The organism is Bradyrhizobium guangxiense, from assembly GCF_004114915.1.
GTDB classification, from domain to species: Bacteria; Pseudomonadota; Alphaproteobacteria; order Rhizobiales; family Xanthobacteraceae; genus Bradyrhizobium; species Bradyrhizobium guangxiense.
The window spans coordinates 6,420,475-6,535,817 of the sequence record NZ_CP022219.1 but is presented as its reverse complement, the minus strand read 5'-3'; the positions used below and the strand labels follow the sequence as shown (position 1 = coordinate 6,535,817).

Here is a 115,343-nt window from a genome sequence, read left to right as displayed (position 1 = left end):
GATGCCGTGCGGACCCCGATCGGCCGCTTTGGCGGCTCGCTCGCCAAGGTGCGGGCCGACGATCTCGCCGCCGCCCCGATCAAGGCGCTGATGGCCAAGCACCCCAACCTCGATTGGGCGCAGGTGGACGAAGTCTTCTTCGGCTGCGCCAACCAGGCCGGCGAGGACAACCGCAATGTCGCGCGCATGGCACTGCTGCTTGCAGGCCTGCCGGATTCGGTTCCCGGCCACACCTTGAACCGCCTCTGTGCCTCCGGTCTCGATGCAGTCGGCGCTGCGGGCCGCGCCATCCGCTCCGGCGAGATCGAGCTCGCCATTGCCGGCGGAGTCGAGTCGATGACCCGCGCGCCCTTCGTGATGGGCAAGGCGCAGGAGGCCTTCTCGCGCTCGGCCGAGATCTTCGACACCACGATCGGCTGGCGCTTCATCAATCCGCTGCTCAAGGCGCAGTACGGCGTCGATGCGATGCCGGAGACGGGCGAGAACGTCGCCGAGGAATTCCAGGTCTCGCGCGCCGACCAGGACGCCTTCGCCATCCGCTCGCAGCAGCGGGCAGGCGCTGCGATCGCGGCGGGCTATTTCGCGGAAGAAATCACGCCCATCACAATTCCTGGCGGCAAAGCCGGTCCGATCACGGTGGACAAGGACGAGCATCCGCGCCCTGAGACCACGCTGGAAGGCTTGGCAAAGCTGAAGCCGATCGTGCGCAACCCCGGCACAGTCACGGCCGGCAACGCCTCCGGCGTCAATGACGGCGCTGCCGCCATGATCCTGGCGTCCGAAGCGGCCGTGAAGAAGCATGGCCTGACGCCGCGCGCGCGCATCCTCGGCCTTGCCTCGGCCGGCGTGCCGCCGCGCATCATGGGCATCGGCCCGGTGCCCGCGACCCGCAAGCTGATGGAACGCCTCGGCAAGAAGATTAGCGATTTCGACCTGATCGAGCTCAACGAAGCCTTCGCCTCGCAAGGCATCGCCTGCATGCGCCAGCTCGGCGTCGCGGATGATGCGGATTTCGTCAATCCGCATGGCGGTGCCATCGCCCTCGGCCATCCTCTCGGCATGAGCGGCGCGCGCCTTGCGCTCACCGCCGTCCACGGCATGGAGAAGCGCGGCGGCAAGCTGGCGCTGGCCACCATGTGCGTCGGCGTCGGACAGGGTGTGGCGGTCGCGATCGAGAAGGTGAACTGACGGGACGCGTAGCGTCCCGTCATCCCGGAGCCGCTCGTTAGAGCGGAATCCGGGATCTCGAGATTTCGGGTTCAGCCCTGTCGGGCTGCCCCGGAATGACAGGGAGAGAATGGCAGCATGATCATCGAGCGCGAGCAGGACGTCACGGCCGCGGCGCTGGCGGTGATGGAGCGGACAACCGATCCGCGGCTGCGCCAGATCATGGTCTCCCTGGTCAAGCACCTCCACGCCTTTGTCCGCGATGTCCGCCTGACCGAGAAGGAGTTTCGCGATGCCACCGCGGTCATCGCCGAGCTCGGCAAGCTGACCACCGACACGCATAACGAGGTGGTGCTGATGGCGGGATCGCTCGGCGTCTCGCCGCTGGTGTGCCTGCTCAACAATGGCGATCAGGGCAACACGGAGACCGATCAGTCGCTGCTAGGGCCGTTCTGGCGCCTGAACTCGCCGCGCGTGGAGAACGGTGGCTCCATCGTCCGTTCCGAGACGCCAGGTGCGCCGCTGTTCGTCGAGGGTCGCGTCGTCGACAAAGATGGTCGGCCGGTTGCCGGCGCCGAGGTTGATGTCTGGCATGCCTCGCCGGTCGGCCTCTACGAGAACCAGGACCCCGAGCAGGCCGACATGAACCTGCGCGGCAAGTTCACGACCGATCAGGATGGACGCTTCGCCTTCCGCTCGGTGATGATGGTCGGTTATCCCATTCCGACCAATGGCGTGGTCGGCCGCCTGCTCGAGGCGCAGAGCCGGCATCCCTATCGGCCCGCGCATCTGCACGCCCTGATCTTCAAGGCGGGATTCAAGGTGCTGATCTCGCAGGTCTACGATCCCGCCGACCCGCATATCGACAGCGACGTGCAGTTCGGAGTGACGCAGGCGCTGATCGGCAAGTTCCAGCGCCACGACACGCCGCATCCGACCGCGCGCGACGTCATCGCACCCTGGTATTCGCTCGATCACACCTACCGGCTCGAAGCCGGGGAGGCCGTATTGCCGCGTCCGCCGATCAGATAGCGGGGCTGGCAGGCGCGGCACGCCCGCCAAACCCGCTTCCCCAAATTAGTTATATCCTATAATGATTGGCGGAAGTTGGCCGGCCGGGAGCAAGAATGGCCGGGGAGGAGTTCGCCAAATGACATTCATCTATCCCGTGGACAGCAACAAGGCGCATCCGCTGCCGCTGTCGCCCGAGTACAAGAGCTCGATCAAACGCGCACCGAACAAGCCGTTGATTCCGATGCGCCATACGCTGTCGGAGCTGACCGGCCCGGTCTACGGCCACGAGACCGTGCGCAAGGGCGACAACGATCTGACCACCCAGCACAGGGGCGAGCCGATCGGCGAGCGCATCATCGTGCACGGCCATGTGCGCGACGAGGACGGCCGGGGCGTGCCGAACTCGCTCGTTGAGATCTGGCAGGCCAATTCCTGCGGCCGTTACGTCCATGTCCGCGACCAGCATCCGGCGCCGCTCGATCCGAATTTCACCGGCGCGGGCCGCACCGTGAGCGATGCGTCCGGCTACTACCGCTTCGTCACCATCAAGCCCGGCGCCTATCCCTGGGGCAATCACCACAATGCGTGGCGGCCGGCGCACATCCATCTGTCGGTGTTCGGTCATTCCTTCGTCACGCGCCTGGTGACGCAGATGTACTTCCCGAATGACCCGCTGTTTCCATTCGACCCGATCTTCAACTCGGTGCCGGACGAGAAGGCGCGGGCGCGGATGGTTTCCTCGTTCGACTTGGAGAATACCCAGCCCGAATGGGCGCTGTGCTACCGCTTTGACATCGTGCTGCGCGGCAAGAACGCTACGCCTATGGAGAACCACTAAAGTGCAAGAGCCTGTGAAGCCTGACGGTATCACCCCATCGCAGACCGTCGGTCCGTTCTTCAAATACGGCCTGACGCCGACCGGCGAGTACGCCTGGAACGATGCGTTCACCAGCTCGACGCTCACGCCCGACGTGACGGGCGACCGCATCCGTATCGAAGGCCGCGTGTTCGACGGTGACGGCGTCGCCGTGCCGGATTGCATGCTGGAGATCTGGCAGGCGGACGCGCAAGGCCGCTTTGCCGACCCGCAGGACAAGCGTGCGCTGCCGAATGCGAGCTTCCGCGGCTTTGCCCGCTGCGGCACCGACAAGGACGGCAATTATTCCTTCGAGACCATCAAGCCGGGCGCGGTGCCGGATCCCGACGGCAAGCCCCAGGCGCCGCACATACTGCTTGCGGTGTTCGGCCGCGGCATGCTGCGGCATCTCTACACCCGCATCTATTTCAGCGACGAGGCCGGCAACGCTGGCGATCCCGTGCTGGCGCTGGTGCCCAGCGATCGCCGCGCCACGCTGACCGCCGTGCGGGAGGCGGGAAAGCCGGTCTATCGGCTCGATCTGCGGCTCCAGGGCGATAACGAGACGGTGTTCTTCGACGTCTGAAGGCAGGGCGTGCCGGGAGGGCCTGCTCCTCGGCACGCATTTCTCGTTCGGGGCATCCGAACCGGCGCTGCGTCGCCCCATCAGGCTCAAACATTCTTTTCACGTTTGTGCGTCAGCCTCACTGTCTCAATACCGATAGGTTGGCGTCCAATTCCAGTAATTGTGCGGGGTTCGGGCGATACAATTCCGGCGCGCAGCAATCCCGTATTTACGGAGTTCGTCTAGGGTGGCGGCAGTTTCGACGTCGACCCGGATTGCTTCATGAAATTTCGTCTGTCCTTGTCCTCGGCGATCATCGCGTTCGGTATCGTGCTCGCCATTGGTTTTGCCGCCGTGGTTTCGACCAGCCTGTACGCCTTGAAGGAGCTCAAGGTCGGCGGTCCGCTCTACTCCGACATCAAGTTGGGCAACGACCTGATCGCGGACATTCTGCCGCCGCCGGAATACGTCATCGAAGCCTATCTCGAGGCGACCCTGGCCATGCGCGAGCCGGATCAGCTGGCGGCCCACGGCGAACGCCTGGTCCAGCTTCGCAAGGACTACGACGAGCGCAAGGCGTTCTGGGCCTCCTCCAACCTCTCGGCCGACCTCAAGACCGCGCTGGTGTCGAAGTCCGACGCCGAGGTGCAGAAGTTCTGGAAAGCGTCCGATCAGCTCCTGCCGGCCCTCAAGGCCAAGGACGCGGTGGCTTCCGAGCGCGCCTATGCGCAGCTCAGGGACGCCTACACGGCGCATCGCGCCGTGATCGATAGCATCGTCGAGAGCGCCAACAAGCAGAATGCCGCCATGGAGAAGCTGGCGGCGGACCGCGACAGCTCCATCCTCTATATCCTGCTCGGCGTTTCCGCCGCCGTCCTCGCCTTCGTCGCCGCCGGCCTGCTCGGCGTCGCCGTCGGCGTGGTGCGCCCGATCGTGCGCATGACGGATACGATGCAGAAGCTTGCGACCGGCGATCTCGCCGCCGACATTCCTTTCGCGCATCGCCGCGACGAGGTCGGCTCGATGGCGGGGGCGCTGCAGGGGTTCAAGCAGGCGGCGGTCGAGAACTCCCGCCTGCGCGAGGAGCAACTGCGGCAAGAGCAGGAGGCGGCGCTGGCCAAGCGCTCGGCCCTGCACCAGATGGCCGAGACCGTCGAACGCGAGACCGGCCGCTCGGTCGACCCCGCGAGCGCGGGGAGCCAGGACGTGGAGCGGGCGGCCACCAGCCTGTCCGAGATCGCAAGTTCGCTTTCCGCGCAGTCGCAGGCGGTCGCGGCGGCCTCCACCCAGGCGCTCGGCAGCTCGCAGACCGTCTCGGCTGCGGCCGAAGAGCTCAGTGCTTCGATTCGCGAGATCGCCAGCCAGGTCGCGCGGACCAGCACGGTCACCAGATCTGCGGTCGCCGGCCGCGAGCAGGCGCGTTCGACCATCCAGGCGCTGGCGGGGTCAGTGAAGAAGATCGCCGAGGTTTCCGACCTCATCGGCGGTATCGCCGGCCAGACCAACCTGCTGGCGCTCAACGCCACCATCGAGGCGGCGCGGGCCGGCGAGGCCGGTCGCGGCTTCGCGGTGGTCGCCGCCGAGGTGAAGTCCCTGTCGGACCAGACCGCCAAATCCACAGAGGAGATTGCGCGCCTGATCGCCGAGATCCAGGCCTCGACACAGGCGGCGGTCGATGCCGTCGAAGTCATGGGCGGGCACATCGTCGAGATCGACGGCGTTGCGACCTCGGTCGCCGCAGCGATGGAGGAGCAGGATGCCGCGACGCGGGAGATCACGCGGTCCATTTCCGAATCGGCCTCCGCCGCACAGGAGGTCTCGGCCAAGATCGGCAATGTCAGCCGCGACGCCGCGTCCGTGAACGAGCGCGCGGCGGAGGTCAGGCAGGCGATCGCCGGGATGGCGGCCAATCTCGAGCAGCTTCGGTCGGTCGTGGTCAGGACCGTGCGCGAATCGACCGCGGCCGCGTGAAGCCGGGTGCGAGGTCCGCTGCTGGTGCCCGGGATTGTGATCGTGCAGTATGGCGCGGGACAGGGGGCGCTGCATGACATCTCCACAACTGCCTGCGGTTACTGAGCCCAACTATTTGACGGCTGCGCTGCGCAAGGCGGGTGCGCTGGACGCCGGCGCCGTGCGCGAGGTGAAGGTGCTGGATGAACGCGACACCTTGGTGTCACATATCACCCGGCTTGGCCTGCGCTACGTCGGGGAGTCGGCCGGTTCGCCGCAGACCCTGATTCTCAAAACCCCTCACGCCAATTTTGCCAAGACGCTCGCGCATGGCGGCCGGCACGAGGTGGCCTTCTACACGAAGCTCGCACCGAACATGCCATCGGGGCTGGTGCCGCGTTGCTTCGACGGACGTTTCGACGAGGAGGGCCAAAGCTGGCATCTCCTGCTCGAGGATCTCACGGATAGCCACGAAGTCGGGAGCCAGTGGCCGCTGCCGCCGGCGCGAGCTCAAGCAATGGCGATCGTCACGACACTCGCGGGGTGGCACGCGGCCTGGTGGGATCATCCCGATCTCGGTGACACCGTCGGCGACTGGATGAGTACCGAAGACTCCGCAAGACTGATGGAGACGTTCGCCGGTCACTACGATCGTTTCGCCGATCTCCTTGGCGATCGTCTGAGCGAAGAGCGGCGCATTCTCTATCGCCGGTTTATCGAGCAGTCAGGTCGCCTGTTCGAGCGCTATCATTCACGCCGCCACGTCACCATTGCTCACGGCGATGCCCATATCTGGAATTTCTTGCTGCCACGCACCGGTGTGAACGACAGCGTGCGCATTTTCGACTTCGATCAGTGGCGCATCAATGTGCCGACTGGCGACCTCGCCTACATGATGGCGACGCAATGGTATCCCGAACGTCGCCATGCTCTCGAACGTCCGCTACTTAACCAATACCACGAAACTCTGATCGCGCGCGGCGTCGCCGGCTATACGCGCGGCGCGCTCGACCAGGATTATCGACGGTCGGTGCTCTGGCATATCACCAAGCCGGTCTGGCAGTGGAGCGTCAACATCCCGCCACTGATCTGGTGGAATAATCTGGAGCGGGTGTTTGCGGCCGTGGATGATTTGGGCTGCGAGGAGTTGCTGTAGCGCTGTCGCGTCCGGGGCACCAGATCTCCCGTTACTCCATCACGGCATGTTCCGGTCCCGCGGCCTGCTTGCGCAGCGTGGCCTTGGTCGAGCCGATCAGCAAAGCGAGCGGGATGGTGCAGAGGATGAAGAGCATCACCAGCATGTAGTCGTGTGCGAAGGCGATGATCTGCGCCTGCACGCTGACCATCCTGTCGGCCATGGCGCGGCCTGCGTCGGTGGACAGGTTGATCATGCCGCGCACGTCGGGCATTTGCAGTGCATGGTTGAACGGGTTGATGTGCTCAGACAGGATCGCATAGGTCCGCCGCGTCCCCTGCGTCAGCTCGGCGATGACCACCGAAATGCCGACCGAGCTCGCGACGTTGCGCATCAGGGTCAGCATCGCGGTGCCGTCGGTGCGCAGATCATTCGACAACGTCAGGAACGCCACGGTCGAGAGCGGCACGAAGACGAGGCCGAAGCCGAAGCCCTGGATGACGCTGACGGTCACGATCTCGGGCACCTGGGTCAGATCGGTCCAGCCGGTCATCTGGAACAGCGAGCCCGCCGTCAGCGTCAGGCCGGAGATGATGAGCGTGCGCGCCTCAAAATAGCGCATCATGCGGCCGACCAGCATCATGGCGAAGAAAGTGCCGAAGCCGCGGCTCGCCAGCAAGAGGCCGGCGGTGATGATGGGATAGCCGATCACGTTCTGCATGTAGGGCGAGGCCAGCGCCATGGTCGAGAACAGCACGAGCCCCATCACGATCATGAATACGCATCCGGTGACGAAGTTGCGATCCCGAAACAGCGCGAAGCGAATGAACGGGGTCGAGGTCGTGAAGGAATGCGCGAGGAAGAAATAGAAGCCGACGGCCGAGACGATGAACTCCGCGAGGATCTCATTGGATTTCAGCCAGCCCAGTTGCTCGCCGCGGTCGAGCGCAAGCTGAAGCGCGCCGATCGCGATCGCCAGTGCAGCGAAGCCGAGCCAGTCGAACTTGAGGCTGAGGTCCTTCCTGGTCTCGTCCATGAAGACGATCAGCCCGAGCACGGTGACGAGGCCGAACGGCAAATTGACGAAGAACACCCAGTGCCAGGAATAGGTCTCGGTCAGCCAGGCGCCGAGGGAGGGACCCATGATCGGACCCATCATCACGCCCATGCCCCAGATCGACATCGCCTTGGCGCGCTCCTGGAGCGTGTAATAGTCGAGCATGACCGACTGCGACAGCGGCACCAGGGCGGCGCCGAACACGCCCTGCAGCAGGCGGAACAGCACCATCTGGTTGATGTCCTGGGCGAGGCCGCACAGCACCGAGGCCATGGTGAAGCCGGCCGAGCAGATGATGAAGATGCGCTTGCGACCGAAGCGGTTGGCGATCCAGCCCACCGGCGCCGTCATGATCGCGGCGGCGACGATGTAGGAGGTCAGCACCCAGTTGATCTGGTCCTGCGAGGCCGACAGAGTGCCCTGCATGTAGGGCAGCGCGACGTTGGCGATGGTGGTGTCCAGCGCCTGCATGATGGTCGCGGTCATGGCGCAGATCGTCACCATGTTCCGCCGCAGGCCGGGGACCATCAGGGCAGGATTGGACTCCGCCATGGGATCAGTCCTTGCCCTGATCTTTGTCTTGGCTTGCGGTCGCCGACAGGCCGAACAGGCCGGCGAGCGAGCGCCGATGGCCGGTGTCGATCGTGGCATAGACGCTCATGCCGGCTTTCAGCTTCCGCACGTATTTGTCGGTCTCGTCGAAATAGATGCGGATCGGCACGCGCTGCACCACCTTGACGAAATTGCCGGTGGCGTTCTGCGGCGGCAGGATCGCGAATTGCGCGCCGGTGCCGGGCGAGAGCGAGCCGATCCTGCCCTTGAAGACGTGGTTCGGGAACGCGTCGACCTCGAGCGTGACGGGCTGCCCTTCGGTGACGTGGGTGAGATCGCTCTCCTTGGGATTGGCGTCGACCCAGGGGTGGGCGACGTCGATGATGGAGAAGACGGGCGTGCCTGCGGTGACGAAACGGCCGAGCTGAATCTGCTCGACCTGGGTTGCCACGCCATCCATCGGCGCGCGCAGCACGGTGTGGTCGAGGTTGCGCTGGGCGTCGTCCAGCTTGGCTTTCGCCTGGGCGTAGGGCGGGAATTGCTCCAGCGGCAATGCGGGGTCGCCGAGCAGCTGCGTCTTGGCGTTCGAGAGCTGCTGCTTGATGTATTGCGCCTGCGCGCCGGCGGTGACCAATGCGTTCGCCGCGTTGTCGAGGTCGAGCTGCGAGCCGAAATTGTTCTTCACCAGCGCCTGCTTGCGCTCGACGTCTCGCTGCTTCAGGTCGATGCCCTGCTGGGCGAGGTTGAGCATATCGCCATAAATCTTGATGTTGGCGACGAGGTTGTCATAGGTCGTGCGCGCCTGTGCGAGCTGCGCCTTGGCCTCCTCCACCGCAAGGCGGAACGGAACGGGGTCGATCTCGAACAGTTCGTCGCCCCGCTTGATCGACTGACCTTCCTTCACGACCACCTTCAGGATCTTGCCGGAGATGTCGGGCGTGACCAGCACCTTCTGCGCGCCGACATAGGCGTCGTCGGTGCCGACATAGCGGCCGCCGTTCAGATAAAAGGTGAGACCGCCGATGGCGACGACAACAGGCAGCACGACCATCAGCAGGAAACGGCGATAGCGCCGCAGGCCGGCGATGAAGCGCCGGCGCGGGTCGGTGCCGGCCTTCTTGGCGGGCTTGCCGCCGTCGGCCTTCTGCTCGGGCTGGAACTTGAGAACCTGGTCAGCCATAGCGCTGCTCCTTACGTGCTTGTTCCGCGCCGCTGCTCTGGATCGCGGCGCGCACGTTTTCCTTGATGGTTTCGAGCTGGGTGAGGAGGCGATGAGCATCCGCCGGCGTGATGCCGTCGAGTGCGTTGGCCGTCAGCTCGGACTTCAACCCGCTCATCCGGCCGAGCAATTGTCGGCCGGCCTTCTTGAGATAGAGGCGCTTGACGCGGCGGTCCGACGCGTCGCTGCGGCGCTCGATCCAGTCGTTGTCGCAGAGCTTGTCGATCAGTCGCGTCAGCGTGATCGGCTGCATTTCCATGAGCTCTGCGAGTTCCGACTGCTTCATGCCCTCGCTGCGCTCGACCTTGGTCAGCACCGCCCACTGGGCGCGGGTGATGCCGAAGCGCGAGGCTTCCTTGTCGGCATAGACGCGCAATAGGCGGTAGAGCTCGCCGAGTGTGAACAGGAAGTTCTGGTCGACCGACCCGCGGGTCATAAGCTTTGTCTCCAATAAGCTCGCATATAATAAGCAAGCTTATGACTATTTCACGGCGGGTCAACGCGACGCTGTCCCGCAGAATGAGCATGGCTGGCAGCCGCGCCAGCGCGCGCGCTTTGGGTTCCACCGCCGAAATGCTAGAACGCCAATCCCATGACCTCCGCCAAGCCGGCCTTTCCGACGCCCGACCACGATCATGGCCGCTGTACCGCGGACGCCCTGTCGCATGCCGAAGCGGTTTGCGAGCAGCGGGCCCAGAAATTCACGCCGATCCGGCGGCAGGTGCTGGGGGCATTGCTCTCCAGCCACCGCCCCCTCGGGGCCTATGAGGTGATCGACGAACTCGCCAAATCGATGCCGCGGCCGGCGCCAATCACGGTCTATCGCGCGCTCGATTTCCTGATGGCCAACGGCCTCGTGCACCGCATCGAAAGCCGCAACGCCTATCTCGCCTGCGCCGCCCACGACCACGATGCGACCTCGGCGGTGGCGTTCCTGATCTGCGAGCGCTGCGGCCTCGTCGGCGAGATCCCGTCGGCGTCCTTCGCCGGGGATCTCAACGCTGCGGCCCGCAGCTCAGGCTTCGCTCCCAAATTGTCCGTGGTGGAGATCACGGGCGTCTGCACCCATTGTCAGAAAGCTGCATAAATCAACAACGGCGCAAAGCCGGTTTTTCGGGAAGACATGTCCTCACCACAAGCCATTCCGTCCGCCGCACGTCCCCCCAGTGCCGGCGCCATCGCCCTGATGCTCATGCTGTGCGTGACCTGGGGGTTCAACCAGATCGCGGTGAAGCTGGTTCTGCCGGATATCCCGCCGATGTTGCAGGCCATGATCCGCTCGATGGGCGCGCTGCCGGTGCTGTTCTTCATCGGCACGCTTCGCGGCGTCAAATTCTTCGAGCGCGACGGAACATGGAAGCCCGGCCTGGTTGCCGGGCTGATGTTCGGCATCGAATTCGTGCTGATCTTCCAGGGGCTGCGCCTCACCTCGGCCTCGCGCGCGGTGGTGTTCCTCTACACCGCGCCGTTCTTCGTGGCGCTCGGTTCCTACCAGGTGCTGGGCGAGCGGCTCGGCGCCTCGCAATGGCTCGGCCTTGCCATCAGCTTTGCCGGCGTCGCCCTCGCCATCGGTGTGCCCCAGCCCAATGTCGATTCGCATGTTCTGCTCGGCGACCTCATGATCGTCGGCGGCGCCGCGCTGTGGGCGGCGACGACGCTGGTCGCCAAGGGCACGACGTTACGGTTCGCCGCGCCCGAGAAGGCGCTCGGCTATCAGGTCGCCACCTCGATCCCGATCCTGGGGTCGGCGGCCTGGCTGTTCGGCGAGACCATCACCCACGTGCCGGCGCCGCTGTCGCTCGGCCTGATGGCGTTTCAGGCGATCTGGGTCGTTGGAACCACGTTCACGCTTTGGTTCGCGCTGGTGAAGGCCTATTCGGCCAGCAAATTGTCGGCTTTTACCTTCATCACCCCTTTGTTTGGCGTGGTGGGTAGCTATTTCATCATGCACGACACCCTAAGTCTGGCGTTCGGGGCGGCTGCCCTCCTTGTAATTGCTGGGCTTTTTCTGGTTAACCGTCCGAGCCAAACGGCTACGGCGCCAGCTGATGCATTGCTGAACGTCACCAAAACCTGATATTTGGACCCCATGAACAAGCCCGAAACCACCATCGATTCCGACATCGCGGGACCTGCGCCGCGCCATCATACCACCCAGGTCAAAGTCGGCGACGTCGCCGTCGGCGGCGGTGCGCCGATTGTCGTGCAGTCGATGACCAATACCGACACCGCCGATGTCGAAAGCACCATCGCTCAGGTTGCGGCGCTCGCGCGTGCCGGCTCCGAAATGGTCCGCATCACCGTGGACCGCGAGGAAGCCGCGGCCGCCGTTCCGCACATCCGCGACGGCCTCGCCAAGCGCGGTATCACCACGCCGCTGATCGGTGACTTCCACTATATCGGCCACAAGCTGCTCGCGGCCTATCCGGCCTGCGCCGAGGCGCTCGCCAAGTACCGCATCAATCCCGGCAATGTCGGCTTCAAGGACAAGCGCGACACCCAGTTCGCCGACATCATCGAGATCGCGAACAAGAACAACAAGCCGGTCCGCATCGGCGCCAATTGGGGCTCGCTCGACCAGGAGCTCTTGACCAAGCTGATGGACGAGAATGCCGCTTCGCCGAATCCGCGCGACGTGCGCGCGGTGACGCGCGAGGCCATGGTGCAGTCCGCGCTGCTCTCGGCTGCGCGCGCCGAAGAGCTCGGCATGCCCAAGAACCGCATCATCCTTTCCGCAAAGGTCTCGGCGGTGCAGGATCTCATAGCGGTCTACCAGGATCTCGCCAGCCGTTCCGACTACGCCATCCATCTCGGCCTGACCGAAGCCGGCATGGGCTCGAAGGGCATCGTGGCCTCCTCGGCCGCGCTCGGCATCCTCTTGCAGCAGGGCATCGGCGACACCATCCGCATCTCGCTGACGCCGGAGCCCGGCGGCGACCGCACCCGCGAGGTGCAGGTCGGCCAGGAGCTCTTGCAGACCATGGGCTTCCGCACCTTCGTGCCGCTGGTCGCGGCGTGCCCCGGCTGCGGCCGCACCACCTCGACCACGTTCCAGGAGCTGGCGCGCTCGATCCAGGATTTCATTCGCGACGAGATGCCGACGTGGAAGACGAAATATCCCGGGGTCGAGGAGCTCAACGTCGCGGTGATGGGCTGCATCGTCAACGGTCCCGGCGAATCCAAGCATGCCAATATCGGCATCTCGCTGCCGGGCACCGGCGAAGCGCCGGCCGCGCCTGTCTTCGTCGACGGCAAGAAGTTCCGCACGCTGCGTGGTCCGACCATCTCCGCCGACTTCAAGGCGCTGGTGATCGACTATATCGACCAGCGCTACGGCCAGGGTGCCAAGGTGCCGGTGACCGCAGCGGAGTAGTTTTACGCCCGCGGATACTCCGCCGTCGTCCCGGACAAGCGCGCATCAAAGCGCGCGCCGATCCGGGACCCATAACCACAGGACTTTGTGGTTACGACGGGCTGTCACTCCGAGTCTTCGCCCAATCTAGTTCTGTGGCTATGGGTCCCGGATCTGCGCTCCGCTTCGCTGCGCTTGTCCGGGACGACGGCTGTGTTTGCGGTGCAGATTGCGTATCTGTCACCGCGCGTTACGATGCCTCCCAATCAACAATGATCGGGAGACACGCCATGAGCTCACTCGCCGGCAAGCAAGGCCCGCGCTATCGCCACACCGCCGAGGACGGCGCGCCATACGAGACGCTTCAGGTCGAAAAGCTCACTCCCATCATCGGCGCGGAGATTTCGGGCGTCGATCTCGGGAAGCTCGTCGATGGCGATAGCCGTTCCAACCAGCAGATGGATGAAATCCACCGCGCGCTCGCCGAAAACCTCGTCATCTTCTTCCGCGACCAGCACATCACGCCGCAGCAGCACCTCGCCTTTGGCCGCAAGTTCGGCGAATTGCATTTTCATCCCGCCGCACCCCACGAGGACGAAGACCCCGCCTTGATGAAGATCTACGCCGACAAGAACTCGCCACGGGCGAACGGCGAGGGCTGGCACTCCGACGTGTCCTGCGCCCTCGAGCCGCCGATGGGCTCGATCCTTTACATCAAGCAGTGCCCTCCGCGCGGCGGCGACACGCTGTTCGCCAACATGTACGCAGCCTACGAGGCGTTGTCGGACCGCATGAAGGCCTATCTCGATGGGCTCACCGCGCTGCATGATGGTGAGCCGATCTATCGCGGCCTCTACGCGAACTATGGCGTCGCTGACCGTCCGTCCTACCCCCACGCCGAGCATCCTGTGGTGCGCACGCATCCGGTCACCGGCAAGAAGGCGCTTTATGTCAACCGCGGCTTCACCCGCCACATCAACGGCATCCCCCGCGACGAGAGCGATGCGATGCTGGCTTATCTTTACCAGCACGCCGAGAACCCGCTGTTCCAATGCCGCTTTCGCTGGACCGAGAACGCCATCGCGTTCTGGGACAATCGCTGCACCCAGCACCGCGCGATGTGGGATTACTGGCCGCATACGCGCTCGGGCACGCGCGTGACGGTGAAGGGGGAGAGGCCGGTTTAAAGCATGATCCGGAAACGTGCGAAGCGGTTTTCCGGAATGATCATGCGCAAGCAACAACCTAAAGCGCGATGACGATGCATCTAAATCTCGTCGCGCCTTGGGCTGGTGGGTCTGACGTTGGTCAAGCAAAAGGCCCCGACGATGTCGGGGCCTTTGTCTTAGCAAGCAGAAAAAGCCGGTTGATCCTGTAACCTTGGGTCAGTACTTGGCGACGACCGGGCCGCCGAATTTGTAGCTCAGCCGCGCCACTACCGACTGGATGTCCTTCGGCTTCACGTCGAACGTATAGACCGCGGGCGCGGCAGCGCCGGCAAGCTGATAGCTCTTGGTTTGGAAGGCGGCGTAATCGTACTCGACGCCGACGATCCAGTTGCGCGTGATGCCGTATTCCCAGCCCGCGCCGACGGTCCAGCCATTGTGCCAGGTGGTCTGGGAGCCGGAACCGGTGGCGCCGACCGTATCGGAGACCGACAACTTGTTGTTCACGCCAGCATAACCGCCCTTCACGTAGAACAGATTGTTGTTGAATGCGACGCCGGCGCGGCCGACCACGGTCGCCATCCAGTCGGTCCGCCAGCTGAAGACGTCATCGAGGCCGGCGCCGAACACAGTGTTGACGACGGTGCCCTTGTTGCCCATGCCGGAGATCGTGCCTTCCAGGCCGAGCACGAAATTATTGACCTGCCAGTTGTAGCCAATCTGGCCGCCGCCGAACACGCCGGATCCGCGCTGGGAGAAACCTTGGCCGGGGGAGAGGTCGCCGAACGCTGTTGTGTTCGCGGTGTTGATCCATTGCTCGTTGGTCCAGGCGCCGCCCAGATGCCCGCCGATGTAGAAGCCGGTCCAGTCGTAGACTGCAACCACAGGGGGTGGAGCCTTCGTATAGGGTCGTGCGGCGAGATCGGCAGCAGAGGCTGCCGTGGTGAACAGAAGGGAGGCAGCGATGGCCGTGAGAATTGAACGCTTCATGAGAATTCCCCTAGAAAAAAAGGTAACCCCGAGCCATGATCTGCGTCATAAAATAAAGGCAGGCTGCCTGCTTGTCAGTCACCGGACGGCAACACTCTTGCGCAAAATTCCCGGCTCCATTCGGAGAACAGGGGGTTCCGTATCGGATCCGTTGACCCCCTCATCGCCTCGCGTCAGTCTATCAAGCTCTGCATCCGTCCCCTGGGACCAGCCATGCTGCGCCGCGGACAACGAATTCCTGAGCGAAGTCAGCCCGGAATAGGTGTGAGCGTACCGTTGGGGCGCTTCTGGTCAGCGGGGTAGCGGCTTGTCGTGGGCGTGGAGCATCGCAGTCGGGGTCCTTGCGTCCATCCTGCTATCATCGCTCGTGCCTGCCGGCCGCAGCGAGGCCGCTGCGGTGCGAACGGTCGCGAAGGCCAAACCGAACCAGCCGCAGACACCGGCCAGATGCGAGGCGCCGAAATTCCGGATCGTCGTGGATGTCGGGCATACGCCGGACTCCTATGGCGCGCTCAGCGCGCGCAACGACCCCGAGTTCGGCTTCAACTTCCGGCTTGCGCGCCTGATCACGGCGAAACTGAAGGCCGAGGGCTTTGCCGCAACCCGCCTGCTCGTCACGGACGGCAAGGCGAGGCCGAGCCTGTTCAAGCGGGTCGGCGTCGCCAATGACGCCCGGGCTGATCTCCTGCTGTCGGTGCACCATGATTCGGTGCCCGACAAGCTGCTCGAGGCCTGGGAGTTCGACGGCGCAAACAGCTACTTCAGTGACCGCTTTTCGGGCCATTCGCTGTTCGTCTCCGAACGCAATCCGCACTTCGCCACCAGCCTGAAGCTGGCCCGGATGATCGGCCGGCAATTGAAGGAGCAGGGCCTGCGCTATGCCAGCCAGTACACGCTGCCGGTGATGGGGCGCTACCGGCGCCAGCTGCTCGACAAGGATTTCGGCGTCTATCGCTATGACGGGCTCGTGGTGCTGTCGCGAACGAGAAGCGCGGCCGTTCTGCTGGAGGCCGGCTCAATCATCAATCGCGACGAGGAGATGGAGATGAACTCGCCGGAGCGGCAGGAGCTGATTGCGGGTGCTGTCGCCGCGGCGATGGGAGAGTTTTGCGACAGGCGATCGGTCGCGCCCGCAATGACGAAGCCGCTATAGCGGCGCGCCCCGATACTCCCGATTCGCCAAGCTCGCCTCTTCCAGATCGAGGTCGCGCTCGATCCGCCGCCGCGTCTCGTCGGTGATCTGGCCGTCGCGCAGGAGGTCGTGGATGAATTTTCGTTCGGCGGTGATCAGGTTGCGGGTCAGCGCGGTGCCCGCGGCGGAGACGTTGTGGTGGGTGGGATCGAGTGAATCCGGCAGCTGGTTGACGCGGATGTCGTGACGCGCGCGCAGAAGCCGCATCACCTCGTCGGAGATTTCCTGCTCCGCGGTCATTGCATCGAGCGACTTCAGCGCGGCGTCGAGGGCCTGGCGGCGGGCGGCAATCTCGGCCTCGTGCTCGGCGACATGTTCGTTGCGGCCGGCCTCCGCGACCCCAAGCCAGCGCACCACCGGCGGCAGCGTGAGGCCGACGCCGATCAGCGTGACGAAGATGACGCCGAAGGCCACGAACAGGATCAGGTCGCGATACGGAAACGCTTCGCCGTCCGGCAGCGTGAACGGCAGCGCCAGCGCGGCCGCGAGCGACACCGCGCCGCGCACACCGGTAAAGGCGAGCACGAACGGCCATTGCCATGGCGGCGACGGATCGCGCGCGCGCAGCGACTTGCTGAGCATTCGCGGCAGATAGGTTGCGGGATAGAGCCAGGCGAAGCGCGCGATCACCACGATCACCAGGACCACGGCGGTCGCGATCAGGATGTCGTCGAGCGGGAACGCCTTCGACTTCTCGTAGAGCGCGCGCATCTGGAAGCCGGTGAGCAGGAACAGCACGCCCTCGATCAGGTAGATCACGAGGTCCCAGAAAAAGATGCCTTGCAGCCGCGTGGCCGACGAGATCAGCAGCGGGCCGTTCCAGCTGACATAGAGCCCGCAGGCGACGGTCGCGATCACGCCGGAGCCGCCGAGATGCTCAGGCAGCCAGTAGGAGACGTAGGGCGTGATCAGCGACAGCGTCAGCTCGACCTGCGGATCACCGGACCATTTGCGGAAGCGAAGGGAGAGCCAGCCGACGCCGATGCCGAAGGCGATCTCGCTGGCGACGATGAGGAGGAACTCGCCGGCCGCGAGCGGCAACGAGAAATGCCCGACCATGATGGCGGCGAGCGCGAAGCGGTAGAGGATCAGCGCCGTGGCATCATTGGCGAGTCCTTCGCCCTCGAGGATGACGAGGAGCCGCCGCGGCATGTTGAGCCGGCGCGCGATCGCGAGCGGCGCAACCACGTCGGGCGGTGCGACGATGGCCCCAAGCAGGAAGCCGATGGTCCAGGGCAGGCCGATCATGTAGTGTGTGGCGGCCGCCACCATCGCTGCCGTGAAGATCACGGCGCCGACCGCGAGCAGCACGATCGGGCGCAGATTGTTCTTGAACTCGCGCCAGCTCATGGCGACGCTCGCCGAGTAGATCAGCGGCGGCAGCACCATCAGCAGAACCAGTTCCGGCGGCAGCTCCACCGCGGGCATGCCCGGCACGAAGGCGAGGCCGACGCCGGCCAGCATCAGCAGGATGGCAGGGGCGATGTTGAAGCGGCGCGCGGCCAGCGCCACGCCTGCCAGGACGGCGAGCAGGATGAGAAAGGTCTGGAACTTCGCTTCCATGATGGCCTGTCTTGAACCGGAAGCGACTGCGACGTCAATGCGCGCGGCTTATGCCAGCCGCTCCGCCACCATCCGCCCAATGCGCGCGAACACGGCTTCGATCTGCGCCGCGGTCGGCGCGCCGCCCTGGACATAGGTCGTGATCAGGATCGGCGTGTCGGGCTTCGGCCAGGCGACGACGATGTCCCCCGCCGCGTCCTTGCCATTGAAGCCGGTCTTGTCGCCGATGGTCCAGCCCGCGGGCAGGCCGCCGCGCAGCCTGTTTGCGCCGGTCTTGCAGTTCACCATCCAATCCGTGAGCAGGGCACGTGAGCCCGGCGACAGGGCTTCGCCCACCACCAGGCGCCGCAAATTGCCCGCCATCGCTGCCGGCGTCGTGGTGTCCTGGGGATTGCCAGGCGGTGAGCGGTTGAGTTCGGGCTCATTATGATCGAGCCGCGAGGTGCTGTCGCCAAGCGACCGCCAGAATGCCGTGAGGGCAGCCGGCCCGCCGACCCGCGCCAGCAGCAGGTTGGCGCAGGTGTTGTCGCTAAGCTCGACGATTGCCTTGCACATCTCGGCGACTGACATCGTACCGGCCGCGAGATTCTGCTTGGCGACCGGCGCATACTCCAGCAGATCGGCCTTGCCGTAAGGGATCACGGCCGCGAGTTGCTCCTCGCCGCGATCGACCCGCGCCAGCACGCAGGCCGCGAGCGAGGCCTTGAAGGTCGAGCACATGACGAAGCGCTCATCAGCTCGCCAGCCGAGCTTCTTGCCGGTTGCGAGATTTTCCGCATGGACCCCGACCCGTCCGCCGCTCTCGCGTTCATAGGCCTCGAGCTCGGGCGGTGCCTCAGCTGCGACTACAGGAGATGCGGCCATCCAGCAGAGGGAGGCGAGCAGGGACCGTCGGTCAAGAGGCATGAAGAGCTTTCAGGCGAGTGGAGGTGGGAGATGGATCGCTCACTTCATCCGCATCGTCATTGCGAGCCAACGGGTCCGCGCGAAGCGCGGCCCGATGACAGGCTCCGCGAAGCAATCCAGAGTCTTTGCGCGGAGGGATTCTGGATTGCTTCGTTGCGAGGGCTCCTCGCAATGACGGGGCGAGAGCGGTGCTCGCAATGACAGAGAATGGGGAGCGAGTGCGTCCGATTTCGGGCGAGCCTCCTCACTCCCTCAGGTCATACCGATACGACTTCGATACGATTTGCCAGCCGTCGGCGAGCTTCATCGCGACCAGATAGTCGGTGAAATAGCGCGGGGGCAGTTGGCACCTGACCTTGATGAAGGCGGTCTTGTCGTCGGAGCGGTCGATGGTGACGATGAAGTCCTCGCGCGGCTTGCCTTCGGCCTTGCCGGACGGGCGCTTGCGGACACGGTCGAGCCAGTCCGGCACGGTCAGCACCTGCAATTCACCCTTCTCGACCCAGCGCAAATCCGCTGAAGGATGGAAGATGGCGCCGAGCTTTTCGGCGTCGCCCTCGTAAAGGCCGTCAAAATAGGACTGCACGACAGCTTCGACGCTCGAACGCTTCTGGCTCATGGGTCATCCCTTCATGATGGCTTGGGGCGAACTTAGTCGTATAGGTCAAAATGCGCTATGGCTGTGTCAGCGATTTTGCATCGAGGCTTGCCATGACCGGATCAGACAATTCGAACGCTCGCATCCTGATCGGCGAATGCTATTGCCGCACCGTGCGCTTCGAGGTGGCCGACGCTTTCTCCTATGCGATGAACTGTCACTGCTCGAACTGCCGTCGCACCACCGGCTCCGCCTTCAAGCCGTTCGCCGGCATCGCGCAACACAAGCTCCGCATTGTCCAGGGTGGGGACCAGCGGATGATTTTCGGCGACGACACCACCCATGACGCCCATTGTGGCCGATGCGGCTCGCTGCTCTATTCCCGGGTGCGTGAGGGACAATGGGTCCATGTCGCCATGGGAACCCTGGTCGACGCCCCCTCGATCCGGCCGAGCGCCCATATTTTCGTGGCCTCGAAGGCGCCTTGGCACGAAATTACAGACAATCTACCGCAATATCGGGGGCATGTCGGTGATGGTTAAGGAAACTTTGGCGCGCTGGCCTCGCCGCGAACCGTGGCCGCGTTGGCGTGACAATCAAAGAGGGCTTTCAACCCATCGTCGGCGCAGCCTTCGCGACCTCCATCAATGCATGCGCCAGATCCCGCTCAAGCGCTCCCAAAAGGACTCGAACGGCCCGACCTTCGGAAGTTTTGTCATGCGTAAACTGCTCAGACTTTGCCCGCTTCTCCTTGCCTCAATGCTGCTGTTCGGCACGGATCCCGCTTTCGCCGGTAAGCGCGTCGCGCTGGTGCTCGCCAACTCGGCCTATCAGCACGCGCCGACGCTCACCAACCCCATCAATGACGGGGCGGTGATGGCGAAGACGCTGAAGGACGCCGGTTTCGACAGCGTCGATTACCGGCACGACCTGTCGGCCCTGGATACGCGGCGCGTGCTGCGCGACTTTGCCGACGCGACCCGCACGGCTGACATTGCCGTGGTCTATTATGCCGGCCACGGCCTGGAGGTCGAAGGTTCGAATTATCTGATCCCGGTCGACGCCAAGCTCGAGCGCGACACCGACGTTTACGATGAGGCGCTCTCGCTCGACCGCATCCTCATTGCCATCGAGCCTGCGAAGCAGCTTCGTCTCGTCATTCTGGATGCGTGCCGCGACAATCCGTTCGGCAAGGGGATGAAGCGCACGGCGGTCTCGCGCGCCATCGGCCGTGGCCTGGCCCAGGTTGAGCCGAACAGCCCTAACACGCTGATCGCCTATGCGGCGAAGGCGGGCTTCACGGCGCAGGATGGCGACGGCGCCAACAGTCCCTTTACGGTGGCGCTGTCGCGGCATTTGACGACGCCGGGTCTCGACGTTCGCCGCGCCTTCGGCTACGTGCGCGACGACGTGCTCAAGTCGACCGGCAACAAGCAGGAGCCGTTCGTCTACGGCTCGCTCGGCGGCGAAGACGTGCCACTGGTGCCAGTGAAGGTGGCGGTTGCAGCACCGGGGATGCCCGTGGCGACCCCGCAGGCCGATATCCGCCGCGACTACGAACTCGCGCTCCAGGTCGGCAACAAGGCGGCATGGGATGCCTTCCTCGCCCAGCATCCCGATGGCTTCTATGCGAGCCTTGCCAAGCTCCAGGTTGAGAAGATCGGTGCCGAGCAGGCCCACGCAGCGGCGATCGCGAAGGCGAAGCAGGCCGAGGCCGAACGCGATCGCCTCGCCGCCCTCGGTGCGCAGAAGGATGCGCAGGCCAAAGCCGCGGCCGATGCGAAGGCGGCCGAGCAAGCGCAGCTTGCCGCGCAAAAGGCCAAGGAGCAGGCGCAGCAGCAGGCCGCCGCGGCCGAGCAGCAGCGCGTCAACCTCGCCGCTGCGGCTCCGAGCGCGGCGCCGGCCAGCACGGCGAGCCCTGCCGGCGCCAATGTCGCCTCGCTGACCCCGGCGACCGCGCCGGCCGATCTCAACCGGTCGGTGCAGACCGAGCTTGGCCGCGTCGGCTGCTTCTCAGGCGCAGCCGACGGCAACTGGAATGCGTCTTCGCAGCGCTCGCTGTCGCAGTTCAACCGCTATGCCGGCACCAAGCTCGACGTGAAGGTCGCAAGCACGGATGCGCTGGATGCGGTCAAGGCCAAGCCGTCGCGGGTCTGCCCGCTGGTCTGCGAACACGGCTTCAAGGCCGATGGCGACCAGTGCACCAGGATAGTCTGCGGCAACGGCTATGCGCTGAACGACGACAATGAATGCGAGAAGAAGCGCGCCGCCAAGCCCGCAGCTTCCGCGACCTCGCGCCGCGACGACAGCGAGGACCGTCCGGCGCGGCAGCGTCGCCAGGCCGGCGGTGCGGCTGCCGGAGGCGTGGAAGGTCTTGGCGCCGCCGGCGGGATTGCGGCGGCCGCTGGCGCCGGCCGTGCCGCGGGTGGCGGGCAGGTGTTCTGCAATAGCACCGGCTGCCGCCCGGTCAGCCGCGGTTGCCATCTCGAATATCGCGGTGGCGGCGGCCCCGGCAACGAGGCCAATGCAGAGGTGTGTCACTGAGGTTGGAAGTCTCCCGTCGTCCCCGCGCCCGTGCGCAATTGCGCACCTGGCCGGGCCGGCAGATCAGGCCGAAATCGCGCTCGCCGCGATGTTGACGGTCAGCGCCAGCAAGGCCGTGTTGTAGATGAACGACACGATCCCATGCGCCGTGGCGGTGCGGCGGATCGTCTTGTCGGTGATGCCGACGTCGGAGACCTGTGCGGTCATGCCGATTACGAACGAGAAGTAGACGAAGTCCCAATAGTCGGCGTGGTCTTCCTTGTCGCCGCTCGGGAATTGCAGGCCGCCCGGCTTGGCGCTGCGATAATAATCATGCGCGTAATGCAGCGCGAAGGTCGTGTGCACGGCGGCCCATGACAGCGCGATCGTGGTGATCGCGATGGTCAGCTCCAGCACTCCGCGATGTGGCGTGCCGAGCTCGGAGACGATCGCTGCGATGCCGGCGAAGGCGCCGGTTGCCGTCACCAGCAGGATCACGAAGCGGCCGTCGTCCTGCATGGCCGCAGCGCGGCGGATGTGCTGGTGGTCGTTGCACAGCATCATCGCATAGACCAGTACGAGATAGACCGCGATCAGTGCATCCCAGCCGAACAGAAGCCGCGTCACCAGCCGGAACGAGCCCGGCAGCAGCAGGCTGACCAGGACGCCGGCGGCGAGCGCGATGAAAGTCCGTGGCCGGGCATAGATCAGCCGCAGCGGCCGCGACATCTTGCGGAAGCGGACGAGGGCGGGGTCTTCCTTGCCGTTGCCCGCCATCGCAGCGCGTCAGTTCTTCCGCTCGGCGACGAAGCGCGCGGCGGCCTGCAGCACGGCGGCGCGGTCGCCGAAGATCGACACGGCACTGTCGGCTCGGGCGAGCAGGTCACGCACGCGCTGCTTGGCGCCTTCGATGCCGAGCTGGGTGACGAAGGTGGTCTTGCCGAGCGCGGCATCGGCGCCGGCCGGCTTGCCGAGCGCGGCCGCATCGCCCTCGACGTCGAGCAGATCGTCGGCGATCTGGAAGGCCTCGCCGAGCGCACGGCCGTAATCGTCGAGTGCCTGATATTCCTTTTGCGAAGCCTGGCCGAGAATTGCACCGGCGATGCAGCCGTAGCGCAGCAGCGCGCCGGTCTTCATCTGCTGAATGCGGGCGACGTCGATCGGCTCGTTGCCGCCAAAGCGGCCTTCGCCGGCGAGATCGAGGATCTGGCCGCCAACCATGCCGCCGATGCCGGCGCAACGCGCCAGCGCGCGCGTCAAGAGGAGCCGCACATTGGCGTCGCGATGGATCTCGTCGCGGGTGACGATGTCGAAGGCGAGCGTCAGCAGTCCGTCGCCGGCGAGGATCGCGGTCGCGTCGTCGGTGTGCTTGTGCAGGGTGGGACGGCCGCGGCGCAGGTCCGAATTGTCCATCGCCGGCAGATCGTCATGGATCAGCGAATAGCAGTGGATGCATTCCAGCGCGGCGCCGACCAGCAAGGCCGCCTCGCGGGCAACACCGAACACGGCGGCGCTCTCGACCACCAGGAACGGCCGCAGGCGCTTGCCGCCGTTCAGGCTCGAATAGCGCATTGCGTCCATCAGTCGCTTGGGCCGGGCGATCTCATCGTGCAGGATGTCGTCCGACAACAGGCGCCCGAGCAGGGCCTCGGTGTCATCAGCGGTCTTGTCCAGACGCTTGGCAAAATCGGACGGGGACGTGCCGGTCATCAAGAAGGGCTCCAGAACTAAAATTCGGCCGGACAATCCTTTATGCGCCGGCCCCAGTCAATCGTTTGGAAGGCCTAAAAACTGCTGGAAAAGGCCCGAATTATCACAGACTTAATGCTGGGTTCGGTGGCCGCATTTCATTTTGCGCCGGAAAGGTTGATTTGCGCATTGTCAAAATCCTTCTCCTGGTGCTCGCGGTTGCGCTGCTCGCGCCCTATGTGATCGCGCCATTCTACCGCACCGGCCATCCCGTTTCGACGCTGATGGCCTGGCGCGCGTTTCGCGGCGTGTCGATGCAGCGGGAATGGATCGATCTGGCGGCGATGTCGCCCTCACTGCCGCGATCGGTGATTGCGGCCGAGGACGCGCATTTCTGCAAGCATCACGGCATCGATTGGGGCGCGTTGCGCGAGGCGATCGACGATGCAAAGGAGGACGGTACGCCGTTCCGGGGCGCCTCCACGATCACCCAGCAGGTCGCGAAGAACCTGTTCCTCTGGCAGGGTCGGGATTTCGTCCGCAAGGCGCTCGAATTCCCGCTGGCGCTATGGATCGACCTGGTCCTGCCCAAGGCCCGGATTCTCGAAATTTACCTGAACATCGCCGAGCTCGGCCCGCAGGGGCAGTTTGGCGTGGCGGCGGGCAGCGCCTATGCCTTCGGCAAATCGGCCGCCAGCCTTTCCCCGCGTGAGGCGGCCCTTCTGGCCGCGATCCTGCCGAATCCAGTCAAACGCAGCGCCAAAACCCCCGGCCCGGGTGTCCGGCGGCTGGCGGCGACCTACATGGCGCGGGGGCAGGCGACCTCGCTTGCGACCTGCTGGCGGGAAAATCGCTGATTTTGAGCCCATTTCGGGCGCATTTTCCGCCCCAAGAGCCTAGCTTTACGGCCAGCCTTCCTCTATAAGCCCGGCCTTGATCGGCATTCAGCTCGCCTCGTTATTTGCGGGTGCTGAGCCGTCCCTTCGCGGACGATGCCCTGATGACACCAATCCCTAGAGGATATTGAAATGGCCGTTCCGAGAAGAAAAACCTCGCCGTCGCGTCGTGGCATGCGCCGCTCGGCAGACGCCATCAAGAAGCCGACCTACGTGGAAGACAAGGATTCCGGCGAGCTCCGTCGTCCGCACCATCTCGACCTCAAAACCGGCATGTACAAGGGCCGGCAGGTCCTGAAGAAGAAAGAGTCCTGAGCCTCAGGAACTTTCTCCGGGCAGGATGATGTTGCCTGCCTGATTTCGGCCCACCCATGAGATAGACGATGACGGCGGCGGAGCGAATGCTTCGCCGCCGCATTGTCCTGTCCGGATATCATGATCGAGAAGGCATTTTGCCGATGGTCGGTTTCCCGCTGCTTCTGATTCCGCTCGCGGTGTACAACATCATCGCCTTCCTGATGCCCAGCGTGTCCTTCTCGGACGTGCTGTTCAAGGTGCCGATGATCACGGGCGAGAGCTGGCCGGTCACGCTCGCCGATCTCCTGCTCGCACTGGGCGTGGTGCTGCTGCTGCTCGAGGTGGTCAAAGGCGCGCGGCCCGGCTCGAAATTCCTGATGGACCATCTGCTGTCGCTGATCGTGTTCGGCGCGGCGGCCGCCGAATTCGTGATGTGGCCCAAATTTGGCAACTCGACCTATTTCCTGCTGGTGCTGCTCGCGATGGCGGATTTCCTCGGCGGCATTGCCCAGCGCACGCGTCGCCGCGTCACCTATGTGGCCGAGACGACGGTGCCGGTGCCGCGCAAGGCCAAGCGTCAGGCAGAAGCGCCGGCGGAGGATGTGGCGGCCGCGCGCAAGTTCGAACCGGTGATTGCGCCGCAGCCCGCACCGGTCGAGCCTCCCGCACCCTCGGCGCAATCCGTCGCGGAATCCGTGCTGATGGACCATCCTGCGCCCAAGCCCGTAGCAGGCGCGCCTTCGCCGGAAATTCCCTCGCCGCAGCTGCAGCCGGGTAACGGCACGCCGCCGTCTTCCGACACGCCGCCGCGCTGACCGGCATCAAGCCCCCTGCCGTGTCCGCGCGCTGACGCTTTGCAGCGGACGCTTGCTGCCATAGGCCATCCGCGCATCCTCGGAAGAGGCGCGGCGGAGCCGGCTGGTCTGCGGCAGCTGCTCGGCATTGGCGATCAATTGTGTGATGAAGCTGGGATCGGGGCGCGGCAGCGACGCCTTGCGGACCCACCGCAATGTCGGCATCAGCGGCACCAGGGCCGTGCCTGTGCCGTTGTCCGCCGCGTCCGATCGATCAGTACCTAACATCGCTATCACCGTTGATCCGGCGCAAATTGTCGCGTTTCGGGACGCTGGCGCCGGTGCGTGCCATGTACTCGCAAGGCCTATGCCGGACGGACGGGTTTGGTTCCCTCGCCCGGACAAACGTGGTTTCCAAATTGTTTATCAACTTTGCCTAGGGTTGAAGACGAATCTGGCTTTATCCTGTGCCGGCTCAGGACTCCCGCTGTCCCGAAATGAGGCGATTTTGAACCCCGCATTACCGCAAGCCTCCGAGATCCTGGCCGCCCTCGGCCAAGCCGTGTTTGCCTGGGACATCGGCAGTGATGCGATCGTCTGGAGTGACCAGATCTCCAGCGTCTTTCCCGGCATTCCTGCCGAGCGGCTGGCGACCGGCGCCGAATTCGCCAAGCTGATCGAGCCCGGGCCGGCGCTGCGGACCGCCGCGCTGGCGCAGACGTCCGCCGTGCACGGCGCCGGCGGTACGCCCTACCGGATCGAGTATGGCGTGCGCATGAGCGCCTCCGATCCCGTGATCTGGATCGAGGAGACCGGCCGCTGGTTCGCCGGCCCCGACGGCCGCCCCACGCGCGCGATCGGCTCCGTTCGCATCAACAATGAGCGCCATGCCCGCGACGAGGAGCTGACGAAGCAGGCCCGGCTCGATCCTTTGACCGGCGAGCTCAACCGCTCGCATCTGATCGCGGCGCTGGCCGAGGCGATCGAGGAGACGACGCGCTTCCGCTCGACCGCGGCGTTCATGCTGGTCGGGATCGATCATCTCGCCCGCGTCAACGACGCCTTCGGCTTCGACGTGGCGGATGCCGTGATCCTCGACATCGGCAAGCGCATTCGCTCGCGCCTGCGCGGCGGCGACGTGCTCGGTCGCTTCTCTGGCAACAAGTTCGGCCTTATCCTGAAGAACTGCACCGTCGACGACATGAACGTCGCTGCCGAGCGCTTCCTCGCCGGCATCCGCGATGAGGTGGTGCCGACCAAGTCCGGTCCGGTCTCGGTCACCGCCTCGATCGGCGCGGTCAGCGTGCCGCGCTATGCCCGCAGCACCGACGAGGCCGTCAACCGCGCCCATGAGACGCTGGACGCCGCCAAGCGCCGCCGCGCCGGCTCGTTCGCGGCGTGGCGCCCGGATGCCGCGCGCGACGCGCAGCGCCGCGTCAACATCCGCGTCACCGACGAGATCGTCACCGCGCTGAACGAGCGCCGCATCAAGCTCGCCTACGAGCCGGTGGTGTCGGCCGACTCGCGCGAGCGCGCGTTCCACGAATGCCTGGTGCGGATGGACCAGGGCGACGGGCAGGTGCTGCTCGCGCCTGATATCGTGCCGGTGGCCGAACGGCTCGGCCTGATCCGCCTGGTCGACCATCGCGTGCTCGAGCTCGTTGTCGCCGAGCTTGCTGCCGCCCCCGACATCTGCCTCAGCCTCAATATCTCGCCGGATACCACCATGGACCCGGACTGGTGGGCGGGAATCGAATCGCTGATGCAGGCCCATCCCGGCGTTGCCGAGCGGCTGATCGTCGAGATCACCGAGACGGTCGCGATCCAGGACATCGATGACGTCCGTGCGTTTGTCGGCCGCCTCAAGCATTTCGGCAGCCGCATCGCCATCGACGATTTCGGCGCCGGCTACACTTCGTTCCGCAATTTGCGCAAGCTCGGCGTGGATATCGTGAAGATCGACGGCGCGTTCGTGCAGAACATCACCCATTCCGCCGACGACCGCGCCTTCGTGCAGACCCTGATTGATCTCGCCCGCCGCCTCGACATCAAGACCGTCGCCGAATGGGTGCAGGACGAAGAGGCCGCCAACATGTTGCGCGAGTGGGGTTGCGACTACATCCAGGGCCGGCTGATCGGGCTTGCCTCTGCGGAGCGCCCGTGGGATGCGCCGCCGGACAATGTGCTGCCTGCGGCGAGCTGAGATATCGTAGATGCCTTCGGGTGGGCAAAGGGCGCACTTGCGCCGTGCCCACCAATTCTCTGATGGATACAGATCGTGGGCACGCTTCGCTTTGCCCACCCGAAACCAATCCACCCTGCAAGACCTCTTCACGCCCCCTCGTCCAGCGCTACCAGCTCGCGCTTCCTGCGCAGTGAGGGCAGCAACGGCGCGATCAGCAGCATGAGCGCGAACGCGAGACACGCCCCCGAGATCGGCCGCTGCACGAAGGTCCAGAGGTCGCCCTGCGACAGGATCAGCGACTTGCGCAGATTGTTCTCCATCATCGGTCCCAGCACGAAGGCCAGCACCAGCGGTGCCGGCTCGTAGCCGAGCTTGCGCATGAAATAGCCGACGATGCCGAACGCGATCATCACATAGACGTCGAATACGTTGTTGCTGGAGCAGTAGACGCCGAGGATGGTGAACAGGATGATCAGCGGAAACAGGATGTTGTAGGGCAGCTTGAGCAGCTGCACCCACATGCCGATCATGGGCAGGTTCAGGATCAGCAGCATGACGTTGCCGATATACATGCTGGCGACGATGCCCCAGAACAGGCCGGGGTTTTGCGTGATCAGCAGCGGCCCCGGCTGCAGGCCGTGAATGACGAAGGCCCCGAGCAACAGCGCCATCACCACGTTGGGCGGGATGCCGAGCGTCATCAGCGGAATGAAGGCGCCGCCCGCCGCGGCGTTGTTCGCCGATTCCGGCCCTGCGACACCTTCGATCGCGCCGTGGCCGAAACGCTCGGGCGTCTTCGAGAGCCGTTTCTCCAGGGCATAGGAGGCAAAGGACGCCACCACGGCGCCGCCGCCCGGCAGGATGCCGAGGAAGAAGCCGAGGATGGTGCCGCGGCCGACCGGGCCTGCGCTCGCCGTCCAGTCCTCCCTGCTGGGCAGGAGGTGGGTGATCTTGGTGTTGATGATGTCGCGCTTGATCGCCTGCTCGGTGTTGAGCAGCACCTCGGCAACGCCGAACAGGCCCATCACCACGGGCACGAGCCCGATGCCGTCGATCAGCTCCATGCGGCCGAAGGTCAGACGCGGCTGCGCCGTGATGCTGTCGAGCCCGATCAGTCCGAGCACGACGCCGATGCAGGCCATCAGCAGCGCCTTCGGCATCGAGCCCTGCGTCAGGAAGGTGAGCACGACGAGGCCGAGCACCATCAGGCTGAAATACTCGGCCGGCCCGAACGCAATGGCGACGCTGGCAAGTTTCGGCGCGACCAGCATCAAGGCGATCAGTGCAAACGTGCCGGCAATGAAGGAGCCGAAGGCCGAGATGCCGAGCGCAGGGCCGGCGCGGCCCTGCTTTGCCATCTGGTGGCCGTCGATACAGGTGACGACGGAAGCCGCCTCGCCGGGGATGTTGACCAGGATCGAGGTGGTCGAGCCGCCATACATCGAGCCGTAATAGATGCCGGCCATCATGATGATGCCGGATTCCGGCGTTCCCGACAGCGTCACGGGCAACAAGAGCGACATCGCCGAGATCGGCCCGATGCCCGGCAGTACACCGACCAGCGTGCCGATGAAGACGCCGATGAAACAATAGAGCAGGTTGATCGGCAGCAGCGCGACGCCGAACCCGTGGGCGACATTGACGAGCGTATCCATGGCGTCAACCGATCCCGAACAGGCCCGAGGGCAGCTGGATCAGCAGCAGCCGCTTGAGCACCCACCACATGCCCCATGGCACCAGCACGGCGATCGGAATCGCCAGCGTCCATCGGACCGGATCGATCAGCCGCAACAGCAGCAGCATCAACGGGATCGACGACAGCAGAAAGCCAACCGGCTCCAGCGCGACGGAGAATGCCGTAAGGCAGGCGATCAGCAGGAGCGGCTTGCTCCAGCGCACGTTCTCCCAGCGCGAGGCCAGCGTCGGACCGCCTTCCGTGACCGCCGAGACGATGATGGCGCTGGCGAAAACGCACATCAGGATGCCCGTGTAGAACAGCACGTAGCCCGATCCGGGATCGTTGATGGTGCCCAGCTTGAGCTTCATGCCCGACCAGATCACGAAGCCGCCGAGCGCGAGCCCGATCAGCCCGCCCCAGAGTTCGGAGTTGCTGAGGCGGAGCTTGACGTTGGTTGGGTCGTTCATGTGAGACACCTCTCGACCACCGTCACCCTGAGGTGGCCGCTCCTTCAGCGGCCCTCGAAGGGCGACGGTGCCTGTGTCCATCCTTCGAGGCGAGCCGCGAGGACGGCTCGCACCTCAGGATGACGTCAGAATTTGCAGTAGCTGAAACTGTTCTTCGCCATTCTATTTCTTCGCCAGCCCGAGCGTCTCGATCACCTTCCGCTCGGACTCCGTGACTTCGACGACGAACTTCTTGTAGTCCTCGGTGTTCTTGTAGTTCGGCACCATGTCGTATTTGGCGAGCGTCGCCACGACCGCGGGATCCTCGACCGCCTTCTTGAATGCATCGTGCAGCTTGGCGACGATCTTCGGATCCATGCCTTTCGGGCCGGCGATGCCGAATGGGGAGTCATAGACCATGGGATAGCCGAGCTCCTTCAGCGTCGGCACGTCGGGATAGTTCGGCGAGCGTGAGCCGGTCCATACCATCAGCAGGCGGAGCTTGCCGGCGTCGACCAGCGGCCGCCATCCCGTGGAGTCCGCCTGCAGCATGGTGTGCTGTCCCAGCACCGCAGCGTTGGTTTCCGCGCCGCCCTTGAAAGGGACCTGCGTCAGCTTGATGCCGGACATCCCGGCGATCTGCTCCATGCCGATATGCAGCGAGGTGCCGGCGCCCGGCGTGGCATAGGTCACCTTGCCCGGGTTCGCCTTGGCGAACTCCACCACGTCCTTCCAGCTCTTGAACTGCGACTCCGCACTGGTGGTCACACCGAAGGTATAGCCGGTGAGGTGGACGATGTAGGTGAAGTCCTTGGCCGGATCCCACGATACCTCCTGCATCAAGGGCAGGCGGAACACGGTGATCGGAATCTGCGAGATGGTGTAGCCGTCCGGCTTCGCGGCCGCTGCCATGGTCGCCGGTCCCACCGTGCCGCCGCCGCCGGCCTTGTTGTCGATCACGATCGGCTGCCCCAGCACCTTCGAGGCGCTGTCGGCGATGGCGCGCATCGAGATATCGGTCGATCCGCCGGCCGGCCACGGCACGATCAGCGTGATCGGCTTGCTGGGATAATCCTGCGCGCTGGTCACCGTCGAGACCAATGCGCCCATGGCAACATGCATCGCGGCAAATGCGATCGTCTTCAGCCCGTATCGCGGCATCGCAATTCCTCCCTTCGCGACAGCCTCCTCGGGCCGTCGTTTCTCTTTCTTGTGAGGTGATTGTTCCCGAAATCGAGGGAGAAGAAAAGCGCATTGCGCCGACCGCGCGCGGCGGCCAATGCAGCAATCCCGGCCGAACCGGTACGTGCGACAATTCGTCGTTTGGTGGTGTGCCGAGAGACGGAATTTGAGGTGGCGGAAAGCCGTTACGCGACGCGCCGGACCGTGTTCAGCGTCTCGATGGTGCGGCCGACCTCCGATGCCGGGCACGGCTTGCCGAAATAATAGCCCTGAACGGCGGTGCAGCCGCATTCGCGCACGAAGTCGAGCTGCTCTTCGGTCTCCACGCCCTCCGCCGTGGTCTCGACGCCGAGCACGGAACCGAGGCTTGCGATGGTGCGAACGATGGCGACGCTCTCCGGGCTTTCGCCGAGCGTGCCGACGAAGGAGCGGTCGATCTTGATGCGGTCGAACGGAAACTTGCGCAAATAGCTTAGCGAGGAATAGCCGACGCCGAAATCGTCGAGGCTGACGCGGATCCCCAGCGCGCGGAGCTGGTGCAGGATCTCGATCGTCGCCTCACTGTCGTCGAGCAGCGCCGTCTCGGTGCCCTCGAGCTGGAGCCGCTGCGGCGGCAGGCCGGCCTCCGCAAGTGCGCTCGTCACCATTGCCACCAGTCCGCGCGAGCGGAACTGCACCGGCGACAGGTTCACTGCAACCGTGACATCCGGCCATGACGCGGCCGTGACGCAGGCCGTCCGCAGCCCCCATTCGCCGATCGGAACGATCAAGCCGTTCTCTTCCGCGATCGGAACGAACTCGGCCGGCGAGATGAAGCCGCGCGAAGGATGTCTCCAGCGCAGCAGGGCCTCGAAGCCGGTGAGCTCCGACGACTCGAGCCGCATCTGCGGCTGAAACACCAGGTGGAATTCGTGTGCCTCTAGTGCGCCGCGCAGATCTTGCTCCAGCGCATGCCGGCTGCGCGCCTCCTCTTCCATCTCGGGCTCGAACAGCTGATAGGCGCCGCGCCCCCTGGCCTTGGCCTGGTACAGCGCGAGGTCGGCGCACTTCATCAGTTCGTCCGCATCGAGCCCGTGATCGGGCGCGATCGCGATGCCGACAGAGGCGCCGACATGGATCGACTGGCTTTCCAGCGGCGGCGGATGACCGAGGACCTCGACCAGGCGTCTGGCCAGCTTTTCCGCCGATTGCGGTTGCGGTCCGCGCTGGAGAACGGCGAATTCGTCGCCGCCGAGGCGCGCGACGGTATCGTGCTCGCCGACATTCTCCTTCAGGCGTGCCGCGACCCAGCGCAGCAGGCGGTCGCCGGCGGCGTGGCCGAGGCGGTCGTTGACGGTCTTGAAATTGTCGAGGTCGAAGCACAGCACGGCCATCGCGCCGCCGGCGATCGCGACCTGGTTCAGACCCTCGCTCATCTTCTCGCGGAACAGCGTGCGGTTGGGCAGGTCGGTCAGCGAATCGTGCCGCGCCATGTGCGCCACGCGCGCCTGGGCCTTGTGGCGCTCGGTGACGTCTTCATAGGTGACGACCCAGCCGCCATGCTCCATCCGCTTGTGATTGAGCTTGATGATGCGGCCGTCGCTCAGATGGCGATGCAGCGTATGCTCGCCTTCGCGCAGCCGCTCGACATAGTCGGCATAGAGCTTGGCCCCCGTCATGTTCGGGTGGATGCCGAGCTCGCAGCTGTGCTCCATGATCTCGCGCATCGAGACGCCGGGCTTCACGATGTCGGGCGACATGCCGTACATCTCGACATAGCGGCGGTTGCAGACGATCACGTGCAGGCTCGCATCGAGCATGCACAGGCCCTGGCTCATGTTGTTCAGCGCCGCGTCGAAGCGGCGGTACTGCTCACTCAGCTGCTCGATGACGCGCTCACGCTCGGTGATGTCCTCATAGGTGGCGACGAAGCCGCCCTCGGGCAGCGCGCAATAGCGTACCGAGACCACGGTGCCGTTCGACATGCGCCGACGCATCGGTGAGCGGTCGCGGCTCGCGATTCGCGCGCGGGCCGCTTCCGTGATTTCTCCTGGGCTGTATTCCGAGGCGAACGCGCCGTTCGCCATCGAACGTTCGATCAGCTCGGCGAGATGCGTGCCCGGCCGCGTCTCCTCCGGCGACAGCAGGTAGATCTTGCGGTAGGTGGTGTTGCAGACGCGAAGGCGCATGTCGCTGTCGTAGAGGGCGAGCCCGTGCGCCATGTTCTCCAGCGCCGCATCCAAGATGAAGTTCTGCTGCCGCAGCGTTTCCTCGTATTGCAGCCGCTCCGTGACATCCTCGTGCACGGTGACCCAGCCGCCGTCCGGCAGGAAGCGGGAGACCGTCTGCACCATGCGTCCGTCATAACGCATCACCAGCAGGGATTTCTCTCGTCTGGTGCGCACGTCCTCCAATCTGGAACTACGGAATTCGTCGGTCGGCATGCCCGGCTGGTTGCCGCGCGACACCCAATGGTCGAGCACCGCACGATGCGAGACGCCCGGCTGCACGATCTGGGGGTCGAGGTTGTAGAGATTCAGGAAGCGGTCGTTGCAGACGACGACGCGGCTGTCGGCGTCGTACATGATGAGGCCGTGCGACATGTTGGCGAGCGCGTGCTGGCTGCGCTCGGTCTGCACGCGCAATTCCGCTTCGAGCCGGGCGAGGCGGGGGACGTCGTCGCAGATCGTCATCCAGCCACCGCCCGGAAGCGGCTTCAGCTCGAGCGACATGACGAGGCCGGTCGCAAGTCGCTGCTCGGTCCGGAACGGTTTGCCTGCGGCAATCTGGGCGATCCGCGCCGAATAGAGCGCGTCAAGCTCGCTTTCCGGAAAGTTGCCGCGCCCGGCGCTGTGTGCGAGCACCTCGCGGTAGCTGGTGCCCACCCGCACGATGTCGCCCGACATGTCGAACAGGGACAGGTAGCGTTGATTGACCAGCACGATCCGGTTGTCGGCATCGTAGACGCAGACGCCCTGTTCCATGTGGTCGAGCGCGAGCTGGCTCAGCGCGACCAGGGCCTCCGGACCCTGCTCGCGGCGTGCACCAAGCTCGTTGTCGCAGGTCGAACTCATGGGATCGGCGGGGTCTCGGCGAGCAATAGACTTAACGCAACCTAATTCAGCCGCCGAGGGTAGCGAAGAGGCGGGAAAATTCCCTTAAGCGCCGTAGTTTACGGAGGATGACCGGCGATAGACAAAGGGCGCGTAAATGGCCAGCCGACAAGGCGATAGGCTGTAGCCCGGATGAGCGCAGTGATATCTGAGAGTTCCCGCTTGCCGCTACGCTCATCCGGGCGACAGAGCGAGCGTTGCCCTAAGGCCCGTACAACACGAGTTCCGTGTCGGTGAGATCGCCAAGCTGCGGCCGGTGGGGACCCCTGAAATATTTGCGACCGCGCCGCTCGGTGTAAATACCGACAAGGCCGGGAATCGGGCCATTGGCATCGACCGTTACCGCGACCTTGCCGAGCCGGAGCAGCAGGCGGCCGATACGGCCTGCGCAAGCGGCGTATTCCGCGGCGCTGCGGCAATAAATCAGCTTCATCGCAGGCGGTGCAATGAAGCCGCGGCGGATGCGCACGGGTTGCAGAATGAAGGGGAACGTTCCCTTCGGCGTGCGGCAGACCAGGCTGAGGCAATTGTAGCGCGCATGCCGCGTCAGCAGCTCGGTCTCGGCGTCGGAAAGCCCCTCGATCGACTTGGCGTGAGGTGAGATGCCCTCGATCTCGCTCCCGCGCGGGGCGCCTGCCAGTGCAGGAACCGAGAAGAATATGCCGCGGCAATAGGCGCGAAAGCCCTGGGTCTCGATGATCGGCCAGGTCCACGGCGCCGGACTGATGTTGAAATACGTCACGTCTTTGTGCCGCTGGGCAATCTTGGTCAGCAGCGGAGCGTAGTTGCGGTAGGCCGGATCGACATACCAGCTCGACAAATTGCACTGGATGGTGGTCTCTTCGCCGTCCTTGCGCGCGGTGTAGATCAGCAGCAGCACGCCGACCGGCGTGCCATCATGGTCGAGCATGTAGCCGAAGCGCGGATAGCCCTCCGGCACGGCCCGGAAGGCCTGCCGGCGCAGGCCCTGGATCCAATAGTTGCGCGAGCGGCCCACGAATCCGCGCGTCAGCAAGTCCGCGATCGCTTCTGCGTCGGACTCCGTGATCTCGCGGCATCGGATCTTGGTGTGGATCACGCTCGTTTTGCCCGTGGAAATGACCGGCCTCGTTCGGTTAGCGCCAGCCCTCGACATGGGCATTGGCCGGAGCAAGCGGCTGCAGGCCCAGGACGTCCCGCACCTTGGCGGGCCAGGCGGAAAGGTCGGTGCCGTGGGTGTGGAACATGGCGACAGCCAGCCGATCCATGCCGAAAGCGACGCAGCCCGTGTGCGCCGGCTCGCCATTGGCGTCCTGAATGCCCCAGGTCGTGCCGAAATGCTCACGGTGATAGTTGAAGCTCATGCAGGCGGTCGGATGCTCTTCGGAGCGCAGCGGAATCAGGAGCTCGAATTTGAGCTGCTGCTGCTTCTGGCTAACCGCCTTCATCTGGCCGACGCGACCGAAGAACGGATCGCTGGCGTAGTCGACACGGAAGGTGAGGCCGAGGTCGGTCGCGATCTTCTGCGCGCGGACCATCCAGCGCTCGCGGAAATCTGCGACGTCGTCGGGGCTGCCGATGCAAACATATTCGCGCATCCGGAACGATTGCAGGCGGTCGAGATGCTTCGACGGCTCGCGGCGGAAGCAATCGGCGGCAACGTCGAAGCGCAGGCCGCCCTTCGGCAACGGTCCGCGGCTCGCCGCGATCGGATAGACCGGATAGCAGGCGGCAGGCGACAGCACGAGGTCGGCGGGCGACAGCGAGGTGGTCCAGTCGCCGCCGGCATGGAAGCGGCTCACCGCGGCGTTGATCTCGCGTTCGGTCCCGTGCAGGCCGCAGACGCAACCGAGCAGGTTCGGAAAGCTCTTGAGGTAGCCGGATTTTTCGAGCTGGGCCCGGCTCATCACCGGCGGGAAACGCATCACCTCGGTACCGGTCTCGCGATGGCCAGTGATCAACGCGGCCAGCTTCTCGACGACGCCTTCATACAGTGCGGTGCGGGCATAGACGCCGTCGGCGCCCATGCGATGGAACAGCTTGTCGGCGAGATGGTCGAGCGGATCAACGATTTGCGGCGCGGTTTCCGGCGAATTGGGGAGGACGGCAATATTCATGGGGCGATGTCCTGCTATCTCGAAATTGTTCTTGTTGGTCTGGGTCGGCAAGGCACGTCAGTCGCGAAGGCTCGACGGCACGCCGCTCATCAGGGTCGAGGTCGCGGCGTTGGCCAGAATGCGGTCGTTGTTGATCATGATCGGCGACGACAATACGTCGCGGAGGTGCCGGCCCATGGTGAACTCGCCGTCGTTGCGGTAGCCCGAAAGGCCCGCAGTGCGCATCGCATGCATCACGGTTTCGACCGCGAGCTCGGAGGCCTGCACCTTCAGAAGCGTGATCGAAGACTGGAAGTCGAGCGAGCCGAGCGCGCGCTCGTCATGCTCGGCGCGGGCGAACGCGTCGATGTTGGTGGCGAGCAGCGCGCGCAGCTTGGCCAGCGACATCTTGGCCGCGGTGAAATGCGCAGCGGCCGGCGGCATCTGGCCGCCGGACGAGCGCGCCGCCTTGCGGATGAAGGCCTGCGCGCGGGTAACGGCTGCGGCGGCAATGCCGGCCCAGGCCGACGACCAGCATAGATGCGCGAACGGCGTCATGGTCTGGGCATGGATCTTGTCGTAGGATTCCGGGAAGACGCGGTCGGCGGGGCAATCGACCTTCAGCTCGAAGCCCGTCGAGCAGGTGCCGCGCATCCCCAGCGTTTCCCAGCCCAGCGTCCGCTTCAGCGAATAATCGTCCTTGGCGAGTGCCAGCAGCACCTGATCGGAGGCGGCAGCGTCGGTGGCGCGGCGGGCGATGGTGACGAGGCCGTCGGCCTCGGCCCCGTAGGAGATCACGGTGGCGTCGCGGACCAGCGAGATGGTGTCGCCGGCGTGGTCGACGGCAGCGGCGCTGGCGCGGATGTTGCCGCCGTTCTGGCCTTCGGTGGTGGAGGAGGCGAGCAGCCACTGGTCGCGGGCGACCCGGCGCATCATGGTTTCCATCCAGGGGATGCCGTGGCCGTGCCTGATGACGCAGGCCACCTTGGTCTGATGCATCGCGTAGATCATCGCCGTCGAGGCGCAGGCGCGTCCGAGCGTGTAGCAGATGTCGGTGACGTCGTAGATGGAGGCGCCGAAGCCGCCGAACTCGACCGGGATCATGACGCCGAGCAGCTTCTGTTCGCGGGCGACCTCGAAAGCCTTGTGCGGAAAACGGGCGTCGCGATCGACCTGGTCGGCGTCGGCCGCAGCGGCGGTGGCGGTCCGGGCGGCACGCTCGGTCAGGGAAGGTCCCTGCTCGAGCAAGCTCGTCTGCGTTTCGTCGACAGTGAGGACTGCTTCACGCACGTTCATACTTGTCCGCCTCCGGTTTGCCGTTCGAGATCGCCGGCATCATTCGCGATACCGCTGAAAGCGATCCTCCGGTCATCTTTGCTTGTGAGACGAGGCTACGGATTTAATTCAAATTCGTCGATGAAATAGAGGGTAAACAAAGCCCAATTCCGAACGAACAGTTAAAGCCCAGTTGTTTGCATCTGCCGATTTTCGGACATCGTATTAGGAATCTGGAAGAAGCCTGAATTCCAGACAATCTGAGTCATCGTTTACTAAGAAACGGGAAGTATTGCTGTCGCCCATTGCGGGACCGGCAGACCGCGCCCATCGTAGCGGAAAGCCGGTCCGGACCTTCGACAGACAGACGGGAATTTGCCGATGCAAGCCTTTGACGACGACGTGCGCAATCGCATCATCAAGCTGGTGAAGGGCATCCTGCAGCAGAATTCGCTCAGCGCTGACGTCACACCGTCCACCAAGCTCGTCGATGCCGGCCTGACCTCGATGGACATGGTCAACCTGATGCTCGGCGTCGAGGCCGAATTCGACTTCACCATCCCGCAGTCGGAGATCACGCCGGAGAATTTCCAGTCCGTCGAGACGCTGGAACGGATGGTGGCGACCCAGCTGCAGCCGGCGACCGCGGCCTAGTCAGATCATCCGTGTTATCCCTGCACTCGCAGGGACCACACTGAGTGTGCGGCCATCGGCCCTCACACCATCGGCATCATCCCTCCGCCCCCGTTCCAAAACCGCCCCAAAGCTGGCATAGCTTAACCATGTCGCATGGAGCTGACAGGGTGGAGCAGGCATGACGCAGGCGGTATTGGGCATCATCGGCGGCTCGGGCATCTATGACCTGCCGGGTCTCGAGGATGCACGCGAAGAGCTGATCAAAAGCCCTTGGGGTGAGCCGTCGGCGCCCTTGAGGCGCGGTTCCATCGCCGGCCTGCCCATTGTATTCCTGCCGCGGCACGACAAGGGCCACCGGCTGTCACCCTCCGACATCAACTATCGCGCCAATATCGACGTGCTGAAGCGCGCCGGTGTCACCGACTTGATCTCGCTGTCGGCCTGCGGCTCCTTCAAGGAGGAACTGCCGCCAGGCACCTTCGTTCTCGTCGATCAATTCGTCGACCGCACGCACAAGCGCGAGAGCTCGTTCTTCGGGCGGGGCTGCGTCGCGCATGTGTCGATGGCGCATCCCGTCTCGCCGCGGCTGCGCATCCATCTCGCTGCAGCGGCCGAGGCCGAGGGCATCACCGTGGTGCGCGGCGGAACCTATGTCTGCATGGAGGGGCCGCAATTCTCCACCTATGCGGAGAGCATGACGTACAAGACGCTGGGCTATTCCGTGATCGGCATGACCAACATGCCCGAGGCGAAGCTCGCACGCGAGGCGGAGATCTGCTACGCGACCGTCGCCATGGTCACCGATTTCGACTGCTGGCATCCGGACCACGATGCCGTCACCGTGCAGGACATCATCCGCGTATTGACGTCGAACGCCGACAAGGCGAAGGCGCTGGTGGCGCGGCTGGCCAAAGATCTTCCGCGCGAGCACGAGCCGTGTCCGATCGGCTCCGACCGCGCGCTAGACACCGCGCTGATCACGGCGCCCGAAGCGCGGGATCCCGAGCTTCTCAAGAAGCTCGACGCGGTGGCGGGACGCGTGCTGCGGGCGTGAGACGCAAGACGAGGTACGAAAAGGCAGAATGCCATGAAGGTCGACGGCAAGCATTTCCGCAGCATCTGGCGCGAACGTGACGGCTGGTCCATCGGCGCGATCGATCAGCGCCGATTGCCACACGAGTTCGTCGTCGCGAAGCTGACATCGTGTGAAGACGCGGCCGTCGCGATCCGCGACATGCTGGTGCGCGGCGCGCCGCTGATCGGCGCTACCGCGGCCTATGGCATGGCGCTCGGCATGCGCGAGGACGCCTCCGGCGCGGGCCTGACGCGCGCTTATGACACGCTCGTGGTGGCGCGGCCGACGGCAATCAATCTGAAATGGGCGCTGGACGAGATGCGCGCGACGCTCGCGCCGGTCGATCCGCTGGAGCGGGCCGAGGCAGCCTACGCGCGCGCCGACGAGATCGTCGAGCAGGACGTCGAGATCAATCGCGGCATCGCCGGCAACGGGCTGAAGCTGATCGAGGCGATCGCAGCGAAGAAGCCGGGCGAGACGGTCAATTTGCTGACCCATTGCAACGCCGGCTGGCTCGCCACCGTCGATTGGGGCACGGCGACGGCGCCGATCTATCTCGCCCATGAGCGCGGCATCAAGGTCCACGTCTGGGTCGACGAGACGCGTCCGCGCAATCAGGGCGCCTCGCTCACGGCCTGGGAGCTCGGCCATCACGGTGTGCCGCACACGGTGATTCCCGACAACACCGGCGGGCACCTGATGCAGCACGGCATGGTCGATCTCGCCATCGTCGGCACCGACCGCGTCGCCGCCAATGGCGACGTCTGCAACAAGATCGGCACCTATCTGAAGGCGCTCGCCGCGCACGACAACAACGTGCCGTTCTACGTCGCGCTGCCGTCGCCGACGATCGATTTCGCGGTCCATGACGGCATCCGCGACATCCCGATCGAGCAGCGCAGCGGCGCGGAGGTCACCGACATGACCGGCCGCACCGCGGACGGCCGGCTGGAGACGGTGCGCATCGTGCCGGAGAATTCACCGGTCGCGAACTACGCCTTCGACGTCACGCCGGCGCGTCTCGTGACGGGTCTGATTACGGAGCGCGGCGTGCTGAAGCCGGATCGTGCTTCGCTGGCGGCGGCGTTCCCGGAACGGGTCACCGCTTCGGCGGAGTAGCCAGCTCGCAATAACAAGTCTGCGGAAGCGGCGTACGCCGGTCGCTCCCTCACCCTGAGGAGCCGCGAAGCGGCGTCTCGAAGGGCGAGGGCCACAGGAGGGCCTGCATCCTTCAAGACGCGCGCTAAGGCGCGCTCCTCAGGATGAGGAGTTGGCCGTGCGCTACCCCAGCTTCAGCCCCGTCGCCTTCTCGAGCTCGGCAATCGCCTGCGCGCCGCTCGTCACCTTGATCGTGGTCATGCCCATCTCGCGCGCCGGCTTCAGATTGACGCCGAGATCGTCGAGATAGACGCACTTGTTCGGATCGACCTTGAGCGTCTCGACCATCCGCGCGTAGATGCGCGGGTCGGGCTTGCGCAGGCCGATCTTGGCGGATTCGATCACGTGATCGAACAGCACCATGACTTCGGCGATGTAGAGCGAGCGTCCGGTCAGGCTTCCGATGGCATTGGCTGGGAGGTTGTTGGTGATGCAGCCGGTCTTGAATTGCGCCTTGATTCGCTTCAGGGCCTCGACCATCTCGGGGCGCAGATCGCCCTGCAGCAGCGGCAGCACGTCGCGGCCGCGTACCTCCGCGCCGAGTGCCAGCGACTCCTCGGCGAACAGGCGATCGAACGTCTCGATATCGACCTCGGCGCGTTCGAACCTGGCCCAGGCATTTTCCAGATGGTTGGCGGCATTGGTGCGCCGGATGATGTCGACAGGCAGGCCGCGCGCCGTCTCGAACCGCGCAAACGCCTCGAACGGTGAACTCGTCAGCACGCCGCCAAAATCAAAGATAACCGCCTCGACCGTCACGATCCTGCCCTCGTCAATTCCTTTCCAAGAGGGCTAGCATGCGCTATCGGCAAGGGCCAGTCCGAAGCAATCCGCCGCCGTCACTGATGCCGAAGCGTGTTCCCATGACAAAGCTTGCAACCCTCATCATCGCCGCGCTGCTGCTCGCTGCGCCCGCGCGCGCCATCGTCGGCGGCGGTACGCCGCAGGCCGACGGCGTAGCGCGCGCCGTGGTCACCATCGTTGGCTCGCGCGGCAATTTCTGCACCGGCAGCTTGATTGCGCCACGCGTGGTCCTGACGGTCGCGCACTGTGTGCAGCCTGGCGCGGACTACAAGATCGTCGATCGCGGAGCCGACGGTGCCCCGCAATTGCTGAACGTGCGCACCGTCGCCATCCATCCGAACTTCAATATGCAGGCGATGCAGGCGCATCGTGCCACCGCCGACGTGGCATTGCTGCAACTGGAAATTCCACTCAAGGGAAAATCCACGATGACGGTCGGCATGCCGCAAATTCCAATCCAGGTCGGCAGCCGCTTCGTCATCGCCGGCATCGGCGTCACGGTACGCGGTGACGGCAAGAGCGGCGGCGCGACGCGTGTCGCCGCGCTCGTTGCCACGGGCCAGCCCGGCACTCTCCAAATCCGGCTGGTTGATCCCGTAACCAACGGTGTTCGCGATGGAATTGGCGCCTGCACGGGCGATTCCGGTGGCCCCGTGCTGGAGGACAGGCCGAATGGTCCCATCCTTGTCGGCCTCATCAGCTGGTCCACCGGTCCGAACGGCGCAGCCGGCTGCGGTGGATTGACCGGCGTCACGCCGCTCACGCTCTATCGCGACTGGATCTTGCAGACCGCGCGGAGCTGGGGTGCGGGCCTGTGATTTGACCTCGATTTGATCTATGTCATTTTGAAGCGGAAGCGCGATGGGCGACCATGCCCGTCGCGGAGGAAACGCGTCGTCCGGACAAGGGCGGCCACAAAAACAAGCAAGGCATAGAATCAACAATGAATGTCGCTGTTCGCAGTCACGCCATGGCCAAACAGGCATCGGAACATTTCGACGTGCTGATCGTCGGCGCCGGCATCTCCGGCATCGGTAGCGCCTATCACATCCAGAAGCAGCTTCCGGGCACGAGCTACGTCATCCTGGAGACGCAGGAAACATTTGGAGGCACCTGGAGCACACATCGCTATCCCGGCATTCGCTCCGACAGCGATCTCCATACTTTTGGCTACAGCTTCAAGCCGTGGGTCGGGCCGCCGATTGCGACCGCCGAGGAGATCCTCTCCTATATGAAAGAGGTGATCGACGACAACGATATCGCGCGGCATATCCGCTACAAGCACAAGATCAATTCGGCGAGCTGGTCGAGCGAGCACAATCTCTGGACCATCGAGGCGGTGACGACCGACACCGCAGAGCCCAGGACCTTCACCGCGAACTTCCTCTGGATGTGCCAGGGCTATTACCGCCATTCGGAAGGCTACACGCCGGAATGGAAGGGCATGGACCGCTTCAAGGGCCGCATCGTCCATCCCCAGACCTGGCCTGACGATATCGACCTCACCAACAAGAAGGTCGTCGTGATCGGCTCGGGCGCCACCGCGGCAACGCTGGTGCCGAACATCGCGGACAAATGCGCCCATGTCACCATGCTGCAGCGCTCGCCGACCTATTTCCGACTCGGCCGCAACGCCATCGAGATCGCGGAGGAGCTGCGCCGGCTGCAGGTCGATGAGGCCTGGATCCACGAGATCGTGCGGCGCAAGATCCTGTTCGAGCAGGACGCCTTCACGAAACTCTGCGTCTCCAAGCCCGAGCAGGTGAAGAAGGAGCTGATCGGCCAGATCAGCGCGGTGCTCGGCCCGGACTACGATGTCGAGACACATTTCACGCCGAAATACCGGCCGTGGCGGCAGCGTATTGCCTTCGTGCCCGATGCCGATCTGTTCAAGGGGATTGCCAGCGGCAAGGCCTCGGTCGTCACCGACGAGATCGAATGCTTCGTCGAGAAGGGTATCCAGCTCAAGTCGGGCAAGGTGCTCGAGGCCGACATCATCGTCACCGCGACCGGCTTCAATCTCGCGGCGCTCGGCGATATCGCGTTCGAGATCGACGGCAAGCCGCTCGCCTTCGGCGATGCCGTCACCTACCGCGGTATGATGTTCACGGGCGTTCCGAACATGGTCTGGGTGTTCGGCTATTTCCGCGCCAGCTGGACGCTGCGGGTCGACCTCGTCGCCGATTTCGTCTGCAGGCTGCTCGGACACATGAAGGCGAAAGGCGCCAGGAGGGTCGAGGTCAAGCTGCGACCTGAAGACCACAACATGCCGATCCTGCCCTGGATCGATCCGGAAAACTTCAATCCCGGCTACATGATGCGCAACATGGATCTGTTGCCCAAGCGCGGCGACAAGCCGGAATGGCAGCACAGCCAGGATTACTGGACCGAGAAGGACGAGATTCCGAAGACGGACCTCGACGACAAGGCGTTTGTCTATGGGTGAGGGGCTGTTGGCGTAAGGGGCGGCGGGCGCCCGCCACACGCTCCGCCGTCGTCCCGGGGCGCGAAGCGAACTCGGGACCCATAACCACAGGAAGGGGTGGTTACGGGGACTCGGAGTTACCAACTCGCGCCAAACATCTCCCTGTGGTTATGGGTCCCGGATCGGCGCGCGCTTGAGGCGCGCTTGTCCGGGACGACACCGTGGATCGGGTGAGCGGCATCTCAACCGTTTCACACCACACTCACGAATTCCGCCGCGTCGCATTCGCCGCAATCGCCGCAGCGGCGGTGCGGTTCTCCACGCCGAGCTTGGCGTAGATCTGCTCGAGATGCTTGTCGACCGTGCGCGGGCTGAGGCCCAGGATTTGCGCGATGTCGCGGTTGGTCTTGCCCTTGCTGAGCCAGGCCAGCACCTCGCCTTCGCGGGTGGTGAGGCCGAGCTCGCTGGTGAATTCCGGCGGCAGCGCGGTGCCGGAGTCCCTGGAGAGCCGCAGCAGAAACTCGTTCGGCGCCGTTTCGCCCATGTAATAGAGCCGCAGTTGCGGGTTGTCGGGCAGCGAGGTCGCCTGAGACTTCGAGCTGCCCTTGGCCTTGGCCTGCTCCAGCCATTGCAGCAATGACGGCGACAGCACGAAGTCCTCGGCCTGCGTGCCCTGATGGTCGGACATCAGCTTCTGCGCCTGCGGCGTCGCCCACAGCACGTTGCCCTGGTGGTTGACCGCGAACAGGAAACGGCCGGAGACGTCGAGCGCGGCGCGCGCGCTCTGTGTCAGCCGGGCATTGCCGAGATGGACGCGGATGCGCGCCAGCATCTCCTCGATCACGATCGGCTTGGTCACGTAGTCGCCGCCGCCCGCCTCGAGCCCGCGCACGATATGCTCGGTTTCGGCGAGCCCCGTCATGAAGATGACCGGGACATTGGCAAGATCCGCATCGCGCTTGAGGCGGCGGCAGGTCTCGAAGCCGTCGATACCGGGCATCACGGCGTCCAACAGCACGATGTCGGGCGTGATCTGGTCGACGATGCGCATCGCGGCTGCGCCGTCGAGCGCCACCATCACCGTCATGCCGGCGCCGTCGAGCGCGTCGGTCAGCAGCCGCAGCGTCTCCGGAGAGTCATCGACAACGAGCGCGACGTCGCGCTTCTTCGACTCAATGTTCATGCGCATGCAACGTCTTCAATGTGGCCATGTACTGGTCGATATCAAAGCGGTCGACCAGCGACCGCATCTGCGCGACGAAATCGGCATGCTCCGGATGCTCGCTGCCGATCTCGTCCAGTTTCAACTGGATACCCCTGACATATCCGATCTGGCCGAGCCCGATCAGCGCCTCGATGTGCCGCGCCGGCGGCCTCGATCCGCTCTCGGGACGCCAGAACGACACCGCGACCTCGTCCGGGCCGTATTGCCATTCGATCCTGAGGAGCTGACGGATCGTCTCCAGCAGCCGCGGGATGTCGATCGGCTTCATCAGGTAGCCGTCGTGGAACGGTTGTGCCAGCGGCGTGCCGTGCGCTTCGAGCGCGCTCGCCGACACCATCAGGATGCGCGCCTGGTGATGGCCGCTCGCGCGCAAGGCTTCCGCCACGGCCCAGCCGTCCATGGTGGGCATCGAGATGTCGAGCAGGAACAGATCGGGCCGGCAGTGCTGCGCCAGCGCAAGGCAGCCGGGACCGTCGGGGGCGCTGAGCAGGATGAAGCCGAGCGGCGTCAGCACCTCGCGCAGCAGGTCGCGATGCACGGGGTCGTCATCGGTGATGAGGATGGTCTTGCGCGCGCCGTGATAGCCGGAGACCGGGGCTTCCACCGGCGCGATGCGCTGCGGATTGGTGACCTCCGAGAGCAGGATCTTGACCTTGAACGTCGAGCCGGTGCCGACGGTGCTCGTGACCTTGATATCGCCGCCCATCACGCCCGCGAGCAGGCGGCTGATGGTGAGGCCGAGCCCGGTGCCGGTCTGCGGCTGCGAGGCGCCGAGCGCACCGCGCTCGAACGGCGCGAAGATGCGCTCGAGATCGTCGCCCTGGATGCCTGGCCCGGTGTCGATCACCTCGAACTCGGCGACGGGGCTGCGATAGTGCACGACGAACTGCACGCTGCCGGTCTGGGTGAACTTGATCGCGTTGGAGAGCAGGTTGATCAGCACCTGGCGCAGCCGCTTCTCGTCGGCATAGACCACGACCGGCAGATGTGCCGGTCGTCGGAACACGAAATCGATGCCCTTGGCGGCGGCCTGAAGACGGAACATGCCGACCAGCTGGTCGAGGAATTCGCTTAAGCGCACCTCGTCGCGCGACAGATACAATCGCCCCGCCTCGATCTTGGAGATGTCCAGAATGCCGTCGATCAGGCCGGAGAGATGGTCGGCGCTGCGGCGCACGACACGAACCTGGTCGCGCGGCTTGGTGCTGAGCGTCGTATCCTGCTCCAGAAGCTGGGCATAGCCGCTGATCGCGTTCAGCGGCGAGCGCAGCTCGTGGCTCAGGCCCACCACGTAGCGGCTCTTGGCGAGGTTGGCGGATTCGGCGACTTCCTTGGCGCGCTGGAGCTCGGCATCGGTGCGCTTGTGGGCGTCGATCTCTTGGATCAGCAGCGCGGTCTGGCGCCGCGTCTCGGCTTCGGCCGCGCGGCGGCTCTGCTGCGCCAGCACGAATAGCCAGGCCACCACGCCGATGATGATGCTGAGCGAAAAGAACACCTTCCACAGCAGGTCGGAGACGAGCACGTTCTCGCCATGTACGCTTGCCGAGGTCTGCAGATAGATGAGTCCGAGCACCAGGGCGACCAGGCCGGCGGAGACCACGAACACGCCGATATAATGGCCGAGCTGCGAGTTGATCCGGGCGTAGATCGGCTGCGGCATCAGCTTGCCCAGCGTCTCCGACACCTGCGCCTGGATCCGCGCATGCGGCTTGCAGAGGTCGTGGCAGCGCGCGTCCAGCGAACAGCACAAGGAGCAGATCGGCCCGGCGTAAGCGGGGCAGGAGGCCATGTCCTCCGGCTCGAACGAGTGCTCGCAGATGCAGCACTGGATCGCCTCGATGTTCTGCCAGCTCCGCTTCGGCTTGCGTGCGATGTAGTACTTGCCGTCGGTGGCCCAGGCAATCAACGGCGCGGCGATGAAGGCCACCGCGAGCGCGATGAAGGCCGACAGCGCCTTCGCGGTGGGCCCGAACAGGCCGTAGAAGGCGCTGATGGAGACGATGGTCGCGATCGTCATCGCGCCCACGCCGACCGGATTGATGTCGTAGAGATGCGCCCGCTTGAACTCGATCTGCTGGGGTCGCAACCCAAGCGGCTTGTTGACCACGAGATCTGCGACCAGCGCGCCGACCCAGGCGATCGCGACATTCGAATAAAGCGCCAGCGTCTGCTCCAGGGCCTTGTAGACGCCGATCTCCATCAGCAGCAGCGCCACGATGACGTTGAAGACCAGCCAGACGACGCGGCCGGGATGGCTGTGGGTCAGGCGCGAAAAGAAGTTCGACCAGGCGATCGAGCCGGCATAGGCGTTGGTGACGTTGATCTTGACCTGCGACAGGATCACGAACGTGCCGGTCAGTGCCAGCGCGAGGTCCGGCTGCGACAGCACATAGCGGAACGCTTCGAGATACATGTGCGCCGGCTCGGCGGCCTCCTCGGGCGGCACACCATGACTGAGCGCGAAGAAGGCGAGGAAGGAGCCGGCCAGGAGCTTCAGCGCACCCAGCACGATCCAGCCCGGCCCGGCGCTCATCAGCGCCATCCACCAGGAGGCCCTGGAGGCCCGGCGGTCGCGCGGCAGGAAGCGCAGGAAGTCGACCTGCTCGCCGATCTGCGCCACCAGCGAAAACACCACCGAGGCCGCGACGCCGAACAGCAATAGATCGAACTGGCCGTTGAGATCGCCGTGCTCGCCGGCAAATTTGCGCCATTCCGTGAAGGAGTGCGGGTTGTGCCAGGCGATCGCCGCAAATGGAATGATGTGGAGCACGATCCACAGCGGTTGCGTCCAGAGCTGGAAACGGCTGATCAGGGTGATGCCGTAGGCCACCAGCGGGATGATGACGACGGCGCTGATGAGATAGCCGACCGGCCGCGGAATCCCGAAGCACATCTCGAGAGCGGAGGCGAGAATTACGGCTTCGATCGCAAAGAAGATGAAGGTGAAGGACGCGTAGATCAGCGAGGTGACGGTCGAACCGATGTAGCCGAAGCCGGCACCGCGGGTGAGCAGGTCGATGTCGATGCCGCATTTGGCGGCATAATAGGCGATCGGCACGCCGCAGCAGAAGATGATGATCGAGACCACGAGGATGGCGGCGGTCGCATTGGTGACGCCATAGTTCAGGGTGATGGTGCCGCCAATCGCCTCCATCGCCAGGAACGAGATCGCGCCCAGCGCGGTGTTGGCGACCCGGGCGGCGGACCAGCGGCGCGCGCCCTTGGCGGTGAAACGCAGCGCGTAGTCCTCCAGCGTCTGGTTGGCGACCCACTGGTTGTACTGGCGCCTGACGCGGTCGATTCGCTGCCGCCCTGCCACTAACCCAACTCCCGATACGGACCCGGACCCCTCGCAAATTCCGTACCAAAAGCCTACGTCGGCATTTTGCGGTGCAATATACGCGATCTTGCGTATGCTTCCGCTGCACAAATCCGAGCCATCCTCACGGCGCCAATCGCGTGTTCTCGAACAAAAGTGGGGTGCTCATGTCGGACGAAGAAAACAAGGGCCTGTTGTCGCCGCTTCGGCGCAAACTATTGATGGGAATGGCCGCCGTGCCGGCCATCACCATGCTGCCGCGAGGGTCATTTGCGCAGACCCCGGCGACCTCCGCGGTCAACACTACGGGTCTTGCGGTCACCGACACCGAGGTGACGGTCGGTATCCTGCACTCGGCGACCGGCACCATGGCCATCTCCGAAACCGGCTCGATCCAGGCCGAAAAGCTCGCCATCGAGCAGATCAACGCCGCCGGCGGCGTGCTTGGGCGCAAGATCAAGTTCATCCAGGAGGACGGTGCCAGCGATTGGCCGACCTTTGCGGAAAAGGCCAAGAAGCTCTTGGTCAACGACAAGGTCGCGGCGATCATGGGCTGCTGGACCTCGGCCTCGCGCAAGGCGGTGCTGCCGGTCGTCGAGCAGTACAACGGCATGCTTTACTACCCGACCTTCTATGAAGGCCTCGAGCAGTCCAAGAACGTCATCTACACCGGGCAGGAGGCGACCCAGCAGATCCTCGCCGGCCTGAACTGGATCGCCAAGGAGAAGGGCGCGAAGTCGTTCTTCTTCATCGGCTCCGACTACATCTGGCCACGCACCTCCAACAAGATCGCGCGCAAGCATGTCGAGAACGTGCTGAAGGGCAAGGTCGTCGGCGAGGAGTATTACGCGCTCGGCTCGACGCAGTTCAACTCGGTCATCAACAAGATCAAGCTGACCAAGCCCGACGTCATCTTCACCGACGTCGTCGGCGGTTCCAACGTTGCGTTCTACAAGCAGCTCAAGGCGGCCGGCATTGACCTCTCCAAGCAGCCGCTGCTGACGATCTCGGTGACCGAAGACGAGATCGACGGCATCGGCGGCGAGAACATCGCGGGCGCCTATGCCTGCATGAAGTACTTCCAGTCGCTCGACAATGCCAACAACAAGGCCTTCGTATCGGCGTTCAAGAAGATGTGGGGCGAGAAGACGGTGATCGGAGACGTCACCCAGGCGGCCTACCTCGGCCCGTGGCTGTGGAAGCTGACGGTCGAGAAGGCCGGCTCCTTCGACGTCGACAAGATCGCGGCGGCGTCGCCGGGCGTCGAGTTCAAGGGCGCGCCGGAAGGCTATGTGCGCATCCACGAGAACCATCACCTCTGGTCGAAGACCCGCGTCGGCCGCGCCAAGCTCGATGGCCAGTTCGAGCTGATCTACGAGACCGCCGATCTCGTCGAGCCGGATCCGTTTCCCAAGGGCTACCAGTAAGAAGCGCTACCAGCGAGTCGCGGCGCCCATCGCACTTTCTCTCAAGGCAAACCGCTCCCTGGCGTGGACCCGCAAGTCCATGCCCAAGACCCCGCGTCGCGACCCTGCGTCGCGACGCGGGACCCTATTCCCCCGACGGAGGACATCGATGTTCGGCGACTACTCGCTTGGTGATCTCGGCTCCATCTTCGTCATGCAGGGTTTTGCAGGACTGATCCTGTTCTCGGTCTACGTACTGATGGCGCTCGGACTTGCCATCATCTTCGGCCAGATGGGCGTCATCAACATGGCCCATGGCGAGTTCATGATCCTCGGGGCCTACGTCACCTGGATGACCTCCAATCTCTTCCAGGTCTATTTGCCGAGCCTGTTCAGCGGCTACTTCTTCCTTGCCATGATATTGGCCTTTCTCGCATCCGGCGCGCTGGGCATGCTGGTGGAATGGGTGCTGATACGGCACCTCTACAAGCGTCCCCTTGATACGCTGCTCGCGACCTGGGGCCTCAGCCTGATGCTGCAGCAGGCCTATCGCTCCGTGTTCGGCGCACGCGAGGTCGGCGTCGAGCTGCCGCAATGGATGCTTGGCTCGCTGCACGTCACCGACAGCATCGAAGTGCCGATCAACGGCGTCTTCGTGATGTGCCTCACCGTGCTGATCACCATCGCCGTCGCCTATGTGCTCTACATGTCGCGCTGGGGCCGCCAGGTGCGCGCCGTTGTGCAGAACCGCATCATGGCCGGCGCCGTCGGCATCAACACCGAGAAGGTCGATCGCTACACGTTCGGCCTCGGTTGCGGCATCGCCGGCGTCGCCGGCAGCGCCTTCACCATGATCGGCTCGACCGGGCCGACCTCCGGACAGCTCTATATCGTGGATACGTTCCTGGTCGTGGTGTTCGGCGGCGCCGCCAGCCTGCTCGGGACCATCGCCTCCGCGTTCTCGATCTCGCAGACGCAGTCGACGCTCGAATTCTTCATGTCGGGGTCGATGGCCAAGGTGCTCACGCTGCTTGCCGTCGTCGGCATCCTGATGCTGCGACCGCAGGGTCTGTTCGCCCTCAAGGTCCGCAAATAACGAGAAGCAGGCAAGTCATGATCATCAACTCACGCTTCTTCAACCGATCCGAACTCATGGGCTTCATCGCGCTCGCCGCCGTGCTGCTCGTGATCCTGCCGCTGACGCTCGACGTGTTCCGCCTCAATCTGGTCGCGAAATATCTGACCTACGCCTTTGTCGCGCTCGGCCTCGTGCTGTGCTGGGGCTATGGCGGCATCTTGAGCCTGGGGCAGGGCGTGTTCTTCGGCCTCGGCGGCTATTGCATGGCGATGTTCCTCAAGCTCGAAGCCTCCAGCGTCGAGAACACCAAGATCCAGTCGACGCCCGGCATCCCCGATTTCATGGACTGGAATCAGATCACGGCGCTGCCGTTCTTCTGGCAGCCGTTTCACAGCCTCACCTTCACCATCCTCGCCATCATCCTGGTCCCCGGCATCTTCGCCCTGATCATCGGCACCGCGATGTTCAAGCGCCGCGTCGGCGGCACCTACTTTGCCATCATCACCCAGGCCGTCGCCGCCATCCTCACCATCCTGATCGTCGGCCAGCAGGGCTATACCGGCGGCATCAACGGCATGACCGATCTGCGCACGCTCAAGGGCTGGGACATCCGGCCCGACCACGCCAAGGTCATCCTGTACTTCGTCGAGGTGGTGCTGCTGTTCGCCTGCATCGGCATCGCGCAGTTCATCCGTCTGACCAAGCTCGGCCGCATCCTGGTGGCGATGCGCGAGCAGGAGGACCGCGTCCGCTTCTCCGGCTACAGCGTCGCCAACTTCAAGATCTTCGCCTTCTGCATGGCCGCGATCTTCGCCGCAATCGGCGGCGCCATGTTCGCGCTCAATGTCGGTTTCATGTCGCCGTCCTTCGTCGGCATCGTGCCGTCGATCGAGATGGTGATCTACACCGCGGTCGGCGGGCGGATGTCGATCTTCGGCGCGATCTGGGGCGCCATCCTGGTGAATTTCGCCAAGACCAGCCTGTCGGAATCCTTCCCGCAGCTCTGGCTGTTCGGTCTCGGCGCGCTGTTCATCGCGGTCGTGCTCGCTTTCCCGAACGGTCTGTCCGGGCTTTGGGCCGACTACGTGCAACCGCACATCGATCGGCTGTTCGCCTCGCGCAAGGCGAAGTCGGGCTGGAACGGCAATTCGGTCGCCGACGGCGCGCCGGCAGAGTGAGGAGACGATCATGCTTGTTGGTCATCAGCCCAAGGAATTCCTGCTCGCGGTTTCCGGCCTGACCGTCTCGTTCGACGGGTTCAAGGCGGTCAACGACCTCTCCTTCTACGTCGAGGAGAACGAGATTCGCGTCATCATCGGTCCCAACGGCGCCGGCAAGACCACGGTGCTCGACCTGATCTGCGGCAAGACCAAGGCGACCTCGGGCTCGATCCAGTTTCGTGGCAAGGAGCTCACGAAGATGAAGGAGAACGAGATCGTGCAGACCGGCGTCGGGCGCAAATTCCAGACGCCGTCGGTGTTCGAGGATCTCACCGTGTTCGAGAACCTCGAGATCTCGTTTCCGCGCGGCCGCACCGTGTTCGGCTCGCTGACCTTTCAACGCGACCAGCTGGTGAAGGACCGGGTCGAGGAGGTCGCGGAGATGATCTTCCTCAAGGACAAGCTCAACACCTATGCCGACGAGCTCAGCCACGGCCAGAAGCAGTGGCTCGAGATCGGCATGCTGCTGATCCAGGATCCGGACCTCCTGATGCTGGATGAGCCGGTCGCCGGCATGAGCGTATCCGAGCGCGCCAAGACGGCAGAGCTGCTCAACCGCATCATCAAGAACCGTTCGGTGCTGGTGATCGAGCACGACATGAAGTTCGTCGAGGACATCGCGCACAAGGTCACCGTGCTGCACCAGGGCCAGATCCTCTCGGAGGGGACGATGGAGAAGGTGAAGAACGACCCGAAGGTCGTCGAAGTGTACCTGGGGCACTGACGATGGTGAAACCCAACGAGTCCGCAGCACTGACGGTGCACCTCCCCCCTTGTGGGAGAGGTCGGATCGCATCGTCAGATGCGATCGGGGTGAGGGGTGTCTCTCCGCGAGCCAAACTGCCTCTCGCATGCGCAGATGCCGACCCCTCGTCCGTCGCGGACTTCGTCCGCGCCACCTTCTCCCACAAGGGGAGAAGGAAAGAGACACACCGAGCCTGGGAGTAATCGATGCTGGCTATTTCAGATCTCCACGTTGCCTACGGCCAGAGCGAGGTGCTGCACGGGCTCAACGTCAAGGTCGCGCCGAACGAGATCGTGGCGATCATGGGCCGCAACGGCATGGGCAAGACCACGCTGATGAAGTCGCTGATGGGCATCCTGCCGGCTAGAAGCGGCTCGGTAACCATGGACGGCGCCGAGCTCGGCGGCCTCAAGAGCTACGAGCGTGTCGCCAAGGGGCTCGCTTACGTGCCGCAGGGCCGCATGATCTTCTCGACTATGACGGTGAAGGAGAACATCGAGACCGGTCTCGTGGTCGCAGGCGAATCCGAGGTGCCTGGCGACATCTACGAATTGTTTCCGGTGCTGCTGGAAATGAAGGGCCGCCGCGGCGGCAATCTGTCCGGCGGCCAGCAGCAGCAGCTCGCCATTGCGCGCGCGCTCGCGACCAAGCCGAAGGTCTTGCTGCTGGACGAGCCGACCGAAGGCATTCAGCCCTCCATCATCAAGGAGATGGCGCGCACCCTCAAGCGCATCCGCGACGAGAAGGGGCTCTCGATCGTCGTCTCCGAGCAGGTCCTGAGCTTCGCGCTCGACATCGCCGACCGCGTGTTGGTGATCGAGAACGGCGAGATCGTGCGCGACGATCCGCGCGACGCCGTCGATGCCGCGCAGGTTTCGAAATATCTGTCCGTCTAACCAACTGTGTAAAAGGGGAGCATCTCGATGCCAGAGACACTGATCAAGGTCGATCTCACCAAGTCGGCCTATGAAAATGACATGGTGCATAACCGCTGGCACCCCGACATCCCGATCGTGGCCTGGGTCAATCCCGGCGACGATTTCATCATCGAGACCTATGACTGGACCGGCGGCTTCATCAAGAACAACGATTCCGCCGACGACGTGCGCGACATCGATCTGTCGATCGTGCACTTCCTGTCCGGCCCGATCGGCGTCAAGGGCGCCGAGCCCGGCGATCTCCTCGTCGTCGACCTGCTCGACGTCGGCCCGCTCAAGGAGAGCCTGTGGGGCTTCAACGGCTTCTTCTCCAAGCAGAACGGCGGCGGCTTCCTCACCGACCACTTTCCGCTGGCGCAGAAGTCGATCTGGGACATCAAGGGTCTCTACACTTCGTCGCGTCACGTGCCCGGCGTCAACTTCGCCGGTCTCATCCATCCCGGCCTGATCGGCTGCCTGCCCGATCCGAAGATGCTGGAGACCTGGAACAAGCGCGAGGCCGAGCTGATCTCGACCAATCCGACCCGCGTGCCCGGCCTTGCCAACCCGCCGTTCGCGGCAACCGCCCATGGCGGCCGCGCCAAGGGCGACATCAAGGCCAAGATCGGCGCCGAAGGCGCGCGCACCGTGCCGCCGCGCGAGCATGGCGGCAATTGCGACATCAAGGATCTCTCGCGCGGCTCGAAGATCTACTTCCCGGTCTACGTGCCCGGCGCGGGTCTCTCGATGGGCGACCTGCATTTCAGCCAGGGCGATGGCGAGATCACCTTCTGCGGCGCGATCGAAATGGCCGGCTGGCTGCACCTGAAGGTGGAAGTGATCAAGGACGGCATGTCGAAATATGGCATCAAGAATCCGATCTTCAAGCCGTCGCCGATCACGCCGAACTACAAGGACTATCTGATCTTCGAAGGCATCTCGGTGGACGAGGCCGGCAAGCAGCACTATCTCGACGTTCACATCGCCTATCGCCAGGCCTGTCTCAACGCCATCGAGTATCTCAAGAAGTTCGGCTACTCCGGCGCCCAGGCCTATTCGATCCTCGGCACCGCGCCGTGCCAGGGCCACATCTCCGGCGTGGTCGACGTGCCCAACGCCTGCGCCACCCTATGGCTGCCGACCGAGATCTTCGATTTCGACGTGATGCCGTCGGCGGCAGGTCCGATCAAGCACATCACCGACGATATCCAGATGCCGATCTCGCCGGACAAGTGATCCCTGCGCGCCATCCCCGTCATCCTGAGGTGCTCGCCTTGCAAGGCAAGGCGAGCCTCGAAGGACGACGGATTGAAGAACACGAAGGACCACAAAATGCCGGTCTACGAATATCTCTGTGACGATTGCGGTCCCTTCAAGGACCTGCGCCCGATGGCGGAATGCGACGATCCGCAGAACTGCCCGCACTGCGCGACGCTGGCGCCGCGGGTGATCCTGACCGCACCGAATTTCTTCTGCATGCCGGCGGACAAGCGTAAGGCCCACGCCGTCAACGAACGCAGCACTCACGCGCCGCAGACGCTGGCGCAATACAAGGCTTCGCACGGCCCGGGCTGCGGCTGCTGTTCCTCCGGCAAGACCGTCAAGGACAAGAGCTCGACGGACAGGGAAAAGCCGGCGCGGTTGATGACCAAGTCCAAGAGCGGCGCCAAGGGTTTTCCGACCGCGCGGCCCTGGATGATCAGCCATTAACGCTACACGCCACATCAGACAAATAACGTACAGGAGCGCTCAGCATGCTTCACGGTGATATCTCCAGCAGCAATGACACGGTCGGCGTCGCTGTGGTCAATTACAAGATGCCCCGCCTGCACACAAAGGCCGAGGTGCTCGACAATGCCCGCAAGATCGCCGACATGATCGTCGGCATGAAGGTCGGCCTGCCCGGCATGGACCTCGTGATCTTCCCGGAATATTCCACGCAGGGCATCATGTACGACTCCAAGGAGATGTACGAGACGGCCTCAATGGTGCCGGGCGAGGAGACCGCGATCTTCGCCGAGGCCTGCCGCAAGGCCAAGGTGTGGGGCGTGTTCTCACTCACCGGCGAACGCCACGAGGAGCATCCGCACAAGGCGCCCTATAACACCCTGATCCTGATGAACGACAAGGGCGAGATCGTGCAGAAATATCGCAAGATCATGCCCTGGGTGCCGATCGAGGGCTGGTATCCCGGCAACTGCACCTATGTCTCAGAGGGTCCGAAGGGCCTCAAGGTCAGCCTGATCATCTGCGACGATGGCAACTATCCGGAGATCTGGCGCGACTGCGCCATGAAGGGGGCCGAGCTGATCGTACGCTGCCAGGGCTACATGTACCCGGCCAAGGAGCAGCAGGTCATGATCTCCAAGGCCATGGCGTGGGCCAACAACGTCTATGTCGCGGTCGCCAATGCCGCCGGCTTCGACGGCGTCTATTCGTATTTCGGTCACTCCGCGATCATCGGCTTCGACGGCCGCACCCTCGGCGAATGCGGCGAGGAGGATTACGGCATCCAGTACGCGCAGCTGTCGAAGCATCTGATCCGGGATGCGCGCCGCAACGGACAGTCGCAGAATCATCTCTACAAGCTGGTCCATCGCGGCTACACCGGCATGATCAATTCCGGCGACAGCCCGCGCGGCGTCGCGGCGTGCCCGTATGATTTCTACAGGAACTGGATCAAAGATCCCGAAGGGACGCGGGACATGGTCGAGGCGATGACCCGCTCGACGCCGGGGACCGAGGAATGCCCGATCGACGGCATCCCGAATGGGTCGGCGGCCAGCAACTATTGAGCCCTCGCCGGCACGGCGAGTTGGACGGTCAGTCAGCGATGTGAATGGCCATCCATGACGGCGGTCGCTCTGACGCATCCGCCGATGCGCGGAATGGGAATGGCGCTCGGCAAAACCGTGGCGCGGTTGCAACATGATGGCGGGATTCGGCCTCGGTTGTGTGCCAAACGGGCGCATTCCGGCCGCGCCGTAGTTTTACGGGGCCCCCCGATGGCCTAAGTTCCCGCTGCAATGGCGGGGGGGCGTGGCGTGAGGGACGAGGGGCTATCGTGGCGGCAGCGTCGACTGCGCCGTTGCGTCGCTGCGTCTCTCGCCAGCGTATCGCTGGTCTTCTTTGGCCTCAGCCTTCTCACGACGCCGGTCAACGCGCTGTGCGCACCCGATCCGGCCACCAGCGGCCAGACTGTCACCTGCGGCGGCACGGACGCCGACGGCTTTCAGGCCGGTGTCGGCGTCGACAGCCTCAATGTCAACGTGCTCTCGGGCGCGACCGTGAACGACAACGGCGGGCTTTCGATCGGCGTCAATGATTCTAACGGGGTCATCAACAACGGGACTTTGTCGGCAGGCTCCGGCCTGACCGGGATCGGAGCCGGAAATTCGAACGTCGTGACCAACAACGGCACCATCACGGCGCTCGACAACGGTCTCGGAATCCACGCGATCGATCACAACATCATCGCCAATGCCGGAACGATCGCGACCGGCAATAGCGGCGTCGCGATCTCGATTGGCGACAACAACACCGTCACCAACAGCGGCGCGCTGTCGGCCGGCGCGTCGGGCACAGGCATCTTCGCGGGCCAGAACAATACCATCACCAACGCCGCGCCGGGCACGATCACGGTCGGACAGAACGCCGCCGGCATCTATATGCAGGGCAACTTCCAGACCGTCAGCAATTTTGGCGCGATCGCGACCGACGATCTGGGCGTCGGCATTGCCGTGCAGGGGGACGATTCCAAGATCACCAACGGCGGCACGATCATGGTAGGGGGCAACAGCTCGGCGGGCATTTTCGTGCAGGGTGATCGGGCCACGATCGCCAACAGCGGGCGGATCACCGCCGGTGATTTCGCCGAAGGCATCGTCGCGGTTGGTATTTCCAACACAGTTACCAACAGCGGCAGCATCACCGTCGGCGCTTCCGGCGTCGGCATCGACGTGGTTGCTTTCAGTTCGACCAACAAGGTCATCAATACCGGCATCGTCACCGTCGGCGCCAGCAGTGTCGGCATCAGAGTGGACGGCGGGGGGAGCGTCTTCAATTCGGGAACGATCAACGCCAGTGCGTCCGGTGCCGTCGCGATCGACTTCTGCGCCTGCGGCCCCAATACGCTCACCCTCGGCCCCGGCAGCGTCATCACCGGCCAAGTGCTCGGCGCCGGCACCGACACATTCCAGCTCGGCGGCACCGGCAAGGATACGTTCAATCTCGGCCTGATCGGCGGCGGTCTCCAGTATGTCGGCTTTTCGACCTTCAACAAGGGCGACAGCTCGACCTGGACCGTGACCGGCACAGGCAATCAAGACTGGAGCGTGCTCGGCGGCACGCTCATGCTCGCCGGCACCATCAACGGCACCATGATCGTTGCGAGCAGCGGCACGTTCGGTGGCGTCGGCACGGTCGGCACCACCGCGGTGAACGGCGGTACGCTGGCGCCGGGCCATCCGACCGGCACGCTGACCGTGTCCGGTGATCTCGCCTTCACGTCGGCGTCGAACTACAAGGTCCAAATCTCGGGCGCCAGCAACGGCCTCGCGGTCGTGACAGGAACGGCGACGCTCGGCAGTGCCACGGTCGTCGTCGTCCCGACCGGCTCGGGCGCGAAGCACTACACGATCCTGACGGCGACGACGCTCCCCGACACGTTCAATCCGGTCGTCGCCGGGCTCTCGTCGAACCTGAAGGCTGTGCTGAGCTACGATCCGAACAACGTCTTTCTCGATCTTTCGCTGAGCTACGGTTCCGGCCTCAACGTCAACCAGCAGAGCGTTGCCAACGCGCTGGCGCGCTATTTCGACCGCACCGGCAGCCTTCCCCTGGCGCTCGCCAATCTCTCGCCGGCCGGTCTCACGCAGGCCTCCGGTGAATCGGGCACGGGATCGCAGCAGACCACCTTCAACGCGATGAGCCTGTTCCTCGGCCTGCTGACCGATGTGTTCGGCTCAGGGCGCAGTGGCGCGCCTGGAACGACCCCGTTTGGCGATGAGGCGAGTGCGAACGCTTATGCGGCGACCGGCAGGAGTGCACATGACGGAAGCGCGCGCGGCGCCTTTGCCGCGATCGACCGCAGGGCGCCAGCTGCGACGTTCGAGCAGCGCTGGGACGTGTGGGCGGCCGGCTATGGCGGCTCGCAGGCCACCGATGGCAACGCCGGCCTCGGCTCGAACACCACCACCAGCAGCGTCTATGGCACCGCCGTAGGCCTCGACTACCGCTTCTCGCCGTCGACGGTTGCGGGCTTCGCCCTCTCGGGCGGCGGGACCGGGTTCAACGTCAGCGGGCTCGGTTGGGGGCGCTCTGATCTGTTCCAGGCCGGCGCCTTCGTGCGCCATACGGCCGGACCGGCTTACGTCACGGCGGCGCTCGCTTATGGCTGGCAGGACGTCACGACCAACCGCGTCGTGACCGCTGCCGGCTATGACCAGTTGCGCGCGCAGTTCAACACCAACGCGATCTCGGGCCGCATCGAGGGCGGCTATCGCTATGCCATGCAATGGGCCGGCGTCACGCCTTACGCCGCGCTCCAGGCCACCCTGTTCAGCCTTCCCTCCTATGCAGAGTCCGCCGTGGTCGGCAGCAATGTCTTCGCGCTCAGCTATGCCGCCAAGGACGTGACCAGCACCCGCTCCGAGCTCGGCCTGCGCGCGGACCGGTCCTTTGCCGCGGCCAGCGGCCTGATGACCCTGCGCGGCCGGCTCGCCTGGGCGCATGATTACAATCCGGACCGCACGGTCGGCGCGGTGTTCCAGACGCTGCCGGGATCGGCCTTCGTCGTGAACGGTGCCGTGCAGGCGCGCGATGCGGCGCTGACCACGGCCTCGGCGCAGATGAACTGGATGAACGGCTGGTCAGCGTCGGCGACCTTTGAGGGGGAGTTCTCGAACGTCACCCGCTCCTACGCCGGCAAGGGGCTCGTGCGCTACGCGTGGTAAGACCTCGTCGCTAAAGCATGATCCGGAAAAGTGCGAAGCGGTTTTCCGGAATGATCATGCGAAAGCAACAACCTAAAGAGCGATGACGATTCATCTAAATCTTATCGCGCTTTAGATGAGGCGGCCGTCAATCCTTCAGCGAAGGTGAGAAAAGATCGCTACTGCTTCTTCTGCGGTGGCTTGCTCGGCGGACGCGGCCGTGGGGGCGCGGCCGGTGCGGGCGTTCCGCTCATCTTGTTGGCGGCCTCGCTGACGTCGAGCAGCGAGCGACGGATGTCCTCGATATAGCTCGCCGACTTCGTCTTCATGGTGTCGGCAAGCTCATGCAGTCCCTTGATCTTCTCGAACAGCTCGTCGGCCTTGCCGTTGACAAAGCCGGGCACCACGCCCTCGATCTTCGTGACCGCCTTGTCGAAGCCCGCGAAGGCGCTGTCGACCTTGGCCATGACGGAATCGATCTCGCCGCCCTTGCTCCGGAGATCGGCAGTGTAATCTTCGAACGTGCGCAGGCCGTCCTTGATGGCGGGGGCGTTGCTGACGATCGTGCGGTCGACGCTGTGCAGGGTCTCGACGATGGATTCGGCGTCGCTGAGATCGGCGGTCAATACGGGGACGCCGTCCGAGTCCAGCGGCACCGGTGGCGCGGTGGGAGCGCCTCCGATCAGCGAGATCGCGGCAACGCCGGTGAGGCCCTGGAACTCGATGCCCGCCACGGTGTCCTTGCGGATCGGTGCGGTGTTGTCGAGCATCACCAGCGCCACGATCCGGCGCGGACTGTCCAGCTTGATCGACAGGATCTGGCCGGCGGGCACGCCATCGAAATTGACCGGGCCGCCGCGACGCAGGCCGCTGGCGGAGCCGCCCTCGAACACCACGCGCAACTGGCTGCGGCTCTGGATGGTGCGCCATTTCTGCACGCCGAGCAGGCCGCCGAACGCCACGGCGATCACCGCCAGCGTCACCGTGCCGATTACAAGATTGCTCGCGCGTGCCATGCAGGAAGATTTTACGGCCAAAGCGGCGAAGTTGGAAGGAGCCCGGATGGCGCTTCGGTCGCAATATTAGGGCGGGCGGGTTAACGACTTGTCCGCCGTAGGGATTGGCGGATTACAATCTGCCCTATGACATCCTCAATGTCCGGCCGCTCGCTTTGCCGCAGCATTGTTCAGCACGATCAGGGCATCGACGGCGACACCTGTCCTGGCATTGATCAGGAACGGGTTGATGTCGATCGAGGCGATCCGGTCGCCGGCATCGGCGATCAAATTGGACAGGCCGACCAGCGCCCTCACTGCGGATGCTTCGTGCAGGGCCGGCTTGCCGCGATAGCCGCGCATCTTGATTCCGGCCTTGGTGCGGCCGATCAGAAGCCGCGCCTCGGCCTCGTCCAGCGGCGCGCCGGCGAGCGCGACGTCCTTCATCAACTCGATGTCGATGCCACCGGTGCCGAACAGCACGACAGGCCCCATCTCGGCATCGAGCGAAGCACCGACCACGAGCTCGAGCTCGGCCTTGACCTGTTGTGCGATCAGAATGCCGTCGAGCTTGGGCTTGCCTTTCAACTTGCCCACCCGGGCAGTGATGTCGGCGAAAGCCTTCTTCACCTCAGCGGCGCTCTTCAGGTTCAGCACCACGCCGCCGATGTCGGATTTGTGCAGGATCTCGGCGCTGACGACCTTCGCCACCACCGGAAAACCGATCTGCTTGGCGATCTTCGCCGCCTCCGCGGCCGTCCGCGCGATCGCTTCCTTCGAGATCGGGATGCCATAGGCCTTCAACAGCTTCTTCGAGGCCACCTCGTCGAGTGCGGCGCTGTTCGCAGACTTCAGCGCCTTCTCCAGCACGGCGCGCGCGGCGGGCTTCGAGCTTGAGACGATGTCGGGCACTTCTTTCCGCAGCTTGGCGTAGGCGAGCAGCGACTTGATCGCGGCCACCGCCCGGTCCATGCCCTGCATGACCGCAAGATGCGGCAGCGATTTGCGCAAGGATTTGGTGAATTCAGTGAAGCCGATCGACATCGCGCTGATATAGATCACGGGCTTTGAGGCCTTGCCCGCCATCTCGTTGACGATGCGCAGGTTACGTTCGCGCAGCTCGTGCGGGGTCTTCGGCAGTTCGGCATCGATGATGACGATGTCGATGTCGGGGTCGTCGATCATCAGCTTGATCGACTTCATGTAGACGGAGGGATCGACCACCGCGGCAAAGCCGGCGTCGAGCGGATTGCCGACGATCGAGCCCGGTCCGAGCATCTTCGCCAGCTCCGAGCTGACATGCGGACTCAGCGGCGCGAAATTCAGGCCTTCCGCGTAGAAGGCGTCGATCAGCATGCCGCGCTTGCCGCCCGACAGCGTAACCGCCGCGAGCCGGTCGCCCTTGGGCGCGGCCGCGTGGACGAAGCATTCGGTAGTCTCGATCAGCTCGTCGAGGCCGCCGACCCGGATCACGCCCTCGCGCGTTGCAATGGCGTCGAACGTCTCGATCGAGCCCGCGAGCGCCCCGGTGTGAGCCATCGCCGCGGCGCGGCCGCCCTCGGATGCGCCGAGCTTGAGTGCGATCACAGGCTTTCCGGCGGCGCGCGCGGCCTTGCAGGCATCGCGGAACGCCTTGGTGTTGCGGACGCCTTCGAGATAGACGACGATCACCTTGACGCTCGGATCCTCGGCGAAATAGCGCATCAGGTCCGGCGTCTCGAGTCCGGCCTCGTTGCCGGTCGTCACCATGTAGCCGACACCGACGCCCCGATCCTCCAGCGCCTGGCGGATCGCCATGACGATGGCGCCGGATTGCCCGGCGATCGCCACCGCGCCCTGTTCCATGGTCACGACACGGTCGTCGATGTTGGTGAAGAGCTTTTCGCCGGCACTTAAGTTGCCGAGGCAGTTCGGCCCCGTGACCGCAAGCCCTGTCTCGCGCACGGCCGCCTGCAATTCGGCGGCGAGCCTTTGGCTTTCCTCATCCTGCAGCTCGCTGAAGCCCGACGTGACGATGGTGGCCGACCGCGCGCCCGCCGCTGCGGCGTCGCGGATCACCTGCACCGCAAAGCGCGCGGGCACCAGCACCAGAACGTGATCGGGTTTCTCCGGGAGGCTGGCAAAGTCCTTGTAGCAGGGGACGCCCCAGATGGCCTCGCGCTTGGCGTTGACCGGATAGAGGCCGCCCTCGAAGCCGTACTTGACCAGATTGTTCCAGATGCGCTCGGCATAATTGCCGGGTTTGTCGGTTGCGCCCACCAGCACGATGTTGTGCGGGTGCAGCATGGCATGGACACGCTTGACGATGTCGCTGGCATCACGCGGCGGAGACCATGGACGGGACGCGGACGCAGCAGACACATGGGCTTCCATGGCGTGACCTCACCTGTTGTTCTTGTTTGGTGGCGCGTCACTCTGTTCTATGGCGAGTCTTTCGAAGTGGCAACCGCGTGCGTGGTATGCCGTGTGGTGGAATGAAGTGTGCATCGGTGCGTGTCGGCCCGGTGGGCGACCTACTAGTCGGTGCCGATCAATGTCGCGTGCAGGATGTAGCGCTCGGGTCCGGGAGTGACGGCATCGAATGGCCAGCAGGTCGCGAGAACGAGCTCGAAATCTCGTGCCGTGGCGTCGATCCCCGATGCATCGAAACGAACCACGGCCGAGGAATCCGCGCGATAGCGAAAATGTCGGCCGTCACTTCGTGTGATGTCGATGACGTCGCCGATGGCGACATTCTGCAGGAAGCGGAAATGCGTATCGCGATGCGCGGCATAGACGGCTATCCCGCGTTCGCCTGCATCGGCCGTGTGCTGGATGTGGCCGGGTCCGAAAGCAAGCGCCTGTCCGCTCGCGCCTTCCAGCACGATGGCGCTGGCGCCGATCCGCTTGACCTCGATCCGCGCAACCGGCCAGGTGTCGGCCCAGGACCACGGCTTGACCGGTTGGCCCGTCGCAATGCTTCGGTCGAACGCCTGCTCCAGCAGCACCTGCGTCAGCCAGGCCTTGGCGTGGATGTAGGCGCCGTCGCCGAACAAGAGGAAGCCGACAAGCGCGAGAGCCAGAGGAGAGACGAGGCGGGGCATTGCAATGACCTTGAAAAAAGGCGCGCGCGGCCGTTTTTGCGGGACGGGCAGCCGCGCGCGCTAACAGAGGAGTTGGGGGGCTCCTCTCTCAAGCGGCGTCAGTGAGCAAAGGCTGACGCCGGTTGAACACGAACAGGATCAGGGCGAGCGCGATAAGGACCAGGCCCGCCATCATCCTCAGCTCGGCCGAGGTCGCCGTCTTGGGCAGACGGATCGCATCGGCTGCAGCGGGCGTCGGCCGTCGCGTCGCCGGCTCGTTGCGCGCGTCGGCATGGCGTTCGCGCAGCTGTGTCGGCGTCAGATGCGGCCGTTCGCCGAACACCTTCTCGAAATCCCAGCCGGCCGGCAGGTTGATCGGCAATTCGCTGAGCTTGAGCGGCGCGCCTTCGGGGCGGCTCGGCGTCTTGTCGACCGCCACGAGGCTGGTCAGGCGCGTGACGATCTGATGCTCAAGCGCCAGCGCCAGGATCGCCTTGTCGGCCTCCTCGGGCGCGAGCTCCCGCATGGCACGCGCCACTTCGGCGTCACCGATCTTGCGCTTGGCCCAGAGCTTCGACAGGCCCTTGCCCTCGGCGGTCCTTTGCAGCGGCAGCGTCACCGACCATGGACGGTCGCCGACGCGTCCTTTGATCTCGAGCGAGCCTGCGAGCTGGTCGAGCCTTGCCACAAGCACCAGCGGCTCGTCGCGATAGACGTCGGGGATGATCGCTGGGGTGACGTCAGCCTTGGCTTCGGAGAACTTCGCGGTGAGGCCGGTCACGGCCGGGTTTTCGAGCTTGGCGAACAAGCCGCGCATGCGCTCCTCCACCTGCTCGACGGAGCCGATATGGGTGAAGGCTCCACGGCCGAGCTCGGCGGCGCGTGTCATCAGATAGGTGTTGGGCGCCGATCCGATGCCGACCATGAAAATGCGCGAGCGGCCGCGCATCGCCGTGATGGTTTCGAACAATTGCTGCTCGTTGCCGATTGCGCCATCGGTCAGGAAGACGACCTGGCGAACCATGCCGCTCTCGCCGAGCTTGTCGGCCAGTGCGGCGCGCATCGCCGGCACCATCTCGGTGCCGCCGCGCGCCTGTAGCGCGCTCACGAAGGAGGTCGCCTCGCCGATATGCGCAGCATCTGCCGGCACGGCGGCGGGGAACAGCATGTCCATCGTGTCGTCGAAGCGAATGACATTGAAGCGATCGGCCGGCTGAAGCCGAGAGAGCGCGTAAGTGAGGCTCGCCTTGGCCTGGATCATCGACGTGCCGCCCATCGACCCCGAATTGTCGATCACGAACACCACCTCACGCGGCAGCGGCTTTTGCATCGCCTGCTCGGCGCTGGGCGGGGTGACGAACGCGAGAAGGTAGTCGGCATCGCCGACATGTTCGCGGAACAGGCCGACCGTTGGCGCCTTGTCGGCGGCGGGCTGCCAGGTCAGCTCGAAGTCGCGGTCGGCTGGGACAGCGCCGTCGGCGAGAGTGACGACGCGTGTCGCGCTGTCCGGACTCTCGATCTTGACCTTGTGATGGTGGCTCTTGACCTCGCCAAGCGCGAAGCCGGCCTTCAGGCGCACCGTGATGCTGGTCGGATTGATCGGGGCAGCCTTGGCAGGGTCCAGCACGGGCGGCGAGATGCGGTCACGGTCCGGCACCGGATCCGAGGTCGCCGCGCCCCAGCCCGATCCATCCTTGCGGAAATCGACGCTCTGGACGATCGGCACCGGGTTGTAGCGCGGTCCGACCACCAGCGGCAGGCGGAGCGAATATTCATTGCCGGATTGATGCACCGGCTCCTGATATTCGATCTGCACCAGCACGGTTTCGCCGGGACCGATATTGGCCACCGAATTGGTGAAGATATTCGGGCGTTCCTGCTCGGTGAGCGCGGCCTTCTGGCCGGCGCGGCGCGCCTCTTCGTAGATTATGCGCGCCTGCTGCCGCTCCTTGATGTCTCCGACGATGACGCGGTCGCCGACCACCATCTTCAGCGTATCGACCGCGCCGCCGGTCGCAAGCGGATAGACATAGGTTGCCTCGACCCAATCCTTGCTCGGATTGCGGAAGACCTGAGTGACCCGGGCGCGCAGCGTCGGGCCGGAGACCGTGATGTCGACGTCGATACCGAGGCGGATCGCCTCGATGACGGCGCCATCTTCCTTCAGAAGCAGCGTACCGGACCGGGCATCGCCGGGCTGGAGCAGACCGGCCTGCTCGGTCGTTGCCGACCAGCTCGTCCCGAAGCTGACGAGCAGGGCCACGAAGGCCATCAGCATCACCGCGATGCCCTGCGCGAGAAGAAACAATCCGAGCTTGATCAGCCGGCTCAACATGGGGTGCTCGTCGTTGTCGGCTGTGTCGTAGGTGTTCATTTGGCCAGCTCCCGGAGGGACGTTTGCTGGCTCTGAGCATTCGCCGGAAGGGGCTGATTTCGCGAGCAGAATGATCGGCAATGTTCCGCCACGGCTGGCCGGGCGCGCCGCAGCCGGGGCGGTCATGTGCGGTTTTGTGCTGGTTTGTCCGGCCTGCTAGAATGGGCGTGCCGGAGCAGGGCTAGCGATGCGGATGCAGGACAAACTGAACGACAAGCAGCTTTCGGACGAGCAGAGTCGCGAGATCGCCGAGACCATTCGCGAGGAGCTTGCGAGGCGCCGGATCTCCCGGCAGGCGCTGGCCGAGCAGGCCAAGATCAGCCTGTCGACACTGGAGAAAGTGCTCGGCGGGCGTCGGCCGTTCACGCTGGCGACGACGGTCCGGCTTGAGCAGGCGCTGGGCGTCTCCTTGCGCAAAACCCCCGTCGTGGCGGCGCCTCAGGCCGCCAACGATGTCGCTCCCGACAGTCTCGGCTCCTATGCGCATCGCGCCGTGACCTGGCTCGAGGACGTCTACATCACGTTGCGGCCGTCGTTCGGCGACAAGGACGCGATCTTCGCCTACCGCACCGAGATCGTTTGGGAGCCGAAGGTCTCCTCGCTGGTCTTCCGCGAGGGCGACCGGACCGATGCTGCCTACGAGCATACCGGCGAGGTCGCGGTGCCCCATCAGTCCGGCTTCATCTACCTCGTCATCATCAAGCACGGCCAGCATCGCGTCATCACGGTGTCGCGGCCGACGGTGTCCGGCGAGATGTACGGCATCATCTCGACACTGCGCGCTGGTCCCGGCTCGCAGCTCACGCCGATCGCGGCGCCGATCGCCTATGTGCCGCTCAGGAACGTCCCGCAGCCTTCGCTGGGACGGGTCGCGCCCGACGACGCCAATCATGCCCTGTATCGAAAGCACCTGCGCCGCACGGTAGAAGAGCCTTTTGCGCTGTTCTTGACGCTATAGCCTGCGACAGACAAGAGAATGGCGGCCTCTCGGCCGCCATTCGACATCTCGTCGCGCGGCTGGACGGCGCGTCAACCCCCGGTTTCGGCGCTGATGATATCGCCGAACAGCTCCCACTGGCCGCCCTTGAAGCGGATCATCTTGAGCTGCTCGATCGGCGCGAAGTCGTTGGCGCCGGTATTGATCTTGATGCCGGGGATCAGCGTATCGGGCGTGAAGTCCTTCAGGCTGGCGGCCTGCTTCATCACGTTCTCCCGCGTCAGATTGTCCCCGCACTGCTTCAGCGTCTGCACCATGGTCTGCGCTGCGGCATAGCCGTAGACGAGGTTGGTGTCGGAGACGTTGGCGCCCGGCATGTATTTGTCGACGAAGGCGAGAAACTTCTTCATGCCCTCGTCGTCCTTCCACTGCGGGTCGGATGCGTCCTTCAGATAGGTCGCCGACAGCACGCCTTCGGATGCATCGAGGCCTGCCGGCTTCATCACGGCGCCGATCGAGATCGATACGTCGGTCATGACATGCATCGGCTTCCATTCGAGCTCGGCGATCTTCTTGATCGCCTGGGCGGCGAATTTCGGCGTCGAGATGTTGACGAAGACATTGGCGCCGGTGCCCTTCAGCTTGACGATGTGCGAGTCGATCGACGGCTCGGTGGTCTCGTAGCTCTCTTCCGCGACGATCAGGGAAGAGGCCTTGTCGCCGAAGATCTCCTTGATGCCGGCGACGTAGTCTTTGCCGAAATCGTCATTGGCATAGAAGATCGCGACCTTGGCGTCGGGCTTGGCCTGCAGGATGTACTTCGCGAAGATCCGCGCCTCGACGCGGTAGCTCGGCTGGAAGCCCATGGTCCAGGGGAAGCCTTTCGGGTCGTTCCACTTGCTGGCGCCGGTGGCGAGGAAGAGCTGCGGCACCTTCTTCGAATTGTGATATTTCTGCACGGCGGTCTGGGTCGGGGTGCCCAGCGCGTTGAAGACCAGGAACACTTCGTCGCTCTCGATCAGCTTGCGGACCTGCTCCACGGTCTTGGGCGGCGAATAGCCGTCGTCGTAGGAGATCCAGTTGATCTTGCGGCCGTTGATGCCGCCCTGGTCGTTGATCATCTTGAAATAGGCCTCCTCGGTCTTGCCGATGATGCCGTAGGCGGAAGCGGGGCCGGAATAGGCCTCGACATTGCCGATCTTGATCTCGGTGTCGCTGGCCCCGGTGTCGTATTTCTTCTGCGCAGAGGCGCCTTGGACGGAGAGCAAGGTCAGGGCCGCCGCGGCGGCGAGCAGAACGAGTTTCTTGTTCTTCATGGAAATTCCTTGGGTTTTCTTCTGGGTTGGGCAGGCACTTCAAAAAGAAAGGCGCCCGCGAGGGGCGCTCTGGTCAGGCATTGGCAACTTTCTTGTCGACCTCGGAAGCGATCGAGAAATCCTTCCGCAGCGTCGGCTTGTGGATCTTGCCGGTGGCGTTGCGCGGCAGCGCGTCGACGAAGCGGATCTGGCGCGGGCATTTGAAGCGCGCCAGATTGGCCGAGCAATGTGCAAAGACATCGGCCTCGGTCAGCTTCTGGCCCGGCTTGACCGCAAGGATGGCAAGGCCGACCTCGCCCCATTGCGGATCGGGAATGCCGATCACGGCGGCTTCCGCGACGGCCGCGAGCTGGTGCAGGACGTTCTCCACCTCGGCCGGATAGACGTTCTCGCCGCCGGAAATGTACATGTCCTTCCAGCGATCGACGATGTAGTAAAAGCCTTCCTCGTCGACGCGCGTGGCGTCGCCCGTATGCAGCCAGCCGTCGGTGAAGGAGGTCTTGTTTGCCTCCGGCCTGTTCCAATAGCCCGGCGTGATGTTGGGTCCCTTGACCCAGAGCTCGCCAAGCTCGCCGACATCGGCATCGCTGCCGTCGGGGCGCACGATGCGCACTTCGGTATGCAGCACCGGCTTGCCGGCGGAGCCGGCCTTGCGCGCTGCATCCTCGCGATCGAGCACCAGCACGGCCGGCGAGGTCTCCGTCATGCCGTAACCCTGCTGCAGCGCGACGCCGCGCGCCTCCCAGACCTTCAGCAGCGGGACCGGCATCGGAGCGCCGCCGACCCCGCCGACGATCAGCCGGCTGAGATCCGTCGTCGCGAAGGCGGGGTGTTGCGCCATGAACTGGTAGATCGCCGGCACCCCGAAGAACACGTTGATGCCCTGCGCGGGATCGTTGATCAGGCCGAGCGCGGTGCCGGGATCGAAGGCGCGCATGATCATCACGGTGCCGCCGGCATGCAGCACCGGATTGGTGTAGCAGTTGAGCCCGCCGGTATGGAACAGCGGCAGCACGGTGAGCAGGACCGAGGAGGGCCCGATGCAGGCGGGGCCGCCGAGATTGACGCAATTCCAGAACGTCATGCCATGGGTGATGGTCGCGCCCTTGGGATGGCCCGTCGTGCCTGACGTGTACATGATGGTCGAGACGTCATCGAGCGTGACCTGCTCGGCGCGCGCCAGCGGTCTTGCGCCGGCGATGCCGGCCTCATAGGACCCGCCGGGTCCAAGCAGCAGGCTGGTTGCGATGCCGCAGAGCTTAGCGACGCTCAGCGCGGTTTCCGCCAGGTCGGCGTCGTGGATCATCACCTTGGGCGCGCAATCGGCGGTGATGAACTGAAGCTCGGGTACGGCGAGGCGGGGGTTCAGCGGCACGAAGATGGCGCCCAGCCGGCCGCAGGCGAACTGCACCTCCAGCGTATCGGTCGTGTTCAGCGCCAGCACCGCGACACGGTCGCCGCGTGAGACATTCAGCGTGTGACGCAGGAAGGAGGCGAGGCGCGAGACGCGGGCGTCGAGCTGCGAATAGGTCAGGCGTCGCTCGCTTGCGAGGTCGATCAGCGCGATCTTGTTCGGCGTACGTCGGCCATGATGGACGATCCAGTCGTAGTAGCGAACGGCCAAAAATTCCTCCCTCGGCGGTCTTGTGCCGCCCGCTGTCTTGCTGCTCGCGCACTATGCCCGGCGTGGCCCTGGGGGCCCGCCGGAGTCTGTGCAGCAACGTTTTTTTTCGTCAGAGTTGGCCTGCGAGCGGTGAAAATCGTCTTGCGTTGAGTTGCTAGCTTGCTGCGTCGGCCGGATCGTCCGCGCCGATCAGCCACTCCGCGCAAGTGGGCCGCCCAGGTTCCGGCCATGGTTGCCGCGACGAATCCGTCCACGAGGCATGTGTGCGATGAAAAGCCCGTTCTATACCGCCGAGCACGACGCGTTTCGCGACGTGATGCGCCGCTTCGTTGAGAAGGAGATCGTCCCGTTCGCCCATGAGTGGGACGAAGCCGGCGAATTCCCGCGCGAGCTCTATCGCAAGGCGGCCGAGATCGGGCTGTTGGGTCTCGGATTCCCCGAGGAATATGGCGGGGTCGCCGCCGACCAGTTCATGAAGATCGTCGCAAGCCAGGAGCTGGCGCAGGCGGGAGCGGGCGGCATCAGCGCCAGCCTGATGAGCCACACCATCGGCTCGCCGCCGATCGCGCGCGCGGCGCGTCCCGAGGTGAAGGCGCGCGTGCTGCCGCAGGTGTTGGCCGGCGAGAAGATCTCCGCGCTCGCCATCACCGAGCCGGGCGGCGGCTCCGACGTTGCGAACCTCCGCACGAGGGCGCCGCGCGACGGCGATCACTACGTCGTGAGTGGCGAGAAGACCTTCATCACCTCAGGGATGCGCGCCGACTATCTGACTGTCGCCGTGCGTACGGGCGGCGAGGGCGCCGGCGGCGTCAGCCTGCTGCTGATCGAGGGCGACACGCCCGGCCTGTCGCGCACCAAGCTGAAGAAGATGGGCTGGTGGGCCTCCGACACCGCGACGCTGCATTTCGACCAATGCCGCGTGCCGGCCGGAAACCTGATCGGCGAGGAGGGCCAAGGCTTCAAGATCATCATGCAGAACTTCAACAGCGAGCGCATGGGCATGGCGGCAGGCTGCACCGCCTTCGCCCGGGTCTGCCTCGATGAGGCGATCGCCTACGCCAGGGAGCGCAAGACCTTCGGCAAGCCGCTCGCGCAGCACCAGGTCATCCGTCACAAGATCGTCGACATGGCCCAGAAGGTCGCAGCCAGCCAGGCGATGCTGGAAATGCTGGCCTGGCGGCTCGGGCAGGGCGAGAGCCCGGTCGCCGACATCTGCATGATGAAGAACCAGGCGACGCAGACCATGGCGTTCTGTGCCTCGGAAGCCGTGCAGATCTTCGGCGGCGCTGGCTTCATGCGCGGCATCAAGGCCGAGCGCATCTACCGCGAGGTCAAGGTCAACGCCATCGGCGGCGGCACCGAGGAGATCATGAAGGATCTGGCCAGCCGGCAGATGGGATTGTGATGACCGTCGTCCCGGGGCGCGCGTAGCGCGAACCCGGGACCCAGAGATGAGTCCTAACATATCGAGATTCCGGGTTCGCGCTTCGCGCGCCCCGGAATGACAAAGGGGAAATAATGCTATTCACCGCCGACCACGACGACATCCGCCGTTCCCTGCAAAAGTTCATTGCCAATGAGATCAATCCTCATGTCGATGAGTGGGAGAAGGCCGACATCTTCCCGGCGCACGCGCTGTTCAAGAAGATGGGCAGCCTCGGCTTTCTCGGCCTGAACAAGCCCGTTGAGTTCGGCGGCTCCGGCCTCGATTATTCCTACGCGTTGATGATGGCGGAGGAGTTGGGGGCCATCGCCTGCGGCGGCGTGCCGATGGCGATCGGGGTGCAGACCGACATGGCAACGCCGGCGCTGGCGCGGTTCGGCTCCGACGAGGTGCGGCGCGAATTCCTGGCGCCCTCGATCTCGGGCGATTTCGTCGCCTGCATCGGCGTCTCCGAGCCCGGCGCCGGCTCCGACGTCGCCTCGATCAAGACGCAGGCACGTTCCGACGGCGACGACTACGTCATCACGGGCGGCAAGATGTGGATCACCAACGGCACGCAAGCCGACTGGATCTGCCTGCTCGCCAACACCGGCGATGGTCCGGTTCACCGCAACAAATCGCTGATCTGCGTCCCCATGAAGAGCAAGGGCGTCACGGTCGCCCGCAAGCTCGACAAGATGGGCATGCGCTCGTCCGATACCGCGCAGATCTTCTTCGACAATGTCCGCGTGCCCAAGCGCAACCGGATCGGCGAGGAGGGAAAGGGCTTCACCTACCAGATGATCCAGTTCCAGGAGGAGCGGCTCTGGGGCGCGGCGGCCTGCTTGAAGGCGCATGAATACATCATCGACCAGACCATCGAATACACCCGCAACCGCAAGGCCTTCGGCCAGAGCATCCTCGACAACCAGATCGTGCACTTCAAGCTGGCGGAGATGCAGACCGAGGTCGAGCTCTTGCGCGCGCTGATCTATCGCGCCGGCGAGCAGCTGGTCGCCGGCGAGGACGTGACGCGGCTCGCGACCATGGCCAAGCTGAAGGCCGGCCGGCTCGGCCGCGAGCTCACCGACGCCTGCTTGCAATATTGGGGCGGGATGGGCTTTACCAACGAGACGCCGGTCAGCCGCGCCTACCGCGACAGCCGCCTGACCTCGATCGGCGGCGGCGCCGACGAGGTCATGCTGATGGTCCTGTGCAAGATGATGGGCACGCTGCCCGGCAGCAAAGGAAGCTCCTGATGATCACGCTCTATCACTGCGACGCCGCGCGCTCGTTTCGTCCGCTCTGGATGCTGGAGGAGATGGGGCTGCCCTACGAATTGAGGATGCTGCCGTTCCCGCCGCGGGTCTTCGCCAAGGAATATCTCGCGCTCAACCCGCTCGGCACGATTCCCTTCCTAGTCGATGGCGAGACGCGGATGACCGAATCCTCCGGCATCTGCCACTATCTCGGCATCAAATACGGCCCGACGCCGCTGATGGTCGGACCGGAGGATCCCGCTTATGGGGCCTTTCTGAACTGGATGTATTTCAGCGACGCCACGTTAACCTTCCCGCAGACGCTGGTGCTCCGCTACACCCAGCTCGAGCCGGAGGAACGCCGCAATCCACAGGTCGCTACCGACTATGCAAAGTGGTTCCTGGGCCGGCTGCGCGCCGTCGAGGCAGCCACCGCAAATGCCGAAACCTTGTGCGCCGGCCGCTTCACCGCCGCGGACATTGTCATCGGTTATGCGCTTCGGCTGGCCGACAATATCGGGCTCGCCAAGGATTTTGGGCCCAATGTCGCGGCCTATTGGGCACGCCTCCAGCAGCGCGACGGTTTCAAGCGTGCCGTTGCTGCGGAGCAGAAGGCCGGGAAAGAGCAGAATGTCGCGCCGAGGGTGAGGGCGTAAGGGACACTGTCATTCCGGGGCGCGCAATAGCGCGAACCCCGGAATCTCGCGCAGCAACCTCGCGGTTCCGGGTTCAGTCCTGCAGACTGCCCCGGAACGACGGCGCTCGTTTCGATGACAGCGCTATCCCGTCGTGACAGCGCCCAAATTTCCGCTAAGGTGACCCCCGTCCGCAGCGGCCAGAGAGCCGCGCGAGGAGGATCCCAATGGAAGATAAAGGTCGCGAATCCGACCATCTGATGCTGATCACGCCCGAGCGGGTATTCTATGCCGGCCTGCTCGGCCGCCCTCGCAAGCGCACCCCCGGCTGCTGCCATGTCTATGTCGCGGTGAAGGGCAGCCTGGATCTGACGATCGACGACGTCCACACCTCGGACGAGTTGGTCGTGACCCTGCCGAACCAGCGGCACACCATCGCCAGCGACTATCGCACCGTCATTAGCGTGACGCTGGAGCCCGAAAGCATGCCGGATGGCGTGATCGAGGCGTTGGCCGAGCGGCTGTGCGGTCCGGACAAGGCCGCCTATGCCCGCAAGATCCTTGCCGCCTACGCGCTGCTGCGCCAGCGTCGCTATGGCGACATCACCACGGCCGAGTTCGACGAGATGTGCTTCGGCGAAGCGCTACCGCGCCGCGTGCTCGACCCGCGCGTGACCCGCGCCGTCGCCCGCATCGAGCGATTCTCCGGCGAGCCGGTGACGGCCGACACCTGCGCGGCGGAAGCAGGCCTCTCCGCCTCGCGCTTCCTGCATCTCTTCAAGGAGGAGACCGGCATCTCCTTCCGCTCCTTCCGCGCCTGGAAGCGCGCGCGGCACTTGCTGCACTTCGCCAACCAGGACCTCAACCTCGCCCATCTCGCGCAGGACATCGGCTATCCCGACTCCACCCATTTCAGCCACTCGATTCGTCGCTTCTATGGATTGAAGCCGCGCGCGATCTTCGTCGGATCGCGGGACCTTGCCATTTATCGCAGCACCGAGACGGTAAGGCTCCCGGAGGCTTCGTAGCTTCATAGGGTGGGTTAGCCGAAGGCGTAACCCACCACTTATGCATCTGCGGCAAGAGACGTTGGTGGGTTACGCTGCGCTAACCCACCAAACGAAAGCTCGCCCCTTTTCCAGCTTCTCCGCGCAAGAAGCCGCATCTCGCGCATCACATGATCGCAAGCGTTGAATTCTCAACGTGCGAGATACTTTTGGCATGAGCGACAAGGCCGTCATCACCTGCGCGCTGAACGGCGTGCTCACCGATCCGAAGCAGCACAACGTGCCCGTGACGCCCGAGCAGATGGCGCGCGAGGCCAAGGCTGCGTTCGACGCCGGCGCGTCCATCATGCATATCCACCTGCGCCAGCAGGCGCCGGGCAAGGGGCATCTGCCGTCCTGGGAGGTCGCGGTCAGCAAGGAGATCCAGCAGGCGATCCGCGAAGCCTGTCCCGGCGTGATCATCAATCATACCTCGGGCGTGTCGGGGCCGAACTATTCCGGCGCGCTCGACTGCATCCGCGAGACCAGGCCGGAGATCGCCGCCTGCAACGCCGGCTCACTGAACTATCTGAAGGTGAAGGCCGACAACAGCTGGGCCTGGCCGCCAATGATGTTCGACAACGCGGTCGAGAAGGTGAAGGACTATCTCGACGTCATGAACGCGGTCGGCACCATCCCCGAGTTCGAATGTTTCGACGTCGGCATCGTGCGCTGCGTCGGCATGTACACCCAAGTCGGCATGTACAAGGGGCCGCTCGAATATAACTTCGTGATGGGCGTCGCCTCCGGCATGCCGGCTGATCCCGAGCTGCTGCCGATCCTGATCAAGCTCAAGCGTCCCGAAGCGCATTGGCAGGTCACCGCCATCGGCCGCGAGGAGATCTGGCCGCTGCACCAGCGCTGCGCCGAGCTCGGCGGCCACTTACGCACCGGTCTCGAGGACACCTTCTATCTCGCCGACGGCAAGAAGGTGACCTCGAACGGCCAGCTGATCGAGGCCGTCGCCGCCTGCGCAAGGCGAGCAGGCCGCGAGATCGCAAGCCCGGCTGAGGCGCGGACGATCTTTGGGACAAATCGCTGAGTATCCCCGTCGTTCCGGGGCGATGCGCAGCATCGAACCCGGAACCTCGAGATTCCGGGTTCACGCTTCGCGCGCCCCGGAATGACGATCAAGGTCTGTCATGTCCATTCTCGAAAACACCATTTCCCCCGGCAGCGCCGCCTTCCACGCCAATCGCGACGGCATGCTCGCACTGATCGACCGCATGCGCGCGCTGGAAGAGCGCACGCGCACGGCGTCGGCCGCGGCAAAGGACCGTTTCCACAAGCGCGGCCAATTGCTGCCGCGCGAGCGCGTCGCGCTGGTGCTCGATCCCGGCGCGCCCTTCATCGAGCTGTCGACGCTCGCCGGCTACATGTTCGACGTGCCGGATGCGAGCAAGAGCGTGCCGGGCGGCGGTGTCATCGCCGGCATCGGCTTCGTCTCGGGCATCCGCTGCATGGTCAGCGCGAGCGATTCCGGCATCGATGCCGGCGCGCTGCAACCTTACGGCCTCGACAAGACGCTGCGGGTGCAGGAGCTCGCGCTGGAGAACAAGCTGCCCTATGTCCAGCTGGTCGAAAGCGCCGGCGCCAATTTGCTGCGTTATCGCGTCGAGGATTTCGTCCGCGGCGGCAACATCTTTCGCAATCTGGCGCTGCTCTCCGCTGCGGGTCTCCCGGTCGTCACCGTGACACACGGCTCCTCCACCGCCGGCGGGGCCTATCAGACCGGCCTCTCCGACTACATCGTGATGGTCCGCGGCCGCACCCGCGCGTTCCTCGCGGGTCCCCCGCTGCTGAAGGCCGCGACCGGCGAGATCGCGACCGAGGAAGAGCTCGGCGGCGCCGAGATGCACACGCAGGTCTCCGGCCTCGGCGACTATCTCGCCGAAGACGATCGCGATGGCTTGCGCATCGCGCGCGAGATCATGGCGGCGCTGCAATGGGAGCGGCCGGCCAAAGCCTCAGTGCAATTCAAGCCGCCGCGCTACGACCAGGACGAGCTGCTCGGCATCATGCCGATGGACCACAAGCGCCCCGTGGACATGAAACAGGTGATCGCGCGCATCGTCGACGATTCCGATTTCACCGAGATGGCGCCGAATTACGGCCCGGCCACCGTCTGCGGCCATGCCCGCATCGAAGGCCAGGCCATCGGCATCATCACAAACAACGGCCCGCTCGATCCCGCCGGGGCCAACAAGGCGACGCATTTCATCCAGGCCTGTTGCCAGACCCGGACGCCGCTGCTCTACCTCAACAACACCACCGGCTACATGGTCGGCAAGGCCTATGAAGAGGCCGGCATGATCAAGCACGGCTCCAAGATGATCCAGGCGGTGACCTCGGCGACGGTGCCGCAGATCACTATCTATTGCGGCGCGTCGTTCGGCGCCGGCAATTACGGCATGTGCGGTCGCGGCTTCCATCCGCGCTTCTGCTTCTCCTGGCCCAATGCCAAGACGGCGGTGATGGGCGGCGAGCAGGCCGCCGAGACCATGGCAATCGTGACCGAGACCGCAGCGGCGCGCCGCGGCAAGCCCATCGAGAAGGACAAGCTCGACGCCATGAAGGCGCAGATCGTCGGCGTGTTCGACGGGCAGATGGATGTGTTCTCAACCAGCGCCCGCGTGCTCGACGATGGCGTGATCGATCCGCGCGACACCCGCGCGGTGCTGTCCGAGGTGCTCGCGATCTGCCGCGAGGGCGATGCGCGCACGCCCCAGCGCATGCAGTTTTCGGTAGCCCGCCCATGAGGAACGGATCAGTGCAGCATCGTCCGTTCTTCAGGGTTCTGGTCGCCAATCGCGGCGAGATCGCACTGCGCGTGATGCGCAGCGCACGGCAGCTCGGCCTTGGCGTCGTCGCGGTCTATTCGGATGCGGATCGCGATGCGCGCCATGTGCGGGAAGCCGACCAGGCCGTGCGCATCGGCGAAGCCTTGCCGGCGCAGTCCTATCTCAACATCCCCGCCATCATCGCGGCGGCCAAAGCCAGCGGTGCGGATGCCGTTCACCCCGGTTATGGCTTTCTCGCCGAGAACGAGGACTTTGCGCAAGCCTGCAAGGATGCCGGCCTCGTCTTCATCGGCCCGTCGCCGCAGGCGATCGAAGCGATGGGCAACAAGGCCGGCGCCAAGGAGATCATGAAGAAGGCCGGCGTGCCGGTCGTGCCCGGCTACCAGGGCGCCGATCAGGGCGACGAGGTCATGCTCGCGGAAGCCAGAAAGATCGGTTTTCCCGTGATGATCAAGGCGGTCGCCGGCGGCGGTGGCCGCGGCATGCGGCTGGTCACGGATGCTGCGTCCTTTGGTGATGCGCTGCGCAGCGCGCGGTCGGAGGCGAAGGCGGCGTTCGGCGATCCCACCGTTATCCTCGAGCGCGCGATCCAGAATCCGCGGCACATCGAGATCCAGGTGTTCGGCGACAGCCACGGCAACGCCATTCATCTCGGCGAGCGCGATTGCTCGGTGCAACGGCGGCACCAAAAGTTGATCGAGGAGGCGCCGTCGCCGGCGGTCACGCCGGAGCTGCGCGCCCGAATGGGCGAGGTGGCGGTCGCCGCGGTCAAGGCGCTGCGCTATGAAGGCGCCGGTACGCTGGAATTCCTGCTCGATCAAGGCGGCGCGTTCTACTTCATGGAGATGAACACGCGCCTGCAGGTCGAGCATCCCGTCACCGAGGCGATCACCGGGCTCGATCTCGTCGAGCTGCAGTTGCGCGTCGCGCGTGGCGAACCCTTGCCGGTAAAGCAGCAGGACATCAGATTCTCCGGCCACGCCATCGAGGTGCGGCTCTGCTCGGAAGATGCGGGGCACGATTTCATGCCGCAATCGGGCCGCATGACGCGCTGGCAGGTGCCGGAAAGCATCCGCGTCGAGCACGCGTTGCAATCGGGCTCGGAGATCCCGCCGTTCTACGATTCCATGATTGCCAAGGTGATCAGCCACGGCGCGACGCGCGAGGAGGCGAGGGGCCGGCTGATCGTCGGACTCGAGCAGCTCACGGCGTTCGGCGTGACGACCAATCAGGCGTTTCTGTTGTCGTGCCTGCGCCATCCCGGCTTTGCCAGGGGCGAAGCGACGACGGCCTTCATCGGCGCGCACCGCGACGAATTGCTGGCGCCGCAGGCAGACGCGGCATTCGATATGGCGCTGGCGGGCCTGCTGCTCTACGTCACAAGCCCGCGTGCGCCGTCCTGGCAGGGCGGCCGGAGTCTATCGGCAACGTTCCCGCTTCCGGCGAAGATCGAGATCGCCGGCCAGACGCTGGAGCTCGAAGTCACGCGCGAACGCGACGGCAGCTACACCGTTGCCACTGATGGCCGGCAAGACCGTTTCGAGATTGAGCAGCTCGATGCTGCCGCCGTCCGCTTTCGCCACAATGCGGTGATGGACAGCGCCAAATTCCTGCGCGACGGCGATCGGCTCTATCTCCAGCACCGCGGCATTCCGCTCGCGGTCACCGATCTCCCCCTCGCCGCGCCAAAAGCAGCCGCGAGCAACGGCGGCGACGGCAAGGTCCGCGCCGCCATGAACGGCCGCGTCGTCGCCGTGCTGGTCAAGCCCGGCGACCGCGTCGCCGCCGGCCAGCCGGTCATGACGCTGGAAGCGATGAAGATGGAGCACGTCCACAAGGCCGGCATCGACGGCGTGGTCGGCACGATCGATGTTGCCGAGGGCGATCAGGTGACCACGGGCAGGATCGTCGCGGAGATCGGGGCCGGTTAGCTCGCCGCAAACGCGGTCTCGTAGGGTGGCCAAAGGTGCGAAGCGCCGTGCCCACGAATGCCCGACGATTACGCGGGATGGTGGGCACGCTTCCGCCTTCGCTCTTCGAGCCACGGCGGACAAGTCGCTTTGGTGGAGAAGCAGCAATCTTTCGATGTCACTGAAGGGCCGGAAGCGATCATTCGATCACCTCGTCGGTGCGGGCGAGCAGAGTCGGCGGAATAGTGAGGCCAAGGGCTTTGGCGGTCCTGAGATTGATCACCAGTTCGAACCTGGTGGGCTGCACGACGGGCAGATCAGCGGGCTTCGCACCTTTGAGAATTCTGTCGACGTATCCTACCGCGCCGCGCAGAACCTCCATACTGTCGGCTGCGTAAGTTACCAGCCCTCCTGTGGTCGCGACCTGCCGGTTGCTCGAAAACGACGGCAAGCGATGTTTGATCGCCAAATCAAATAGCTCCTTGCGCTGGAGGCTCCCTTGAACGACGAGAGCATCGGCGCGCCTGTCACTGATGCCAGCGAACACCGCGTCCAGCCGCGTCTCAGGCCGCACCATTGTCGTATCGATTTGAAGCCCAATTATACGAGCACCCCGGTTAATCTGTTCAAGGAACGGCTTCGCGAGCGGATCGGCCTCATTCGCGAGGACCGCTATCCGGCGAGCGGACGGTATGACTTCTCGGACGAGCTCGAGACTCTTGCCTGCCAATTCCGCAGTCGCCGCTGATACGCCAGTCACATTGCCTCCCGGTCGCGCCAGACTTTCAACGAGTCCCGTGCCGACCGGTTCGCCCGCGGGCGCCATCACGATCGGAATATCGCTGGTTGCCTGTCTTGCGGCTTGAATGGCCGGCGTGAGGGACGCGACGATAATATCAACCTTCAGCTCGACTAATTCAGCCGCCCTTTCCGTGAGCAAACCGCTGTTTCCCCCAGCAGAGCGAACCTCCAATCGAATATTCAGGCGGTCAACGTAACCTGCTTCACGGAGGGCCTGGCCAAATCCGCCGAGGAAGATTGCTGGATCCGGATTGCCCGTCAGCAGGATACCGATCACCGGCATTCTGGCTGGCTGTTGCGCACGCGACCGGAAGGACCATGCGCTCGCCACTCCGACCATCGTCCAGAGAAGTTGCCGCCGTCTCATGTATGCCCCGGGGTTCGTGAGCATTTATCCTATCCGATCGCCCAGGGTCTTCGATGGAAAATCTGGACGCGGATGACGTCCGCATCGGGTCAAAAACAGCAGCGCTCTGCCCAGCAGAAGATTTCCGCTCTTCCCTCAGGAGCTGACATTGCTTTTATGAGGACACGGCCTACTGGCTTCGCCCCGTTCCGTCATTGAGCAGGCACGCGACCTGGTGTCCGCCACCGGCGTCCAGCAGCGTTGGCCGTTCCGTCTTGCACCGCGCCACCGCAAACCGGCAGCGGGTGTGAAATGCGCAGCCTGGCGGCGGATTGACCGGGCTCGGCACGTCGCCGTCGACCAGCGGCGCGAGCTTCTTCGCCAGCGGATTGGCGATCGGCACCGAGGCGAGCAGAGCCTGCGTGTAGGGGTGGCGCGGGTTGCGGAACAGCTCGTCCTTGTCGGCGATCTCCACGATGCGGCCGAGATACATCACGGCGACACGGTGGCTGATATGAGCGACCACGGCGAGGTCGTGCGCGATGAAGAGATAAGAGAAGCCGTGCTGCCGCTGCAGGTCGATCAGGAGATTGATCACCTGCGCCTGGATCGAGACGTCGAGCGCGGAGACCGGCTCGTCGCAAACGATCAGGCGCGGCCCCAGCGCCAGCGCGCGGGCGATGCAGATGCGCTGGCGCTGGCCGCCGGAGAATTGATGGGGGAAGTTGCGCATCTGGTCGGGCCGCAAGCCCACCTGCTCGAACAGCCTTGCGACCCGCGCTTCCAGCTCCTTGCCGGTCGCAAGCCCATGCACGGCGAGCGGCTCGCCGACGATGTCGCCGGCGGTCATGCGCGGATTGAGCGAGGCGAAAGGATCCTGGAACACGATCTGCATCGAGCGGCGATGCGGCCGCAGCGCTGTCTTGGAGAGGTGGGTGATATCCTCCCCGTCGAGCCGGATCTGGCCCGAGGTCGGCTCGACCAGGCGCAGCACGCTGCGCGCCACCGTCGACTTGCCGCAGCCGGATTCCCCGACCAGCCCGAGCGTCTCGCCGGCATTAAGCGAGAACGAGACGCCGTCGACCGAGTGCACGGTGCCGACCTGGCGTCGCAACACGCCGGCGCGCACCGGGTAATGTTTCTTGAGGTCGGTGACCTCGAGCAGCGCCTCGGTCATGCCACCTCCGCGACTTCTTCGGCGCGCCAGCAGGCGGCAAGATGGCCGCCGCCCCAATCCGCCAGCGGCGGATATTCGGCCTCGCAACGCTTGATGGCGAGCTTGCAGCGCGGCGCGAAGGCGCAACCCTTCGGCAGCCGTACCAGTGACGGCACCGTGCCCGGGATTTCGTTCAGCCGCGCCGGCGCGGCGACGCCGGATGCCGGGACCGCCGGGATCGAGGCCATCAGCCCGCGCGTATAGGGATGCTTGGGCGCGGCGAACAGCGCTTCGACGCTGGCCTCCTCGACCTTTCGCCCCGCATACATCACGATCACGCGCTGCGCGGTCTGCGCGACGACGCCGAGATCATGCGTGATCAGCACGAGGCCCGTGCCCAGCTCCTTCTGCAGGTCGAGGATCAACGCCAGGATCTGCGCCTGGATGGTGACGTCGAGCGCGGTGGTCGGCTCGTCCGCGATCAAGAGCGCCGGTCGGCAGGCCAGCGCCATGGCGATCATCGCGCGCTGGCGCATGCCGCCGGAGAGCTGGTGCGGATATTCGCGCGCCCGCCGCGCCGGCTCGGGGATGCGCACCAGCCGCAGCATCTCGACGGCGATGGTCTGCGCTTCCTTGGCCGGGATGTTCCGGTGCAGCCGCACGGCCTCGACGATCTGGTCGCCGATCCGCATCACCGGATTGAGCGAGGTCATCGGCTCCTGGAAGATCATGGAGATGCGATTGCCCCTGACGGCGCGCATCTGCGTCTCGTCCAGCGCGAGCAGATCGGTGCCTTCGAGCGAGACGGAGCCGCCCACGATGCGGCCGGGCGGGTCGGGCACGAGGCGCATCAGCGACAGCGCGGTGACGCTCTTGCCGCAGCCGGATTCGCCGACGATCGCCAGCGTCTCGCCGCGCTTGACGGTAAAGGAGACGTCGTCGACGGCCTTGAACAGGCCGGAATTGGTGAAGAACACCGTCTTCAGGTTCTTCACCTCGAGCACGAGATCGGATTTTTCCGCCATCAGCCGCGTTGCCTCGGATCGAGAATGTCGCGCAGGGCGTCACCGAACAGATTGGCGCCGAACACGGCGAGGCTGATGGCGATGCCCGGAAAGATCACGAGCCAGGGCGCCGTGCGGACATATTCGGCGGCGGATTCGGAGAGCATGCGGCCCCATGACGGATAAGGCTCGGGAATGCCGAGGCCGAGGAAGGAGAGCGAAGCCTCGGTCAGGATGGTGGAGCCGAGCTGGGCGGTGGCGAGCACGATCAAGGGCGCCAGCGTGTTCGGCAGCACATGACGGAGCGCGATGCGCACCTCGCTCATGCCGATCGACTTGGCGGCCTCGACAAAGGGTTGCTCGCGCAGCGCCAGCGTGTTGGCGCGGATGACGCGGGAGACGGTCGGAATCAGCGGAATGGCGATGGCAATGATGACGTTCGGCAAGGAGGGGCCGAGTGCCGCCGTCATGATCAGGGCGAGGACGAGCAGCGGCAGCGCCTGCAGCACGTCCGACACGCGCTGGAATACGAGATCGACCCAGCCGGACAGATAGCCTGACGTCAGACCGACGATGACGCCGATCGTGCCGCCGAGCGCGGTCGAGCCGATACCGACCGCGAGCGAGATCCGCGCGCCGTGGATGATCCGGCTGAATACGTCGCGGCCGAACGAGTCCGTCCCCATCCAGTGGGCCCAGCTCGGACGAGCGAGCGCGCGCGCAGAATCCACCGTGAGGGGATCATAGCGCGCGATGAAGTCGGCGAAGATCGCGGTGAGCACGAACACCGCCATGATGACGAGCCCGGCCGCGCCCAAGACGTGCCGCTGCGCCAGAAACAGCACGCGGCGCCACCCGCCGGTCGCATGCGCCCCGGCCCGTCGCAGTTCGAGATCGTAGTCGATTGCGGCCAAACAGCTCTCCTAATCCGTGTACCTGATCCGCGGGTCGAACACCGCGTAGAGCATGTCGACGGTGAAATTTGCGACCACCACGACCACCGCGATGAACATCACGAGGTTCTGCACGATCGGATAGTCGCGCCAGCGGATCGCCTCGACCAGGAAGCGGGCGACGCCGGGGATGTTGAACACCGTCTCGGTGACGATCAGCCCGCCGATCAGGAACGCCGCCTCGATGCCGATCACGGTGATCACGGGCAGGATCGCGTTCTTCAGCGCGTGACGATAGTTCACGGCGGCATCGGAGGCGCCCTTGGCGCGCGCGGTGCGGATGTAGTCCTGCCGCAGCACTTCCAGCATCGAGGATCGCGTGATGCGCATGGTCAGCGCGGCGCTGCGGAAGCCGACGGCGGCGGCCGGCACGGCATAGGTCGCGAACGCCTCGAGCCAGGTCTTGGGGTTCGGATTGAAGATCGGTATCTGGCCGAACATCGCGACCGCCGCGGTGAGGATGAGCAGGCCCAGCCAGAACGAGGGCAGCGACAAGCCGCTCAGGCTCACGACGCGCAGGGCGTAATCAAGCCGGGTGCCCTGCTTGACCGCGCTGATGACGCCTAAGGGAATGCCGATCGAGGCCGAGAACAATAGGGCGAGGCCCGCAAGCTTTGCCGTGATCGGAATCCGCGGCAGGATCTCCTGCAGCGCCGGCTTTTCTGAGACGTAGGAGTAGCCGAAGTCGCCGCGCACAAAACCGCTGATCCAGTGCCAATATTGCACGATCAGCGGCTGGTCGATGCCGAGCTCCTTTTCCAGATTGGCCTTGTCGGCGGGATCGACATAGCCGGCGGCCGCGAACAGGATGTCGACGATGTTGCCCGGCACGATGCGCAGCAGAACGAAGATGACGACCGAGATCCCGAGCAGGGTCACGAGCATCAGGAACAGGCGTCGCACCAGATAGGCAAACATCCTTCGCCCTCCGCGAGCCGCTAGTCTTCAGCCAGGCAGGTTACTTGTCGAGCCACACGTCCTCGTAGCGAAAGCCGTTGTAGGAGCTGTTCGACATGATCGTGACGCCCTTGACATAGGGCTGCCAGCACGTGCCGGCCCGTGCATGGAAGATGATGGGGCGGGCGACGTCCTCCTGCAGCTTCTTGTCGATGTCCCACACCAGCGGCTTGCGCTTGGCAATGTCCGTCTCCTGCGACTGCACGTCGAACAGCTTCTCGATCTCCTTGTTGCAGTAATTGGTGTAGTTCCGTTCCGAGCCGCAGGAATAGTTCTCGTAGAAGGACTGGTCGGGATCGTCGACGGAGTTGCCGGTCAGATTGAGGCCGAGCATGTAGTCCTTGCGCGCGACTTTCGGGAACCAGTTCGCGGTCTCCACGACGTCGAGCTCGCCATCGATATAGATGCTCTTGAGCTGGTCGATCAGGATCACGGCGGGGGCGCGATATTCCGCGATGTTGCGTGTCGAGACTTTCACGGCGAGATGCTTGTCGGGGCCGTAGCCCGCCTTCTGCATCAGCTTCTTTGCCTCCTCGCGGTTCGCATTCACGTTCGGACCGTAGCCCGGGATGGTCTCCAGCTTGTCCTTGGGCATGCCCCAGATGCCCTGAGGCGGTGGCAGCATGGTGCCGCCGATATCGGCTTTGCCTTCGAACAGGATGTCGACGAAGGCTTTGCGGTCGAGTGCGAGCGACATGGCCCGGCGGATATCGATGTTGTCGAACGGCGCGGAGGTCGAATTGACGATGATGTTGGTCGAAACGTTGGTCGGCTCGACGACGCAGGTCGCGTTCGGCGCCTGCGACTTGATGTCCTTCAGCAGCGGGATCGTGATGTGCGTCGGGAAGGTCATGTCGAACTTGCCGGCGACGAAGGCGAGAATCGCGGTCGAGCGGTTCGTGATGATGGTGTATTCGATGCCGTCGAGATAAGGCAGCCCCTTCTTCCAGTAGTCCGGATTTCGCGTCAGCTTGATCGATTCGTTGGCCTTGAACTCGACGAACTTGAACGGTCCGGTCCCGATCGGATGGGTGCGCATGTCCGCCGGCGAGACGTGACAGGGATAGACCGGCGTATAGCCGGACGCGAGCATCGCCAGCAGCGAGGGCTGCGGCCGCTTCAGGTCGAAGGAAACCTCGAAATCGCCGTTCGTCGTGATCTCGTTGACTTCACTGTACCAGGCCTTGCGCGGATTCTGCCGCAGCTTCTGCTGCGATTTGCCCATCAGCAGATCGAAGGAGCACTTGACGTCGGCCGATGTGAACGGCTTGCCGTCGTGCCATTTGACACCCTGGCGCAGCTTGAACGTCAGCTTCTTGTTGTCGCCGCTCCAGGACCAGCTTTCGGCCAGCTCGGGCCTGAGGGTGTCAGGACTGTTCTGCGCGATGTGCTGGTCGTAGATGACGAGATTGTTGAAGACCCCCATGAACGGCACGTTGACCGAATAGGTCGCGCCTTCGAGGATCGAGGCGTTTGCCGGACTGTCGCGGTGATACATCCGCAAGGTTCCGCCCTGCTTGGGCTCGCCGGCGAGCGTGGTGGTTGAGGCCGTCAGCACAGATAGCGTCGCCATTGCGGCGAGCGCCCACACGCTCCGCATGCTCATCCTCCCTGGACATCGGCCTTTTGCGGCCTGTTTGCCGCAACGATAGCACGCAAGTTGAGGGAGGCAACCGGTAAGTCCGCACGCCACCTCGACAATTCGGATGACGGAAGGTCGCGGAGCGTTCATGTCTCACAATGAGAGAGTGCAGGTGCGAAGAAATGTTCCTCTGCTGGTTGTGCAGATGTTGCGCGCAATCGTATCAACAAATTCCGGCGTCGCTACGCCCTTCACACGATGCGCGACGCCTTGTTCCCCCAGTACCGGTCCCGCAGCAGGCGCTTGTACAGCTTCCCGGTCGGCAGCCTTGGCAATTCCTTCTCGAAATCGACCGAGCGCGGCACCTTCTGCCGCGATAGCGATTTCGCGCAGAACGCGATCAGCTCTTCGGCGAGAGCCGGCCCCGGCACGACGCCCGGCATCGGCTGCACCACCGCCTTCACTTCCTCGCCGAGATCGGCATTGGGCACGCCGAACACGGCGGCGTCGGCGACCTTCGGATGGGTGATCAGGAGATTTTCGCATTCCTGCGGATAGATGTTCACCCCGCCGGAGATGATCATGAAGGTCGCGCGGTCAGTGAGATAAAGGAAGCGATCGGCGTCGACATAGCCGACGTCGCCGACCGTGCTCATGCTGCCGTCGGCCGAGCGCGCTTCCTTGGTCTTCTCCGGATCGTTGAAATATTCGAACGGCGATCCCGTCTTGAACCAGACCTGGCCGGGCGTGCCGATCGGGCACTCCCGCATGTTCTCGTCGAGAATGTGGAGGTCGCCGAGCAGCACCTTGCCGACGGTGCCACGATGGCTCAGCCATTCCTCGCTGTTGCAGGCGGTGAAGCCGAGGCCTTCGGTCGCGCCGTAATATTCGTGAATGATGGGTCCCCACCATTCGATCATGTCGTCCTTGACCAGAGCGGGGCAGGGCGCGGCGGCGTGTATCGCGATCTCCAGCGACGACAGGTCGTAGCGCTTGCGGACCTCCTCCGGCAGCTTCAGCATGCGCGAGAACATCGTCGGCACCAGCTGGGTGTGGGTGATGCCCCATTGCTGCACCAGTTGCAGGTATCGTTCTGGATCGAAGCTCTCCATGATGATCACGGTGCCGCCCATGCGGATCGTGAGGTTCACGGCAGCCTGCGGCGCGGAATGATAGAGCGGGGCCGGCGAGAGGTAGACCATGCCCTCGCGGTAGTGCCAGAGCTTGGTCAGAAAATCGAACAGCGGCAGATTGTGCTTCGGCGGCTCCTCCGGCAGCGGCCGCAGGATGCCTTTCGGCCGTCCCGTTGTGCCGGACGAATAGAGCATGGCGGTGCCGAGCCATTCGTCCGCGATCGGTGTCGTCGGCAGACCAGCGGTCACGTCCGCAAGCCCGACGATGCGCTCGCTCTCTCCCGGGCCGTCGGCAACAATGCAGAGCTTGATCTCGGGGCAGGCCTGGATCGCCTCGCGTGCAATGTCGAGCTTGGCCATCGACGTGATCAGGATCTTCGACTGGCTGTTGACGAGCAGATAGGCGAGCTCACCCGGCGTCAGGAAGGAGTTGATGCAGGTGTAGTACAGCCCGGAGCGCTCGCCGGCGCCGCAGGCCTCCAGATAGCGCGAATTGTTCTCCATGAAGATCGAATAGTGGTGGAGCCGCTTCAAGCCGTGCTTGCGGAACAGGTGCGCCAGGCGGTTGCTGCGCGCCTCGAGCTCGCGATAGGTGACGGCCTCGCCGGTCGACGCCATGATGAAGGCGGGCTGCAGCGGGCGCAGGCGGGCATGGTGACCAGTGTACATCTATCCTCCGGCTTGGATCATGCGGCGAGAAGCAGGATTTCGCGCAACTCGGCGGGACCCTCGATCTTGCGCGGATTGCGCGGGATCCAGTTGGTGCGCATCGCCTGTTCGGCGATCGTCTCGAAATGCTCCGGCCCGACGCGGACGTCGGCAAGGCTGCGCGGCATGCCGAGCGAGCGGATGAAGGCATCCAGCACGTCGGCAGCATCGTGGCCGGGATAGCCCATCGCGGCCGCGACGATCATCTGCCGTTCGGCATTGTCGCGCGCATTCCAGCGCATCACCGCCGGCAGCATGACGCAGGAGGTGTAGCCGTGCGGCACGTCGAAGGCCGCGCCCAGCACGTAGCCGATGCCGTGGCTCGCGCCCATCGGCACGCCGGCGGCGAGCGCGCCCATCGACAGCCAGGTGCCGATCTGCGCGTCCATCCGCGCGTCGAGATCGGCAGGGGCGGCCTTCACCCGCGGCAGCGCGTCGGCGAGTATGGCGAGGCCTTTGACCGATTGCGCATCGGCATAAGGATGCGTCTCGCGCGAGCAGATCGCCTCGACGCAATGGTCGACGGCGCGGATGCCGGTCGACAGGAACAGCCATTCCGGCGTGTGCACCGTGATGGCGGGATCGAGGATGGTCGCGCGCGGCACGGCCAGCGGATGCCGCAGCATCTGCTTCACATGCGCGGCTCGGTCGGTGACCCCGGCGACCGCGCTGAACTCGCCGCCCGCGATGGTGGTGGGGACGCTGACCTGGCGCACCGTCGGCGCGGTCATCTCGGGCGCGACGCCCTTGTGGACACGGATGCGATCGATGCCGTCGATGTCGGTGATGCCATTGGCGAGGCAAAGCTGCACCGCCTTGGCACCGTCGGTGATCGAGCCGCCGCCCACCGTGACGATCAGGTCGGCATTCGCCTCGCGCGCCGCACGGGTGGCCGCGATCACCGCCTCGCGCGGTGTGTGCGCCGGCATGGCGTCGAACAGGTCGGCGCAGCGGGAGCCAAGCGCTTGCTTGATCTTCTCGATTTCGTCGGTCTGCCGGTTGAGCGTGCCGGAGACCATCAGGAAAGCGCGGCGCGCTCCCAGCCTGTCCATCTGCGCGGCAATGGCGCCGGCCGCAGGATGGCCGAACACGACCTCCTCGATGGCAGCGAAAACGACACGTCCCTGGTGCACGCCTGTCCTCCCCGGACAATTCGTCTTGTTCTTGTCGGGATAGCCTAGCCGAGCCGCCGCCCCCCGTCATGTGCGAAGACGCTGGCCCTTTTACCCTCCCCTGGAGGGGCCAGGGCTATCGCATATGGGAGTGATATCGCCTGTGGCCATCCTTCGAGACGCCCGCCGTTGGCGGGCCCTCAGGATGAGGATCGAGTGCGTTTCGCTGGTTTCAACGGGCTCCGATGCCGCTCAGCCTCATCCTGAGGAGACCGCGAAGCGGTCGTCTCGAAGGACGAGGCGCGCGCTCGGCTCGCGCAAAGAGCCATATGCGATTGCTCTGCCTCCAAGGGAGGGTGACACCGATCGCGCCGCAGACATCTTGCCGTCTCCATTCATGAGCCCGGCGAAGAATTCCATTCGCAGTCCGCCCGCTGATCGCCGCGTGTGAAGCCGGCCATCTGCGTGTCAACCCGCCATCCGGCCAGGGCGGTGATCTGAGCATTGCGCACATCGCGGTCTTGAAGAGTTCATCTCGGCCTCCCATCTTGTGGCGCCCGCAGGTAGAGGCGTACCCTGCTTTTTCTGCGGCTTTTATGCGAGGACCTGGGATGAGCGGACCGGACGGAAGCGAGCAGTATGTCAAAAAGCACGATTTCGTTACGGTTCGACGCGGCGCAATCGCCGCGCTACTCAGTGCGGCATTCGCGCTCACCGGTTGCGACAAGCCGGCCTCGCAGGCGGCGGCGCCGCCGCCCGCGCCGGTGACCGTGGCTCAGCCGGTCAAGCGCACCGTCACTGATTGGGACGAGTTCACCGGCCGCTTCGAGGCCGTCGAGGAGGTGCAGGTGCGCCCGCGCGTCGGCGGCTTCGTCAACTCGGTCGAATTCCAGGACGGCGCCATCGTCCATCAGGGCGACCTGCTTTACGTGATCGACCCGCGTCCGTTTGAGGCGGTGGCGACGCAGGCGGAAGGCCAGCTCTCGGATGCACGGGCCAAGGTGGAGCTTGCCAAGCGCGAGCTCGATCGCGGCTTGAACCTGGTGCAGACCAGCGCCGTTTCCGAGCAGGTCGTCGATCAGCGGCGTCAGGCCTTGCAGGCCGCGCACGCCGCCGAGGTGCAGGCCGAGGGTGCGCTGAAAGCCGCCAGGCTCAATATCGAGTTCACCCACGTCACGGCGCCACTGACGGGGCGCGTCAGCCGCCATCTCGTCAGCCCCGGCAATCTCGTGCAGGGCAGCGACACCGGCACCTCGACGCTGCTCACGTCGATCGTCGCGCTGGATCCGATCTACATCTATTTCGACATGGATGAGGCGACCTTCATCAAATACAGCAAGCTATGGTTTGAAGGTAAGCGCCCGAGCTCGCGCGACACCGCGAACCCGGTGCAGGTGACGCTCGCCGGTGAAACCAAGCCGTCGCGTGAAGGCACTATCAACTTCCTGGACAACCGCCTCGACGTCTCCACCGGTACGCTGCGCAGCCGCGCTGTGATCAAGAACACCGACCTATCGATTCTGCCCGGCCAGTTCGGCCGCGTCCGCCTGATCGGCAGCGCGCCCTACGAAGCGCTCTTGATTCCCGACGTCGCGATCGCGACCGACCAATCCCGCAAGATCGTGTTCGTGGTGAAGCCCGACGACACGGTCGAGGCGCGCCCCGTGGTGCTCGGGCCGCTCGACGAGGGCCTGCGCGTGATCCGCGAGGGTCTGAAGGCCGACGACCGCGTCATCGTCAATGGCATCCAGCGCGCCCGCGTCGGCGCCAAGGTTGCCCCCCAGACGGCGCCGACCGGTGGCAAGTCATGAATCTCGGTCGCCTCTCCATCAACCAGCCCATCCTCGCGATGGTGCTGTCGATCGTGCTCCTGATCGTCGGCGCGCTCGCCTACACCACGTTGCCGGTCTCCGAATATCCGCAAGTGGTGCCGCCGACCGTCGTCGTCACCACCCAATACCCGGGCGCCTCCGCGCAGACCGTGTCCGACACGGTCGCTGCTCCCATCGAGCAGCAGATCAACGGCGTCGAGGACATGCTGTATCTCTACAGCCAGGCGACGTCGAACGGCCAGCTCACCATCACCGTCACCTTCAAGCTCGGCACCGACCTCGACAAGGCCCAGGTGCTGGTGCAGAACCGCGTTGCGATTGCGCAGCCGCAATTGCCTGACGAAGTGCAGCGCAACGGCGTTGTCACCCGCAAGAACTCGCCCGACATCCTCATGGTCGTGTTCATGCTGTCGCCCGACGACACCTTCGACCAGCTCTACATCTCCAACTACGCGCTGCTCCAGGTCCGCGACCAGCTGTTGCGCATCGACGGCGTCGGCGACATCCAGATTTTTGGCGCGCGCGACTACTCGATGCGCTTGTGGCTCGACCCTGACCGGATCGCCAATCTCGGCCTGACCTCGACCGAGGTGCTCGCCGCGATCCGTGCCCAGAACGTGCAGATCGCCGGCGGCCAGATCGCCGAACCGCCGATCGCGGACCGCGCCTTTCAGCCGAACCTGGTTTTCACCGGCCGACTGAAAGACCAGAAGCAGTTCGAGGACATCCTGATCAAGGCCGGCTCGGACGGCCGCACAGTACGCTTGCGCGACGTCGCCCGCATTGAGCTCGGCGCGCTCGCTTATTCCACCAACAGCTTCCTGCTGCGCAAATCCGCGGTCGCGATGCTGGTGACGCAGCGGCCCGGCTCGAACGCGCTGGCAACGGCGAACAACATCTCCGACACCATGACGAGGCTCAAGCAGAGCTTCCCGAAAGGCCTCGACTACAATATCGGCTACAATCCGACCGAGTTCATCGCGCAGTCCGTCCACGAGCTGATCAAGACGATCTATGAGGCCATGCTGCTCGTGGTCGTGGTCGTGCTGGTGTTCCTGCAGGGCTGGCGGCCGGCGATCATTCCGATCATCGCGATTCCGGTCTCGCTGGTCGGCACCTTCGCGGTGATGGCGGCGCTCGGCTTCTCCATCAACAATCTCACCTTGTTCGGCCTCGTCCTTGCCGTCGGTATCGTGGTCGACGACGCCATCGTCGTGGTCGAGAATGTCGAGCGGCATCTCGAGCACGGCCTCAGTCGGCGCGATGCGGCGCTCAAGACCATGGAGGAGGTTGGCGGCGCGCTGGTCTCGATCGCGCTGGTGCTGTGCGCGGTGTTCGTGCCGACCGCGTTCCTCGGTGGTATTTCCGGACAGTTCTTCCAGCAATTCGCCGTCACCATTGCGGTGGCGACCGCGATCTCCTGCTTCTGCTCGCTAACATTGTCGCCGGCGCTGGCCTCGCTGATCCTCACCCCGCATGAAGCGAAGCGGCCGCCCGCCGCCTGGAACCTCATCGCGCGGGCGTGGGGTGCCTTCACCGGGGTCTTCAACCGCGTGTTCGACCGGCTGGCGCACGGTTATGCAGGCCTTGCCAATTTCGTGATCCGGCATTCGGTGGTGATGATCCTGATCTACGTCGCGCTGATCGGCAGCGCCGGCTGGTTGATTGGGACCACGCCGCAGGGCTTCATTCCGGCGCAGGATCGCGGCTACGTGATCGTGTCCGTGCAATTGCCCGGTGCGGCCTCGCTGGCGCGCACCACCGAGGTCGTGCGCGAGATCGAGCGGATCGCGCTGGACACGCCGGGTATCGTCCGCGTCGCCGCCTTTGCCGGCTTCTCCGGCGCCACACGAACGCAGGCCGGCAATGCCGCGGCGCTGTTTCCGGTGTTCGACGAGCCCGAGGCGCGGCTGAAGAAGGGGCTGTCTGCCAACGCGATCACGGTGGAGCTGCGCAAGCGCCTGGCCGCAATCCAGGGCGCCTTCATCATCGTGATTCCGCCGCCGGCCGTGCCCGGCATCGGCACCGGCGGTGGCTTCACCATCCGCATCCAGGACCGCCAGGGCCGCGGGCCCGAGATGCTCGCCGCGGCAACCGACGAGCTAGTCGCCGCGGCGCGCAAATCGCCGTCGCTGCTCGGCCCCACGGTGTTCTCCCCGTTCTCGGCCAACACGCCGCAGCTCTTCGTCGACATCGACCGCACCAAGGCGCAGAAGCTCGGGGTGCCGATCGCCAACATCAACGATACGATCCAGACCTATTTCGGATCGACCTATGTCAACGACTTCAACCTGTTCGGCCGCACCTATCACGTCACCGCGCAGGCCGATTTCCCGTTCCGGAAAGAGCCGAGCGATCTCGCACGCCTGCGCACGCGCAACGCCTCCGGCGACATGGTGATGCTCGGCAGCGTGGTCGAGTTCAGGGACGTGTCGGGTCCCGACCGCGTCGCGCGCTACAATCTCTATGCCGCATCCGAGCTCCAGGGCGAGCCCGCGCCGGGCACCAGCTCGACCACCGCGCTCAACACCATCAAGAAGCTGGCGGACGACACCTTGCCGAGCGGTTTCACTTTTGAATGGACTGACCTCTCCTACCAGCAGATCACCGGCGGCAATGCCGGCCTCTACGTGTTCCCGATCTGCGTGCTGTTCGTCTATCTCGTGCTCGCCGCGCAATATGGCAGCTGGACGCTGCCGTTCGCGGTGATCCTGATCGTGCCGATGTGCCTGCTCGCCGCCACCATTGGTGTCCGCATCATGGGGCAGGACGTCAACATCCTCACCCAGATCGGCTTCGTCGTGCTGGTGGGGCTTGCGGCCAAGAACGCGATCCTGATCGTCGAATTCGCGCGCGACATCGAGCACGAAGGCAAGCCGCGGCTGGAGGCCGTGATCGAGGCCTGCCGCCTGCGCCTGCGGCCGATCCTGATGACCTCCTTCGCCTTCATCCTCGGCGTGCTGCCGCTGGTGATCTCGACGGGATCCGGCTCCGAAATGCGGCAGGCGGGCGGCGTTGCCGTGTTCTTCGGCATGATCGGCGTCACCCTGTTCGGCCTGTTGTTCACACCGATCTTCTATGTGGTGGTGCGGAACCTGGCGGAAGGGCGGAACGAGGGGAAGAAGCCGGAGGTGCTGGCCTGAATGTGGAGGCCACCAGCGTGCCCACATCCTCAGTGTCGTCCCGCGAACGCGGGGACCCATAACCCCAGGAGGAGTGTTGGCGCGAGACAGGTAACCACGAGTCTTCGCCAAACTCCTGCCGGTGGTTATGGGTCCCGGATCTTCGCTTCGCTCGTCCGGGACGACACCATTCTTGCCGCACCATCCTCCATACTAACGGCCTACTCGAAATGGATGGGCAGGCGCGGGGTTCTTCACTAGTATCCGCGCGATTTCAAAACAGAAAACTGCTGGGAGCTAACAGATGAAATCAGCACTTTTGGCCGCCGTCGCAACCTCTGCCCTGGTGCTGGCCGCGCCGGCCTCCGCGCAAGGCGTCAAGATCGGCATCCTCAACGACCAGTCCGGCGTCTACGCTGATTACGGCGGCAAATGGTCGGTCGAGGCGGCCAAGATGGCGATCGAGGATTTTGGCGGCGAGGTGCTCGGCCAGAAGATCGAGCTCGTCACCGCCGACCACCAGAACAAGCCTGACCTTGCGAACTCGATCGCGCGGCGCTGGTATGACGTCGAGAACGTCGACATGATCACGGAGCTGACGACCTCCTCGGTCGCGCTCGCGATCCACGAGCTCTCCAAGGAAAAGAAGAAGATCGACATCGTCGTCGGCGCCGCGACCTCGCGCCTGACCGGTGATGCCTGCCAGCCCTATGGCTTCCACTGGGCCTACGACACCCGCGCGCTCGGCGTCGGCACCGGCGGCGCGCTGACCAAGGCCGGCGGCGACACCTGGTTCTTCCTCACCGCGGACTACGCCTTCGGCTACGCGCTGGAGAAGGACACCAGCGAGATCGTCACCGCCAATGGCGGCAAGGTGGTCGGCTCGGTGCGCGTGCCGCTCAACTCCTCGGACTTCTCCTCCTTCCTGCTGCAGGCGCAGAGCTCGAAGGCGAAGATCGTCGGCCTCGCCAATGCCGGACTCGACACCACCAACTCGATCAAGCAGGCGTCCGAGTTCGGCATCGTCTCCGGTGGCCAGAAGCTCGCCGGCCTCCTGATGACGCTCGCCGAAGTGAACGGCCTCGGCTTGCAGGCCGCGCAAGGCCTGGTGCTGACCGAGGGCTATTACTGGGATCTCAACGACAAGACCCGCAATCTCGGCGAACGCTTCCTCAAGCGCACCGGCCGGATGCCGAGCATGATTCACGCCGGCACCTATTCGGCGACACTGAGCTATCTGAAGGCCGTCAAGGCTGCCGGCACCAAGGATACTGAAGCCGTCGCCAAGAAGCTGAAGGAGCTGCCGGTCGACGACGATTTCGCGCAGGGCGGCAAGGTGCTCGAGAACGGGCGCATGGTCCACGACATGTACCTGTTCGAGGTCAAGAAGCCCTCGGAGTCGAAGAAGCCCTGGGACTATTACAAGCTCCTCGCTACCGTCCCCGGCGACAAGGCCTTCTTCACCACCAAGGAAAGCGGCTGCCCGCTGACGAAGTGACGCGTAGCGTCATTTCCGGGGCGATGCGAAGATCGAACGATAGTGCGCAATTGCACCTGAGAATCTCGAGATTCCGGGTTCGGCGCTGGCGCGCCGCCCCGGAATGACACCTGACAATCATCCCTCACACCAGCCGCAACACCACCGCCCCCAGCGCCCCCGCCCACAGCGCCATCGCGGCGATGCCCTGGATCGCAAAACCCGGGCCGCGCTTCGCCGCGGCTTTCGAATAGCCGATGAAGTAGACGATGCGGCCGATGATCCAGATCGCACCGATCCCCGCCGCAATGGCATCGCCGATATAGACCGCGAACAGCCAGAGCGCCGGCAGGAAGATCGGCATCCATTCCAGCGTGTTCATCTGGATGCGGAAGGCGCGTTCGAAATCCGGATGGCCCGACATCGCGGGCACTTTGACACCGGTCTTGGTGCGCGAGCGCGAGACGTTGATGGCGGTGAAGAAATAGAATGCGATCGCCAGCAGCGTGACGAGGGCGGTGAGGTGATACATCGCTGGTCCCTTCGAACAGACCGGGCTTCAATAGCCGGTCAGCTCGAGATAGCCAACGCCGTCATGCGTGCCGGCAAAGCTGATCGGTCCCTCCCAATAGGCGAAGCCGGTCCCCATCCAGGCCCTGGGATTGAGCGGCTTGCAGAGAATCGAGAACGACCGCGCCGGGATCGAAATCTGCCATTCTAACGGCAGCCGGCGTCCCGCGACCTCTGCCGTCGCTTTCGGGATCATCTGGATGTCCCCGCCCGCGATCATCTGCGTCTCGCCCGAGGCGCTGATCCAATTGCCGAACGGATAGTTTTGGCCGTCCTTCTGTCGCAGCCGGTACAGCATCAGCTTGTCGCCCGACGACAGATGCAGCGACAGCCAGTCCCAGCCGGTCTGATCGGCATCGAGCGGCTGGCTGCTCCATTCGCGGTCCATCCAGGCCTGGCCCGAGACAGCGACCGGCTTGTCGTCGATGGCGAGCGTGCCGCGGGCGCGGTAGAACGGCTGGCTGTAATAATAGGATGCCTGGCCACGCTCCGACTTCCGGCTGTAGCCGCGATCGCCCTGCAGGACGACCGGACGATCGGCCTCCAGCGTCAGTGCGTAGCTGAAATCGGTGCTGGATGCCTTCAGCGCCAGCGGCGCCAGGGTGTGATCATCGGTGCGTTCGGACCCCGTCATCCCCCAATCGTCGATCCAGGCCGCGAACGGCTTTGCCGTGACCCCGGCCTGGCCGACGCCGCCGCGTGAAAAGACTTCGTTGAAGCGGTGGGTGTCGGCGCGCGTCACCGCGGCATGGGCCATCCACACCTGCTGATTGGCCCAGCCTTCGCCTTGCGGGCCCGGCTGCGCCGCCTGGCGGAATAGCGTCCATTGCAGGCCGCAAGCCGCGCCGCTGCCGTCGACGAGGTTTGCCGTGAGATACCACCACTCGATCCGAAACTCCGGATGTGGGCCGTGATCTTCCGGAAAGGCGAACGTCTTTCCCGGCGTCACCTTGGCAAATCCGTCCGCGGTTTCGCCGAGCCCGGCGTAGCCCTGCGCGGCGGCGCGGCGAGCGAGCACCAGCGCGGCGATGCCGCCCGCGAAGGCGCGACGCGAGATGCGATCAGCGCTCATTGGCGAACACCTTGACGAGGCTTGCCGGCTGCATCCGCGCCAGCCGCGCCACCGGCAACAGGGCCGCAAGCAGCGAGGCCAGCAGCGCCACTGCGACCAGGGCGATCAATTGCGCCGGAAACACATGGAAAGGCAGCCGCCAGCCGAACGCCTTCACGTTCACGATCGCGATCAGGCACCACGCCACGACCAGGCCGAGCGGCACCGCCAGCAGCGCCGTGAACAGCGCCACCGACAGCGTCTTGCTCAATTCGATCACGGCAAGCCGTGGCCGCGTGATGCCGATCGCCCATAGCGGTGCGAGTTGCGGCAGGCGGGAATTCGCCAGTGTCAATAGGCTGGTGAAGAGCGCGATCCCGGCAACGCCGAGCGTGAACGCATTCAGCGCAGAGGTGACCGCGAAGGTGCGGTTGAAGATGCGGATCGATTCCGCCTTGACCGTCGCCTGGTCGGCGACGCTGCGGTCGTCGAGCGCGAACTGCGTCTGCAGGGCCGCGATCAGGCCGGGAATATTCTCTTTGGCGACGATCAGGCCGATCCGCGTCTGCGGCGTCTGCGGGAATTGCCGCAGCAGCGCAGCGACGTTCACGGTCAGCTGTCCCTTGGGATTGCCGTAATCGGCATAGATGCCAGCGATGTCGAGCTCCCAGCTGCCGCCCGGCGCTGGCACCTCGACGACGTCGCCGACGCGCACATTCAGGCGGCGGCTCAGCTGCTCGCTGATGAAGGCGGCGTTGCCAGGCACGAGCCGGGTCCAGGCGCGCGGGGCGGCCTCCAACAGCGGCCAGCGCTCGCGATAGAGCGCGTGGTCGGGCAGGCCGAGCAGCTCCACCGGCTGGCCCTGTATCTGCGTTTCGGCGCGGCCGCCCGACAGGATCGCCTGCACCTCGCTGCGCTGCTTCAGCCAGTTGCGGATCGCCGTGCCCTGCGCATTGTCGGAGGCGCTGATATAGACATCGGCCGCGAGCCGGCCGTTGAGCCAGCCGATGAAGGTGCGGCTGAAGGTTTCCACCATGGTGGAGACGCCGACATTGACGGCGAGCGCGAGCAGCAGCGCCATCAGCGCCAGCGACAGGCCGGAGAGCTGTTGCCGGCTGTCGGCCCAGAACCACAGCGCAAGGGGTTTTCGCGCGGTGCGTTGGCCTGCGAGCAGGAGCAGTTCGAGCAAGGCCGGCAGGATCAGGGCCGCGCCGAGCATCAAGGCCGCCAGCACGCCAAATCCCGCGATCAGGGATTCGCCATAGCGAAGCAGCAGCAGCGCGACCGCGAACACGGCGCAGGCCGCACAGCTCTGCAGGATCAGCCAGTGGCGCTGCCGCTGCTGCCAGGCGCGCGGCTGCGCCGTCGCCAGCACCGGCATTCTGATCGCCTTGATCAGGCTGGGCGCCGCCGCAACCAGCGCGCCGGCGATGCTGATGCCGATGCCGGCGAGCCACCATTCGCCCCGCAAGGCAAGCTGCCCCGGAATCTGCGCGCCGTAGAGCCCGCGCAGCGATGCTGCGACGTCGGGGAGCAGCGCTGCGGCGATGAAATAGCCGCACGCGAGCCCGATCAGCCCGGCGGCGAGGGCCAGCGCCACCAGCTCGAGCACCAGTACGCTGTTGACGAGCCGGGCCGAGGCGCCGCAGGCGCGCAAGGTGCGCAGCATCGGCAGCCGCTGCTCGAAGGCGAGGCCGACCGCCGAATTGACGATGAAGAGGCCGACGAAGAACGACAGCAGGCCGAACGCCGTGAGGTTGAGGTGAAAGCTGTCGGTGAGGCGCTCGAGCTCAGTCTCGGCCGTCGGCTCGACCAGCTGCAGCTGGTCGCCGACCACGCTTGCCAGCGGCGCAGGCCTGCTCTTCGGCTTGCCGATCAGCAGCCGCGACAGCTGATCCGGCTTGTTCAGGAGACGCTGCGCCACGCCGATATCGACCACCACGACGTCGGGCACGAGCTGCGGCAGCGCGCGCAGCGGCGGCAGTTTGGCGCCGTTGCTGATCGCAGGCGCCGCGCCTTCCGCTTGCTGCAGGTCGCGCAGCGTCTCCCGCGCCACCAATGTCTGGCCCGGCGTCGTCACGAAGCTGCTCAGATCCGAGGCGCCGAGGCGCGGTGCGTTGCCGACATCCACCGGCAGCGTCACCGGCTCGATCCCGAGCAGCCGCACCGAGCGTCCGTTGATCTGGACCCGGCCCTCCAATGCCGGCGACACCGGCCAGCCGGCGCGGCGGAGCTTTACGAACAGGTCCTGGGGAAAGGTTGCATTGTTCGGCGCAACCAGCATCGCGGTGCGGACACCGCCGAACGTCGCCGCGGCGCGGTCATAGGCGCTGCGGGCCTGCTGGTTGATGGCCTGCACGCCGCTCCACAGCGCGGTCGCCGCGATCAGCCCAACCAGCAGCGTCGCGAACTGCATCTTGTGGCGCCGCCAATGGCTGAGCAGCACCGCGAGGACCCAGAGCGCGCGTCTCATGCGATCCGCCCCGCGTGCAAGGTGAGATGGCGATCGAGCTGAGCTGCCAGATGCAGGCTGTGCGTCACCATCAGGAAGCCGCAGCCGGTGCGCGCGACGAGGTCACGCGTCAGCGCCAGCACGTCCTCGGCAGTGGCCTCGTCCAGATTGCCGGTCGGCTCGTCCGCCAGCAGCAGCGAGGGTTTCGTGGCGAGGGCCCGGCCGATCGCGACCCGTTGCTGCTGGCCGCCGGACAATTGCTCGGGATAGCGCTTCAGAAGCGGCCCGAGCCCGAGTCGTTCGACCAGCTCCTTGGTCCAGGCCGCATCGTGACGGTCGGCAATCCGCGCCTGAAAGGTCAGATTGTCGGCAACCGACAGGCTCGGGATCAGGTTGAACTGCTGAAAAACCAGGCCGATCCGGTCGCGCCGCAAGGCCGCGCGCCCTGCGTCGGAGAGCTTGGTCACCTCGACGTCCTCCAGCCGGATCGTGCCGCCATCGGCGGCGTCGAGGCCCGCGATCAGGTGCAGCAATGTGCTCTTGCCGCTGCCGGATTCGCCGGTCAGCGCGGCGCGTTCGCCAGCCCTGAGGTCGAGATCGACGCCGCGCAGCACATGGACCGGTTCGCCGGCCGAGGAGAAGGTCTTGGAGAGATTGCGGATGCTCAGCACGATGAATGGCGCCGGACGGAATTAGCGGAATTGTTGCGTAGCACACCTGCTGCGGAAATGCCGGGTTGCGTTGCTCTCGAAGCCGTTGTTAGCTCCCAAGACGGCCAAATCAAAAAAGTGCCAAAAAAGACATGCGGGGAGAACGATGAGCGCTCAGGGAACGCCCGGTGCGGCGGGCAGGACGGCAGGGGAATTGAAGGGTTCGGCAAGGCCATCGCCGAAAGGCGCCTGGACCGTCACGTTTCTCCTCTTTCTCTTCATGGTCGTGAACTTTGCCGACAAGATCGTCGTCGGCCTCGCCGGCGTGCCGATCATGACCGACATGAAACTTAACCCCGAGCAATTCGGCTTCCTCGGCCAATCGTTCTTCTTCCTGTTCTCGATCTCGGCCATCGTCGTCGGCTTCATCGTCAACAAGGTGCCGACGCGCTGGGTGCTCCTGACGCTGGCGGTGATCTGGGCGCTGGCGCAGTTTCCGATGGTCGGCACCGTCTCCTTCACCACGCTCCTGATCTGCCGCATCGTGCTGGGCGCCGGCGAAGGTCCGGCCTTCTCGGTCGCCGCACACGCGATCTACAAATGGTTCCCCGACGAGAAGCGCACGTTGCCGACCGCGATCCTGTCGCAGGGCTCGGCCTTCGGCGTCATCCTGGCGGTGCCCGCGCTGAACTGGGTCATCGTCAATCATTCCTGGCACTATGCCTTCGGCGCGCTCGGTGTCGTCGGTCTGATCTGGGTCTGTGCCTGGCTCGCGCTCGGCAAGGAAGGGCCGCTGGAGGATACCCAGGTCCTGGCCGCGAGCGAGCAGAAGATCCCTTATCTGCAGCTTCTCACCTCGCGCACCTTCATCGGCTGTGTCGCAGCAACCTTCGGCGCCTATTGGGCGCTGTCGCTCGGCCTCACCTGGTTCACGCCCTTCATCGTCCAGGGACTCGGCTTCTCGCAGAGCCAGGCCGGCTTCATCTCGATCCTGCCCTGGGTGTTCGGCGCCACGATCGTCATCCTCACCGGCTGGACCTCGCAGGTCATGATGGCGCGCGGCTACACCACGCGTATCTCGCGCGGCGTGCTCGGTTCGGTGCCGCTGATCATCGGCGGCCTGATCCTCGCCGGGATGGCGCATGTCGAGGGTGCCGGCCTGCAGATCGCGCTGCTTGTCGTCGGCTCCGGACTCTGCGGCGCGATTTACGTGGTCTGCCCGCCGATGCTCGGCGAGTTCACCCCGGTCTCGCAGCGCGGCGCGGTGATCGCCATCTACGGCGCGCTCTACACGTTGGCGGGAATGATTGCGCCGGGCGTGATGGGCGCCGTGATCCAGCGCGCCGGCAGCATGCACGACGGTTACATTACCGGCTTCACCATCAACGCCGTGGTCATGGCCGGTTCCGGCGTCATCGGCCTGCTGTTGCTCTGGCCGAACACGGAGAAGGCCAGGCTGACGCGTGGTGCGGCGGCGCAAGCAGCGCCGCTGAAGGGCGCGGTGTCGCCGACGTAAGGGAGGCTGTTTGTCAACTCCCAATCACAGCCGTCGTCCCGGACAAGCGCAGCGAAGCGGAGCGCCGATCCGGGACCCATAACCACAGGGAGCAGTTGGTGGCGACTCGGAGTTGACAGCTTCGCGCCACATGTCTCCCTGTGGTTATGGTCCCCGCTTTCGCGGGGACGACAGCGAGATTGTGGATACGCTTTCGCGTCTCACCTGCAGCCTTCACTCTAATTCATTCCCTGCGCGCCGCGGATCAGCTTCCCCGGCCGCTGGCCCGTGGCCTCACCGTGCCGCCGCGTCACCACGCCCGACACGATGGTCGCCTCATAGCCGTCGACATCCTGCAACAGACGCCGCCCGCCCACCGGCAGATCGTAATGCACCCTCGGCGGATGCAGGTGCAGGTGGTCATAGTCGATCACATTGACGTCGGCCTTATAGCCGGGCGCAATCAGGCCGCGGTCGGTGAGGCCGACCGAAAGCGCGGTCTTGCGCGACTGCGCCGCGACCACGAACGGGATCGACAGCTTCTCGCCGCGCGTGCGGTCGCGCGTCCAGTGCGTCAGCAGATAGGTCGGGAAGCTGGCATCGCAGATGATGCCGCAATGCGCGCCGCCATCGGACAGGCCCGGCACCGATTGCGGGTCGATCAGCATCTCGCGCGTCGCATCGAGATTGCCGTCGGAATAATTGAGGAACGGTACGTAGAGCATGCCGCGGCCCTCGTCCGACAGCATCGCATCATAGGCGAGCTCCTCCGGCTGACGCCCCTGCCGGCGCGCCTGCGGCCCCAGCGCGTTCTCCGGCGGCTGCTCGTAATCGGGGGGATCGCCGAGCAGGAACATCTTGTCGTAATTGGGCCGGAAGAACAGCGGATCGTCGGTGGCGGTCGCCGTCTCGCTCAAGATCGCCTTGCGCACATCGGCTTGACGCAGCCGCGCCAGCCGCTCTGCAAGCGGTAGATGCGCGATGGCCTTGTAGCTCGGATGGGTCTGGAACGGGTTGCGCGACAGCTCGAGCCCGAGCAGGAGGCCGACGGGGCGCGCGGCGATCTGCGCGGTGATGGAGAGGCCGCGCCGGGCCGCCGCGTTGATCTCGTCCAGCGTCTGGCGCCAGCGGTTCGGTGCCTTGTCGTTCTGCGTGATCGAGAATGAGATCGGGCAGCGGGTCGCATCTGCCACTCGCAACATCATCGGCAGATCTTCGTGGATGGTGGAGAGATCGAGCACGAATTGCAGCACGCTGCGGCCCTGGCGGTGCATAGCGCCGGCAATCGCGGAGAGCTCGTCCTCGCCGGCCTTCAGCGTCGGCGTGAAGTCGCCGGTCGAGGTGCGATGGTTGAGCGTGCGCGAGGTCGAGAAGCCCAGCGCGCCCGCGCGCACTGCCTCGCCCGCAAGCTTGGCCATCGCCGCATTGTCCTCCGCGGTCGAGGGATCGCGCCGCGCGCCGCGCTCGCCCATGACATAGACGCGCAGCGCCGCATGCGGCAGCTGCGCGCCGACATCGATGTCGAAATCGCGCTTGGAGAGCCAGTCCATGTAATCCGGAAAGCTCTCCCAGGCCCAGGGAATGCCGGCGCTCAGCACCGGCTCGGGAATATCCTCGACGCCTTCCATCAGCTGGATCAGCCTTGTGTGGTCGGAAGGCTTGCACGGCGCGAAGCCGACGCCGCAATTGCCCATGATCGCGGTGGTGACGCCGTTCTGCGACGACGGCGTGATGTCATGGCTCCACGTGACCTGGCCATCGTAATGGGTGTGCACGTCGACGAAGCCCGGCGTCACCAGCTTTCCGCGCGCGTCGATCTCCTCGCGTCCCTTCGCGGAGATCTGGCCGACCTCGCTGATCTTGCCGCCGGTAATGGCGACATCAGCCTCGAACAGCTCGCCGCCATTGCCGTCCGCAACGGTGCCGCCGCGGATGATCAGATCAGGGGTGCTCATGGTGTTTCGTCCCGTTTGTTGTTTCTGCTTGGGCGCATTTTCGGGCGCGCCGGCGCAGTGTCAACCGCAGGCAAGTGTGCTCAGGGTTGCGTCGCGGCCCTGGCCGGCTTCCGTTCCGTGAACGGCGACAGCACCACCGTCGCGACCATGAAGATCACCGACGCGCCGAACACCCAGTGCGGCGCGCTCTGGTCCATGATCCAGCCGAACAGCAGCGGTGAGACGATGCCGCCGAGATTGAAGCCGGTGGAGACGATGCCGAAGGCGCGCCCCGCAGCGCCGGCAGGCGCTGCATTGCGCACCAGCATGTCGCGCGAGGGGGCAATCACGCCGGAGAGAAAGCCCGCGGCGGTCATGGTTGCGGTCAGGGCCCAGCCCGGCAGCGTCACCAGCGCGATCAGCAGCACGATCACCGCGTTCGCGGCAAAGCAGGCGGCGGCGACATAGCCGTGGCGCTCGGTATGATCGGCGAGGAAACCGCCGGCGAGCACGCCGGCGGCGCTGGCGCCGAGGAACGCGGTCAGTGCGACATTCGCGATCGAGTAGGAGGTGCCGTAGCCGCTCATCAGCGCGACCACGCCGAAATTGTTGATGCCGGCCACCGACAGGCTGAGCAGCATGAACAGCGCGGTCAGCGTGACCAGCGCCGGGGTGATGACGGCCTGCTTTGGTGCGTTCTCGTTGCCCGGCTTCTTCTTGTGGGCGCCGGCCTCGGGAATGTTCATTGCTACCAGCAACAGCGCAACCAGAATGGCGATGGCACCGGAAGCGATCAGCGCGCCGGCACCGCCCGAGATCGTGACCAGCGCGGCCACGATCGCCGGCGTCACCGCGCCGCCGAGATAGCCGGCAAAGGTGTGGATCGAGAAGGCGCGGCCCATCCGGGCCTCGTCCATGTGCTCGGCGAGGATCGCGTAGTCCGCGGGGGGATAGACGCTGTTGGCGAGGCCGAGCAGCACGGCGCAGGCGATCAGCGAGGCGTAGCTGAGATGCAGGCCGAGCAGGATCAGCGCGCAGCCGCCGAGCGTGAGGCCGATCAGCAGGATCTTGCGCGCGCCGAAATGGTCGACGAGATAGCCGGTCGGGGCCTGCGTCAGGCCCGAGACGACGGCAAGCGTGGTCAGCGAGAAGCCGAGCTCGACATAACCGACGCCGAGCTTGTCCTTCAGGAACGGGAACAGCATCGGCAGGACCAGCAGATGGAAATGGCTGACCCAATGCGCGATCGAGATTCCGGTCAGCGTGCGCAGCGCGCTGTCCGCCTTGCCTTGCTGCGGTGCGGCGAGAACGTCGACCATTGCAGTTCCGTTTCACTCCCTTCGAGCGGCGGAAACTATCGAAGCGCGGTTATTTGTCCATGAACGCAAGCGCATGGCAGGTAGAGCGGGCGGAAGGTGAGGGGCGTTGAAGCGCCTCCATGCCGTCGTCCAGCGAGTTTGGGGCTACACCCTCACAACGGCTCGTCGTCCGGACCGTAGCGGTCGCGCTTCGGCGTTGCGATGTCGCCGTCCTCGTAGTCGTCCTCATCGGTGGCGCGCGGAGGCGGAGGCTTCTTCGCCTTGTCGTCCGCCTGCTTGAGAGGCTCGTTCGGTTTGCCGATCTTGGCCATGGCTGGTCCCGGATGGCGATGCTGCACCCGATCCTACCCGGGACATATGGGCGGTTCCTGACTTTGCGCAAGAATCGCAAATCGGGGATGACGCCCCTCCGTCAGTGCACGAGCGGCCCGCCGGCTTTCTTCCAGGCATCCACGCCGCCGGCGATATGCGCGGTGTTGGCGAGCCCGGCCTCCTTGGCGGCGGCCACCGCCATCGCCGAGCGCTCGCCGAAAGCGCAGAAGAACACGATGCGGCGGCCGGGGGCCGCTGCGACCTCGCGCAGCATGCCGCCGGGCTTGAGGTTCTCCTCGATGGACGGATAGGGCGTATGCAGCGAGCCCTCGAGCATGCCGTGCTTGGCACGCTCGCTGGCCTCGCGCAGATCGACCAGCAGGATGTCGGGCCGGCCGAGCGCGCGGATCGCCTCGGCGGCGCTGAGCGCGCGGCCCTCCTTCTCCAACTCCTCCTGATGCAGGCCGACGTGCATGTTGGCGGGCACCGCCACGTCCATCATCTTCGGATTGGGCAGCTTCAGATTGGCCATCAGCTCGATATATTCATCGACCGAGCGCACCTGCAGCCGCGGATTGTAGCGCTTCTCCTCGCCGATGGTGGAGACGGTGTCGCCCTTGTAGTCGTGCGCCGGGAACACCATCGTCTCGTCCGGCAGCTTGAGCAGCCGGTTAAAGATCGAATCGTACTGTGCGCGCGAAGAGCCGTTCTGGAAATCGGTGCGGCCGGTGCCGCGGATCAGAAGCGTGTCGCCGGTGAAGACGCGATCGCCCATCAGATAGGAATAGGAATCGTCGGTGTGGCCGGGCGTGTACATCACGTCGAGCGACAGGCCCTCGATCGTCACCTTGTCACCGTCGGCGACCCGCATCGCCACCACGTCGGCCTTGGTCTGGTCGCCCATCACGGTCATGCAATGGGTGCGGTCGCGCAGCTCACCGAGGCCGGTGACGTGATCGGCATGCAGATGGGTGTCGACCGCCTTGACCAGCTTGAGGTCGAGCTCGCGCAGCAATTGGCAATAGCGGTCGACCTTTTCCAGCACCGGATCGAGGATCAACGCCTCGCCGCCGGGGCGGCTGGCGAGCAGATAGCTATAGGTGCCCGAAACGCTGTCGAAGAGCTGGCGGAAGATCATGGCAGGAGGCCCGGCAGGGAACTGACTTCGAGGATTCTACTACGTATCGGGCCAGAAAGAGAAGCAATTCACTGTAAAGATAACAAAATTTGGAAGATTCTTATTTCGGGGCGGCCGCCCTACCCACCACTGTCATCGCCCGGCTTGACCGGGCGATCCAGTATTCCACCGACGTTCGTGAGATACGGAGAGGCCGCGGCGTACTGGATTCCCCGCCTTCGCGGGGAATGACATTGAGGGCGGCGCGGGACCGCACTTGCGCCCTTACGGCCGCACCACCGTGTAGCCGTTCTCCGCCAGGAACAGGATCTGCCCGACGCCCACCTGCACCGGTGTTGCCGCCGGAATGAACTCCGGCCGCTTGCCGGTCTCGCGCTCGATCGTGTCCACCGTGTTGAGGCAGATGTCGAAGCGCACGCCTTGCGCGATCAGGCTTTCGACCTGCTTGCGGCGCTCGCTGCCTGCGAGCAAGAGGTCGATGCCGGGACCGAACGCCACCACCTCGATCGCGATCTTGTCGGGGTCGTAAGCCTTCAGAAGGTTGTTGGCGACGCTCAGCACCAGCGCCTGCTTCCTGGCATCGCCGTCGGAGAGCTGGAGTACGATTCTATGCTCGGCGAACGGCTTGTCCTGCAGCGGCACCTGTTGTGCCGAGGCCGGTGGGATCGTGGCCCAAACCAGCAGCGCCAGCACCAGCGCGCAAAAGACCTGCCGCGGCCTCATCCCGGCCCCGCAATGCCTGGATTGTCCTCGACGCCCTTCAGGGTGACGCCGGAGCCGAGCCGCTCCGGAAACATTCGGCCCGAGCGTAGATATTTGCCGACGACGTCCCACACGGGCGCGCCTTGCTGGCCATTGACCGAAGCCCAGCCTGCGACCTTGTAGCGGTGGCTGGCGCTGAGCGCCTTGCCGCTATTGAGCTTCAATTCCGAGATGCGGCTGCCGATCGTCTCTGCCGGCGTGCAAGTGTAGCTGAGCCCCCCGGCGCGCACCATGTCGCCGCCCTGCTGGTAATAGGGGTCGGCATTGAAGAGGTTGTCGCAGATGTCTTCCAGCACGTCCTTGATCTGGGCTCCCGTCAGCTCCTGCACATAGGTCTCGGGATAGGTGATCGCAGTCTCCGCCAGCAGATCCTCCATGGTCAGCGCCTGGCCGGACAGCGCGGTGACGCCCCAGCGAAATCCCGGCGACAGCGCGATCTCGGTGTCGAGCTCGGTGCGGAGCGCGGTGCAGATCAGCTCATCGACCGGTCCGGAGAAATTGCCGCGGCGATAGAGCAGACGGTCGGGCGTCGCGATCTTTTCCGACCAGTCGGAGACGTGGGGCGCACGGACCCGGCCGATCAGCTCGGCCATGGCGGGATCCGGCTTCAGCAGCTCGGAATAAATCGGCAGCAGATGATAATGAACGTCGCCGACCTTGCCCTTCTCGATCGCGAGATCGAGCACGCCGAGGAATTTTCCGTTGGAGCCGGCATTGGTGACGAGCGTGGTGCCGCCGGCGTTCTTCACCGGAATCGGCTGCGGCACGGCGTCATGGGTATGGCCGCCGAGGATGATGTCGATGCCGGTGACGCGGCTGGCGAGCTTGAGGTCGACATCCATGCCGTTGTGCGACAGCAGGATGACGGCATCGACCTTGTCGGTGCCGCGCAAGGCATCGACGTGCTTCTGCAATTCCTCCTCGCGGATGCCGAAGGTCCAGTCCGGCGTGAACCGCTTGGGGTGCGCGATCGGCACGTAAGGGAAGGCCTGGCCGATGATCGGGAGCCGATGGCTGCCGATCTCCTTGATGACAGAAGGCTTGAACACGCGCCCCGTGGCCTTGTCGAAGGCGGGAGCGTCGTTGAACGCGGCTTCCTCGGTCAGGAAGACGTTCTGCGCCAGGAACTCGCCCTTGAAGTGCTCGAGATTGTCGCGCAGCACCTGCTCGCCATAGGTGAATTCCCAATGCCCGGTCATCGCCTCGATGCCGAGCAAATTGGCGACCTCAACCATGTCGCGGCCCTGCATGACGTTGGCAAGCCCGGTGCCCTGCCAGAGGTCGCCGCCGTCGAGAAGGAGCGAACGCCTCTCGCCGACATCGGCGCGCAGGCGGTCGACCAGCGTCTTCAGATGGGCAAAGCCGCCGAGCTTGCCGAAGCGGCCCGCGGACTTCTCGAACTCGACGCAGGTGAAAGCATAGGCATCGGCGCTGTCAGAACGGATGCCGAAACGTTCGAGGAAGGCGCGGCCGACCAGATGCGGTGGTCGTCCGGCCATCTCGCCGATGCCGATATTGACGCTGGGCTCGCGGAAATAAATCGGGTTGAGCTGCGCATGCGTGTCGGTGATGTGCAGGATGCGCGCATTGCCGAACCGCTCGAGGTCGTAAATGCTCGCGGTCTCGGTGCCGTGCGCAAGGCGCGGCAGACTGAGCGATGCGGCGGCAAGGCCTGCAGATTTCAGGAAATCGCGGCGGCGGATCGCCATCCAAATATTCTCCGCGCCTCAATGCTAGCGAGACTGTTCCAGTGAAGGCCAGTCTAGCGGATTTCCATCGCCTTCCAGGCCTCTTTTTCAGACGTCGCCTGGAAGATCGACGCCTTTGCCAGCGCCTCGGCTTCTTTGGCTGCGGCAATGGCGCGGTCGAAATCGCCACCATCGGCCGCCTTCTTCGCCGCCGCCAGCGCCGAGACGGTCACGGTCCATTGGTTGCGCAGGCCGGCAGCCTGCTTGGACGCGGCTTCGGCGGCGGTGTAGGCCGCCTTGTAGTCTGCTTCGGTCGCCGCGTGGGCCGTGGCCATGAGGCCGAGCGCGAGCAGCATGGCGAGAGGAAGTGTCCGCTTCATGGCCGCGCTCCCGGGCCCGAGATCGGCAGGCCGTTGGCGACATAGGACAGGAAATACTCGACGTCGCGATATTCGTCCGATTGCGGCTCCAGCGGAACCGCGCGGGTTTGGCTGTTGCAGGTGACGAAGCGCCGGCTGGTCGTCCCCATGCCGCTCCATTCGGAGCGGTAGATCGGCATTGCGTTCAGGATGCCGAGCGCCGGCGCCAGGGTCTCGGTGCGGATGCGCTCGCCCGGGCTCTGCACATGGCAGCTCGCGCAGGAGAAATTCATCTGGCCGCGGCGGGGGTAGAAATAGCGCTTGCCGTTCTCGAAGGCTTCGAGCGCGCGCGGGTCATCGGGGATCTTGATGTCCATCAGCTTGCCGCGCGACGTGTAGGCCATGTAGGCGGTCAGCGAGGCCATCTCGTCCTTGACGTAGGAGTAGGGCGCTTCCCCATTGGCCTCGCGGCAGCGGTTGAGCGCGAGCTCCAGTGTGACGACCTTGCCTTCCCCGGTGTCGAAATAGGGATAGTTCTGGCGGATGCCGATGCCGCCGTTCGGGAAGCAGTCGGCATAGCTCTTGCCGTTCTTGAACGGCGTCGCGAACATCTCCTTGCCGGCATCGAGCGCGAACTCGTAAGGCGGGAATTCTTCCTTCTCCTGCCACTGCCGCTTCATGTCGGCATTCATGGAATACGGACCGTTGACGAAGTCCTCGTGCTTCACGTCCGGAAATTTCTGGAAAAAGAAGTTCTGGAATGCCTTGGCGTCGGCGACGGGATCGACCTTGTCGGCCGCGACGCCGCGAGGTGCGGTGAGGGCGAATGCGACAAGCGCGGCGCTGAGCGAGCCGAGCAGGAGGGCAGACCGGGTCTTCATCAGGCGATCTTCGCGGTGGTCGTATCCGACGCACCCTTGTTGTCGGTCCAGGAGATCTTGATCTCGTCGCCCTTCTTGGCGCCCTTGAAGCTGAATTTGACATAGGGGTCCTTGGAGACCGCAGTGCCCCAATCGGCGACGAACACGTCCTTGCCGTTCCATTCGAACTTCAGCTGCTGGATATAGTGCGCCGGGATCAATTCGCCGTTGGGATTCTTGACCAGGCCGGTGTCCATGGGGTGCTGGATCAGCGCCTGCACCTCGGTGATGTCGCCGTTGGAGGTTGCGCGCACGCGAATGCTTGATGCCATCGGACCGATCCTCCTAGCCGCCGCAGCCGCCGACGGTGACCTTCACTTCCTTGGTCGCGCTGTAGAGCTTGCCGTCAGCCTCGACGATGGCGACCAGGTTGGTGGTCTTGGCCATCTTCAGCCGGTTGGCCACGGCCGGGATCGTGCCGTCGGCGATCCGGTAGGATGCTGCGAGCGCGAACGGGTTCTCGGCCACGAGGAACGAGATCGAGGTCACCTTATCGAGGGTCGTCGTCACCGAGACCGGCACGACGCCGCCGTTCTCGGCGATCTCCGGCGCATCGAGCTTGACCTTGTCGGACGGCTCGGCGGACTTGCCATAGAGCGCCTTGATCGCGTCGGCCTCGCTCTTCTGCTTGAAGGCCTCTTCCGGATATTTGTCGTTGGCCGCGGCGCGCGCCGGCGCCGCGGCGAACGGCAGATTGCCAAGGCCGAGCAGTGCGACACAGGCCGCGCCCTGAAGGATCAGGCGCCTTGTCGCAAGCGGGCCGGTGGTCGTGGTCATCTCGGGTCTCCTGGGCAGCCGGCCGTTACAGCGTCTGCAGGAAATCAACGATCGCGCTGATCTCCTGTTCGGTCAAAATCCGGTTCCGGCCGAACGGCGGCATCATGGTTTGCGGGTTGCGCTTGGTCTCGTCGAAGATGATCGCGGTGAGCTCGTTGCGATCGGGGTATTTGGCCTTGAGGTCCTTCAGTTCCGGACCGATCGTTCCCGGCAGGTCGCCGCCCTGGATGACGTGGCAGGTCAGGCAATTGCCCTTGCCGCGGTCGAAAGCAAGCTTTCGGCCGTCGGCGACAGCGGATTGCGCCTGTGCCGGAGCCGCGCCGGCGCAGAGGGCCAGCGCCAGCAGGATGGCAGGCTTGCAGGGGAAGGCGGTCAAGGCATCGTCCCAGGCGTTATGTCGATGATCTCGTTCGTGGAAATATAGGGGTTCAAAAGCACAAAGGGCATCGCCTGACAATCAAGACTATGCACGCGGCAAAATGGAGTTAATATCCTCCCTATTACAACCGATGAGATAGTTCGTTCATCCAATAGGCTGGCACTAGCAAATTATTCTAGGGCGTTTGGTCCTTATGGCCTCCCGTTCCGTTTCAGATTTTTTGGGGACTTCGCTTGGCTGAATATGTCGTCGAATTTGGCAGGGATGGCGGACGGGTCGAGCCGGACGGGCGGCTCGATGCGCCGGCGTTCCACCGCAATCACGAGCCGATCTGGGCAGCGCTGGAGAAGCACCTTGCCGGCTGGACCGGCAACGTGGTCGAACTCGGCAGCGGAACCGGCCAGCACGTGGTTCATTTCGCCCGCCACACGCCGTCCCTGATCTGGTGGCCGAGCGACCTCAACCACCGCCATCTCAAGAGCATCGAGGCCTGGCGCGTCTATGCCGGCCTGCCGAACATTCGCTCACCCTTGCGGATCGACCTCGCCGATCCCGACTGGTGTCCGGAGATGAAGAGCGGGCAGGGGCCGACAAATCTTGCAGCCGTGTTCTGCGCCAATGTCATCCACATCGCGCCGTGGGCCGTGGCCGAGGGCCTGTTCGCCGGCGCCGGCCGCTATCTGCGCGCCGACGGCAAGCTGTTCCTCTACGGCCCCTTCAAGCGCGACGGCAAGCACACCGCGCTCAGCAATGCGGTGTTCGACACCTCCTTGCGCGAAGGCAATCCCGAATGGGGCGTACGCGATGTCGTCGACGTCGAGAAGCTGGCAAAGGCGGTCGGCCTCGGCCTCGTCGATATAATCGAGATGCCCGCGAATAATCTGACGCTGGTGTTTTCGCGGTCATAGGTCGTCACGCCCGAACGCTAGCCCTCATCCTTCCACCCGATCTTGTCTTTCAGGAATCGGAAGCCGAGCACCTCGAAGCCGGCGCGCTCCTTGTTGTCCTTGCCGTAGCCGTGACCGCCGGCGGCCGGCTCATAGAACCAGGCTTCATAGCCCATCGCCTGCAGCTTCGCGGCCATCTTGCGCGCGTGGCCCGGATGGACGCGGTCGTCGCGCCGCGTGGTCGCGATCAGGATCGGCGGATAGGACTGGCCGGCTTTTGCGTTGTGATAGGCCGAGTAGGTCTTCAGCCACTCCCACTCCTCGGGCTTGTCCGGATCGCCATATTCCGCGATCCAGCTCGCACCGGCGAGCAACTTTGTGTAGCGGCGCATGTCGATCAGCGGGATGGTGCAGAACAGCGCGCCGAAGCGCTCGGGGTAGCGCACCAGCATGTTGGTGATGAGGATGCCGCCGTTCGAGCCGCCCTGCGCGGCGATGCGCTTCGCACGAGTCACGCCGCGTCGCACGAGATCGGTTGCAACGGCCGCGAAATCGTCATGCGATAATTTCTTGCCGGCGAGGCGCCCGGCATCGTGCCAGCGCGTGCCGAACTCGCCGCCGCCGCGCAAATTCGCCTGCACCGTGGTGCCGCCGCGCTCGAGCCAGAGCTTGCCGAGCGAGGAATTGTAGTACGGCTTCACCGCAACAGCGAAGCCGCCATAGGCGCTCATATAGACCGGCGCATCGCCGGTCTCGCTCGCGGGGCCGGTCTGCACATAGGGAATGCGCTCGCCGTCGACGGAGACCGCCTCGTGCTGCGTCACTCTGAGCCCGTCGGCGGTGAACGTCTTCGGCGCCTGCTTCAGCACGGTCGGGCTCGCGACGCCGCGCTCGATCAGAAGCAGCGATGGCGGCGTGAGCGGATCCTGCACATTGGCGAGCAGATCGCCGTTGCTCTCGCTAGGATGGCGATCGAGCGTCCAGACGTCGATGACGCCGATTTCCGGCAGGCCGGAAAGCATCTCGCGCTTCCAGCCGGCCGCGGACGGCGTGCAGATCTCGAAGCGTGGACGCAGCTCGTCGAGGATCGACAGCACAAGCTTGCCCGCCGCCCAGAACAGGCCCTGCAAGGCGCGCCGCGGCGACGGCTCGAACAGCACGGCAAAGTCGCGGCTGCCGTTCAGGAACGCCGACAGCGAGATGCCGAGCACGGTGTCGGTGGCATAGGTTCGCCCCCCGGCCGTCCAGTCCTTGCGCAGCTTCATTGCGAACCAGTCGCCATGGGCCTGCAGCCAGATGCCGGTCGGCAGATCGAACTTGGTCATCGCGCCCGCCGCATCGCGCAGCCGGATCGCGTGGTCGAAGAAGTCGATCTGGTCGACGATCCAGACCCGCGGCTCAGATCCGGTGTCGTCGCTCATGCCATAGATCACCATGTGATCGGCGGTGGTCTCGGCGATGATTTCGGCCTGGTCGACCGGCTGTCCGCGCCGCCACAGCCGAACCGTCCGCGCATAGCCCGAGCTCGTCGCCATGCCCTCGCCATGGGCGCTCGACAGCAGCAGCGTGTCGGCATCGAGCCAGTCGACGCCGCCCTTCGCTTCCGGCAGCGTGAAGCCGCCCACGACGAAGCGCTTCGTCATCATGTCGAATTCGCGCAGCGTCACCGCATCGCTGCCGCCGCGCGACAGGCTCAGAACGACGCGTGAGTTTCCCGGCGTGCTGGCGATCCCGCCGAGCAGCCAATCCTCGTTTTCGTCGCGCGCGAGCTGATCGATGTCCAGTATGGTCTCCCATGCTGGACTGGCTTCGCGAAACTCTGCAAGCGTAGTCCGCCGCCACAGCCCGCGCGGGTTGACGGCGTCCTTCCAGAGATTGTGCAGGTCGGAGCCGCGCCGGCTGACATAGGGAATGTTATCGGGGCGGTCGTAGATCCCAGCGAGGAGATCGCGGTCGTGCTCGAAGGCCTTGCCGCCGAACGCGCTGAGCGTCAGGCTGTTCTGCCGCTCGACGAAATCGAGCGCCTGCTTGCCTTCGATCTCCTCGAGCCACAGAAAGGGATCGTCGTCGGGAGCTTGAAGCGTGGGCCGGTCGTCGACGGACATGAACAACTCCTGATGAACGGAATGCCCCGAGATTGCCGCGGATAGGATTTGATCGAGCGCAAGCCGTCAAGGCCGCGGCCCGCTATCATCACACCGATTGCGTCACGGGCATGGCCCGCGCCCGTTTGCGCCGGTTGCCCGCCCTTCCACGCCCCTCCATAGTGCCGCGAATCAACAGAGCGCTCGAAAGTCCCTTGGGGCGGAAATGCCGATGCTGGACGTGACGACAGCCAATGAGATCGCCGACGACGCCCGCGTCCGCGCCAATGTGGTGCGCCTGGCTGCGGCTCAGGCGCTGACCGGTGCCAACTCGGCCGTGATCTTCGCCACCGGCGCGATCGTCGGCGCCACGCTCGCGCCCGACATGTCATTCGCGACCGTGCCGATCTCGATGTATGTGGTCGGGCTTGCCGCCGGCACGCTGCCGACCGGCGCGATCTCGCGCCGTTTCGGCCGCCGCGCGGCTTTCGTGATCGGAACTAGCCTCGGCGCGATCACAGGTCTGCTCGGCTCGTTCGCGATCCTGCACGGCTCGTTCGCGCTGTTCTGCATCGCGACCTTCCTCGGCGGCCTCTATGGCTCCGTCGCGCAATCCTATCGCTTCGCCGCCGCCGACGGCGCCAGCGCGGCCTACCGGCCCAAGGCGGTGTCCTGGGTGATGGCGGGCGGCGTGTTCGCCGGCGTGCTCGGTCCGCAGCTCGTGCAATGGACCATGGATGTCTGGCAGCCCTATCTGTTCGCCTTCAGCTTCCTGGTGCAGGCCGCGGTGGCGCTGGTCGCGATGGGCATCGTTGCCGGCGTCGATATGCCGAAGCCCGCGCCGGCCGATCTGCATGGCGGCCGGCCGCTGCTCACCATCGTAACCCAGCCGCGCTTCATCGCGGCGGCGCTGTGCGGCGTCATCTCCTATCCCATGATGAATCTGGTGATGACCTCGGCGCCGCTCGCCATGAAGCTGTGCGGCCTGTCCGTGTCCGATTCCAATTTCGGCATTCAATGGCATATCGTCGCGATGTACGGGCCGAGCTTCTTTACCGGCGCGCTGATCGCCCGCTTCGGCGCCCCGAAGATCGTCGCCGCCGGCCTGCTGCTGGAAGCCGGTGCCGCCAGCATCGGCCTCTCCGGTCTCACCGCGATGCATTTCTGGGCCACGCTGATCGTGCTCGGCGTGGGGTGGAATTTCTCCTTCATCGGCGCCTCCGCGCTGGTGCTGGAGACTCATCGGCCGCAGGAGCGCAACAAGGTGCAGGCCTTCAACGACTTCCTGGTGTTCGGCATGATGGCGATCGGCTCGTTCTCCTCCGGCCAATTGCTCGCCAATTACGGCTGGGCGGCGGGGAACCTGGTGGTGTTCCCGCCTGTCGTTCTCGGCCTCGTCGTGCTCTCGCTGGTCTCCTGGGCCCGCCGCCGCAAGGCGAGGCTGGAGGCGGCGATGGGCGAGTTCCCGGACGCGGTCTGAACTGGCGGGAGGCTGTCAGCAGCATTGACACTTCGATCCGGGTCGAAGTGATTTTTGAAAGGCCGGTTGTTACATGATGCTCGTCATCAACAGACGGGCGTGATGCAAGGCGCTCGCGGGGGAGACAAAGGAGAAGCGCGAATGCTCGACAATCCCCGCCACGCGA

At 64.8% G+C, this 115,343-nt stretch carries 96 protein-coding genes (2 of these 96 only partly in view); 46 read left to right on the top strand and 50 right to left on the bottom strand.

The genetic code is table 11. The annotated features are described in order from the left end of the window. The 6 genes from pcaF to X268_RS31280 all read left to right on the top strand — a co-directional run. Positions 1–1,188, top strand: the 3' portion of a protein-coding gene (gene pcaF / locus X268_RS31305) for a 3-oxoadipyl-CoA thiolase (RefSeq protein ID WP_128928517.1). Its footprint begins 21 nt before the window's first position; only the last 1,188 of its 1,209 coding nucleotides appear in the window; its start codon lies beyond the left edge, outside the window; its stop codon occupies positions 1,186–1,188. Between the two features lie 117 nt (positions 1,189–1,305). Continuing rightward, positions 1,306–2,199, top strand: coding sequence for a dioxygenase family protein (locus tag X268_RS31300; protein ID WP_128928516.1), 894 nt, complete (start codon positions 1,306–1,308; stop codon positions 2,197–2,199). A 118-nt stretch (positions 2,200–2,317) separates the two neighbouring features. Continuing rightward, positions 2,318–3,019: a protocatechuate 3,4-dioxygenase subunit beta gene (pcaH, locus tag X268_RS31295; protein ID WP_128928515.1), complete on the top strand. Its 702-nt coding sequence runs from the start codon at positions 2,318–2,320 to the stop codon at positions 3,017–3,019. Position 3,020: 1 nt separating this feature from the next. Then, positions 3,021–3,623, top strand: coding sequence for a protocatechuate 3,4-dioxygenase subunit alpha (gene pcaG / locus X268_RS31290; protein ID WP_128928514.1), 603 nt, complete (start codon positions 3,021–3,023; stop codon positions 3,621–3,623). 261 nt (positions 3,624–3,884) lie between these two features. Then, entirely contained in the window at positions 3,885–5,573 is a 1,689-nt protein-coding gene (locus X268_RS31285; RefSeq protein WP_128928513.1) for a methyl-accepting chemotaxis protein, read from the top strand. 49 nt (positions 5,574–5,622) lie between these two features. Then, a complete protein-coding gene (locus tag X268_RS31280; protein ID WP_128928512.1) occupies positions 5,623–6,708 on the top strand; it encodes a protein kinase family protein in 1,086 nt (361 codons plus the stop codon). Between the two features lie 31 nt (positions 6,709–6,739). Here the strand turns inward: X268_RS31280 and X268_RS31275 are convergent, their stop codons facing one another. Genes X268_RS31275 through X268_RS31265 form a run of 3 tightly spaced genes read right to left on the bottom strand, consistent with a single transcriptional unit; the run spans position 6,740 to position 9,951 of the window. After that, a complete protein-coding gene (locus X268_RS31275; protein ID WP_128928511.1) occupies positions 6,740–8,296 on the bottom strand; it encodes an MDR family MFS transporter in 1,557 nt (518 codons plus the stop codon). A gap of 4 nt (positions 8,297–8,300) precedes the next feature. Beyond that, positions 8,301–9,476, bottom strand: a complete 1,176-nt coding sequence (locus tag X268_RS31270) for an HlyD family secretion protein (protein WP_128928510.1) — start codon at positions 9,474–9,476, stop codon at positions 8,301–8,303. Beyond that, complete coding sequence (locus X268_RS31265) at positions 9,469–9,951, bottom strand: MarR family winged helix-turn-helix transcriptional regulator (protein ID WP_128928509.1); 483 nt, start codon at positions 9,949–9,951, stop codon at positions 9,469–9,471. Before X268_RS31265 ends, X268_RS31270 begins: the two co-directional genes overlap by 8 nt. Before the next feature lie 156 nt (positions 9,952–10,107). On the opposite strand from X268_RS31265, the gene X268_RS31260 reads away from it, so the two are divergent. The 4 genes from X268_RS31260 to X268_RS31245 all read left to right on the top strand — a co-directional run bounded on the left by X268_RS31260 (position 10,108) and on the right by X268_RS31245 (position 14,054). Further along, a complete protein-coding gene (locus X268_RS31260) occupies positions 10,108–10,602 on the top strand; it encodes a Fur family transcriptional regulator (protein WP_128928508.1) in 495 nt (164 codons plus the stop codon). Between the two features lie 36 nt (positions 10,603–10,638). Further along, entirely contained in the window at positions 10,639–11,592 is a 954-nt protein-coding gene (locus X268_RS31255; RefSeq protein ID WP_128928507.1) for a DMT family transporter, read from the top strand. A gap of 12 nt (positions 11,593–11,604) precedes the next feature. After that, positions 11,605–12,888, top strand: a complete 1,284-nt coding sequence (gene ispG / locus X268_RS31250) for a flavodoxin-dependent (E)-4-hydroxy-3-methylbut-2-enyl-diphosphate synthase (protein WP_128928506.1) — start codon at positions 11,605–11,607, stop codon at positions 12,886–12,888. Positions 12,889–13,157: 269 nt separating this feature from the next. Beyond that, the gene (locus tag X268_RS31245; protein WP_128928505.1) at positions 13,158–14,054 is read left to right on the top strand and encodes a TauD/TfdA dioxygenase family protein; all 897 of its coding nucleotides are present in this window, start codon (positions 13,158–13,160) and stop codon (positions 14,052–14,054) included. Positions 14,055–14,252: 198 nt separating this feature from the next. On the opposite strand, the gene X268_RS31240 is transcribed toward X268_RS31245, so the two are convergent. Then, on the bottom strand, positions 14,253–15,023 hold the full coding sequence (locus X268_RS31240) for an outer membrane protein (RefSeq protein ID WP_128928504.1): 771 nt from the start codon (positions 15,021–15,023) through the stop codon (positions 14,253–14,255). Positions 15,024–15,420: 397 nt separating this feature from the next. Here X268_RS31240 and X268_RS31235 point away from each other — a divergent pair, with 397 nt between their 5' ends. Beyond that, positions 15,421–16,176, top strand: coding sequence for an N-acetylmuramoyl-L-alanine amidase (locus X268_RS31235; RefSeq protein WP_128928503.1), 756 nt, complete (start codon positions 15,421–15,423; stop codon positions 16,174–16,176). Here X268_RS31235 and X268_RS31230 read toward each other — a convergent pair. The 3 genes from X268_RS31230 to X268_RS31220 form a co-directional block, all read right to left on the bottom strand. Then, positions 16,171–17,778: a Na+/H+ antiporter gene (locus tag X268_RS31230; RefSeq protein WP_164938033.1), complete on the bottom strand. Its 1,608-nt coding sequence runs from the start codon at positions 17,776–17,778 to the stop codon at positions 16,171–16,173. The genes X268_RS31235 and X268_RS31230 overlap by 6 nt on opposite strands. Positions 17,779–17,826: 48 nt before the next feature. Then, on the bottom strand, positions 17,827–18,684 hold the full coding sequence (gene bla / locus X268_RS31225; protein ID WP_128928501.1) for a class A beta-lactamase: 858 nt from the start codon (positions 18,682–18,684) through the stop codon (positions 17,827–17,829). Positions 18,685–18,928: 244 nt separating this feature from the next. Further along, positions 18,929–19,303 (bottom strand): nuclear transport factor 2 family protein, encoded by a 375-nt coding sequence (locus tag X268_RS31220; RefSeq protein WP_128928500.1) that lies wholly within the window; start codon positions 19,301–19,303, stop codon positions 18,929–18,931. 92 nt (positions 19,304–19,395) lie between these two features. Between X268_RS31220 and X268_RS31215 the strand changes: the two genes are divergently transcribed. Beyond that, positions 19,396–19,824: a GFA family protein gene (locus tag X268_RS31215; RefSeq protein ID WP_164938032.1), complete on the top strand. Its 429-nt coding sequence runs from the start codon at positions 19,396–19,398 to the stop codon at positions 19,822–19,824. 175 nt (positions 19,825–19,999) lie between these two features. Then, positions 20,000–21,826, top strand: a complete 1,827-nt coding sequence (locus tag X268_RS31210) for a caspase family protein (protein ID WP_128928498.1) — start codon at positions 20,000–20,002, stop codon at positions 21,824–21,826. Positions 21,827–21,889: 63 nt separating this feature from the next. Here the strand turns inward: X268_RS31210 and X268_RS31205 are convergent, their stop codons facing one another. Together X268_RS31205 and X268_RS31200 are read right to left on the bottom strand one after the other, a co-directional pair. Beyond that, on the bottom strand, positions 21,890–22,582 hold the full coding sequence (locus X268_RS31205) for a DUF1345 domain-containing protein (RefSeq protein WP_128928497.1): 693 nt from the start codon (positions 22,580–22,582) through the stop codon (positions 21,890–21,892). A 9-nt stretch (positions 22,583–22,591) separates the two neighbouring features. Beyond that, on the bottom strand, positions 22,592–23,515 hold the full coding sequence (locus X268_RS31200) for a polyprenyl synthetase family protein (RefSeq protein ID WP_128928496.1): 924 nt from the start codon (positions 23,513–23,515) through the stop codon (positions 22,592–22,594). Positions 23,516–23,676: 161 nt separating this feature from the next. On the opposite strand from X268_RS31200, the gene mtgA reads away from it, so the two are divergent. The 3 genes from mtgA to X268_RS31185 all read left to right on the top strand — a co-directional run bounded on the left by mtgA (position 23,677) and on the right by X268_RS31185 (position 25,502). Next, positions 23,677–24,351, top strand: a complete 675-nt coding sequence (gene mtgA / locus X268_RS31195; protein WP_128928495.1) for a monofunctional biosynthetic peptidoglycan transglycosylase — start codon at positions 23,677–23,679, stop codon at positions 24,349–24,351. A gap of 171 nt (positions 24,352–24,522) precedes the next feature. Beyond that, on the top strand, positions 24,523–24,705 hold the full coding sequence (rpmF, locus tag X268_RS31190) for a 50S ribosomal protein L32 (RefSeq protein WP_007598106.1): 183 nt from the start codon (positions 24,523–24,525) through the stop codon (positions 24,703–24,705). Between the two features lie 143 nt (positions 24,706–24,848). Further along, positions 24,849–25,502: a hypothetical protein gene (locus X268_RS31185; protein WP_164938031.1), complete on the top strand. Its 654-nt coding sequence runs from the start codon at positions 24,849–24,851 to the stop codon at positions 25,500–25,502. A 6-nt stretch (positions 25,503–25,508) separates the two neighbouring features. Here X268_RS31185 and X268_RS31180 read toward each other — a convergent pair whose 3' ends face one another. Continuing rightward, positions 25,509–25,769 (bottom strand): hypothetical protein, encoded by a 261-nt coding sequence (locus X268_RS31180; protein WP_164938030.1) that lies wholly within the window; start codon positions 25,767–25,769, stop codon positions 25,509–25,511. Between the two features lie 220 nt (positions 25,770–25,989). Between X268_RS31180 and X268_RS31175 the strand changes: the two genes are divergently transcribed. Then, complete coding sequence (locus X268_RS31175; protein ID WP_128928492.1) at positions 25,990–27,684, top strand: bifunctional diguanylate cyclase/phosphodiesterase; 1,695 nt, start codon at positions 25,990–25,992, stop codon at positions 27,682–27,684. Between the two features lie 128 nt (positions 27,685–27,812). Here X268_RS31175 and X268_RS31170 read toward each other — a convergent pair whose 3' ends face one another. The 7 genes from X268_RS31170 to X268_RS31140 form a co-directional block, all read right to left on the bottom strand. Next, a complete protein-coding gene (locus X268_RS31170; protein ID WP_128928491.1) occupies positions 27,813–29,321 on the bottom strand; it encodes a tripartite tricarboxylate transporter permease in 1,509 nt (502 codons plus the stop codon). Positions 29,322–29,325: 4 nt separating this feature from the next. Continuing rightward, entirely contained in the window at positions 29,326–29,811 is a 486-nt protein-coding gene (locus tag X268_RS31165; RefSeq protein WP_164938029.1) for a tripartite tricarboxylate transporter TctB family protein, read from the bottom strand. Between the two features lie 162 nt (positions 29,812–29,973). After that, positions 29,974–30,951 (bottom strand): tripartite tricarboxylate transporter substrate binding protein, encoded by a 978-nt coding sequence (locus X268_RS31160; protein ID WP_128928489.1) that lies wholly within the window; start codon positions 30,949–30,951, stop codon positions 29,974–29,976. Between the two features lie 206 nt (positions 30,952–31,157). After that, positions 31,158–34,025 (bottom strand): PAS-domain containing protein, encoded by a 2,868-nt coding sequence (locus tag X268_RS31155; protein ID WP_128928488.1) that lies wholly within the window; start codon positions 34,023–34,025, stop codon positions 31,158–31,160. 241 nt (positions 34,026–34,266) lie between these two features. Further along, complete coding sequence (locus X268_RS31150; protein ID WP_128928487.1) at positions 34,267–35,142, bottom strand: acyl-CoA acyltransferase; 876 nt, start codon at positions 35,140–35,142, stop codon at positions 34,267–34,269. A 37-nt stretch (positions 35,143–35,179) separates the two neighbouring features. Next, entirely contained in the window at positions 35,180–36,160 is a 981-nt protein-coding gene (locus tag X268_RS31145; RefSeq protein ID WP_128928486.1) for an amino acid--[acyl-carrier-protein] ligase, read from the bottom strand. A 57-nt stretch (positions 36,161–36,217) separates the two neighbouring features. After that, complete coding sequence (locus X268_RS31140; RefSeq protein WP_128928485.1) at positions 36,218–37,435, bottom strand: acyl-CoA dehydrogenase family protein; 1,218 nt, start codon at positions 37,433–37,435, stop codon at positions 36,218–36,220. Between the two features lie 360 nt (positions 37,436–37,795). On the opposite strand from X268_RS31140, the gene X268_RS31135 reads away from it, so the two are divergent. The 3 genes from X268_RS31135 (at position 37,796) to mtnA (ending at position 40,244) form a co-directional block, all read left to right on the top strand. Next, positions 37,796–38,068: a phosphopantetheine-binding protein gene (locus tag X268_RS31135; RefSeq protein ID WP_128928484.1), complete on the top strand. Its 273-nt coding sequence runs from the start codon at positions 37,796–37,798 to the stop codon at positions 38,066–38,068. A gap of 160 nt (positions 38,069–38,228) precedes the next feature. Then, positions 38,229–39,104 carry an S-methyl-5'-thioadenosine phosphorylase gene (locus X268_RS31130; protein ID WP_128928483.1) on the top strand — a complete coding sequence of 292 codons (876 nt, stop codon included), beginning with the start codon at positions 38,229–38,231 and terminating at the stop codon, positions 39,102–39,104. A gap of 33 nt (positions 39,105–39,137) precedes the next feature. After that, positions 39,138–40,244, top strand: coding sequence for an S-methyl-5-thioribose-1-phosphate isomerase (mtnA, locus tag X268_RS31125; RefSeq protein WP_128928482.1), 1,107 nt, complete (start codon positions 39,138–39,140; stop codon positions 40,242–40,244). Between the two features lie 162 nt (positions 40,245–40,406). Here mtnA and X268_RS31120 read toward each other — a convergent pair whose 3' ends face one another. Then, positions 40,407–41,042 carry an HAD-IA family hydrolase gene (locus X268_RS31120; RefSeq protein ID WP_128928481.1) on the bottom strand — a complete coding sequence of 212 codons (636 nt, stop codon included), beginning with the start codon at positions 41,040–41,042 and terminating at the stop codon, positions 40,407–40,409. Positions 41,043–41,146: 104 nt separating this feature from the next. Between X268_RS31120 and X268_RS31115 the strand changes: the two genes are divergently transcribed. Continuing rightward, complete coding sequence (locus tag X268_RS31115; protein ID WP_164938027.1) at positions 41,147–41,905, top strand: S1 family peptidase; 759 nt, start codon at positions 41,147–41,149, stop codon at positions 41,903–41,905. 125 nt (positions 41,906–42,030) lie between these two features. Then, a complete protein-coding gene (locus tag X268_RS31110) occupies positions 42,031–43,533 on the top strand; it encodes a flavin-containing monooxygenase (RefSeq protein WP_164938026.1) in 1,503 nt (500 codons plus the stop codon). Between the two features lie 241 nt (positions 43,534–43,774). Here the strand turns inward: X268_RS31110 and X268_RS31105 are convergent, their stop codons facing one another. Both X268_RS31105 and X268_RS31100 read right to left on the bottom strand, forming a co-directional pair. Further along, positions 43,775–44,701 (bottom strand): response regulator, encoded by a 927-nt coding sequence (locus X268_RS31105; RefSeq protein WP_164938025.1) that lies wholly within the window; start codon positions 44,699–44,701, stop codon positions 43,775–43,777. Continuing rightward, positions 44,685–48,056 (bottom strand): hybrid sensor histidine kinase/response regulator, encoded by a 3,372-nt coding sequence (locus X268_RS31100; RefSeq protein WP_128928478.1) that lies wholly within the window; start codon positions 48,054–48,056, stop codon positions 44,685–44,687. The genes X268_RS31105 and X268_RS31100 overlap by 17 nt, the downstream gene beginning before the upstream one ends. 167 nt (positions 48,057–48,223) lie before the next feature. Between X268_RS31100 and urtA the strand changes: the two genes are divergently transcribed. The 9 genes from urtA to X268_RS31055 all read left to right on the top strand — a co-directional run bounded on the left by urtA (position 48,224) and on the right by X268_RS31055 (position 59,376). Continuing rightward, positions 48,224–49,483 carry an urea ABC transporter substrate-binding protein gene (gene urtA, locus X268_RS31095; protein ID WP_128928477.1) on the top strand — a complete coding sequence of 420 codons (1,260 nt, stop codon included), beginning with the start codon at positions 48,224–48,226 and terminating at the stop codon, positions 49,481–49,483. Positions 49,484–49,631: 148 nt separating this feature from the next. Next, positions 49,632–50,558 carry an urea ABC transporter permease subunit UrtB gene (urtB, locus tag X268_RS31090; RefSeq protein WP_128928476.1) on the top strand — a complete coding sequence of 309 codons (927 nt, stop codon included), beginning with the start codon at positions 49,632–49,634 and terminating at the stop codon, positions 50,556–50,558. Positions 50,559–50,575: 17 nt separating this feature from the next. Next, a complete protein-coding gene (urtC, locus tag X268_RS31085; RefSeq protein ID WP_164938024.1) occupies positions 50,576–51,718 on the top strand; it encodes an urea ABC transporter permease subunit UrtC in 1,143 nt (380 codons plus the stop codon). A gap of 10 nt (positions 51,719–51,728) precedes the next feature. Beyond that, the gene (urtD, locus tag X268_RS31080; protein WP_128928475.1) at positions 51,729–52,484 is read left to right on the top strand and encodes an urea ABC transporter ATP-binding protein UrtD; all 756 of its coding nucleotides are present in this window, start codon (positions 51,729–51,731) and stop codon (positions 52,482–52,484) included. A gap of 227 nt (positions 52,485–52,711) precedes the next feature. After that, positions 52,712–53,401, top strand: a complete 690-nt coding sequence (gene urtE, locus X268_RS31075; RefSeq protein ID WP_128928474.1) for an urea ABC transporter ATP-binding subunit UrtE — start codon at positions 52,712–52,714, stop codon at positions 53,399–53,401. 27 nt (positions 53,402–53,428) lie between these two features. After that, positions 53,429–54,658: a formamidase gene (gene fmdA / locus X268_RS31070; RefSeq protein ID WP_128928473.1), complete on the top strand. Its 1,230-nt coding sequence runs from the start codon at positions 53,429–53,431 to the stop codon at positions 54,656–54,658. Positions 54,659–54,754: 96 nt separating this feature from the next. Then, entirely contained in the window at positions 54,755–55,132 is a 378-nt protein-coding gene (locus X268_RS31065) for an FmdB family zinc ribbon protein (protein ID WP_128929446.1), read from the top strand. A 44-nt stretch (positions 55,133–55,176) separates the two neighbouring features. Beyond that, on the top strand, positions 55,177–56,217 hold the full coding sequence (locus X268_RS31060; protein ID WP_128928472.1) for an aliphatic amidase: 1,041 nt from the start codon (positions 55,177–55,179) through the stop codon (positions 56,215–56,217). A 249-nt stretch (positions 56,218–56,466) separates the two neighbouring features. Further along, the gene (locus tag X268_RS31055; protein WP_128928471.1) at positions 56,467–59,376 is read left to right on the top strand and encodes an autotransporter outer membrane beta-barrel domain-containing protein; all 2,910 of its coding nucleotides are present in this window, start codon (positions 56,467–56,469) and stop codon (positions 59,374–59,376) included. Between the two features lie 158 nt (positions 59,377–59,534). Here X268_RS31055 and X268_RS31050 read toward each other — a convergent pair whose 3' ends face one another. The 4 genes from X268_RS31050 to X268_RS31035 form a co-directional block, all read right to left on the bottom strand. Next, on the bottom strand, positions 59,535–60,371 hold the full coding sequence (locus tag X268_RS31050; protein WP_128928470.1) for an MlaD family protein: 837 nt from the start codon (positions 60,369–60,371) through the stop codon (positions 59,535–59,537). Positions 60,372–60,506: 135 nt separating this feature from the next. Then, complete coding sequence (locus tag X268_RS31045) at positions 60,507–62,723, bottom strand: acetate--CoA ligase family protein (RefSeq protein ID WP_128928469.1); 2,217 nt, start codon at positions 62,721–62,723, stop codon at positions 60,507–60,509. Between the two features lie 143 nt (positions 62,724–62,866). After that, positions 62,867–63,433: a class GN sortase gene (locus X268_RS31040; RefSeq protein ID WP_128928468.1), complete on the bottom strand. Its 567-nt coding sequence runs from the start codon at positions 63,431–63,433 to the stop codon at positions 62,867–62,869. A gap of 88 nt (positions 63,434–63,521) precedes the next feature. After that, positions 63,522–65,786, bottom strand: coding sequence for a marine proteobacterial sortase target protein (locus X268_RS31035; protein WP_128928467.1), 2,265 nt, complete (start codon positions 65,784–65,786; stop codon positions 63,522–63,524). Positions 65,787–65,973: 187 nt separating this feature from the next. Between X268_RS31035 and X268_RS31030 the strand changes: the two genes are divergently transcribed. Next, positions 65,974–66,744, top strand: coding sequence for a helix-turn-helix transcriptional regulator (locus X268_RS31030; RefSeq protein WP_128928466.1), 771 nt, complete (start codon positions 65,974–65,976; stop codon positions 66,742–66,744). 71 nt (positions 66,745–66,815) lie between these two features. Here X268_RS31030 and X268_RS31025 read toward each other — a convergent pair whose 3' ends face one another. Both X268_RS31025 and X268_RS31020 read right to left on the bottom strand, forming a co-directional pair. After that, on the bottom strand, positions 66,816–68,039 hold the full coding sequence (locus X268_RS31025) for an ABC transporter substrate-binding protein (RefSeq protein ID WP_128928465.1): 1,224 nt from the start codon (positions 68,037–68,039) through the stop codon (positions 66,816–66,818). A 73-nt stretch (positions 68,040–68,112) separates the two neighbouring features. Then, positions 68,113–69,663 (bottom strand): acyl-CoA synthetase, encoded by a 1,551-nt coding sequence (locus X268_RS31020; protein ID WP_128928464.1) that lies wholly within the window; start codon positions 69,661–69,663, stop codon positions 68,113–68,115. A gap of 268 nt (positions 69,664–69,931) precedes the next feature. Here X268_RS31020 and X268_RS31015 point away from each other — a divergent pair, with 268 nt between their 5' ends. The 7 genes from X268_RS31015 to X268_RS30985 all read left to right on the top strand — a co-directional run bounded on the left by X268_RS31015 (position 69,932) and on the right by X268_RS30985 (position 78,758). Then, positions 69,932–71,068, top strand: coding sequence for an acyl-CoA dehydrogenase family protein (locus X268_RS31015; protein ID WP_128928463.1), 1,137 nt, complete (start codon positions 69,932–69,934; stop codon positions 71,066–71,068). A 113-nt stretch (positions 71,069–71,181) separates the two neighbouring features. Next, positions 71,182–72,345, top strand: a complete 1,164-nt coding sequence (locus X268_RS31010; RefSeq protein WP_128928462.1) for an acyl-CoA dehydrogenase family protein — start codon at positions 71,182–71,184, stop codon at positions 72,343–72,345. Next, entirely contained in the window at positions 72,345–73,001 is a 657-nt protein-coding gene (locus X268_RS31005; RefSeq protein WP_128928461.1) for a glutathione S-transferase family protein, read from the top strand. Before X268_RS31010 ends, X268_RS31005 begins: the two co-directional genes overlap by 1 nt. Before the next feature lie 206 nt (positions 73,002–73,207). Then, a complete protein-coding gene (locus tag X268_RS31000) occupies positions 73,208–74,008 on the top strand; it encodes a helix-turn-helix domain-containing protein (protein ID WP_128928460.1) in 801 nt (266 codons plus the stop codon). A gap of 193 nt (positions 74,009–74,201) precedes the next feature. Continuing rightward, positions 74,202–75,068: a beta-keto acid cleavage family enzyme gene (locus tag X268_RS30995; protein ID WP_128928459.1), complete on the top strand. Its 867-nt coding sequence runs from the start codon at positions 74,202–74,204 to the stop codon at positions 75,066–75,068. Positions 75,069–75,168: 100 nt separating this feature from the next. Next, positions 75,169–76,785 carry an acyl-CoA carboxylase subunit beta gene (locus tag X268_RS30990; RefSeq protein WP_128928458.1) on the top strand — a complete coding sequence of 539 codons (1,617 nt, stop codon included), beginning with the start codon at positions 75,169–75,171 and terminating at the stop codon, positions 76,783–76,785. Beyond that, positions 76,782–78,758 carry an acetyl/propionyl/methylcrotonyl-CoA carboxylase subunit alpha gene (locus tag X268_RS30985; protein ID WP_128928457.1) on the top strand — a complete coding sequence of 659 codons (1,977 nt, stop codon included), beginning with the start codon at positions 76,782–76,784 and terminating at the stop codon, positions 78,756–78,758. The genes X268_RS30990 and X268_RS30985 overlap by 4 nt, the downstream gene beginning before the upstream one ends. Positions 78,759–78,936: 178 nt before the next feature. Here the strand turns inward: X268_RS30985 and X268_RS30980 are convergent, their stop codons facing one another. The 8 genes from X268_RS30980 to X268_RS30945 form a co-directional block, all read right to left on the bottom strand. Continuing rightward, entirely contained in the window at positions 78,937–79,821 is an 885-nt protein-coding gene (locus X268_RS30980; protein WP_164938023.1) for an ABC transporter substrate-binding protein, read from the bottom strand. A 253-nt stretch (positions 79,822–80,074) separates the two neighbouring features. Beyond that, a complete protein-coding gene (locus X268_RS30975) occupies positions 80,075–81,061 on the bottom strand; it encodes an ABC transporter ATP-binding protein (protein WP_128928455.1) in 987 nt (328 codons plus the stop codon). Then, on the bottom strand, positions 81,058–82,065 hold the full coding sequence (locus tag X268_RS30970; protein ID WP_128928454.1) for an ABC transporter ATP-binding protein: 1,008 nt from the start codon (positions 82,063–82,065) through the stop codon (positions 81,058–81,060). Before X268_RS30970 ends, X268_RS30975 begins: the two co-directional genes overlap by 4 nt. Continuing rightward, entirely contained in the window at positions 82,065–82,958 is an 894-nt protein-coding gene (locus tag X268_RS30965) for an ABC transporter permease (RefSeq protein WP_128928453.1), read from the bottom strand. The genes X268_RS30970 and X268_RS30965 overlap by 1 nt, the downstream gene beginning before the upstream one ends. Before the next feature lie 9 nt (positions 82,959–82,967). Then, positions 82,968–83,915, bottom strand: coding sequence for an ABC transporter permease (locus X268_RS30960; protein WP_128928452.1), 948 nt, complete (start codon positions 83,913–83,915; stop codon positions 82,968–82,970). Positions 83,916–83,955: 40 nt separating this feature from the next. After that, a complete protein-coding gene (locus X268_RS30955) occupies positions 83,956–85,554 on the bottom strand; it encodes an ABC transporter substrate-binding protein (RefSeq protein ID WP_128928451.1) in 1,599 nt (532 codons plus the stop codon). Positions 85,555–85,787: 233 nt separating this feature from the next. After that, a complete protein-coding gene (locus X268_RS30950) occupies positions 85,788–87,338 on the bottom strand; it encodes an AMP-binding protein (protein ID WP_128928450.1) in 1,551 nt (516 codons plus the stop codon). Between the two features lie 17 nt (positions 87,339–87,355). Next, positions 87,356–88,510 carry an iron-containing alcohol dehydrogenase gene (locus X268_RS30945; RefSeq protein WP_128928449.1) on the bottom strand — a complete coding sequence of 385 codons (1,155 nt, stop codon included), beginning with the start codon at positions 88,508–88,510 and terminating at the stop codon, positions 87,356–87,358. A 590-nt stretch (positions 88,511–89,100) separates the two neighbouring features. On the opposite strand from X268_RS30945, the gene X268_RS30940 reads away from it, so the two are divergent. From X268_RS30940 to X268_RS30930, 3 genes are all read left to right on the top strand, one after another. After that, positions 89,101–90,300, top strand: coding sequence for an efflux RND transporter periplasmic adaptor subunit (locus X268_RS30940; protein ID WP_164938022.1), 1,200 nt, complete (start codon positions 89,101–89,103; stop codon positions 90,298–90,300). Further along, complete coding sequence (locus X268_RS30935; protein WP_128928447.1) at positions 90,297–93,464, top strand: efflux RND transporter permease subunit; 3,168 nt, start codon at positions 90,297–90,299, stop codon at positions 93,462–93,464. Before X268_RS30940 ends, X268_RS30935 begins: the two co-directional genes overlap by 4 nt. A gap of 283 nt (positions 93,465–93,747) precedes the next feature. Further along, positions 93,748–94,941 carry an ABC transporter substrate-binding protein gene (locus X268_RS30930; RefSeq protein ID WP_128928446.1) on the top strand — a complete coding sequence of 398 codons (1,194 nt, stop codon included), beginning with the start codon at positions 93,748–93,750 and terminating at the stop codon, positions 94,939–94,941. 124 nt (positions 94,942–95,065) lie between these two features. Here X268_RS30930 and X268_RS30925 read toward each other — a convergent pair whose 3' ends face one another. The 4 genes from X268_RS30925 to X268_RS30910 are packed head-to-tail and all read right to left on the bottom strand — an operon-like array spanning position 95,066 to position 99,664. Then, entirely contained in the window at positions 95,066–95,452 is a 387-nt protein-coding gene (locus tag X268_RS30925; protein ID WP_128928445.1) for an MAPEG family protein, read from the bottom strand. Positions 95,453–95,479: 27 nt separating this feature from the next. After that, a complete protein-coding gene (locus X268_RS30920) occupies positions 95,480–96,562 on the bottom strand; it encodes a lipocalin-like domain-containing protein (RefSeq protein WP_128928444.1) in 1,083 nt (360 codons plus the stop codon). Beyond that, entirely contained in the window at positions 96,552–99,014 is a 2,463-nt protein-coding gene (locus X268_RS30915; protein WP_128928443.1) for an FtsX-like permease family protein, read from the bottom strand. The genes X268_RS30920 and X268_RS30915 overlap by 11 nt, the downstream gene beginning before the upstream one ends. Then, entirely contained in the window at positions 99,011–99,664 is a 654-nt protein-coding gene (locus tag X268_RS30910; protein ID WP_128928442.1) for an ABC transporter ATP-binding protein, read from the bottom strand. Before X268_RS30910 ends, X268_RS30915 begins: the two co-directional genes overlap by 4 nt. A 145-nt stretch (positions 99,665–99,809) precedes the next feature. Between X268_RS30910 and X268_RS30905 the strand changes: the two genes are divergently transcribed. Next, complete coding sequence (locus X268_RS30905) at positions 99,810–101,159, top strand: MFS transporter (protein ID WP_128928441.1); 1,350 nt, start codon at positions 99,810–99,812, stop codon at positions 101,157–101,159. A 218-nt stretch (positions 101,160–101,377) separates the two neighbouring features. Here X268_RS30905 and X268_RS30900 read toward each other — a convergent pair whose 3' ends face one another. From X268_RS30900 to soxX, 11 genes are all read right to left on the bottom strand, one after another. Next, on the bottom strand, positions 101,378–103,093 hold the full coding sequence (locus tag X268_RS30900) for an N-acyl-D-amino-acid deacylase family protein (RefSeq protein WP_128928440.1): 1,716 nt from the start codon (positions 103,091–103,093) through the stop codon (positions 101,378–101,380). A gap of 80 nt (positions 103,094–103,173) precedes the next feature. After that, a complete protein-coding gene (locus X268_RS30895; RefSeq protein WP_128928439.1) occupies positions 103,174–104,391 on the bottom strand; it encodes an MFS transporter in 1,218 nt (405 codons plus the stop codon). Between the two features lie 152 nt (positions 104,392–104,543). Continuing rightward, positions 104,544–104,702 carry a hypothetical protein gene (locus tag X268_RS39695; RefSeq protein WP_164938021.1) on the bottom strand — a complete coding sequence of 53 codons (159 nt, stop codon included), beginning with the start codon at positions 104,700–104,702 and terminating at the stop codon, positions 104,544–104,546. 101 nt (positions 104,703–104,803) lie between these two features. Beyond that, on the bottom strand, positions 104,804–105,841 hold the full coding sequence (locus tag X268_RS30890; RefSeq protein WP_128928438.1) for an MBL fold metallo-hydrolase: 1,038 nt from the start codon (positions 105,839–105,841) through the stop codon (positions 104,804–104,806). A 264-nt stretch (positions 105,842–106,105) separates the two neighbouring features. After that, positions 106,106–106,564 carry a DsrE family protein gene (locus tag X268_RS30885; protein ID WP_128928437.1) on the bottom strand — a complete coding sequence of 153 codons (459 nt, stop codon included), beginning with the start codon at positions 106,562–106,564 and terminating at the stop codon, positions 106,106–106,108. Continuing rightward, positions 106,561–108,312, bottom strand: coding sequence for a thiosulfohydrolase SoxB (soxB, locus tag X268_RS30880; RefSeq protein ID WP_128928436.1), 1,752 nt, complete (start codon positions 108,310–108,312; stop codon positions 106,561–106,563). Before soxB ends, X268_RS30885 begins: the two co-directional genes overlap by 4 nt. 53 nt (positions 108,313–108,365) lie before the next feature. After that, positions 108,366–108,671, bottom strand: coding sequence for a hypothetical protein (locus tag X268_RS30875; protein ID WP_128928435.1), 306 nt, complete (start codon positions 108,669–108,671; stop codon positions 108,366–108,368). After that, a complete protein-coding gene (gene soxA / locus X268_RS30870) occupies positions 108,668–109,531 on the bottom strand; it encodes a sulfur oxidation c-type cytochrome SoxA (RefSeq protein WP_164938020.1) in 864 nt (287 codons plus the stop codon). Before soxA ends, X268_RS30875 begins: the two co-directional genes overlap by 4 nt. Beyond that, a complete protein-coding gene (gene soxZ, locus X268_RS30865) occupies positions 109,531–109,842 on the bottom strand; it encodes a thiosulfate oxidation carrier complex protein SoxZ (protein WP_128928434.1) in 312 nt (103 codons plus the stop codon). The genes soxA and soxZ overlap by 1 nt, the downstream gene beginning before the upstream one ends. A 13-nt stretch (positions 109,843–109,855) precedes the next feature. Next, positions 109,856–110,347 (bottom strand): thiosulfate oxidation carrier protein SoxY, encoded by a 492-nt coding sequence (gene soxY / locus X268_RS30860; RefSeq protein WP_128928433.1) that lies wholly within the window; start codon positions 110,345–110,347, stop codon positions 109,856–109,858. A gap of 25 nt (positions 110,348–110,372) precedes the next feature. After that, entirely contained in the window at positions 110,373–110,723 is a 351-nt protein-coding gene (gene soxX, locus X268_RS30855; protein WP_128928432.1) for a sulfur oxidation c-type cytochrome SoxX, read from the bottom strand. A 236-nt stretch (positions 110,724–110,959) separates the two neighbouring features. Between soxX and X268_RS30850 the strand changes: the two genes are divergently transcribed. After that, the gene (locus X268_RS30850; RefSeq protein WP_128928431.1) at positions 110,960–111,634 is read left to right on the top strand and encodes a DUF938 domain-containing protein; all 675 of its coding nucleotides are present in this window, start codon (positions 110,960–110,962) and stop codon (positions 111,632–111,634) included. 17 nt (positions 111,635–111,651) lie between these two features. On the opposite strand, the gene X268_RS30845 is transcribed toward X268_RS30850, so the two are convergent. Further along, the gene (locus tag X268_RS30845; RefSeq protein WP_128928430.1) at positions 111,652–113,718 is read right to left on the bottom strand and encodes a prolyl oligopeptidase family serine peptidase; all 2,067 of its coding nucleotides are present in this window, start codon (positions 113,716–113,718) and stop codon (positions 111,652–111,654) included. A gap of 211 nt (positions 113,719–113,929) precedes the next feature. Between X268_RS30845 and X268_RS30840 the strand changes: the two genes are divergently transcribed. Both X268_RS30840 and X268_RS30835 read left to right on the top strand, forming a co-directional pair. Next, a complete protein-coding gene (locus X268_RS30840) occupies positions 113,930–115,177 on the top strand; it encodes an MFS transporter (protein WP_164938019.1) in 1,248 nt (415 codons plus the stop codon). Between the two features lie 141 nt (positions 115,178–115,318). Further along, positions 115,319–115,343 carry the 5' end (the start) of an MFS transporter gene (locus X268_RS30835; RefSeq protein WP_128928428.1) on the top strand. It continues 1,214 nt past the right edge of the window, so the window shows 25 of its 1,239 coding nt (coding positions 1–25); it begins with the start codon at positions 115,319–115,321; its stop codon lies off the right edge, out of view.

Bases quoted from the DNA above. Each gene is read 5' to 3' on its own strand.
- X268_RS31300 (WP_128928516.1), top strand. From the start codon at position 1,306: ATGATCATCGAGCGCGAGCAGGACGTCACGGCCGCGGCGCTGGCGGTG.
- pcaH (WP_128928515.1), top strand. From the start codon at position 2,318: ATGACATTCATCTATCCCGTGGACAGCAACAAGGCGCATCCGCTGCCG.
- X268_RS31285 (WP_128928513.1), top strand. From the start codon at position 3,885: ATGAAATTTCGTCTGTCCTTGTCCTCGGCGATCATCGCGTTCGGTATC.
- X268_RS31280 (WP_128928512.1), top strand. From the start codon at position 5,623: ATGGCGCGGGACAGGGGGCGCTGCATGACATCTCCACAACTGCCTGCG.
- X268_RS31275 (WP_128928511.1), bottom strand. From the start codon at position 8,296: ATGGCGGAGTCCAATCCTGCCCTGATGGTCCCCGGCCTGCGGCGGAAC.
- X268_RS31270 (WP_128928510.1), bottom strand. From the start codon at position 9,476: ATGGCTGACCAGGTTCTCAAGTTCCAGCCCGAGCAGAAGGCCGACGGC.
- X268_RS31265 (WP_128928509.1), bottom strand. From the start codon at position 9,951: ATGACCCGCGGGTCGGTCGACCAGAACTTCCTGTTCACACTCGGCGAG.
- X268_RS31260 (WP_128928508.1), top strand. From the start codon at position 10,108: ATGACCTCCGCCAAGCCGGCCTTTCCGACGCCCGACCACGATCATGGC.
- X268_RS31255 (WP_128928507.1), top strand. From the start codon at position 10,639: ATGTCCTCACCACAAGCCATTCCGTCCGCCGCACGTCCCCCCAGTGCC.
- ispG (WP_128928506.1), top strand. From the start codon at position 11,605: ATGAACAAGCCCGAAACCACCATCGATTCCGACATCGCGGGACCTGCG.
- X268_RS31245 (WP_128928505.1), top strand. From the start codon at position 13,158: ATGAGCTCACTCGCCGGCAAGCAAGGCCCGCGCTATCGCCACACCGCC.
- X268_RS31240 (WP_128928504.1), bottom strand. From the start codon at position 15,023: ATGAAGCGTTCAATTCTCACGGCCATCGCTGCCTCCCTTCTGTTCACC.
- X268_RS31230 (WP_164938033.1), bottom strand. From the start codon at position 17,778: ATGGAAGCGAAGTTCCAGACCTTTCTCATCCTGCTCGCCGTCCTGGCA.
- bla (WP_128928501.1), bottom strand. From the start codon at position 18,684: ATGCCTCTTGACCGACGGTCCCTGCTCGCCTCCCTCTGCTGGATGGCC.
- X268_RS31220 (WP_128928500.1), bottom strand. From the start codon at position 19,303: ATGAGCCAGAAGCGTTCGAGCGTCGAAGCTGTCGTGCAGTCCTATTTT.
- X268_RS31215 (WP_164938032.1), top strand. From the start codon at position 19,396: ATGACCGGATCAGACAATTCGAACGCTCGCATCCTGATCGGCGAATGC.
- X268_RS31210 (WP_128928498.1), top strand. From the start codon at position 20,000: ATGCGTAAACTGCTCAGACTTTGCCCGCTTCTCCTTGCCTCAATGCTG.
- X268_RS31205 (WP_128928497.1), bottom strand. From the start codon at position 22,582: ATGGCGGGCAACGGCAAGGAAGACCCCGCCCTCGTCCGCTTCCGCAAG.
- X268_RS31200 (WP_128928496.1), bottom strand. From the start codon at position 23,515: ATGACCGGCACGTCCCCGTCCGATTTTGCCAAGCGTCTGGACAAGACC.
- rpmF (WP_007598106.1), top strand. From the start codon at position 24,523: ATGGCCGTTCCGAGAAGAAAAACCTCGCCGTCGCGTCGTGGCATGCGC.
- X268_RS31185 (WP_164938031.1), top strand. From the start codon at position 24,849: ATGGTCGGTTTCCCGCTGCTTCTGATTCCGCTCGCGGTGTACAACATC.
- X268_RS31180 (WP_164938030.1), bottom strand. From the start codon at position 25,769: ATGTTAGGTACTGATCGATCGGACGCGGCGGACAACGGCACAGGCACG.
- X268_RS31170 (WP_128928491.1), bottom strand. From the start codon at position 29,321: ATGGATACGCTCGTCAATGTCGCCCACGGGTTCGGCGTCGCGCTGCTG.
- X268_RS31165 (WP_164938029.1), bottom strand. From the start codon at position 29,811: ATGAACGACCCAACCAACGTCAAGCTCCGCCTCAGCAACTCCGAACTC.
- X268_RS31160 (WP_128928489.1), bottom strand. From the start codon at position 30,951: ATGCCGCGATACGGGCTGAAGACGATCGCATTTGCCGCGATGCATGTT.
- X268_RS31155 (WP_128928488.1), bottom strand. From the start codon at position 34,025: ATGAGTTCGACCTGCGACAACGAGCTTGGTGCACGCCGCGAGCAGGGT.
- X268_RS31145 (WP_128928486.1), bottom strand. From the start codon at position 36,160: ATGAATATTGCCGTCCTCCCCAATTCGCCGGAAACCGCGCCGCAAATC.
- X268_RS31140 (WP_128928485.1), bottom strand. From the start codon at position 37,435: ATGAACGTGCGTGAAGCAGTCCTCACTGTCGACGAAACGCAGACGAGC.
- X268_RS31135 (WP_128928484.1), top strand. From the start codon at position 37,796: ATGCAAGCCTTTGACGACGACGTGCGCAATCGCATCATCAAGCTGGTG.
- X268_RS31130 (WP_128928483.1), top strand. From the start codon at position 38,229: ATGACGCAGGCGGTATTGGGCATCATCGGCGGCTCGGGCATCTATGAC.
- mtnA (WP_128928482.1), top strand. From the start codon at position 39,138: ATGAAGGTCGACGGCAAGCATTTCCGCAGCATCTGGCGCGAACGTGAC.
- X268_RS31115 (WP_164938027.1), top strand. From the start codon at position 41,147: ATGACAAAGCTTGCAACCCTCATCATCGCCGCGCTGCTGCTCGCTGCG.
- X268_RS31110 (WP_164938026.1), top strand. From the start codon at position 42,031: ATGAATGTCGCTGTTCGCAGTCACGCCATGGCCAAACAGGCATCGGAA.
- X268_RS31105 (WP_164938025.1), bottom strand. From the start codon at position 44,701: ATGCGCATGAACATTGAGTCGAAGAAGCGCGACGTCGCGCTCGTTGTC.
- urtA (WP_128928477.1), top strand. From the start codon at position 48,224: ATGTCGGACGAAGAAAACAAGGGCCTGTTGTCGCCGCTTCGGCGCAAA.
- urtB (WP_128928476.1), top strand. From the start codon at position 49,632: ATGTTCGGCGACTACTCGCTTGGTGATCTCGGCTCCATCTTCGTCATG.
- urtC (WP_164938024.1), top strand. From the start codon at position 50,576: ATGATCATCAACTCACGCTTCTTCAACCGATCCGAACTCATGGGCTTC.
- urtD (WP_128928475.1), top strand. From the start codon at position 51,729: ATGCTTGTTGGTCATCAGCCCAAGGAATTCCTGCTCGCGGTTTCCGGC.
- urtE (WP_128928474.1), top strand. From the start codon at position 52,712: ATGCTGGCTATTTCAGATCTCCACGTTGCCTACGGCCAGAGCGAGGTG.
- fmdA (WP_128928473.1), top strand. From the start codon at position 53,429: ATGCCAGAGACACTGATCAAGGTCGATCTCACCAAGTCGGCCTATGAA.
- X268_RS31065 (WP_128929446.1), top strand. From the start codon at position 54,755: ATGCCGGTCTACGAATATCTCTGTGACGATTGCGGTCCCTTCAAGGAC.
- X268_RS31060 (WP_128928472.1), top strand. From the start codon at position 55,177: ATGCTTCACGGTGATATCTCCAGCAGCAATGACACGGTCGGCGTCGCT.
- X268_RS31050 (WP_128928470.1), bottom strand. From the start codon at position 60,371: ATGGCACGCGCGAGCAATCTTGTAATCGGCACGGTGACGCTGGCGGTG.
- X268_RS31045 (WP_128928469.1), bottom strand. From the start codon at position 62,723: ATGGAAGCCCATGTGTCTGCTGCGTCCGCGTCCCGTCCATGGTCTCCG.
- X268_RS31040 (WP_128928468.1), bottom strand. From the start codon at position 63,433: ATGCCCCGCCTCGTCTCTCCTCTGGCTCTCGCGCTTGTCGGCTTCCTC.
- X268_RS31035 (WP_128928467.1), bottom strand. From the start codon at position 65,786: ATGAACACCTACGACACAGCCGACAACGACGAGCACCCCATGTTGAGC.
- X268_RS31030 (WP_128928466.1), top strand. From the start codon at position 65,974: ATGCGGATGCAGGACAAACTGAACGACAAGCAGCTTTCGGACGAGCAG.
- X268_RS31025 (WP_128928465.1), bottom strand. From the start codon at position 68,039: ATGAAGAACAAGAAACTCGTTCTGCTCGCCGCCGCGGCGGCCCTGACC.
- X268_RS31015 (WP_128928463.1), top strand. From the start codon at position 69,932: ATGAAAAGCCCGTTCTATACCGCCGAGCACGACGCGTTTCGCGACGTG.
- X268_RS31010 (WP_128928462.1), top strand. From the start codon at position 71,182: ATGCTATTCACCGCCGACCACGACGACATCCGCCGTTCCCTGCAAAAG.
- X268_RS31005 (WP_128928461.1), top strand. From the start codon at position 72,345: ATGATCACGCTCTATCACTGCGACGCCGCGCGCTCGTTTCGTCCGCTC.
- X268_RS31000 (WP_128928460.1), top strand. From the start codon at position 73,208: ATGGAAGATAAAGGTCGCGAATCCGACCATCTGATGCTGATCACGCCC.
- X268_RS30995 (WP_128928459.1), top strand. From the start codon at position 74,202: ATGAGCGACAAGGCCGTCATCACCTGCGCGCTGAACGGCGTGCTCACC.
- X268_RS30990 (WP_128928458.1), top strand. From the start codon at position 75,169: ATGTCCATTCTCGAAAACACCATTTCCCCCGGCAGCGCCGCCTTCCAC.
- X268_RS30985 (WP_128928457.1), top strand. From the start codon at position 76,782: ATGAGGAACGGATCAGTGCAGCATCGTCCGTTCTTCAGGGTTCTGGTC.
- X268_RS30980 (WP_164938023.1), bottom strand. From the start codon at position 79,821: ATGCCGGTGATCGGTATCCTGCTGACGGGCAATCCGGATCCAGCAATC.
- X268_RS30975 (WP_128928455.1), bottom strand. From the start codon at position 81,061: ATGACCGAGGCGCTGCTCGAGGTCACCGACCTCAAGAAACATTACCCG.
- X268_RS30970 (WP_128928454.1), bottom strand. From the start codon at position 82,065: ATGGCGGAAAAATCCGATCTCGTGCTCGAGGTGAAGAACCTGAAGACG.
- X268_RS30960 (WP_128928452.1), bottom strand. From the start codon at position 83,915: ATGTTTGCCTATCTGGTGCGACGCCTGTTCCTGATGCTCGTGACCCTG.
- X268_RS30955 (WP_128928451.1), bottom strand. From the start codon at position 85,554: ATGCGGAGCGTGTGGGCGCTCGCCGCAATGGCGACGCTATCTGTGCTG.
- X268_RS30950 (WP_128928450.1), bottom strand. From the start codon at position 87,338: ATGTACACTGGTCACCATGCCCGCCTGCGCCCGCTGCAGCCCGCCTTC.
- X268_RS30940 (WP_164938022.1), top strand. From the start codon at position 89,101: ATGAGCGGACCGGACGGAAGCGAGCAGTATGTCAAAAAGCACGATTTC.
- X268_RS30935 (WP_128928447.1), top strand. From the start codon at position 90,297: ATGAATCTCGGTCGCCTCTCCATCAACCAGCCCATCCTCGCGATGGTG.
- X268_RS30930 (WP_128928446.1), top strand. From the start codon at position 93,748: ATGAAATCAGCACTTTTGGCCGCCGTCGCAACCTCTGCCCTGGTGCTG.
- X268_RS30925 (WP_128928445.1), bottom strand. From the start codon at position 95,452: ATGTATCACCTCACCGCCCTCGTCACGCTGCTGGCGATCGCATTCTAT.
- X268_RS30920 (WP_128928444.1), bottom strand. From the start codon at position 96,562: ATGAGCGCTGATCGCATCTCGCGTCGCGCCTTCGCGGGCGGCATCGCC.
- X268_RS30915 (WP_128928443.1), bottom strand. From the start codon at position 99,014: ATGAGACGCGCGCTCTGGGTCCTCGCGGTGCTGCTCAGCCATTGGCGG.
- X268_RS30905 (WP_128928441.1), top strand. From the start codon at position 99,810: ATGAGCGCTCAGGGAACGCCCGGTGCGGCGGGCAGGACGGCAGGGGAA.
- X268_RS30900 (WP_128928440.1), bottom strand. From the start codon at position 103,093: ATGAGCACCCCTGATCTGATCATCCGCGGCGGCACCGTTGCGGACGGC.
- X268_RS30895 (WP_128928439.1), bottom strand. From the start codon at position 104,391: ATGGTCGACGTTCTCGCCGCACCGCAGCAAGGCAAGGCGGACAGCGCG.
- X268_RS39695 (WP_164938021.1), bottom strand. From the start codon at position 104,702: ATGGCCAAGATCGGCAAACCGAACGAGCCTCTCAAGCAGGCGGACGAC.
- X268_RS30890 (WP_128928438.1), bottom strand. From the start codon at position 105,841: ATGATCTTCCGCCAGCTCTTCGACAGCGTTTCGGGCACCTATAGCTAT.
- X268_RS30885 (WP_128928437.1), bottom strand. From the start codon at position 106,564: ATGAGGCCGCGGCAGGTCTTTTGCGCGCTGGTGCTGGCGCTGCTGGTT.
- soxB (WP_128928436.1), bottom strand. From the start codon at position 108,312: ATGGCGATCCGCCGCCGCGATTTCCTGAAATCTGCAGGCCTTGCCGCC.
- X268_RS30875 (WP_128928435.1), bottom strand. From the start codon at position 108,671: ATGAAGCGGACACTTCCTCTCGCCATGCTGCTCGCGCTCGGCCTCATG.
- soxA (WP_164938020.1), bottom strand. From the start codon at position 109,531: ATGAAGACCCGGTCTGCCCTCCTGCTCGGCTCGCTCAGCGCCGCGCTT.
- soxZ (WP_128928434.1), bottom strand. From the start codon at position 109,842: ATGGCATCAAGCATTCGCGTGCGCGCAACCTCCAACGGCGACATCACC.
- soxY (WP_128928433.1), bottom strand. From the start codon at position 110,347: ATGACCACGACCACCGGCCCGCTTGCGACAAGGCGCCTGATCCTTCAG.
- X268_RS30845 (WP_128928430.1), bottom strand. From the start codon at position 113,718: ATGTCCGTCGACGACCGGCCCACGCTTCAAGCTCCCGACGACGATCCC.
- X268_RS30840 (WP_164938019.1), top strand. From the start codon at position 113,930: ATGCTGGACGTGACGACAGCCAATGAGATCGCCGACGACGCCCGCGTC.